The following is a 95,062-nucleotide window of genomic DNA, read 5'->3' as shown; positions in this document are numbered from 1 at the left end:
AGATTTCCCATAGCGTAAGCTAGTAAGATCCCTGAAAGATGATCAGGTTGATAGGTTCGAGGTGGAAGCATGGTGACATGTGGAGCTGACGAATACTAATAGATCGAGGACTTAACCATATAATATGAAGCAATGTTATCTAGTTTTGAAAGAATATAAAAAACTTGTTGACTTTAAAAGTTAAATGAGTTACAATGATTCTTGTCTTAAATGAATACAGTCTGGTAATGATGGCAGAGAGGCCACACCCGTTCCCATACCGAACACGGAAGTTAAGCTCTCTAGCGCCGATGGTAGTTGGGACCTTGTCCCTGTGAGAGTAGGACGTTGCCAGGCAAATGGAGGATTAGCTCAGCTGGGAGAGCACCTGCCTTACAAGCAGGGGGTCGGCGGTTCGATCCCGTCATCCTCCACCATTTAGCCGACTTAGCTCAATTGGTAGAGCAACTGACTTGTAATCAGTAGGTTGGGGGTTCAAGTCCTCTAGTCGGCACCAGAAATCATGGCGGTTGTGGCGAAGTGGTTAACGCACCGGATTGTGGCTCCGGCATTCGTGGGTTCGATTCCCATCAGTCGCCCCATTTTTCTTAAATAAATTAATATGCGGGTGTGGCGGAATTGGCAGACGCACTAGACTTAGGATCTGGCGCCTTTGGCGTGGGGGTTCGACTCCCTTCACCCGCACTTTTAATTAAATAACTCATACATGTCTTGCGGAAGTAGTTCAGTGGTAGAATACAACCTTGCCAAGGTTGGGGTCGCGGGTTCGAATCCCGTCTTCCGCTCCAATTTTCAATATGACATGCCGGGGTGGCGGAACAGGCAGACGCACAGGACTTAAAATCCTGCGGTGGGTGACCACCGTGCGGGTTCGACCCCCGCCCTCGGCACCATATGCGCCCGTAGCTCAATTGGATAGAGCGTTTGACTACGGATCAAGAGGTTAGGGGTTCGACTCCTCTCGGGCGCGCTTTTATTAACGGGAAGTGGCTCAGCTTGGTAGAGCACCTGGTTTGGGACCAGGGGGTCGCAGGTTCAAATCCTGTCTTCCCGATATTCCCAAAAAACATGGGGCCTTAGCTCAGCTGGGAGAGCGCCTGCCTTGCACGCAGGAGGTCAGCGGTTCGATCCCGCTAGGCTCCACTTATATTAATATTATTTATGGCGGTGTAGCTCAGCTGGCTAGAGCGTACGGTTCATACCCGTGAGGTCGGGGGTTCGATCCCCTCCGCCGCTACCATAAAGGACCTTTAGCTCAGCTGGTTAGAGCAGACGGCTCATAACCGTCCGGTCGTAGGTTCGAGTCCTACAAGGTCCACCATTAGACGTATATATCTCGGAGGTATACCCAAGTTCGGCTGAAGGGATCGGTCTTGAAAACCGACAGGCGGCGAGAGTCGCGCGGGGGTTCGAATCCCTCTACCTCCTCCATTTTTTCTAAAATGAATATTTTATCATCGCGGGGTGGAGCAGCACGGTAGCTCGTCGGGCTCATAACCCGAAGGTCGCAGGTTCAAATCCTGTCCCCGCAACCAAATGGTCCCGTGGTGTAGTGGTTAACATGCCTGCCTGTCACGCAGGAGATCGCCGGTTCGACCCCGGTCGGGACCGCCATTTTTTACATAAAGGCTCGGTAGCTCAGTCGGTAGAGCAGAGGACTGAAAATCCTCGTGTCGGCGGTTCGATTCCGTCCCGAGCCACCATTTTGAAATCACGAGCCGACTTAGCTCAATTGGTAGAGCAACTGACTTGTAATCAGTAGGTTGGGGGTTCAAGTCCTCTAGTCGGCACCACTTTCAAAATGAGCCATTAGCTCAGTTGGTAGAGCATCTGACTTTTAATCAGAGGGTCGAAGGTTCGAGTCCTTCATGGCTCACCATTTACAATTTAATGCGGGTGTAGTTTAGTGGTAAAACAAGAGCCTTCCAAGCTCTGGTCGAGAGTTCGATTCTCTTCACCCGCTTTTCAATTATGGGCCTATAGCTCAGCTGGTTAGAGCGCACGCCTGATAAGCGTGAGGTCGATGGTTCGAGTCCATTTAGGCCCACCATAATTGTTCCGCAGTAGCTCAGTGGTAGAGCTATCGGCTGTTAACCGATCGGTCGTAGGTTCGAGTCCTACCTGCGGAGCCATATTTATAGAGAAGTACCCAAGTGGCTCAAGGGGCTCCCCTGCTAAGGGAGTAGATCGCGAACGCGGTGCGAGGGTTCGAATCCCTTCTTCTCTGCCAGAATTGGCCCGTTGGTCAAGTGGTTAAGACACCGCCCTTTCACGGCGGTAACACGGGTTCGAATCCCGTACGGGTCATACTAAAAGAGATAGCATAATCTGCTATCTCTTTTTTGTTGTATAAAGGTGGACTTTGGATAGTCTGCATCTTTTATGCAATAGAAGAAATATGAAGTATGGGCTGTTGCAGTTGGGTATATAGAGCCGTAAATACAATCATGTTGTTTATTTGGGCCTGTATGAATATGAAGGAACTATCTATCTAATAAATGATACCTCAAGTTGAACTTTTACCCCAGCTGTATGGCTATAGCCTCCTACACTTGGAGAAACCGATGAAAATAAATAATATATAGAAGAAGCTGCTTTCTCTCAACAGGTGTGATCTACTGAAGACAGCTTTTTTATGTTGTCAGTATTGTCGAGTTTTGTCGGTAAGTCGATATATTGCAAAAATCGCTGATATAATTTGAGTTACGATCGATAAATTTTAATAATCGCTGATATATTTGGAGTTACGGTCGATATATTCTAAAAATCGCCGATATAATTTCACTTACCGACGAAAAACACAAGAAAAACCCTTTCACAATCTAAAGAAAACGCCTCCATTGAAATTGATTCCACACCTGTTCCAATAACTTTACACTCTATGTGAAAAAGTTCACAAATAGGTCATAATTTGTGAAGTAATTCACAATAATACGTGCTACAATATGAATGTAAAGAAGTTAAACAACATTAAATTAGTATTTTAATTAATTACTTAAACAATCATAAAAAAATATATGTGAACAATAGAGAGGGGAAATTACCATGAAAAAAGGTATCAATCGTGTAGTATTAGTAGGAACAGGAGCTGTAGGTTGTAGTTACGCTTACTCAATGATCAACCAAGGTGTAGCTGAAGAATTCGTATTAGTAGATGTTAATGAAGCAAAAGCAGAAGGGGAAGCAATGGACTTAAGTCATGCAGTACCATTCTCTCCATCACCAACAAAAGTTTGGAGCGGTAGCTATGCAGATTGTAAATATGCAGATTTAGTTGTTATCACTGCTGGGTTACCACAAAAGCCAGGTGAAACTCGTTTAGACTTAGTTGAGAAAAATACAAAGATCTTTAAACAAATCGTTCGCGGCATTATGGATAGCGGATTCGATGGAATCTTCTTAATCGCAACTAACCCAGTTGATATTTTAACTTACGTAACTTGGAAAGAATCTGGTTTACCGAAAGAGCGCGTAATCGGTTCTGGTACTACTTTAGACTCTGCTCGTTTCCGTTACATGTTAGGTGACTACTTAGATGTAGATCCACGCAACGTTCATGCTTACATCGTTGGTGAACACGGTGACACTGAACTTCCAGTATGGAGCCACGCTACTATCGGTGTACAAAAATTAGAAACAATCTTAGCTAACAACGAACAGTACAAACAAGAAGACTTAGACAAAATCTTCGAAAACGTACGTGATGCAGCTTACCATATCATCGAGCGTAAAGGTGCAACTTACTACGGAATCGGTATGTCACTACTTCGTGTAACTAAAGCAATCTTAAACAACGAGAACAGCGTATTAACTGTATCTGCATACCTTGAAGGTCAATACGGCGAGAAAGATGCTTACGTAGGTGTTCCAGCTGTAATTAACCGCGAAGGTGTACGTGAAATCGTAGAACTTGAGCTAAATGAAGAGGAAAAAGCGAAATTCGCTCATTCTGTAAAAGTATTAAAAGAAACAATGGCACCAGTACTATAATAATTGCTAAATAATTCAGAGGTGGGAAACTGCTTCTTACCTCTGAACTTATATAATTTAATATAAATTCCTTTTCCGGTTTCCCTTGTATATCCCCAATATACCCCTTTTGCTGGATAAGGGTCGTTTATAGAAAAGAGCACTCTATTTTACGTAGAGTGCTCTTTATTATTCCGCTATTTGCCGGGCAGTAAAAACCCACTGATTAAAGTTTCATTTTATTATTTTTTAGGTGTTAATCCTAATTTCTTTAAAATATCTGCCAGTGTACCGCTTTTGGATTTTTCTACAGGTGTTTGTGATTTAGATGCATCTGGACCTTTTTTCAAGAAGTTCCTTTCAACGAAGCGAATATCTTTTTCGTCGACAATACCATCTTTATTAAGGTCTCCGTCTTTTACAGTTAGTCCTTTTTTACCATAGTTGCTAGCGATAATTTCAGCATCTTTAATATCGATTACTTTATCACCATTTACATCGCCGGCAATGTTTTCTTCAGGTCTTGCATAATAATATTGGCCAAGCAGCTTACCGTCTTTTTCAGTACCAAGTTTCGTTGTTAGGCGGCTTGTTAAATGTCCTGGCACCTCTACATATAAGTTATAGTCGCGTTTATTAACTGGAAGTCCATTTAGTTTGAAGTATCCGTATTTATCTAGTGAGCCTTCAAACTTATGACGGTAAGAATCAGTCGCATATACTTTTACGCCAAGCTTTGTATAATCGAACTTTTCATCTAAATATCCGTGTTCATTTAAGAACACACCAGGTTTAATATTTCCTTCTACTAGTGAGTTTAAGGACATAACTGAGAATGTTTGATCTTGAAGTACACGCATTCTATTTGGTTCTGATTCACCTTGTTTCCAGTAAACAAAAATTGGTGACTCTAATTGAGCGTTTGCTTCATAAAATTCATCATTTTCTACTTTGAAAGTTACATCAATGAACGGGAAATCACCATCTAATCCAGCAAAGTTTTTGTCATCGATAGCGCCGCCAACTGTAACAGAACCTGCCTCTAGTTTCGGTTCATTTACTTTTGCGGTTACTCCTTTTTCGGAAAGTAGCTTTTCAAAAGCAGGATTAAATTTCGCATTTCAATAACATTGTGACAAAAAATATTGAGAAACATTTTTTTATGACAGATTATTTTGTTTTGATTTTGAGTGAAAAATAGCATGAAAAATAGGATAAACATAATAAAATAAAGGTTGAGAAAAAATAATTGGTAAAAATATAGAAGAATAATAAAGCGTTTTCAATGAATATTCGTCAAAATTCGATATTTTACACGGAAATGTGAAGAAAAGCTAACATTTTTAAGAAAAAAACGAATGTTTTTTATAAATTAACAAGGATATTGCAGTTTTTCGCAGAAATAGTTAAAGTATAAAAAATTCTGTCATCTAAGTGAGGTGAGCATATTGAGTGTAATAAATTGTGAAGAAGTGAAACGAGATGAGTTTCATACAGAAAAGTACTATGAAAGTTATAACATCTTTGGCGCACATGTTGTGACGGAAGATGAGATTCAAGGGGTACGATTTACAGTGTGGGCTCCTCATGCGAAAGCAATGAGTGTTGTTGGAGATTTTAATGAGTGGGATTATGAGCAACATAAGATGCTACAAGTGACAGAAGAAGGCATTTGGTCCTTATTTATACCGCATATTGAAGAAGGAGAAATATATAAATATGCGATTGAAACGTTGGCTGGTGACGTCATTTTAAAGGCAGATCCGTATGCTATATATGCAGAAGTAAGACCGAATACGGCATCTGTAGTTTTTGATATAAAAGGATATGAATGGAATGATAAAAACTGGAATCGTAAGAAAAAGAAAAAACCGATTTATAAAGAAGCGATGACAGTTTATGAATTACATTTTGGTTCTTGGAAAAAGAAAGAAGATGGAACACTATATTCTTACAGGGAAATGGCAGAAGAACTCATTCCGTATGTGGTGGAACATCAATTTACACATATTGAAATTATGCCGCTTGTTGAGCATCCATATGATCGTTCTTGGGGATATCAAGGAACGGGATATTATGCAGCGACGAGTAGATTTGGTACACCGCATGATTTAATGTATTTTGTCGACGAATGTCATAAATATGGAATCGGTGTCATTTTAGATTGGGTACCGGGGCACTTTTGTAAAGATGCTCACGGTTTATATTTGTTTGATGGCACACCGACCTATGAATATAAAGATAAAGATGTACAAGAAAATCTAGTATGGGGAACTGTCAATTTTGATTTAGGAAAGAGAGAGGTACGTAATTTCTTAATTTCAAATGCGTTATTTTGGATGAGATATTTCCATATTGATGGTTTCAGAGTAGATGCAGTTGCGAACATGTTGTACTGGAATAAAGAAGGACAAGAGCAAAGTAATGAGTACGCTGTGTCATTTTTACGGGAGTTAAATGAAGCGGTATTTGCAGAGGATGAAGATTTTCTTATGACGGCAGAGGATTCAACAGCTTGGCCACTTGTAACAGCACCAACGTATGAAGGTGGGCTTGGATTCAATTACAAATGGAATATGGGTTGGATGAATGACGTGCTGAAATATATGGAGTGTGCGCCAGAGTACAGAAAATATATTCATGAGAAAATGACGTTCTCTTTACTATATGCTTACTCTGAAAACTTCATATTACCCCTTTCTCATGATGAAGTCGTTCATGGGAAAAAGTCATTATTAAATAAAATGCCAGGTGATTACTGGGATAAGTTTGCTCAGCTTCGTTTATTATATGGATATTTCTTTACTCACCCAGGAAAGAAATTACTTTTCATGGGAGGAGAATTCGGGCAGTTTGATGAGTGGAAAGACCTTGAAGATTTAGATTGGAATTTACATGATTTTGAAATGCATCGTTATATGCATGATTACTTTAAAGAGCTCATAGCATTGTATAAGCGCTCAAAACCACTTTGGCAGCTTGATCATTCGCCTGAAGGTTTTCAGTGGATTGATGCTAATAATAACGAGCAAAGTATTTTCTCATTTATCCGCCAAGGGGATAAACAAGAAGATGCATTAGTTATCGTATGTAATTTTACGAAAGCTACATATGAAAACTATAAAGTAGGTGTACCAGATTTCGAGTATTATAACGAGATTTTAAATAGTGATGCTGAGCAATATGGCGGGTCAGGGCAAGTAAATAAGAAACGTCTGAAGGCGATTCAAGAACCGTTTCATAATCAAGCAGCACATGTAGAAATTACAATTCCACCATTTGGCGTATCCATATTACGACCAGTGAAGACGAGAAAGGGGAGCAAAAAACAAGATGGCTCAAAAACAAAAGTGCGTAGCAATGTTACTAGCAGGGGGAAAAGGTAGTCGTTTAAGTGCATTAACAAAGAATTTAGCCAAGCCAGCTGTTCCATTTGGTGGTAAATATCGCATTATTGATTTTACGCTAAGTAACTGTGCGAATTCTGGTATTGAAACGGTTGGGATTTTAACGCAATATCAACCACTCGAACTTCATAATTATATCGGAATCGGAAATGCGTGGGATTTAGACCGAGTAAACGGTGGGGTCACAGTCTTACCTCCTTATGCGGAGTCTTCAGGGGTTAAGTGGTATACAGGTACGGCAAGTGCCATTTATCAAAACTTAAACTATTTAAGTCAGTATGAACCGGAGTATGTTCTCATTTTATCAGGCGACCATATTTATAAAATGGATTACAGTAAGATGCTAGATTACCATATTGAGAAAGAATCGGACGTATCCATTTCTGTTATTGAAGTACCTTGGGATGAAGCAAGTCGCTTTGGCATTATGAATACAAATGAAGAAATGGAGATTGTTGAGTTTGAAGAGAAACCGCAATTTCCAAGAAGTAATCTTGCATCAATGGGAATCTATATTTTTAATTGGTCAATTTTGAAAGAGTATTTAGAGATGGATGCAAGAAACCCTGAATCTAGTAACGATTTCGGAAAAGACGTACTTCCGCTTTTATTGGATGAAGGGAAGAAGCTAATGGCGTATCCGTTTGAAGGATATTGGAAAGATGTTGGAACGGTGAAGAGCTTATGGGAAGCGAATATGGATTTGCTTCGCGATGAAACATCACTGAATTTAAATGATCGTAATTGGCGTATTTACTCTGTCAATCCAAACGAACCGCCTCAATATATTGCTGAAAAGGCGAAAGTAGAAGAATCGCTTATTAACGAAGGGTGCGTCATTGAAGGGGACGTGAAGCATTCTGTGTTATTCCAAGGAGTGACGGTGGAAGAAGGAAGTATGGTGATTGATTCTGTCGTTATGCCAGGGGCTAAGATTGGTAAAAATGTTGTGATTGAAAGAGCGATTGTTGGATCAGAAATGGTTATCGAAGATGGAACAATCATTCGTCCAGAAAAGAATGTTGACGATGTAGTATTAATTGCTGAAGGGAAATAGAAAAGGGGGATGAAATGAATGGGAGAAAAAATGTTAGGAATTATTAATGCAACGGGAAGTTTTCCTTCCTTAAAGAAAGTAACAGGGCATCGTTCACTAGCGGCGTTACCGTTTGGGGGCCGTTATCGACTCATTGATTTCATGCTTTCAAATATGGTGAATTCTAGTATTCATAGTGTGGCAGTTTTTACAAGCCATAAAAATCGTTCGTTAATGGACCATGTTGGTTCAGGAAAACAGTGGGATTTAGATAGAAAACGAGACGGACTATTTTTATTCCCGCCAAACTGCCAATGTGACCAAGATGAATTTGGGTCTTTTGCACACTTTAGAAGACATATTGATTATTTTCTAAGAAGCAGAGAAGAGTACGTTGTTATTACGAATAGCCATCTCGTAACAGCATTAAATTTTCAAGCGGTGTTAGAGCGACATATACATACGGCAGCTGATATTACGGAAGTTTGCCATGAAGGGGTTTCGCTTCAAACATATGTGTTAAAGAAACAATTATTGTTAGACTTATTTGAGTCATATAAAGATGTGGAACAATACAGTTTATTTGATGTAGTGAGAGAAAAGCGCGGGAAATCATTACACATTGCTACATATGAACATACTGGATATGTAGCAATTATTGACTCGATTGAAAGTTACTATAAACATAGCTTAGAAATTTTGCAACCTGCTATTTGGAAGCAATTATTTAAGAAAGAAGCACCGATCTTTACGAAAGTAAAAGATGAGCCACCAACTCGTTATCTAAAGGGTGCAGTCGTGAAAAATACAATGATTGCAAACGGTAGTATTATTGAAGGGGAAGTCGAAAACAGTGTTGTTTCCCGTTCAGTTAAAATTGGAAAAGGTTCAATTATTCGTAATAGCATTATTATGCAAAAGAGCCAAATTGGAGATAACTGTATAATAGACGGTGTTATTATTGATAAAGACGTGAAAATTGGTGACGGTGTTGTACTAAAAGGAAACGCCGATGAGCCATACGTTGTAGAAAAAGGAAGCGTTCAAAACAGTACGATTAATAGTTATTCTTAAGAGAATCAGTGGGGGTCTTCCTCCACTGATTAAAGTTTTAATTCAAATGAAAACTCGAAGGGAGGAAGCTGCAAGAGGAGTAATAAAAACTTTTCGCGCAGTGGGACAACAAGTGAATATTTTATTTGCAGTATCAGAATGTGTACCGTTTGTGAAATCGGGAGGATTAGCTGATGTAGCGGGTGCGCTCCCAAAAGAGCTGAAAAAATTAGGAGTGGACGTTCGTATTATACTTCCGAATTATAGTCTCATTCCGCAAAAGTTAAGAGATGGATGTACGTTACATAAAGTAATTAACGTCCCGCTTGGGTGGAGAAATCAATATTGTGGAATTTTAAAAGGTGAGCAAGACGGAATTACGTATTACTTAATAGATAATGAATATTATTTTAAGAGAGATTCTCTGTATGGTCATTATGATGACGGAGAGCGTTTTTCTTATTTTTCGAAAGCAGTTTTAGAGTGTATTCCGCATCTTGATTTCGAAGTGGATGTTCTTCATAGCCACGATTGGCATACAGCTATGGTTAATTTTTTACTACGTGAAAAGTATCAAGATAACCCATTATATGAGCATATTAAAACGGTATATACAATTCATAACTTGCAGTTCCAAGGTGTATTTCCTCCTGAAGTGATGTACGACTTGTTAGAACTTGGTGATGAATATTTCCATAGTGAGCAGTTAGAGTTTTATGGAAATGTGAACTTTATGAAGGGCGGTATTATCGCTTCTGATCAAATTACAGCGGTTAGCCCGACATATAAAGAAGAAATTCAATATGAATTTTTCGGTGAGAAGTTAGATGGGTTGTTACGAAAATATAATGATAAGCTTAGCGGCATTGTAAATGGAATTGATACGAGCGTATATAATCCAGAAACGGATTCGTATATTACTGCTCAGTACGATGCAGAGTCATTAGAGGAAAAGAATGAAAATAAACGCGCCTTGCAGCGTTATTTCGGTTTGCCAGAAAAAGAAGATACGCCGATTATTTCAATGGTAACGAGATTAACGAAGCAAAAAGGTCTTGATTTAGTACGTACTGTATTCCGTGAAATAATGGAGGAAGATGTACAATGCATTATTTTAGGATCAGGTGATTCGGAATATGAGCAATTCTTTGAGTGGATGGCATACGAGTATCCTGAGAAGGTAAAAGTGTATATCGGCTTTAATGAAGAATTAGCTCACCAAGTATATGCGGGAAGTGATTTATTTTTAATGCCATCACTGTTTGAACCGTGTGGACTTGGACAACTTATCGCATTAGCTTACGGTACGATTCCAATTGTAAGAGAAACAGGCGGATTAAATGATACGGTACAATCTTATGATGAAGAAACTGGAGAAGGAAATGGTTTCAGTTTCACGAACTTTAATGCACATGACATGTTGCACACAGTTCTTCGTGCAATTGAATTTTATCATGATAAACCGGTATGGGAGCAGCTTGTAAAGCAAGCGATGACGGAAGATTATAGCTGGGAGAAGTCAGCTCTTGCTTATAAGAAATTGTATAAAAGTCTCATGGAATAACATGTAGGTGGTGAAGAAATGTTTACTCATGTTGAAAGTTTCAAATCAGCTTTTCTAGAAAAGTTAGAGACGATGTATGGTAAAAGTTTCAAAGACTCTACAACTCGTGATCAATATAATACACTCGGCCATATGGTACGTGAGTATATGAATGGTCAATGGATTGCAACGAACGAGAGTTATCGATCCGGAGAGCAAAAGCAAATGTATTACTTGTCTATTGAGTTTTTGCTTGGACGTTTGCTTGGAAGTAACATCTTGAATTTAGGTATTCGAGATGTATGCGAGCAGGGGTTATCTGAACTAGGGATTTCGTTACAAGAGTTAGAAGAAGTGGAAGCAGATGCAGGTCTTGGAAATGGTGGACTTGGACGATTAGCAGCCTGTTTCCTTGACTCACTTGCATCGTTAAACTTACCAGGTCATGGTTGTGGCATTCGTTACAAACACGGCTTATTTGATCAAAAGATCGTTGATGGTTACCAAGTTGAATTTCCAGAACAATGGCTTCTTCATGAAAACGTATGGGAAGTAAGAAGGCATGATCAAGCTGTAGAAGTAAGTTACTTCGGCAATGTTGAACCGCTATACATTGATGGACGTTTAGAGTTTAGGCATACGAATGCAGAAGTGATTATGGCAGTACCATATGACGTTCCGGTAGTAGGTTATGAGACGAGTACTGTAAATACACTTAGACTTTGGAATGCTGAACCAGTTCCTTTCCCGCAAAATTGCAAAGATATTTTGAAATATAAGCGTGAAACAGAGGCGGTATCGGAGTTTTTATATCCAGATGATACGCATGATGAGGGGAAAATACTTCGTTTGAAACAACAGTATTTCCTCGTATCAGCAAGTTTGCAAAATATCGTTCGTATGCATAGAGAAAGATATGGTGATCTTCGTCAATTACATGAGAAAATTGCGATTCATATTAATGATACACATCCAGTTTTGGCGATTCCAGAATTGATGCGTATTTTATTAGATGAAGAAAAACTAGCATGGGAAGAAGCTTGGCACATAACGACGCAAACGATTTCTTATACAAATCATACGACGTTATCAGAAGCGCTTGAGAAGTGGCCAATTCACATTTTTAAACCGTTATTACCGAGAATTTATATGATTATTGAAGAGATTAATGAACGTTTCTGTCATGAGCTTTGGGAACGTTATCCGTATGAATGGCATCGTATTGAAGAGATGGCGATTATTGCACATGATCTTGTGAAAATGGCTCATTTGGCAATTGTCGGTAGCCATAGCGTAAACGGTGTAGCAAAAATTCATACGGAAATTTTAAAGCAACGTGAAATGCGATTGTTTTATGAGTTTTATCCAGATAAGTTTAATAATAAAACGAATGGGATCGCTCATAGACGCTGGTTAATGAAGGCGAATCCACAGCTGACAAACCTTATTTCAGAGGCGATTGGAACAGAGTGGAAGAAAGAACCGATTAAGCTTCAAGAGCTACAATTAGTTCAATACGATGCGAGTTTCCAAGAGAAATTTGCAGAGGTAAAACAAGAGCGTAAAGAAATTTTAGCGGCGCGCATTCATAATAAAATGGGGATTACAATTGATCCTAATTCTATTTTTGATGTGCAAGTAAAAAGACTGCATGCTTACAAACGACAATTACTAAACGTTCTTCATATTTTATATTTGTATAACCGTCTGAAAGAGGATGCTAGTTTTACATTTTATCCGCGTACTTTTATTTTTGGAGCGAAAGCATCACCTGGCTATTATTACGCGAAAAAAATTATTAAATTAATAAATGAACTCGCAAGAAAAGTGAATAATGATCCGTACGTAAGCCAATATATGAAAGTTATCTTTCTAGAAAACTATCGAGTTTCTGTAGCGGAAGATATATTCCCAGCGGCCGATGTAAGTGAACAAATTTCAACTGCGAGTAAAGAAGCATCGGGAACAGGGAATATGAAATTTATGATGAATGGTGCGATTACACTCGGAACGCTAGACGGAGCGAATATTGAAATAAAAGACAGGGTCGGTGATGATAACTGTTTCATTTTCGGTTTAACAGCAGAAGAGGTTCTTCATTACTATCAAAATGGTGGATATCGTGCAAGTGATTATTATCACCACAATGGGCACATTAAAAAGGTAGTAGATCAGTTAACGAATGGTTTCTTTGCACAGTCGGGAGCCGAATTTGAAGCAATTTACGATTCTCTCGTTATTCAAAATGATGAATATTTCGTTCTGCGAGATTTTGGTCCATATGCTGAAAGACAAGAAGCTGTCGGTAGAGCTTATGAGAACCGAACGAAGTGGCTAGAAATGTCGATTTTAAATATTGCACAGTCTGGTCATTTTGCGAGCGATCGAACGATTTTGCAGTACAGTAATGAAATTTGGGGTATTGGTAATGCTGTTAAACAGTTTTAAAGAGGTTGCTATATTGGGAGATATATTATCGATTTACCAACAGAAATGGATATTAATAAATAAAACGTGCTTAATAAAATTAAGCTCGTTTTATTTATTTTGCTTAAGAAAGAAATGGAACAGTGGTATATATGATACCTGCCCCATCATACTCTCTTGTCGCAAAGTATGAAAATGTAAAGAAACCTGTAACCGTAAAAATTACAATAAGGAAAAATGCGAAGATAAATTTTAACATGTAAGGTCCCCTCATCCAAAAATAACTTCATAGATTATTATAGTATACGAATATTTTATTTCCAATTGTTTACTGGTTAAAAATGAGAAGTCAGACATGTTTTGTATGTTGTAATGGAATGATTATTTGTAATGGATTTTGTGTTTTTTGTAAATGTCATGTTGTGATGGACGTGTGCATACTCCCAATCATGATCATTAAAATTTATGTTTCGGGGAGGGAGAAGTGGGACGACATCGAATAAGTTGACGAAACGAAAGCTACTAGCTACTTGTAGTTTATAATAATTTCGAAAAGCGATATCTCCTACTTTTGGAGAAGCGAATGTATAAAGTCCATACTGTGCGAAGGCAGTATTTATACGTGCATCTAATATGTGTAATGTGGCAAGCGCGCCACCTAGACTATGCCCAGTAGCTAGCAGTTTTTTATGTGCTGGCAATGATACGAGCATATCCATAATAGAATCACGACAAGACTCATAAATAGAGAGAAAACCGTTATGGACATTTCCGCCATTTAAAGCATAAGGATAAGGTTTTTGATTGACGAGAGAATCAATAATCCAATCTGGATCTGTTTGAGTGCCTCTGAAGGCAACGATAATTGTATCCTCAGATTCTAATATAAATCCGAACCATTCTGTTGTTTGAATGGCCTTTCCTTGAAAACCTTGTACATATTGAAAACCATCTGGTATTTCGAAAATGCCATTTTGTTTATATTGTTCATACGTTAACTCACAACAAGAAGCTAACAGTATGGCAGTTTCTTTATCAAAGGATAAAGGAGTACGCATTAAGGTAGCCCTCCTTAAGAAAAGGTATAGTTTAATATATGCGGTGAGGAACTTGATTCATTCTTTTGGAGGTGGAGAATAGCTTGTATCGCTTACCTAAATCAGTGGAGGAAATTATAATGTCAAAATAAAACAGTGCCTGATAAGGGCACTGTTTACTCTTTTTCATCTCAAGGAATCGACTTTTTTAGTTATTCTTAATGAACTGACGCATGCGTTAGTTGCATAAGTAAGAGGTTTGAAAAAATAGCCTGTATATATTTGAATGATGAATAACTTACCTATTTTCTTGTGTTTGTTTGCGTTACATACAGAAAAAATTCGGAAAATAAAACATATTATTTATCTGTTTGTTTTTGCTTCTTTTTCAAATACTCCATACGCAATTTTTCAAGTTGCTGCTTTTTATCAAATTTGGCAGGCTTCTGTTTTTCATGGAACTTTGCCACAGCTACCTGACTTTTGGAATCCAATTGATATTTTCCCACTTTGTTCACCTACTTTTCTTGTCTCTAAAGAGAATCTACTCAACAAATATAATATACCTTATTTTCCTGAAGTAAACCTTATTACTTTATTTTAACTGCTTTTTCTCGTTTGTAGACGTAAATTAAAACACCCTTTCACTTTATTACTGCAAGCAAGGGTGTTTTAATTTTATTATTTTATTAGTTGATGGCCATGCCCACATAAGGGCACAGTTTACTCTTTCCCATCTAATAAACGACCAAGGCCACCTAATACACTACCTTCGCCAGTACTTTGCGCTGCTGGGCTTGTAAGGCGTGCTGCTAATCGGCTAAGTGTTAAGGACTGAATCCAAACTGTTCCAGGTCCTTCTAACGTTGCGAAGAATAAACCTTCGCCGCCAAATAGAGCTGTTTTTACTTTTCCAACGAACTCGACATCATAGTTAATGTCTTTTGTCATAGCAACAAGACAACCTGTATCAATGCGAAGTTTCTCACCAGGTTTTAATTCACGTTTATATACAGTTCCACCTGCGTGCATGAAAGCAAGACCGTCACCTTCAAGTTTCTGCATGATGAAACCTTCACCACCGAAGAAACCAGTTCCTATTTTTTTCGTAAATTCAATTCCGATAGAAACACCTTTTGCGGCACAAAGAAAGGCATCTTTTTGACAAACTACTTTTCCTTGATATTCTGTTAAATCTACAGGAATAATTTTACCAGGATAAGGAGCAGCAAATGAGACGTGGCGTTTGCCGTGACCTGTATTTGTAAATACAGTCATAAACATACTTTCGCCTGTAACGAGACGCTTACCAGCGCCCATTAATTTTCCGAATAAACCTCCAGATGGGCCAGAACCATCACCGAAGATTGTTTCCATTTCTATGTAATCTTCCATCATCATCATTGCGCCAGCTTCTGCGATCACGCTTTCTTCTGGATCTAACTCAATTTCAACAAACTGCATATCATCTCCGTATAACTTATACTCGATTTCATGTGCTCTCATTTTTTTCACCTCGTATGTAATAGATACTTATATTGTACAGAATTTAATAGGATTAGAATACTTTAGTTTTGTTAATTTTCAAATAAAATGGGGCCAACCCAAACGGATTAGCAGCTCCCGCCAATCAAATTATCCACAAATACCGGGCTAAAATATGAATATGGAAATTCAACATTATATTAAAATTATAAAAAAATGGTGGAATGAAAGTGTTCTCATTTGACGTTTTGGATATAGCGTGATATAGTGAAATCACTATTGAGCTACATAATGTGGTACGGAAATAAAGCACGTTGAATTAAAGGCTGTAAGCTTGTTATACATTCATGTCCTTTATATCCACCTTTTCATGTGGATTCATAGTTTCATTTTTATTTAGGAGGTACATGACATGCAAACAGGTAAAGTTAAATGGTTCAACAGCGAAAAAGGTTTCGGTTTCATCGAAGTTGAAGGTGGAGACGATGTATTCGTTCACTTCTCAGCTATCCAAGGTGACGGATTCAAAACTTTAGAAGAAGGTCAAGAAGTTTCTTTCGAAATCGTTGAAGGTAACCGTGGACCACAAGCTGCTAACGTTACAAAAAACTAATTAGCTAGCGATAAAAAGCATTCCGATTTTCGGAATGCTTTTTTTTTATTCTTTGGAACTCGACTCATTTGAAGATAGTTCGCCCTTAAACGTACGCTCTTCAAAGTCATCAAGCATTTGCTCATATTCTTCATGTTCTTCCGTAGCGAAAACTTGCGGATTTTTTCCATACATATCTGTACCGATAAAGTTTTCGAAATCCTCTACGTAGCCTACGTTTTCTTCACTATTTACGTACATGCCATTATAGTTTTTCGAATCTTGTCTTTCTAAATCAGATGGTGTTTCAGATGTTCCGTAATTAGCAACATCTTGCCATGCATCTTCTGCATCATATTCAACAGAACGATCTTCATCATGTTTGTGGAAAGAAGGAGATAACACTTCTTCTTCGACTGGTCGTGTATTCATATTTAGCTTATTTGTCGCGTGCTGGATGCATGTTGTAGCAGTCGGCATTGCTTCTAATCTTTCAAATGGAATTTCTTCGCCAGACACTTCGCAAATGCCGTACGTACCCGCTTCTATTTTTTGCAAGGCATGTTTCGTATCCTCTAGCTGTTTATGCCAAAGTTCAATAAGCCCGAAGTCTTTTTCACGTTCATATAGCTCTGTTGCCATATCAGCTGGATGGTTATCATAGCTAGATAATTCTCCAACAGACTCACGTTCAGATGCACGATCTTCATTTTCGTGTGTTTGTATCGTTTGCTCTAGTTCGTGTTTTTGTTTTTCTAAAACGGATTTAAATTGATTTATTTGTTGTGGAGTTAACATAGTCGTCCACCTTCCTACAATTCAGTTTCTTTACATAGTATGAGCGTTGCGAGTAGGAATTATGAGAGGAATTTCAGATATGAAAAAGGAGCCGCATAAGCAGCTCCTTTTATAGAAAGTATCCAAGTAATAATCCGATTCCCATGAGGAGACCGAAGATCGTATTTGTTTTTGCTGTTGCAATCATCGCAGGTACCATTTCCATTGGAATGCTTTTGCCGATAAAGCCTTTCGTCGCTTTAAATGCTTTCGGTGCACTTAAAAATACGATAAGCATCCATGGTGATACGATGCCCACGATAATTAAAGCAATTGTCCAAATGTAGGAAACGATGAACATAGAAGCAAGTACACCAACCGCTCTTTCACGTCCAACGAGAATTGCTAACGTTTTACGACCGTTTTCTTTATCGCCATCTAAGTCACGAATATTATTAGCTAGTAAAATGGCACCAATTAAAATGGAGCTTGGAATAGATAGTAAAATGACTTCTGATGTTACAGTTCCAGTTTGAATAAAGAATGAAATTCCAATAATGATAACACCCATAAATAATCCGGCTGTTAACTCTCCAAATGGTGTATAGGCAATGGGAAGTGGGCCACCCGTGTAAAGGTAAGCAACGGCCATACAAACAAGACCGATTGCAGCAAGCCACCAGCTAGAATTCATACAAATATAAACACCTAATAGTATTGCGATGCCGAAAAATCCAAATGCTAAGTTAAGCACTGTTTTTGGCTGAATGCCATCGCGAACGATAGCGCCGCCGATACCAACTGAACCTTCGTGATCGAGTCCTCTTTTATAATCAAAGTATTCATTAAACATGTTTGTTGCTGCCTGAATGAGAAGACAAGCAAGAAGCATTATAAGGAAAAGAGGGAGATGTATTTGATTTATACCTCCGACCTGCATTGCATAGGCTGTTCCGATGAAAACAGGAACGAAAGCTGCTGTTAATGTATGGGGACGTAGTAAACTCCACCAAATGCGCCAGCCTGTTTGCTTGCTTGGTTTTGGCGCCGTAGGAGAGGAATTCGTTTCGACGTTCATTTCCATGTTGAATCCTCCTTTGGTCACATATTGTACACAACTAAGTGTAGAAAAAGCATCATTTAGTGTCAACGTTTATTTTCTAGGAAGAGAAGGTGAATTTCTCAGAAATGCTAAACGTTGACAGGCCTTTCGTTTGAGGTGTATCTTAAAATCAAGCGTAATTATGACTATTTTTCGCCCATAGGGGGGAGACAATTGTGATTCAAACGAAACAAAAAGGCTTGCAAGAAGTTCTTAGTGCAGCCATTAAGCATGCAACTGATGAAAAAATATTGGTTAGTTTTGTAAAACAAATAGACTGGATGGATCCGCTTCTGTTTTATGCAGCAGGAAAAAGGATTGCATTGGAAAATAGATGTTATTTTGCAGATCCAGCTCAGCATGTAATATTTGCTGGAATTGGCTCTGTTTTCACTATAGCAAATTCTTCTCACAAACGCTTTCAAGCGGCTCGTGACGAGTGGGATAAAGTAAAAGAGAAAGCATTTGTACAAAGAGAAAAATATGAATTTGGAACAGGTCCTCTTTTATTTGGTGGATTTTCATTTGACCAAGAAAAAGAGAAAACGGACTTATGGAAAGAATTCGATGATACGACATTTTCACTACCAGCATTTTTATTAACTGTAAAAAATGAAAAAGCATGGTTAACAATGAATACATTCGTTTCAGCAACAGATTGTGCAGAAACTCTTTATAACGAAATTGTTTCTTTAGAAGAGAAAATTTTTGGGGAGAGTAAATGTGCATTAGAAGGATCGAAATTAACAGTTACTTCTAAAGTGGAAGTAGATCCAAAAAGCTGGATGAATGCCATTGAGAAAGTGCAAGATGAGATGAAGCAGGGGAACGTGCAGAAGGTTGTATTAGCGAGGGAGCTAAAAGTAGAAATGGATCATCATATTGATTCTGCTCTCGTTTTAGAAGCACTTCGCATTGGGCAACCGGATTGTTACGTATTTTCTTTTGATTATAAAGGAGCATGCTTCTTAGGAGCGACGCCAGAGAGGTTAATTCGCAAAGAAGATGAGAAGTTTACTTCGATGTGTCTTGCTGGTTCAACTGGTCATGGTCAATCTATAGAAGAAAGTAAGCGAAATAGTAATGCGCTTCTTCATGATGAAAAGAATTTAGCTGAACACGGTTATGTTGTAAACATGATTCGAGGAGTATTAAATGAGCACTGCGAATCTGTTAATATTCCGGAAAGTCCGGGCTTATTAACAACGAAAAACTTAATTCATTTATATACGCCTGTAGAGGCAAAGGGCGATGCGAGTCTTTTAACAATGGTAGAAGAATTACATCCAACACCAGCTCTTGGCGGGACACCTCGTTTGGAAGCGATGAAACTGATTCGTGATGTTGAATTGTTAGACAGAGGATTATATGGCGCACCGATTGGCTGGATAGATGATGAAGGAAATGGTGAGTTTGCGGTTGCACTCCGCTGCGGGTTATTAAATGGCGAGAAAGCATCATTATTTGCTGGTTGCGGGATTGTAATTGATTCTGTACCGCAACTTGAATATGAAGAAACAAGTTTGAAGTTTAGACCGATGCTTGGTGCTTTGGAGGAATTAATGAAATGAACAATCATATAGAAGCATTATCATATTATTTAGGCGCGTTCGTGGATGAACTGACGCGTCTAAATGTATGTGATGTTGTCATTAGTCCAGGCTCACGGTCAACGCCGATTGCTCTACTAATGGAACAACATGAAGGAATGAACACTTATTTACATGTAGATGAAAGATCTGCAGGATTTTTTGCGCTCGGTATTGCGAAAGCAAAAAAACGCCCAGTAGCATTATTATGTACGTCAGGAACAGCAGCAGCGAACTATTATCCAGCTGTATGTGAAGCTTTTCATTCAAGGGTCCCGCTTATCGTCTTAACAGCGGATAGACCGCATGAATTAAGAGATGTGGGTGCACCACAAGCAATGAATCAATTTAATTTATACGGTACTTTTGTGAAACAATTTACAGAGATGGCACTGCCAGAAGCAAGTGAGGCGATGTATCATTACGCTCGTATGACGACGCAGCGTATAGTAGCAAATGCTTGTTTAGCGCCGCAGGGTCCTGTTCATCTTAATTTTCCAGTTCGCGAGCCGCTTATCCCTGATTTCTCACTAGAAAGCTTATGGGATAAAGGACGTAGTGAATATACAGGAGTAGTTCAGCAAGGAAACGCGGTGATGCCGAGTGAATATGTAGATTCTCTTGTAGGGCGCCTTTCACATATGGAAAAGGGGCTTATTATTTGTGGAGATGATAGTCATGCAGAAATTGCAATGTTTGCAACGCAATTAGCTGAGAAAACTGGCTATCCTATATTAGCAGACCCACTTTCTAATATTCGTAGCGGACACCACGATAAAACGATGGTAATTGACTGTTACGATACATTTTTACGAAATGAACAGTTAAAAGAAACATGGCAACCGGACGTTTTAATTCGCTTTGGTGGTATGCCTATTTCTAAATCATTAACGCAGTTCATAAAAAAACAAACAAAAGCAGTTCATATCGTTGTCGATGAATCAGGACAATGGAGAGATCCAGCTCTTGTTGCGACAGAAGTTGTGCAAGCAAGTGACATTGAATTCTGCAAGGCATTAATAGAAAAAATGCCAGTTATGAAAAAGAATGATTGGTTCAGTATGTGGCAACATATAAACGAAAAAACGAAGGAAACGCTTCGTGAAATGGAAACATATGAAACTGCATTTGAAGGAAAGGTTATTACAGATATTGTGCGCGTATTACCAGAAGACGCAACGTTATTTGCGAGCAATAGTATGCCAATTCGTGATACAGACTCATTCTTCTTCACATCGGATAAAAATATCCATGTGATGGCAAATCGTGGTGTAAATGGTATTGATGGAATCATTTCGACAGCTCTAGGAGCGAGCGTTATTTGCGACCCACTTGTATTAGTGATTGGTGATTTATCATTTTATCACGATTTAAATGGACTGTTAGCAGCGAAATTACATGAATTAAACATAACAATTGTCGTTGTAAATAATGATGGCGGGGGTATTTTCTCATTCTTACCACAGTATGAGAAAAAGGAACATTTTGAATCATTATTTGGAACACCAATTGGACTTGATTATGAGCACGTTGTCAAAATGTACGGTGGTTCATTTAGCCGTGTAAACGGTTGGGAGCAATTCCGAGAAGAGGTACAAAAGGGAACAAGGGCGGAAGGTTTAAACGTTGTGGAAATTTGTACGAATCGTGATGAGAACTTAACATTGCACCGTACATTATGGACAAAAACGATGGACGTAATTACTACATCTTTACAAGGTGAATCAAAATGAAAGTAACGCTGCAAGGTGTATCGTATGAATATGAAGTAGTCGGAAGCGGGGAACCACTTCTACTTCTTCATGGTTTTACGGGAAGCATGGAAACGTGGCGTTCTTTTATCTCTTCATGGAGTGAGCAGTTTCAAGTTATTGTAGTGGATCTTGTTGGACATGGAAAGACCGAGAGTCCTGAAGATGTTGCGCATTATGACATTCGAAATGTGGCATTGCAAATGAAAGAACTATTAGATTATCTTCATATTGAAAAAGCACATATACTTGGCTATTCAATGGGCGGTAGATTGGCGATTACGATGGCATGTCTATATCCAGATTATGTACATTCTCTTTTATTAGAAAATTGTACAGCTGGGCTCGAAAACGAAGCAGATAGAAAAGAACGTCGTGAAAAAGATGATCGACTTGCCGATAAAATTGAGCGAGAAGGCATAGAAAGTTTTGTATCGATGTGGGAAAATATTCCGCTTTTTGAAACGCAAAGACGTTTAGCAAAAAACGTACAAGAAGCGGTGCGAAAAGAACGACTTGCTAACAACCCAAAAGGGCTCGCAAATAGCTTGCGAGGCATGGGAACTGGGGCTCAGCCTTCATGGTGGGATGAGCTGAAAAACTTAAAAATACCTGTTCTTTTAATGAACGGAGAGCATGATGAAAAGTTCTTTCGCATATTAAAAAACATCGAAAAATGCGTCTCTGACGCGAAATTTGTCAAAATTGATGGTGCTGGCCATGCAATTCATGTGGAACAACCGGAAAAGTTTGATACAATAGTAAAGGGATTTCTAAAAACTATGCAGTGATGCTTTTTTCAGTTAAGAATGAAGTTACACTTATAGAGGAAATCAGAAATATACAAGGAGGTAGTTGTAATGGCTATTGAATGGATAAAAGAAGGCAATTACGAAGATATTATTTATTCAACATACAATGGTATCGCAAAAATTTCGATTAACCGTCCTGAAGTACATAACGCATTCCGTCCAAAAACGGTAATGGAGTTAATCGACGCTTTTGCACAAGCTCGTGATGATGCAAATGTTGGCGTTATCATTTTAACAGGTGAAGGTGGACGTGCATTCTGTTCTGGCGGCGACCAAAAAGTTCGTGGTCATGGTGGATATGTAGGTGACGACCAAATCCCACGTCTAAACGTATTAGACTTACAACGTCTAATTCGCGCAATTCCTAAACCAGTTATCGCAATGGTAGCAGGTTATGCAATCGGTGGTGGACACGTACTTCATATCGTATGTGACTTAACAATCGCTGCAGACAACGCTGTATTCGGACAAACAGGTCCTAAAGTAGGAAGCTTTGACGGTGGATACGGAGCTGGTTACTTAGCTCGTATGGTAGGCCACAAGAAAGCTCGCGAAATTTGGTACCTATGCCGTCAATACAGTGCTGGGGAAGCGCTTGATATGGGCTTAGTAAATACAGTAGTACCATTAGAACAACTTGAAGCAGAAACAGTACAATGGGCACAAGAAATTTTAGCAAACAGCCCAATGGCACTTCGTTTCCTAAAAGCTGCATTCAACGCAGACACAGACGGTCTAGCTGGTATTCAACAATTAGCTGGAGATGCAACGTTATTGTACTACACAACTGACGAAGCAAAAGAAGGTCGCGACGCGTTCAAAGAAAAACGCAGTCCGGACTTCGGTCAATTCCCTCGTTTCCCTTGATCAAATCAAAAGCGGAAGCGGCTCGCTTAGAATGTGAGGGGGATGGAGCTTCTGACGTAGAGGCGTTTTTTGCCTCGTAGGAAGAAGTGAAGCCACCGAACATTCTAGCTGCTGTAGCTGGATGAAACCAAAAGCGGAGCCGACTGTTTAGCCTCGTTGGCAAAGGTTCTGAGACGGAAGCGGCTCGCCCACAAAGTGAGTCGCAACCAAATGATCAAACCGGAAACAAAACAACTAAGAGACTTGATGTCATATCAAGTCTCTTTCTTTCATGAAAGGAGAATGTATGATGGAAACTATGCCAAATTGGTTAATGCAACGTGCGTTTTTAACACCAGATCGAACTGCAATTGAAATAGAGGAAGAGAAAGTTACTTTTATGCAGCTGCATGAAACAGTAGTATCTGTTTGTGAACGTCTCACGCATGTTGGAGTGAAGCGAGGGCAAAAGGTGGCTGTTCTGATGAAAAATGGTATGGAGATGATTACAGTTATTCACGCCCTATCGTACGTAGGGGCAGTAGCTGTGCTTTTAAATACGCGTCTTTCAAGAGAAGAGCTACTTTGGCAAATGGATGATGCTGAAGTTATTTGTTTAGTGACCGATCAAGAATTTGATGCTAAAGATGTTCCTGTCTATTCATTCGCCGAAGTGATGAATGGACCAAAAGAGGAAGCCTCTATACAAGAAGAATTCTCTTTAGAAGAAGCGATGACGATTATTTATACGTCAGGGACGACAGGAAAACCGAAAGGTGTTATTTTAACGTACGGCAATCACTGGGCAAGCGCGGTTGGCTCTTCGCTTAATTTAGGACTTCGTGATGATGATTGCTGGTTAGCGTGTATGCCGATGTTCCATGTTGGCGGGTTATCTCTTCTAATGAAAAATATTATGTACGGCATGCGCATTTTACTCGTTCCGAAATATGATGCTGATTTTATTCATACAGCACTTCAAACGAGAGGCGTAACGATTATTTCAGTCGTATCAAAAATGTTAACTGATTTATTAGAGAGACTTGGAGAAGAAACATATCCATCTTCTTTACGATGTATGTTACTTGGCGGAGGACCAGCGCCGAAGCCGTTATTAGAAACGTGTGTAGATAAAGGAATTCCTGTGTATCAAACGTACGGTATGACAGAAACGTCTTCGCAAATTTGTACGTTGTCCGCAGATTACATGTTAACGAAAGTAGGATCAGCTGGAAAGCCACTATTTCAGTGCCAACTTCGTATTGAAAAAGATGGCGTAGTAGTGCCGCCACATGCGGAAGGTGAAATCGTAGTAAAAGGACCGAACGTAACAGGTGGTTACTTTAACCGTGAAGATGCGACGCGTGAGACTATTCAAAACGGATGGCTTCATACTGGCGACCTCGGTTATTTAGATGAAGAAGGATTTTTATACGTATTAGATCGCCGCAGTGATTTAATTATTTCTGGCGGAGAGAATATATATCCGGCTCAAATTGAAGAAGTGTTGCTGTCCCATCCAGCGATAGCGGAAGCTGGTGTTGTAGGTATGACTGATGATAAATGGGGACAAGTACCCGCTGCTTTTGTTGTGAAAAGCGGGGCGGTAACAGAAGAAGAAATTCTTCACTTTTGCGAGGAGAAATTAGCGAAATATAAAGTGCCGAAGAAAGCATGTTTCTTAGAGGAATTACCACGTAACGCTTCGAAAAAATTGTTAAGACGAGAGTTAAGAGAATTAGTGGAGGAGAAAGAAACAGTAAACAAAAACATAGACAAAAGTAGGCATATATAATAAAAAGTAATTATGAAACAATATAAACCAAAAGAATTTTCAGAAATGCTTAATGTCTCTGTTAAGACATTGCAAAGGTGGGACAATCAAGGTGTTTTAACTGCTTACCGAAACCAAAAAGGAAGATGATACTATACAGAAGAACAGTATAAGGAATATATGGGTATTCAAGAAGAAAATAAAGTAGGCAAAGTAGTTATTTACACAAGAGTATCAAATCCAGGTCAGAAAGATGATTTAGAAAATCAGGTTGAGTTTTTTAAAACATTCGCAAATGCACGAGGGATGATTGTAGATGAAGTTATCAAAGATATTGGTAGCGGATTAAACTACAAAAGAAAACAGTGGAATAACCTGATTGACAGTTGTATGGAAAGAAATATTTCGACTATCATCATTGCACACAAAGATAGATTTGTACGTTTTGGATATGAGTGGTTTGAAAAGTTTCTTCGTAAAATGGGAGTGGAAATTATGATTGTTAACAATGAAAAACTATCTCCTCAAGAAGAACTTGTGCAGGATTTAATATCTATCATTCATGTATTTAGCGGTAGAATATATGGGTTGAGAAAATACAAAAAGAAAATGTCGGAGGATGAAGATTTATGAAAAGAGCATATTTAATAGAAATCAAACCGACAACTGAACAAGTTAGTAAAATCCGTCAAACTATTGGGGTGTGTCGATATGTATATAACCTGTATATCTCTAAAAATAAAGAGGCATATGAGTCGGATGGGAAATTTCTTAGTGGCTATGACTTTTCTAAATGGTTAAACAACATTCATACAAAAGAGTGTGACCAGTGGATTAAAGAAGTGTCGAGCAAAGCGGTAAAACAAGCGATTATGAATGGAGATAAAGCTTTTAAGCGATTTTTTAAAGGTTTATCTAAGTTTCCACGATATAAAAAAAAGAAGAAGCAAGATGTGAAGTGCTACTTTCCGAAAAACAACAAAACAGATTGGACAGTAGAAAGACATAGAGTAAAAGTCCCTACAATTGGTTGGATAAGGTTAAAAGAGTATGGATATATTTCAAAAAATACAACTGTAAAAAGTGGTACAGTATATCAAAGAGCAGGAAGATACTATGTGTCTATACTCTGTGAAGTGAAAGAGGTAAAACCAAATTCAATTCTCAATGCAGTAGGTATAGGAATTGATTTGGGAATTAAAGACTTCGCTGTACGTAGCGATGGAAAAACTCACAAAAATATAAATAAAACAGTACAAGTAAAAAAGATAGAAAAACGGTTAAAACGTGAACAACGCTCTTTATCACGCAAATTTGAAAATATAAGAAAGAGAGGTGAACAACCTGTTACTAATAAAAGAGCGAATATAAACAAAAATATTCTTAGGGTGCAACAGCTACATGCTAGGCTAGCAAATATTCGATTAGCGTATGTAAAGTCTATTGTAAATGATGTGGTGAAAACCAAGCCAATGTTTATTACAGTAGAAGATTTGAATGTGAAAGGTATGATGAAGAACAAACATCTATCTAAAGCTGTAGCGCAACAATGTTTTTATGCTTTTAAAACATGGTTATCAACGAAATGTAGGGAATATGGAATTGAACTACGGCAAGTGGACAGATTCTATCCATCTTCTAAAATATGTTCATGTTGCGGTCAAAAAAAGTCGGATTTAAAGCTGTCTGACCGAGTATATACATGTGATTGTGGAAATGTAATGGATAGAGATTTAAATGCATCTATCAACCTTTTACAAGCAAAAAAATATACAATACTAACGTAAATAGATTGTATATATGTACGGTGGGCTACATCGGAATTTACGCCTGTGGAGTGTCACAGCAAACTGTAGTAGCAAGTGATTAGCGAGGCAGGGCACGTAGAAGCAGGAATACTCTAAGAATATACATTTGTCTATATTTTTAGTAGCAGATGTAGGTGGAAATAAAAAAAGCGACACTTCATATAACAGAAATGCCACTCGTAATCCCGTTTGCTGCAAGCTACGGAACGTATGAGAAGCGTGAGAGCATCGTTATTAAATTAGAGGATACGGACGGATACATTGGATTTGGCGAAGTCGTCGCCTTCTCTGAACCGTGGTATACGGAAGAAACAGTGAAGACAGCAATGCATGTACTGCAAGATTTTTTATTACCTGATTTATTAAAGGCTGAAATTTCTCATCCGAATGAAGTGCCAAGTTTGTTCCAGCATATAAAAAGAAACCGAATGGCAAAGGCAGGAATAGAAGGAGCTGTTTGGGATTTATATGCGAAGCGACAAAAGAAGTCATTAGCGACATTACTAGGCGGGACTAGACCTGAAATTGAGGTCGGTGTTGTAATTGGTATCAATACAATTCCGGTTATGTTAAAACAAATCGAAAAGTACGCAGAAGAAGGGTACGAGCGTTTTAAAGTGAAAATAAAGCCAGAGCATGATTACGAATTATTGAAAGAGATTCGAAAAGAGTTTCCGCATATCCCGCTAATGGCAGATGCAAATTCAGCATATACATTAGGGGATACGGAGAGGCTGAAACGACTAGATGAATTCCAATTAATGATGATTGAACAACCGTTAGCCGATTATGATTTTCTTGATCACGCGGAGTTGCAAAAGAAAATTGAAACGCCGATTTGTTTAGATGAAAGTATTCATAGTTTAGAAGATGCACGCGTTGCGATTACCCTTGGTAGCTGCCAAATTGTGAACATTAAACCAGGGCGAGTGGGCGGATTAACAGAATCGGTTCAAATCCATAATTATTGCATGGAGCACAACATACCCGTTTGGTGCGGCGGTATGGTGGAGATGGGGATTTCAAGAGCACAAAATGTTGCGCTTGCCTCATTGCCGAACTTTACGATTCCAGGCGATATATCTGCTTCTAGCAGACATTGGGAGCAGGATATTATTTCGCCGGAAGTGACGCTTAAGGGCGGAAAAGTTATGGTGCCGCAAAGTGTTGAAGCTGAGTATGAAGTAGACCGCGGAAGGTTGGCGGAGATCACGAAACAGCGAATTGTTTTGGAGCGGTAGGTTGAGTCTTTCAAATAGCGGGCGAATTTCGTCGGTAATTGTCGGTAAGTCGATATAACTGAAAAATCGCTGATATAATTCGAGTTACGGTTGATATAATTGGAAAATCGCCGATATAATTCAAGTTGTGGTCGATATATTTGAAAAATCGCCGATATAAATTTCATTTACTAAGGTTACTCCCGCGAGTAACCTTTTCGTATTGTACAAATTGGATAGACTAGTTTACAATCGAGCGTATAAAGGGGGAGTAATATGAAGCGCATTTCAATTTTAATAGCGGATGATGAGGCAGAAATTGCCGATTTAATTGAGATACATTTAGAAAAAGAAGGTTACCACGTCGTGAAGGCAGCGGACGGGGAAGAGGCTGTTCATATTATTGAAACGCAGCCAATCGACTTAGTGGTTTTAGATATTATGATGCCGAAAATGGATGGGTATGAAGTGACGCGTCAAATTCGCGCGAAGCACCATATGCCAATCATTTTCTTAAGTGCGAAAACTTCGGACTTTGATAAGGTGACAGGTCTTGTATTAGGCGCAGATGATTATATGACGAAACCTTTTACACCGATTGAATTAGTTGCACGTGTAAATGCACAATTACGTAGGTTTCTTACATTAAATCAGCCGAAAGTAGCGGAGAATAAATCTGCTTTAGAGATAGGCGGAGTTATTATTGATCCTGAGCGAAGAACAGTGAACGTCTATGGAGAGCAAATTGAGTTAACACCGAAAGAGTTTGATATTTTATATTTATTAGCGAGCCATCCGAAGAAAGTGTATAATGTGGAAAATATTTTTCAGCAAGTATGGGCAGATGATTATTATGAAGGCGGAAATACAGTTATGGTACATATTCGTACGTTGCGGAAAAAGCTTGGGGAAGATAAAAGAAAGGATAAATTAATAAAAACAGTGTGGGGAGTAGGTTATACTTTCAATGGCTAATATGATGAAAAGTTTTCGATTTAAAATGATTGCCTTATTTGCGTTAAGTATGGTGCTTGCAGCAACTGTAACTTATATAATTTATAAAGGATTGCAGCTGTATTATAAAACGATGGTTCGCTACGAAGAGCCTTTAGCGCAATTTAGGTCAGTGGTAAGGGAATTTGGAGACATTAACTTCTTTTTAATTTTCTTTATTCCGTTATCTATTATCTTTTTCTTCTTTTTGACAAAACCGTATTTAAAGTATTTTAGTGAGATTTCTAACGGGATTCATCATCTTGCGAACGGTAACTTTACGAATAAAGTTCAAGTTTCATCAAACGATGAGTTTGGAGATATCGCACGTGAAATAAATGTTGCGAGTGAAAAGTTAAAAGAAGCGGTGGAAAGAGGAGACTTTGCTGAAAGTAGTAAAGATCAGCTCGTTGTGAATTTAGCTCATGATTTAAGAACACCGTTAACATCCGTGTTAGGATATTTAGATTTAATTCTTAAAGATGAAAATTTAACAAAAGAACAAATTAAACATTTCTCCACAATTGCATATACGAAATCGCAAAGGCTCGAAAGTTTAATTGATGAGTTATTTGAAATTACACGTATGAATTATGGCATGCTAAAGCTGGATAAAAAGCCGATTGATATAAGTGAACTACTTATACAGTTAGATGAGGAATTGTATCCTTTATTAGAGAAACATCATTTACAAGCTAGGTTGAATATTGATCCTCATTTGCCAATTAACGGTGATGGAAAATTGTTAGCTAGAGTATTTGAAAACTTGTTAACAAATGCCGTTCGATACGGATATGATGGGCAATTTGTTGATCTGAATGGGTATATCGATAATGAAGAAGTTGTCGTACAAGTTATAAATTATGGAGATAGTATTCCAGAAGAAGATTTACCGTATCTTTTTGATATGTTTTATACAGGTGATAAATCGAGAACTGAGAACCGTGGCGGGACAGGCCTTGGACTGTTTATTGCGAAAAATATTGTTGAGCAGCATAACGGTACAATTTCTGCTGAAAGTAATGTAGTTAGAACAATGTTTGAAGTGCGATTGCCAAAAGACGAGAACTTAACAATTTAATAAAAATTTAAACTTTACCCCACTTTTTATTTTAATAGTTTTTTCTATTCTATACGTAAGTTACGTTAAGGAGGAACTAGAAATGAAAAAGTGGGTATTTATTTCTTTTTTTATAGCATGCACAGTATGTGTAGGCTTTTATATATCACCGTTATTTCAAAAGGAAATCGATGTTAAAATTGTCGGAAAAGATGAGCTAGTAAAGGCGGCAAATACCGAGAGGAAAGAGATTACGAAGGAACAAATTTATAAGGGTGATTTATTATTAGTTAATAGGGATTATCCAGTAAAAAAAGATAGTATTAGGTCTGATATTATAAATGTAAATCATAATAGTGAATTAGTGAGAGGCTACGTAATATTTGATAGAAATCTTCGTTTATCAAAGTATGTTGTAAAAAAGTTTTTGAACGTTGTCGATGCGGCTGGAAAAGATGGCGTACAGCATTTCTTAATGAGTAGTGGGTATCGAGATTTTAAAGAACAAAGTAAATTATATAAAGAAATGGGATCTGATTACGCGCTTCCAGCAGGATATAGTGAACATAATTTAGGATTATCACTAGACGTTGGATCAACGCAAAAGAAGATGGAGAAAGCGCCTGAAGGAAAATGGATCGAAGAGAACGTATGGAAGCATGGCTTTGTATTACGTTATCCGAAAAATAAAAGTAACATTACTGGAATTCAATATGAGCCATGGCATATCCGTTATGTTGGCCTACCTCATAGCGCAATTATGCAAAAAAAGAATTTCACACTAGAGGAATATTTAGAGTTTTTAAAAGAGGAAAAAGAGATTTCAACTGAAGTAGAAGGTAAGAAATATACTGTTTCTTATTATAAAGTTTCTGAGAATATGAAAGTGAACGTTCCAGCAAACAAGCAGTATGAAATTTCCGGGAACAATATGGATGGGGTTATTGTGACGGTTCAGGAATAAAGAAAAAGGCTGTGCCATTTGGGACAGCTTTTTTTATATAAGAAAGGAATTGACGTTTCTTGTCGGTAAATCGATATTCCTTGTCGAATCGTTGATATATTATAAGTTATGATAGATATAATTGAAAAATCGTTGATATATTGTAAGTTATGATAGATATATTCAAAAAATCGTTGATATAATTTCCTATACTATTACCATTTTGGAGGAGCATCTTTTTATTCACTTTCAAACATTATAACGTTATATTTACTTCTCCCTTTTTTTGTGTTACGCTAAACGTGTGAAAGAGACATAAAATGAAATTTTAATGTAAGCGTATTCTTATGGCTTCTTATAGAAAAGGGTGGAAATACAATGACAGAACGATTCGTACTACGTAATGTGAAACGTGTGAACGGGGAAGAGATTGACATTGTAATTGAAAATAATAAAATCGCACAGGTGACGAAAGCTGGTGCTGGCGAAGGTGGAAAGGTTCTTGATTACTCAGGTACTTACGTATCGAGCGGCTGGATTGATTTACATGTTCATGCTTTTCCGGAGTTTGATCCGTATGGCGATGAGGTGGATGAAATTGGCGTTAAGCGAGGGGTAACGACAATTGTTGATGCGGGCAGCTGCGGAGCTGATCGTATTGCAGATTTAGTAAAAAGTAGGGAGCAGGCAAAAACGAATTTATTTGCCTTTTTAAATATTTCTTGCATCGGTTTGAAACGAATTGATGAATTATCCAATATGGAATGGATCGATAAAGAGAAAGTGATAGAAGCAGTAGAAAAGTATAAAGATGTAATCGTTGGGTTAAAGGCGAGAATGAGTAAAAGTGTCGTTTGTGATAGCGGAATTGAACCGCTTCATGTTGCACGCTCGTTATCTCGTGAAACATCATTACCGATTATGGTACATATCGGTTCAGCGCCTCCTCGCATTGAGGAAGTTGTACCTCTTTTAGAAAAAGATGATGTCATTACACATTACTTAAACGGGAAAGAAAATAATTTATTTGATGAAGAAGGCAAACCGCTACCTGTATTACTAGATGCAGTGAAGCGCGGTGTTCATTTAGATGTTGGTCACGGCAATGCTAGTTTTTCTTTTAAAGTAGCAGAGGCTGCGAAGCGTCACGATATCATCTTTAATACGATTAGTACAGATATTTACCGGAAGAATCGTGTGCATGGTCCGGTGTATAGTATGGCCCATGTTCTTTCGAAATTCCTTTACTTAGGTTATCCGCTAGAAGAAGTAATTGACGCGGTTACGAAAAATGCAGCAGAGTGGCTGAAAAAACCAGAGCTTGGCCGCATTCAAGAAGGCGATATTGCAAACTTAACTTTATTTACGGTGAAAGATGAGAAGGTTACGTTAATTGATTCAGAAGGGGATCAGCGCGTTGCTGAAAGAAGAATTGATACGAAAGGGGTTGTAATCAATGGGTCATTCATTGAATGCTAAGTATGGATTAAAAAGAGTAATTAATGCGAGCGGTAGAATGAGTATTTTAGGTGTATCTGCTCCTACAGATACGGTAATGGATGCGATGAAACATGGTGGACAAAATTATGTAGAAATTGCTGATTTAGTAGATAAAGCGGGAGACCATATTGCGAGAATTCTAGATTCAGAGGCAGCGGTTGTTGTAAATTCAGCATCGAGCGGAATTGCACTTTCTATCGCTGGTATCGTTACAGAAGGAAATCGTCGTAAAAGTGAAAGACTTCATCAAGAGGTCATCGCCAAAAACGAAGTGATTATGTTAAAAGGTCATAACGTTCAATACGGTGCTCCCGTTGAAACGATGATTTATTTAGGCGGCGGTAAACTTGTAGAAGTTGGCTACGCAAATGAAGGGAAAGCAGAGCATATTGAAGATGCGATTGGTGAAAATACAGCAGCGATTCTGTATGTGAAATCACATCATGCAGTGCAAAAAAATATGATTTCTGTTGAAGAAGCATGGGAAGTTGCGCAGCGAAATAACGTACCGCTTATCGTGGATGCAGCAGCTGAAGAAGACATTCAAAAATATGTGAAGTATTCAGATCTTGCTATTTATAGCGGTTCAAAGGCAATTGAAGGACCTACTTCTGGTATTGTTGGTGGGAAACGAAAATATATTGAATGGCTGAAAGTGCAGTTACATTGCATCGGAAGAAGCATGAAAGTTGGGAAAGAAACAACTTTTGGTTTACTTCAAGCACTTGATGAGTACGGAGTAAAAGAAGATAAGAGCGAGCAAGAAAAAGAGTTGTTACAAGTACTTATGCCGCTAAAAGAATTAAATGGTGTAAATGTAACGATCGTTCAAGATGAAGCGGGAAGAGCAATCTTTAGAGCACGTATTCATATTAACGAAAAAGAGTTAAATAAATCGGCAAAAGGCGTTGTGACAGCATTACGCGAAGGGGAAATCGCAATCTATACACGTGATTACGGAGTAAGACAAGGATTCTTTGATATTGATCCACGTCCACTTCAAGGTGATGACATACATGTGATTGAAGAAAAATTGAGAGAAATTGTAGGGGGAAACTAAAATGACAAACATTCAAAAACGTTTTTATAAAGGCCGTATAGCATTAAATGTATTAGCGAACAATACCCGAAATGCGAAAGATATTTTTGAAGCAGCAGAAGGTTATGTAGTAGTGGGAGTGTTATCAAAAGACTACCCAACAGTAGAAGAAGCTGTTACAGCGATGAAAGCATACGGAAAAGAAATTGATGACGCTGTATCAATCGGACTAGGCGCAGGAGATAATCGTCAAGCGGCAGTTGTCGCTGAAATTGCGAAGCATTATCCTGGTAGCCATATTAACCAAGTGTTCCCTTCAGTTGGAGCGACACGTGCAAATCTTGGCGAAAAAGATAGCTGGATTAATAGTTTAGTATCGCCAACAGGAAAAGTAGGTTACGTAAATATTTCTACTGGCCCAATTAGTGCGGCTGGAGAAGAAAAAGCAATCGTTCCAATTAAAACAGCGATCGCACTTGTACGTGATATGGGCGGAAATTCATTGAAGTACTTCCCGATGAAAGGGCTAGCTCATGAAGAAGAATATCGTGCAGTTGCGAAAGCTTGTGCGGAAGAAGGATTCGCATTAGAGCCAACAGGCGGAATTGATAAAGAAAACTTCGAAACAATTGTACGTATTGCGCTTGAGGCAAATGTAGAGCAAGTGATCCCGCACGTGTACTCTTCTATTATTGATAAAGAAACTGGCAATACGAAAGTAGAAGATGTTCGCGAATTATTAGCGGTAGTGAAGAAGCTAGTTGATCAAAATGCGTAAGAAAATTGCAGCATTCGGCGAAGTAATGATGCGCCTGCAAGTACCAGGATATGAGTTGTTGTCGCAAGCTAACACATTAAATTACTCATTTTCTGGTACGGGTGTGAACGTTGCAGCAGCACTTTCTCATCTCGGGCATGAAGGCTTTCTTATTTCAACTTTACCAGAGAACTCGGTTGGGGATGCGGCGGTATCACATATTCAAAAGTTAGGCATTCAGTCACCGTTTATTTCAAGAAGCGGTAAATATGTCGGCATGTACTTTTTAGAAAATGGATTTGGCGCACGTGCAAGCCGCGTTACATATTCGAATCGATTAGAAAGTAGTTTCAATACGGCATGTGAAGACATGTATCAATTTGAAGAAATCGCAAAGGAAATTGATATCGTTCATTTTTGCGGAATTACACTTGCGATGAATGATACGGTGCGCCATCATATGAAATCTTTAGCGAAAGCAGTGAAAGAAAGCGCAGGCACTGTCGTCTTTGATTGCAACTATCGTCCATCTCTTTGGGGAGAAGATGGGTATGAGCAGGCGAAACCACATTATGAAGAAATGCTGGCTCTTGCTGATATCGTTATGATGAATGAAAAAGATGCAATGTTCGTTCTTGGAATGAAAACAGAGGAGACGGAGCGAGAAGCACAACTTATTGATCTTATTCCAAAGGTGGCTGAAACATATCATATCGCTACAATCGCTGGTACACATCGCTCTATTAATAGTGATAATACACACTCGCTTCGCGGATTTATATGTAAAGATGGTGCGTTCACTTTTGCAAAAACACTTACGTTTTCTGTATATGATAGAATAGGTGCTGGAGATGCTTATACGAGCGGGATTATTCATGGCGAGATAAAAGAGTTTGCACCAGAGAAAGCTGTTTCATTTGCGTCAGCAGCTGGAATGCTTGCACATACAATCGTCGGTGATACGCCAATGTCATCAGAGAAGGATATACTTCGGGCAATGACGGCATCAGTAGGTGATGTAGAAAGGTAGTGGGTGTAACGGTGAACGTAACGAGGAAAAAAGGACCATTATATTTACAAATAAAAAATATTATTCGTGATCGAATATTGCATGGTGTATATGCGATTCATACGAATATTCCTTCCGAACCGCAGTTAGAAGAAGAGTTCAAAGTGAGCAAAATTACAGTGCGTAATGCAATTAAAGAACTCGCTCAAGAAGGATATTTAGAAAAGAAAAGCGGTAAAGGAACGAAAGTTATCCGTAATACTTCTGCGACAAAGTTGTCAAAAGGTAAGAAATTTACAGAAGTGTTAGTGGAAGAAGGATATAAAGTACAAAAGAAATTGCTAAAAGCAGAAATCGTTCATAATGAAGAAGGAACGGTGCCATTTCGATTATTCGGCAAGGAGAGTTTTCGTATTGAACGTTTATATACGTTAAATGATGCACCTTACATTCATTATACGCACTATTTCTCAGCAGGAATGGCAAGTACAGATTTATCGGACTTTGACTTGCAATCGCTTTATGATTTAGTTGAAGACCGAGGCATTCACTTAGAAAACTTCAGAGATGAATTCGCTGTTGGACTCGCGCCTAGTTTCGTTTCAGAAGCGCTAGGTGAAAAAGAGGGGACAGCGTTATTAAAACGTATGCGCTATTCTTATGATGAAGTTGGCGAAGTAATTGAATATAGCGAAGGCTACTACAATACAGAAATGCAGCATTATGTAGTGAATTATGACGTATAAAAAGAGGGGATGTTCCCTCTTTTTTTATAAAGTAAAACTTTAATTAGTGGAGGAGGGCATCACCCACTAATTATTAGCCCACACCAATCGGGATAAAAGTAAGGAGAATGAGAGATGGATATATACTTATTAATCGTCACGTTACTTGCGATCACAATTGTTATTTTAGGGGTATCATGGTGGAAATGGCATGCATTTATTAGTTTAACAGTGGCGAGTTTATTTTTAGCTATTATGTCTGGACTGAATTTGACGAAAATAGTGACTGCCTATGAAACTGGTGTTGGTAGTGTACTAGGGCATCTAGTTGGTATTTTAGCCCTCGGAACAATTTTAGGAAAAATGATGTCCGATTCAGGGGCGGGCATGCAAGTGGCAGACTTCTTTATTCGATTTTTCGGTGTGAAGAAACTACCTTGGGCTATGTTATTTGCAGGTTTTGTTATAGGGATTCCAGTGTTTTTTGAAGTGGGGATCGTCATATTATTACCACTTGTTATTTCGATTCGAAAAACGACGAAGCAAAATATATTATTAATTGCGTTACCTGTTATTGCTGGATTATCTATTGTGCACGGGCTTGTGCCACCACATCCAGGGGCGATGACAGCAATCGGTATTTATAACGCGAACTTAGGAAAGGTACTTTTATATTCATTACTTATCGCGTTACCAGCAGCCATTATCGCAGGACCGATATTTGCAAAGTGGGTACATAAAAGGGTTATACCCGAAAATGAACCAGAGCTTGTTCGAGTTACGACTGTATCAACAGATTTACCAAGTCGTAAAGTTTCATTTTTCATTATTTTATTACCAGTTGTATTGATGATTTTATCAGTAGTGGCACCATATATTTCATTACCGAAAAAGATAACTGAATTTTTAGTATTTATAGGAAGCCCAGTAATTGCTTTACTTATTTCATGTTTCGCAGCATTTTATTTACTTGGAATAAGACAAGGGATTAATAAAAAGATGATTAAAAAGTTAACGGATGAAAGTTTATTACCAGTCGGTTCCATTATTTTAATTATCGGTGCAGGCGGTGGGTTTAAACAAATATTAATTGAAAGCGGCGTTGGAACAGCGATTGCGCAAATGGCAGAACATATATCGCTATCACCAATTGTGTTAGCTTTCATGGTAGCTGGATTAATTCGAATCGCAACAGGTTCAGCAACAGTAGCATTAACGACGGCAGCAGGAATTGTTTCACCAGTTATTCAGCACATGTCAGGTGTAAATTTAGAATTGCTCGTTATAGTAACAGGTGCGGGATCATTAATGTTTTCTCACGTAAATGATGCAGGATTCTGGCTTGTAAAAGAGTATTTAGGATTAACGGTGAAGGAAACGTTTAAAACGTGGACGGTACTTGAGACATTGTTATCATTTATTGCATTTGGTTTTGCACTTTTATTAAATATGTTTATTTAGAAGATACCTTAATTGGTATCTTTTTTTGATGAAGCCCATTTCCGAAAACAAGCCCGTTTTTAAGAAAGCCAAGCTTCCTATTCGCCCTGAAAACATACTATAAATGGAATCCCCTCATTTAGAGCAAGGTGAACTTGTTATGAATGATACTAAAGGAGGAATAGAGTAATGAGCGAAAAGTGTGAACACAGACATGATGATTGTAACCGCAGACATGGGTGCGGAGGCGGTTTTGCGCTTCTAATCGTATTGTTTATTTTATTAATTATCATCGGTGCTAGTTGCTTCGGCGGAGGCGGCGGTTGTGGTTATGGTGGTTACGGCGGTTATGCTGGTGGCTACGGCGGATATTGCTGCTAATTATTAAAAACTATTGAAAATGGCCTTGTGCAATATGCACAAGGCCATTTTATTCATATTTTTATATGCTGTGATAATTTATTAATGTACAGAGAGCGGATTAAGAAGAAGAAAATAATCTCGATAATCCCGAAAAAGGTGAGTACGATACATGTCTCTTTTAGTAATGAGAAAGAAAACATGCTTTGTAAAAACTTAACCGCAAATAACGTGTGAACACCAGCAACGATGTAAGGAACGAAAAATAAAATTCCTAATTGAATGGTAGCAGAGCGAAACATTTCTGATTCAGTTAAGCCAAGCTTTGTAATCGTAATATACTTTTGTCTTTCAGTTGTTAAGTCATTATACATACGGAAGTATAGAACACTAGCCGCACCGATAAAGAAAATAAAGCCGAGAAATGCCCAAATAAAGAATTGAGCAACTGCATTTCCTTTACCGTAAATAAGTTCATCCGTAGCCGTATGTATGAAGAAAGGAACTTGAGCTTTCTCTTCAGTATGCTTTTCGTAGAACTCACGTGCATCACCACTAATAACACGTAACATATTTTTTGTTGGAACGATTGCATTTTCCCAGTTTTCTACGAAATAGTTATAGATTACAGTTGTTTCAATATGAGGAATCATATTATCAAATACATAATCTTGTACGACAGCTAAATGAGGGAATGCAAATGATGGTTCGATTCCTTTATTAATAAACCCTTTAATATGAAATTCTTTTTTATTAGATCCAAGTGTAATCGTATTTTGCTTTGCAAATGGATTAGATACGAGATCGAGAAGTTCTGGTGAGTGGCGAGAAATAATATACACTTCTGTAGAATCAATTGTTATTTCCGGTCTTTTCAATTGTTTAGCAATTGCGTTATAATCACTCATCTTCATAAGCATAATATCTTCTTTGGAAGCTGTATCTTTTAATACTGTAAACTTATATTTTTTGTAAAGAAAATTATTAGTTGTAAGCTCCGTTTCAATTGTAGAAATATGCTTTTGTTCAAGGGAATTGTCACCTTCTGATGTATACGTGAAGGGAACGGGATATCGCTCTAGTACTGATGCCTTCGTATTGTTATTAGCGGCGAATAATCCAATAATAATCGTAAATGCAAGTGCAGATAGCATAGAAACAATAAAGAGTACATTAATATTACTGCGTGTACGAGAAACTAAATCTGAAATCCATAACATATTTATTTGTTTCAAATAAAACTTTCTGCGCTTCTTTAAAATATAGATGAAAAGAAGGAATGTTTGTGAAAAGAATAAATATGTCCCGACTATTACGAGCGGTAAAATAGATAACATAATAAAAAAGACAGATCCATTTTGCACATTTTTTTCCGTTACGTAGCCTTGCGGATAACCAGCGATATAATAGCATAGCCCTAAACAAATTAAAGCGAATAAAGAGATGAGTATAGATGGTCTTTTTTCAGCTGGCATTTTCTTGTTCCCTTTAATGAGGTGGGCTGTTTTTCGAGTACGAATAAACATTGGTGTAAACGTAGAAACGATTAAAAATAAAATGATAAACGTTACGGTTGTAACGATAATCGCTTCTGTTGGCCAATATAAATAGAGACCTTTCGCACTTGTTAATTTCGAAGTGACTAATAAGAAAAAGTTAGAAAATACAAGTCCACCTTGAATGCCGATAAAGATAGACAATATCCCGATTATCATATTTTCAGTAAATAACAGTCTCTTTAATTGTCTCTGTGAGATACCGAGAATGGTGAGTATCCCGAATTGCTGCTTCCGTACATTTAAAAATGTTCCAATTGAATATAAGAGAAAGAAGAACGAGAACATAACGATCACAAGCTGTGCTGTACTAGCTAAGTTCATTAGAGGATCACGTTCTTGGAAACTTTGTACACTTTGTAACCGCGGGTGATACGCGTATACAGTAAATGAAAAGAAAACCATGATAGAAAACGCACTACTTACAAAGTAGGCGAAATATGCTTTCGAATTACGTGAGACATTTTTAAATGCGAATTGCCAAAATGTCATCCACGTCTTCCTCCTAATAATGCTAAAACATCTAATATTTCTTGATAAAATTTCTCGCGATATAATCCGCGGTGCAGTTCATTGTAAAGTTCGCCATCTTTAATAAAAATAACACGGTTACAATAACTTGCTGCAAACGGATCGTGCGTAACCATTAAAATCGTTGCATCTTCTTCTTTATTTAATTTCGTAAATAACTCCATTACGTCAATTGCCGCTTTTGAATCTAAGTTTCCTGTCGGTTCGTCGGCTAGTAGAAGTGAAGGATGATGAATAACAGCACGTGCTACTGCGGTACGCTGTGCTTGTCCTCCAGAAACTTCAAAAATACGTTTGTCCAAAATATGATCAATTCCAAGCTTTTTTGAAATGTTATCAAGCTTTTCATCCATTTCTTTTAATGGAACATTATCTAATGTTAAAGGTAGTACGATATTTTCACCGATTGTTAGTGTATCTAGTAAGTTAAAGTTTTGGAAAACAAATCCTAACTCTTGTCTTCGGAAAATAGCTAACTTCTCTCTACGAAATGTGTGCGGTTTTTTTCCGTTAATCACGACATCACCAGAAGTCGGAGAATCGATTGTAGAGATAACGTTTAAAAATGTAGATTTTCCGCTACCAGATGGTCCCATAATGGCAACGAATTCCCCTTTATCCACGTGTAAATTTATATTTTTTAAAGCAGTATGAGGGACTTTTCCCTCATATACTTTTGAGACGTTTTTTATGTGTAATACTTCTTCCATAGTAATCACCTTTCTACTTTTTAAAACTTAATGTGTTGTGATAATTTTTGCATATAAAAGGAACGAATTAAAAGGAAAAATAAAATTTCAACTGTTCCAAAAATCAACAGTACGACTGTAATTTCAGCGAAGAACGAGAGATGTAATATTTCTTGTAGCATCTTTGTCGCAAACATCGTATGGATTGATGCCATAATGTAAGGTACGAAGAAAAGAATCGCAAGCTGAATTGTCGCTGAACGTTTCATTTCAGTCTCAGTTAAGCCGATTTTCGTAATCGTTATATATTTTTCTTGCTCATTTGTTAAATCTGTATACATCCGGAAGTAAAGAACACTGCCAGCACCGATAAAGAAAATAACTCCTAGGAAAGTACCAATTAAGAAGAACGAAGCGACATTTAGTTTTGTCTTATATAGAGAATCGCTCGCTTCACTTGCATGGAAAGGTGGATGCTCTGCTTGAATTGCTGCATTATCGTTATGGATTTTTGTTATAAACGATGAACCGATATTATGTGCTTTTTCCCAATCTGTAACTTTGAAGTTATATACACTCATTTGTTTGGAAACGGTGGATAAGGCTTCTACATTTTCATCAGATAGTATGAGTAATTGGTATATTAAGCTGTTTGGGAATGGGCTATAACTTTTATATTCTTTCACTTGTAGTTGTAAATTGTTTTGAGTAAGTGTAAGAGTATTTTTCTGTTCTTTATTATGGAGCGTTCCAATAACTTGATCATCTAAGTCTTTCATAAGAATATAAGATTCATTCTTATTGACCGTGAGCGTTTCCCAATTTAAAGCCTTAGCAAGTACATTATAGTCACTTTGTTTAATGGCATAATAGAGCTGCGTGCTATCTTCAGCCGAAGATACTTCATATATATCCGTTTTAAATTTTGTATAAGTAAAGTGCTCTTCATTAAATTTCTGCTCTAACCAGTTTAAATGTTCATCAGCTAACGTATTTTCAGTATGCGATAAATAAGTAAACGGGAAAGGATTTTGTCTAATCGCATCAAACTTTGTAAATTTCCCGAATCCATATAAGAATGTAATCATTGTAAAAGCGAGCGTCGATAGCATCGCCACAATAAAGAGCATATTAATATTCGTCCGAATACGTGATGCTAGATCAGAAATCCAAAGCATATTAATTCGTTTCATATAAAACGTTCTTCGTGTTTTTAAAATACGAATAAGTAAAAAACTAATTTGTGAAAAGAAAAAGTATGTTCCAGCTGCAATAAGCGATGGGATGACAAATATACTAGAGACGGCATATAAAAGTCCAATTATGTCACCTAGCGACATAAAATACAGCGGATTTGCGGCTAACGCATATCCACATATTAAACAGATCGCACCAAATAGAGAGATGAGCACGGATGCTTTTCTTTCTTTTTGTTGTTTTCCTTCTTTTAAAAGACGTACGGCTTTTCTCGTGCGAATGAGCATCGGTGTAAAAGATGATACGAGAATGAAGAGCCCGAGAAAGATGATGATAGTTAAAACGATAGCACTTGTAGGCGGATATAAATATAAACCAGGTACGTGTGTAATTTTAGCGGTAACTAACAAAAAGAACTGTGAAAAGACAAGTCCAAGTTGAATGCCAAAAAATATAGAAAGAGCACCAATTAACATATTTTCTATAAATATGAGTCGCTTTAATTGTTTTTGAGATATGCCAAGTACTGTTAAAATCCCGAACTGTTTTTTTCGTACTTTTAAAAACGTCCCGATTGAATACAGTAAAAAGAAAAATGAAAAGAACACAATGACAACTTCTGAAATTGTCATTAATATGTTCAGAGAAAAATTCACGTCTGTCATATGCAATTTAGGGTGAAATAAATAAACTGCAAATGAGAAAAAGATTGCGATGGAGAACGCACTGCTTACAAAATAGGCGAAATAAGCTCTGGCGTTTCTTGTGACGTTTTTAAATGCAAACTGCCAAAATGTCATTCACCTAAACCTCCTAATAGGGTGAAGATGAAAAGCGTATGAGAGATACTCTTTTCATCAAGTTTGTTTTAAATATTTTGTCCACTCGTGTAATGTGATAATTTTTGCATATAAAGTGAACGAATGAATAAGAAAAATACGATTTCAACGAATCCAAAAATAATAAGAACGGCTGAAACTTCTTTGAACAGAGATAAACCAATTACATCTTGTAGCATTTTTGTTGCGAACATTGTATGAATGGATGCCATAATGTACGGAATGAAAAATAAAATACTAAGTTGAATGGTTGCAGATCGTTTCATCTCTGTATCTGTTACACCGATTTTAGAAAGCGTTATATATTTCTCTTGTTCGTTCGTCAAATCCGTATACATTCTAAAGTAAAGAACGCTACCAGCTCCAATGAAGAAAATAACTCCTAAAAATGTCCCGATTAGGAAGTACGCGGCACTACCTGATGTTATTTTGTATAACGATCCTGCTGATTCAAAGGAGCGAATAAGAGGCCCTTCATACTGGTATTTATTTCGATCTTTTTGTACCTTTTCTATAAAATTATCAGCAATTTCATATGTCTGTTCCCAGTTTTGAATTTTGTAATTGTATGCTGATATATGCTTTACGGTGCTAGGTAAGTTATTTACGATAACATCAGGCAAAACTATCGTTTGATATGAAAAGCCAGATGGAATTGCATTTACATGCTCATAGCCTTTAACTCTTAATTTCGTATTTGTACTAGAGAGTGTAATGTAATCTCTATTGTAGCTTTGCTCAAATTCGTTGAATATGGTGATATAAGATGTCCCTGTTAACACATATGCTTCGTTATCATCCATAAATAGTTGTTTCATTCGTAAAGAATTCGCAAGTTTGTTATAGTCACTTTGCTTAATTGCGTATACGTCATTATAAATAGCTATATCTTTATCTTCTTTTAGTGGTGTTTCATATATATCAGCTTTTATTTTTTGATAAGGGAAATGCTCTTTTTGTAATTGTTGCTCAAGCCAATTTAAATGCTCTGTAACAAAAGGGTTCGCATCATAAGAGAAATAAGAAATTGGGAAAGGGGAAGTTCTATTCACCTCTAGCTTAATAAATTTCCCGAATCCATATAGGAACGTGATCATTGTGAAAGCAATTGTAGATAGCATCGCTACAATAAAAAGCATATTAATATTCGTTCGAATACGGTTTGCTAAATCTGAAATCCAAAGCATATTAATCCGTTTCATATAAAATCTTCTTCTTTTCTTTAAAATATAAATAAGTAAGAAACTAATTTGAGAAAAGAAAAAATATGTTCCTATTGTAACTAGCATTGGGATAACGAAAATACTCGAAACCATATATATAACACCGATTTGCGGGCTTACTGATACGAAATATTTAGGATTTCCAGCTAACGCATAACCACCAAATAAACAAATCGCACCAAATAATGAAACAAGTATGGATGGTTTTCTTTCTTTTTGTTTTCCACCATTTGTTTTTAAAAGGTGTACCGCTTTTTTTGTACGAATAAGCATTGGTGTGAATGCAGATACAATGATAAAAAGACTAAGGAAAACAATGGTTGTTAAAATAAACGCGTTAGTAGGACCGTATAAATATATTCCTGGAACATGCGTAAGTTTGGCTGTTACTAATAAGAAAAATTGAGAAAAAACAACTCCAAACTGCATGCCGAAAAAGATAGATAAAATCCCGATTAACATATTCTCCATAAAAACAAGACGATGTAATTGTTTTCTCGATATTCCTAAAATGGTCAAAACACCAAATTGTTTTTTTCTAACTTTTAAAAAAGTACCAATGGAATATAGTAAAAAGAAGAAAGAGAAAAATACAATTACTACTTCTGAAAATATCATTAACCCTGAAATTTCAGAGGTCATGTCAAAGTTTTGTAATTTCGGATGGAATAGGTAAACAGCAAACGAAAAGAACACAGCAATGGAAAAGGAACTACTTACAAAGTAAGCAAAATAAGCTCTCGAGTTGCGCGTGACGTTTTTAAATGCAAATTGCCAAAATGTCATAGATTATACCTCCGGCTAGAAGATATAGAAGTAGTTGTATTGCAAAAAATGTATGAGAGTGAGTTCTCATACATTTTGCTTGCATATGTTACGATCATGCTTCGGTCACCTTCTCCGTATGTTCTGCTTGATTATTTGCAGCGTTGTGGAAGATGATTTTAATCGTCGTTCCTTTACCAACTTCAGAATCTAGTTTGACAGAGTGACCTAAATAATCACAAATTTTACTTACAATATAAAGTCCCATACCAGTAGATTCTCCGAATGCGCGACCGTTTTTCCCAGTGTAAAATGGTTCAAATACTCTTCGAATATCTTCTTGTGGAATACCAACACCTTCATCACGAACTTCTAAAATAATATCTTTTCCGTTTCGGTAAGCAGATAAGAAAACTTTCTTTCCGCGCTCACCAGAGTAACGAACAGCATTTGTCATTAACTGATAGATGATAAATTTTAGCCATTTCGCATCAGAAGCAACTTTTAAATCAGAATGGACTTCTAAAACAGGGAAGACACCATTACGAATGAATAGTTCTTTTAATCCGTTAATATTTTTTGTTACCGTATCTTTTAATGAAATCGTCTCAACATGGAAATCTTCATGGAAGTTATTTAACCTAGCCATGTATAAAGCCATATCAAGCCCTTGGTTTAGACGCTCTAATTCTTTTTTAAACTTTGGAATTAAATGCTCGTCTTCCATTTCTAGCACCATAAGCTGCATAACAGAAACAGGTGTCTTCATTTGATGTACCCAGTGGTTAATGAATAATTGATGTTCTTGTTGTTTTACTTCATACGATTGTAGTTCTTTTTGGAAGAGACGGTATTGCGTGCGCACGAGTTCATTTACACCGTGAGGCATCGGAGCAGTTGCTCTTTCAATAAACGCATCTTCCATTTTCTCTGGTTGCTCGCTTAATCTATGGTACATTCTACGATTGCGAACGTAACGGTAAGCGAGGAAACAAATAAATAAATATAAACTTAAAACGACGAAATAAAATTTATTGTTTTGAAATCCATCTACTGCATCATAAAGAACGAAAATGATACCGAAGTTTAAAACGTACAGTAGGAAAAATGCAAAATGATCACGTAAAAATAGCTTCATGCTTATTCACTCCAAGTTGCGTTAAAGCGATATCCAAGTCCACGTACTGTTTCAATAGAGTTCTCAATACCAAGCTCATTAAACTTTTTACGAAGACGCGTAATGTTTACGTTTAATGTATTTTCTTCAACGAAGCTTTCGTCATCCCAAAGCGCAGCTAATAAATCTTCACGGCTTGCTGTACGAGGGAATTTAGATAATAACATTTCAGCTAAAATAGCTTCTTTTTTCGTTAAAAGAACTTGTTCAGATCCGAAGTGAATTTCAGGACGTTCTGGGAATAGTTTTAAACCTTCTACTTCAACGATACGTTCAGAAATATTTGGTGCATAATCACCGTAAATACGGCGTAATTGTCCTTTAATTTTTGCCATTACAACGTCGTAGTGGAATGGTTTTGTAATGTAATCATCCGCACCGCTTTCAATTGCCATAATTTGTTCCATCTCACCAGCACGCGCTGAAATGAAAATAATTGGACAAGTAGATTCATGACGAATTTGACGGCACCAATAGAAACCATCGAATTTCGGTAAGTTTACATCAAGTAAAACAAGATGTGGTTTCACAGCGTTAAACGATTCCATAATATCATCGAAATTCTCTGCAACAACAGCTTCATAACCGTACTTCTGAATGTGAGATTGCAGTAATGATGAAATATTTGGATCGTCTTCAACGATTAAAATTTTATACATATGTATATTCCTCCTCAGAAAAACAATTGTAGCTATAGTGTATCATGTGTTTCAAGTCTTTTCATTATGTTGAAAGATAAGCTAGTAAACAGTATAGGTTAAAAGTGAGAAAAGTAAAAAGGGCACTGGATACAATTGACAAATAACAGTAATCGGTTTAATATTTAGATAAATATCTAAATGTCTAATTATCGAAAGGAAGAAAGACATTGAATCAAGCATTCAAAGCATTAGCAGATCCAACAAGGCGAAAAATTTTAGACTTATTAAAAGAAGGTGATTTAACCGCTGGTGAAATCGCTGAACATTTCAATATGACAAAACCAAGTATTTCACACCACTTAAGCGCACTTAAAAATGCTGAACTTATTCAAGATGAAAAGAAAGGGCAATTTGTTGTGTACTCTTTAAACACAACTGTCTTTCAAGATTTATTAACTTGGGTGTTTACATTTACGAATAAGGGGGAAGAGGGGAAATGAAAAAACATCTTTTTGCAATCTTATTAATTGTTATAACTTGTTTAGCTTGGGCGTTTGCTTGGCCACATTTGCCGGATACAATTGCAACGCATTGGAGCGGCGGTAAGGTAGATGGATATTCTTCTAAATTTTACGGAATGATTTCTATGGTCGGAATTATGATTGCATTATATATATTTCTAAATGTGATACCAAAGATTGATCCAAGAAAAGCAAATTACGAGAAATTTTCTAAAGCCTTTATGATGATGAATAATGGTGTACTATTGCTACTATTTGTAGGAAATATAGATATTATTACAAGTGGATTAGGATATAACTTATTCATTAATCGGGTGCCTGAATTATTAGTTGGTGTTTTATTTTTAGTAATGGGTAATTATTTACCACAGTGTAAGCCAAACTTTTTTGTTGGGATGCGTAATCCATGGACGTTAAGTAATGAAGAAGTATGGCGGAAAACACATCGGTTTAGCGGAAAAGTATTTGTGGCGTTAGGAATTATTATGATTATAAGTGTTTTCGCTCCGGCTGATTGGAGAACTTATATGATGCTTGGGATTATAGTAGTTGCTGTCATTATAACGAATTTATATTCTTACGTTTTGTATAAAAAAGAAATACAAATGTGAGCTATATTAGTCAAATTTTATATTTATAGTTTCTATGTGTTAAGAGATTTTAATACTCAGTGGGAATAATGAAAAGCTCACTGAGTAAATTTTTCGTTTTAAGGTCTGAAAATTCAATCGAAAAGGTGATTTGGGGGGATTTACATGTTAGAAATTATAAATTTTAGCAAGACATATAAAGACGGTAAGAAAGCAGTTGATCATTTGAATATTACTGTTAAAGCAGGGGATATCTTTGGATTTATTGGACATAACGGTGCGGGGAAAAGTACAACAATTAAGTCGTTAGTAGGAGTTATAGATTTTGAAGAGGGTGAAATTTTTGTTGATGGACATTCAGTAAAAAAGGATCCGATTGCATGTAAGAGAGTAATGGCGTATATTCCTGATAATCCAGATTTATATGAGCAATTAACAGGAATTCAATATTTGAACTTTGTTGCGGATGTGTTTAAAGTGCCTGCGAGGGATCGGGAAGAACAGATACAGAAGTATGGGGATGTTTTTGAGATTACACCGTACTTAGGGGACTTAATATCTTCTTATTCACACGGTATGAAACAAAAAGTAGCGATTATATCGGCGGTTTTACATAAACCGAAATTATTAGTTTTAGATGAACCTTTCGTTGGTCTTGATCCAAAGGCAGCCGTAGTATTGAAAGGTATTATGAAAGAGCTTTGTGAAAAAGAAAGTGCGATTTTCTTTTCTACGCACGTTTTAGATGTAGCTGAGAAGTTATGTAATAAAGTAGCAATGATTAATAGAGGGAAATTAGCACTTTCAGGAGAAGTAAATTCTTTAATAAAGGAAGGCTCATTGGAAGAGCTCTTTATGAAGGAGCTTGCTAATGAATACTAATAGTTTAGGTCTTTTGAAAATTCGGTTGATAACGCAGCTCGGTTTAAACACCTTTAAATACGAAAAAGATAAGAGAAAGAAGCAGAATAAGATTTTGCTGACAGTATCTATTGCTCTAGTTGGTGTCATGTTAATGTTATATTGCGGAGCTTCGGCATATGGATTGATAAAAATAGGAATTAGTGAAATTATTCCCGTCTATGCACTAGTTATTAGCAGTGTATTAACGTTGTTTTTCACTATATTTAAGGCAAATGGAGAAATTTTTGCTTTTAAGGATTACGACTTTTTAATGTCATTGCCGATTCGCGTAAGTACTGTTATTGCAAGTAGGTTTTTGTATTTATACTTGCTGAATACAATGTTTTCAATCATAATCATGCTACCAATGGGAGTTGTGTATTGCATACATGAAAATCCATCAGTTTCTTTTTACTTTATGTGGTTCATCAGTATGTTTATAGCATCTTTAATCCCAACAACAATCGCAGCAATCTTTGGAGCTTCGATTACGGCAATCGCTTCTAAATTTAAAAATACGAATAAAATAACTACGATTTTAAGTTTTATAGTAATTATTACATTCGGTTCCTTTATGCTAAAAAACGGAAATGCTCAATATAGCCTTAATGATATGAACGGAATTGGTGCAATTGTTTCGGAGCAATTAACTAAAGTGTATCCATTAGCTAACATGTTTCAAAAAGCAATTGTTAATGCTGATATGGTAGCTTTCATCTTATTCGTGGGGATATCAGTGATTTGGTATTATCTTTTTGTAAAAATACTTTCGTTAAAATATAAGCAAATAAACACAGGGATCACCACTTATCATATGCTTTCAAATTATGAGATTAATAGCATGAAAAAAGAGAGTGTATTGGTCGCATTGTATAAAAAAGAGCTGAAACGTTTCTTCTCTTCTACAGTGTATGTCATAAATAGTGGAATGGGAGTCGTGATGGCGCTAGCTTTCTCGCTAGCTATAGTTGTAGTAGGACCAAGCCAATTAATAGCGTATCCTGGAATTGAGCCCCTGTTGCAAAAGATTGCTCCATTTGCTATTGCAGCAGCGATTTCGATGACATGTACAACATGTGTGTCATTGTCTTTAGAAGGAAAAAATGTATGGATTATTAAATCATTGCCTATAGCGCCAAAGATGATTTATGATAGTAAAATTCTTATGAATCTTTCATTGAGTATACCTGCATCACTTATTAGTGCTGTATTACTGATAATCGGGTTAAAGCTAGATGTTTGGAGCTCTCTTTTCATCGTGATAACACCGATAACATATTCATTATTTTCAGCAGTATGGGGGATTTTCATTAATAATCGATTTGGTTATTATGATTGGGTATCAGAAACTCAAGTAGTAAAACAAAGTATAGGATCGTTTGTTGGTATGTTTGGTGGCTTAATTGTGGCGGTTATACCTGCCTTGTTAATTGGTACTGCTACTATCTCGAACTACAGAGTATTTACTTTTGCAGTTATTATAGTGCTTACGATTATTACTATTTTCTTGTATAAGAACGAGTCGAGAAGAAGTATAAAATAAAGGAGCTGCTTTTCCTTTAAAAAGGAAGAGTAGCTTCTTTATTTTGAAAAGGTTAGACTCTTATATTACTTTTTTAAAACAGGTACCCATATTTCGCTTCTGAAATTCGGAGAGGATACGTCTTTGCTTTCATTCCACAATATCTCCGGTCCTTCCGCTAGTTCATAGTTCGAAGAAGGGAACCATTCAGAATAAATACGTCCCCATACATTTTGTAGTGCATCAGGAAATGGACCGACAGCTTCGAATATAGCCCATGTTGAAGCAGCAACTTCAAGTTGTTTAAACTCCTCTGGACAATCCTTTGTTGTGGCTACTCCAATATAGTGATCGAGTTCGCCTTTTTCCTCCATTCTTCCTTCAGAAAAATTAGTAGAAGCACTAATAATTCCAGTAGGTTCAATGTTTGAAAGGGACTTTAATGTTTGAATAGACTCTGGGTTTAAACTTTTCCACATAGAAGCAATTTCTTCATTTACACCGTTAAAAACAATTGGTACTCGTTTTGTAATACCTATAATTCGAAATGGCTCTTTTTCTTCAATTCGATAGTTCATTTCATTTCCTCCTTGAATGGATAACTGGAAGGTCATTGGTGAATAAGCTTTCAAAGAACGGCTACTATTTCGGGCTTCAGAAGGTGTTATACCGTGCAAGTTTTGAAATGCACGAGCGAATGAATCTGGTGAGTTGTAGCCATATTTTATAGCGACATCAATGACTTTTGCATTGCTATCTTTTAGTTCAAAGGCAGCAAGAGTAAGACGTCTACAGCGAATATAATCAGATAGTGATATACCTGCTAAAAACGAAAACATTCTTTTAAAGTGATACTCAGAACAGAGAGCTAGCCTCGCAACTTCTTTAAAATCAATTTCATTCGTAAGGTTATCTTCAATATAGCGCATTGCAGTATTCATATTTTTAAGTGAATCCATATTATGACCTCCTCTGTACATAGAATAGCAGGAACGAAATAGCTCCATCCGACATTTCGTGCACAACTTTGTAGGGGACATTTTTAACCTTACAAAATTGTAATGTTCCTGTAAGGAGAATGAATGGATGGTATGATATCCCAATGTTATAGTAACAAAGTACTTTTGTTCAGTAGGTTAAATTTTTATATCTTTACTTATGCGTCTTACATAACTGTCATGTTTGTGTAAGAAACATCGATAGTGGCAAGAGTAGAGAGTGTATATAGTTGAAAATAGAGAATAGAAGAAATGAGGGATGTCGAGATGAAAACAGTGTTAGAAGCAAAAAATATTGAAAAAGTGTACGACACGGGTGGGAATAAATTTGCAGCGTTAAAAGGTATTAACTTACAAGTAAAAGAAGGTGAGTTCGTTGGAATTATGGGACCTTCTGGTTCTGGTAAGACGACTTTACTAAATGTTCTTTCTACAATTGATAATGCGACGAACGGTGAAATTTTAATTGATGGAAAAGATATTGTAAAGATGAATGATGATAAGTTAGCGTTATTCCGCCGTGATCATTTAGGTTTCATTTTCCAAGATTATAACTTATTAGATACGTTAACGGTGAAAGAGAATATCGCTTTACCACTTGCGTTATCAAAGGTGAAAGCGAGTGAGATTGATCGCCGCGTTCTTGAAATCTCAAAGAAATTCGGTATTGATCATATTTTAAGTCAGTTCCCATATCAAGTATCTGGTGGGCAGAAGCAGCGCTGTGCAGCATCGCGTGCAATTGTTACGAATCCAAGTATGATTTTCGGAGACGAGCCAACTGGAGCACTTGATTCTAAATCTGCAACAGATTTACTTGAAAGTATGAAGTCGTTAAATGAATATGATAACTCAACAATTTTAATGGTAACGCACGATGCATTTGCAGCAAGTTATTGTAAACGAGTTATTTTCATTAAAGATGGTGAACTCTATAAAGAATTACACCGCGGTGAATCGACGCGTAAACAGTTCTTCCAAAAAATTGTTGACGTAATGTCTTCTATTTCTGGAGGTATGGCTGATGACCTTATCTAGCATTGCCCTCCGCAACATACAGCGGAACTTTAAAGACTACTTTGTATATTTTGCATCTATGATTTTTAGTATCGTTATTTATTTCACATTTAAAGCACTGCAATATAATTCACAAATGGAAAAAGCAGCAGAAGCTTCTAAAAAGATTAGCGGTGCGTTTCAAGTTTCCAGTGTGATGCTTATCATTTTCGTAGCAGTGTTTATTATATATTCGAACGGATTCTTTACAAGGAAGCGTAAAAAAGAAGTTGGATTATATTCTTTACTAGGTATTCGGAAAAGACAAATTGGTAAAATGCTCTTTTATGAAAATATGTTAATGGGATTAATGTCATTAGTAATTGGGATTGCGATCGGTAGTGTCCTTTCAAAATTATTCCTTGAACTGCTAGTAAGCATGATGGGATTAAATTTAAATGTTCATTTTGAAGTACCGATGGCAGCAATTGTTGATACAGCACTTATTTTCTTTGTGATTATTTTGTATACATCACTTCAAGGATATCGCTTAATTTACCGATTTAAGCTTATTGAACTTTTCCGAGCGGAACGTGAAGGAGAAGCAATGCCAAAAGGATCAGTAGTGATGGCATTCATTTCCGTTTTCTTAATCGGTTCAGGTTATTTCTTAGCGTTAATGTACGTGAAGGCACTTAAGTATGCAGACTTTATGACAGTCGCACTTTACATTTTACTGGCGACAGTATTAGGTACGTACTTACTATTTATGTTCTTTACAGTATTCGTATTAAAACGTGCAAGAAATAATAAATCATCGTTTTATAACGGCATGAATATGGTAACAACATCACAGTTACTATACCGTATTAAAGGAAATGCAAAGTCACTTGCGACAATTTCTATTTTAAGTGCGGTAACATTAACAGCGGTTGGTACGTCAGTTACGATGTATTACAACACATTTACGCAATCAAAAGCAGCCGCACCATACAGCTATTCTTATGAGAAAAAAGATGCAGAGCTTGATAAGAAAGTAAATGCGATTTTTGCAGAAGAGAAGCAAGATCACCCAATCAAAGATCAATTTGAAATTGAGACAGTTCCTGTAAAAGGGAAGTTTGAAGGAGAGAAAGTTGATTTCATTCTGAATATGAACTATACGATTTCAGAGAAGTATCAGTTTATGTCTCAGTCAGAATTTAATAAACTTGCTAAAAAAATTGATGCGGAAACAGTGAGTGTAGCTGCTGGTGAAGCATTTATATATGATAGTTCGTACATTGAAGGGCATGAGTTTAGCCCGCAATATAAAGGAAACAAAGCAGTATTCCAAATCGGAAACGAAACGAAGCAATTAAAAATCCAAGATGCGAATGACGTTGCGATTACAAATTTAGGGGAATTAGTTGTTGTCGTTTCAGATGAAATGTATGAGCAAGCGAAGCAAGCATTTGGAACACGCGTTGTAAAAAATATTGATGTAAAAGATGAAAAAGATAGTAAAGTGTTAACAGAAAAATTAACAAAAGTGATGCCAGCTGGTGAATCAGAAATGGTCCCACCGTTTAGAGATTTCTATACTGGTTTCCATATGGGGCTTGAAGGAACAGGATTAATGATGTTTATTGGAATGTTCTTAGGTCTTGTGTTCTTGCTAGCAACAGGTTCTATCATTTACTTTAAGCAATTAACGGAAGCAAATGCTGACCGTGAGCGTTACGTTGTACTTCGTAAAGTCGGTGTAACGAAACAAGAAATGAAAAAAGCTATCGCAAAACAAGTAAGCTTTATCTTTGCGATTCCGTTAGTCATCGGAATCTTGCACAGCTTATTCGCACTAAAAGGTTTAGCGAACTTACTACCATTCGAAATCATGATTCCGCTCCTAATTAGTATCGGAGTATATGGCGTCATTTATATCGGATATTACTTCATAACAGTTCGTTCTTATTATAAAATTGTGAGTGCGAAATAATAAGGGAACAGCTATCGCTATAAGCGGTAGCTGTTTTTTCATTCTTCATAAAATCTTAAGAAATCTCCTCAATTTTTGTTAAGAAATAATAGTTATACTTAGAAACAAGTTAAAAACTATTGAACGAATGAGGAGAGGTTTATATGCAACTCATAACATTCTTACATGAATTTATTAAACATCCGAAACATACTGGTGCAATTGCGCCAAGTTCAAAAATATTAGCAAAGAAAATGGTAGATGTAATTGATTTTAATAAAGCGAAATGCATTGTAGAGTTAGGTCCTGGTACAGGAGTCTTTACGAAAGAAATTATGAAGAGAAAGAAGAAGGAAACAATATTTCTTCTTATTGAAATTAATGAAGTGTTTTGCAAGGAGCTAAAGAGAAAATTTAAAGATGAGCAGAACGTCATTGTTGTACACGGTTCAGCCGAAAATATAAAAAAGTATATAGAAGATCTCAATATAGAATGCGTGGATTACGTTTTATCGGGATTACCTTTTACCTCTTTACCAGAAGAAGTTTCAAAGCGTATTTTAAACAATGTAATGGAAGGGATACATGAGAATGGTGAATTTATTACATTTCAATATTCACTTGTGAAAAAAGGATTTATACAGCACTTCTTTCCAGAAATTACGCTAGAGAAAGTGTGGCTCAATTTCCCACCAGCGTACATCTTTAGCTGTAAAAAAGAGCTAAGGAGAGCATATGCATAATGGAATTACATGAATTATTATCTTATATTGAACAATACGGTTATTGGGCATTATTTTTCTGTTTATGGTTAGGTATTATCGGTATGCCAATTCCAGACGAAATGATCGTAATGAGTGGTGGCTTTGTATCTTCACTAGGGATATTAAGTGTCATTCCTGCATTTTTATTAACATATTTAGGTGTTGTATCTGGGCTTTCTTTAGGTTATATATTAGGGAAAATATTTGGTACGAAAGTACTTGATAAGCTAATGAAAAAGAAAAAGGCGAAATATCTTTTGAAATCTCAACAAATGGTAGAGAAGTATGGTCATTATGCGTTAGTCACAAGTTACTTCATACCAGTTGTAAGACATATCGTACCGTATTTAGTTGGAATGAATAACATGTCATTTAAGACGTATGCTTTGTATTCTTATACGACAGGATTTGTTTGGACACTCGTTTACTTTGTGCTCGGTGCTTTATTTGGAAAACATATTGAAAGTATTGTAGCGATCGCGATAGAATATGGCGTGTATTTTGGCGTGATTGTTTTTATAGTTACAGGTATTCTTTATTTATATAGACAAAAAAGAATCACGCTGATGAGTAAATAGAAGTAAAGAAAGTTTCTTCCAGTATGAAGGACAAGATAGGATTATAAGTATAAAATTATCTTTATTTAATGGTAAAATATAGGTAAGTAGTTAAGGAAGGAAGAGCGTTGTGCTACTCATTTTTAGCCTTATCTTAATTGGAATTATGTGCAGTATGAAAATAGTATCCTTACACATGATAGAACGACAAAAGGTAGAGGAACGATATGTATATTGTCCAAAATGTGATACGAAAATTAGAAGAGGAAATTCAGCTCCTTTTTGTTCGAAATGTAATTTAATATTTTAAAAATAAAAAGTCCGAAATCACTTTATATAGTTTCGGACTTTTTATTTTTAAGTAAACATTAATCCACCTAGTTCTCTTTCGTTTGTTTATTAGCTAAAATGGATTATGAATAACAATAGTATGTAAACGAAAATAAATATAAATGTACACATGGAGTGTTATATTTGGAGATTTTAATCATAGTAGGATGCCTAAACTGTACGGATGTTAACCTTCTTAGAGAAAGATATCCCAGCTAATTTAGTTTGGAAGATTGAAAGAATAGATTGAAAATAGATGAGAAGTGGAGTGCATATGATGGAGACACAAATCGTTATTGGAGTACCTGGTTTATGGAAAGATAGAACAGAATTAATACAAGAAGTTGTGAGTAAAAGTAACTATATGTTAGCAGGAAATGTTATGCACCATAAGGAGAAAGGGATTGGCTTTGAATTTGATATATATGAACAAGACCCTTCTTTGAGAGAGGCTTTCTTCTATGCAAGTGGTGAGCGTTTTGATGAAGAATTGCTTCAGGAGTTGGAGAAGCATACTTATACAGTGTATGTTATTGCAAAAGTTGACGATACAGAGAGAGTACAAGAAGTAATTGATGTAGGAATGGAACTTTTAAATGCAGGTGGACTTGCTTTAAAAGTTGAAACAGCAGGTGTGGCTTATTCGAAAGAAGAATGGCAAGAGCTTACAGAGAATAAGGAAATATTCCCGATGTATTCGCACCTTGTAACTTTAGTTGGAGATGAAGAGGACGGCTACTATTCATGTGGAATGCAAGCATTTAATCTACCAGACGTTGTTTTAGACGGAGGAATAGATCCGGAAGTAGCTGTAAATTTATTAAATGATTTTAACCTACATAATATATTGGAAAAACCTAATTTGAAAGATGGGGATACAATTAGTTTCACAGAAGATGCTCCAGTGTATCTTTTATCTCATTATATAGATAATCGTTATGAACAAGAGGATCCATTTTATAATCCGTGTGGGGTATGGAAGTTAGAGAGTGCTTCGGCAAAGAAATCTATCTTTCAAAAATTGGGGAGTGTGCTAAAAGGATGGAAAAATACATAAAAGAACAGAGGAGTATATGTGATAAATATAAAGCGGAGTATGTAGAATCTACGAATGAATTGAAATTAGGAATAGCGCAAAATGTGAAAGATGGTATCGCACCGATTAATGGGTTACGAATGTCTGTAGAAAATGGAACGACAGGTTGGTACATTTGGGCTGGTGAAGAAATGGGGACAGAAGAAGATTTCTTTCTTCCGTTACACGTTCAACATATTGATGAATGGGCACCTGAAATAAAGAAGTATTTAGGGTTACCACCTGGTTGGAGATTTTTAATTGCTGGAGATTACGAGGACGTGTGGTATGATCCGAATTTGTTTGATGAAGATTTAGAAGAGGATGCAGATGAATGGGAAGAAAATATGCTACAAGAGTATGGATGGTACATGCATAGCATATTAGCAGAAGATATTGATGGCATCCATGCTAATTATCATACGCATGGTCTAAGAGATAACTTTAATCATCAAGATTTACAAATAGCATTAAATATGGATCCTGAATTCGCGCATAGTGTTTTTTGTACCATAATAGAAGAAATAAAGAGCGGAAAAAAGTTTGAACAAGGGATTGAGTATACGAATATTATTGAAGGATATCCCATTATTATGAAGTCTTTCGTAGAGATGGATCGAGAAGTTTTCAGGGTTTTATTACCTGATGACAGAGGGATTCTTCCTACTAGGCCAGAGTGTGATGAATGTTATAAGACTCAATTGGATGATATTGAGGAGAGTTGATAAAAAAAGAGCTTGAAACTATTCAAGCTCTTTTTTTATCACTATTTATGTCCTAAAATATGCTCAATCTCATGCAAACTTAATTTACTTGCCTTAGCAATCGTTTCAAGTGGTATACCAAGATCATACATATTTTTAATCATTTGAATTTTTCCCTGCTGAACTCCTTCTTTTCGACCTTGTTCAATGCCCTGTTCAATGCCCTGTTCAATGCCCTGTTCAATGCCCTGTTCAATGCCTTTTTCAATGCCTTTTTCAATGCCTTTTTCAATGCCTTTTTTAATTCCTTGTTTCATCCCTTGTTCCATTCCTCTTTTTATTCCTTCTGTCTCTGCATGGGCGAATTTTGCTGCTTCATCCATTAAAACTTTCTCCCTTGCGTCATAGGCTTGTCGGAAAGATGAATCTTGACTCATACGTTCCCATTTATTTATCGCTTTTTGTAAAATAGGGTCTTGGTTCATAGCAATATCCTCCAATAGTTTAGTTAAGTGCTCATCCTCATTTGCTGAAAGCAATAAAAGCCAACGAACAAATGGATCTTTCCACGGATTTACTTTTTCTTCATGCCATTGTTCAGTTAACTTTGGAATTTCTATAATGTGGATTTCAATGTCGTCACTCAGGAGTTTTTGTTGTTGTGTATTCCATAATATGCTTGTTGTTTGGAAGGCTGGGTGTTCCGAAAACATTACGAAGTTTAGTAAGTTTATGGTGATGGTTTTGTGAAGTGCACTGTAGGGCATCCCTTTTTGTAGTTGAGATGTGTATAGTCTTCCCCAATAATATAAACTGCGTTTAACCATATCGTGATTATTATTGAGTTGTATTTCTACATTGACTTTTGTTCCTGTGTCTAATGTCGCTGAAATGTCTAAAATAGATAACTTATCCTCTTCATATTCCCTGTGTAAATGTGGATCTTCTAGTTGTAGAGAAGCAATGGGCGACTCTAAAGACTCTTGTAACATAGCATTTAAAAATGCAATTAGAATATCTTCGCTACCATTCGTACCAAACAATTGTTTAAATGCAAAATCAATGCGTAAATTAACTAACTGTTGGTTGAACAAAGTTTGTCCTCTCCCTTATATGAAGGTACTTCTTTCCTTCATTGTACATAAAAAGAACTAGAGTATGCAAACAAGCCATTCTTCTATTTTATTAGAGGATGTTTAGAGATTCCTATCATTGATTACCACGAAAATTTTATTTGGACTGTGTGGGTATCACTTAGTAAAGAAAGTTATGATGAAGTATTAGAAAAGTGGGATGAGAGAGGCCGAGAAAATAGTGATCCTTATTTTGGTTGGTTATCTGTAGAAATACCAGTTTATCCAGAAACATTAAATTTAAAAACAAATGTACATATAAGAGAAGTTGGAATGGCACCGTATGTTGAATTAGAGCCAACCGAGCATCCTTTAGCGATCGAACAAAGAAATGGAATTACTTTAGAGAGAGTTAAAGAAATAGAGGAAATGATCCAACAATATAACTAGATTAGAAGAGAAAAAACGAGTGCTAGCACTCGTTTTTTTATTACACAACCGCAGGATTATAAATCATCGTAAAGTGTCCTGGTAATAATTCAATGTGACAAGGTGTATGAAGCGAACTTTCTCCATCTGTATCTACTTCTTTTTCTTCTTTCGTTTCAATATGAATGGATTTCGCTTTTACGTGGAAGATGTCATTTTCATTTGAGTCTTCAAATAGTTTCTTTCCGATGTAATCTTTAAATGCTTGAATACCTGTTGATTTGACTACAAAAATATCAAGTGTTCCGTCATCACATTTTACGTTTGGAATAAAGGATGGAATACCACCAAGATATTCACCATTTCCAACCATGACAAGGACAGCTTCGTCTTCATATACTTGTCCATCGTAAGTGATTTTTACTGGGAATGTTTCAGCATTTTTGACAGTTCGAATTGTGCTTAAGTAGTAACCGATTTTACCAAGCTTTGCTTTTTCTTCTGCATCAATATTGTTTGATACTTCAGATACGAGTCCAATGCCCCAGAAGTTTAAGAAATGTTGTCCGTTTGCTTTTGCAACGTCAACTGGTTTTATGTGTTCTTTTGTAATAAGTTTTGCCGCTTCTGCAATGTTTTGCGGAACACCAAGTGTGCGAGAGAAGTCGTTGCAAGTTCCGCCTGGAATGATTGCAAGTGTAGGTCTAGTTTCGAGAGGTGCTAAGCCATTTGTGCATTCAAATACTGTTCCATCACCACCAAAGACGATAATTAAATCTACTTTACTAGCAAACTCTTGGCAATATTTTGTTGCATCACCTTGTTTTTTCGTATGAAGGATATGTAGATCAGGAAAAGCTGCGGCAAGAGGTGGTACGATTTTCGTTAAATTTGTATGTAAGTCACCTTGACCAGCTTTCGGATTTACGATGAGGAGTACTTTTTCAAATTTTGTCTTTGTCATATTTCATCTCTCCCTGTAGTTTGTAAATGGAAAGAAAGGAGCTGTTCCCATGTATTTTAGAACAGCTTCTCCCTATTAATTGGGTGCTAAGATTGTCAGTTATTGTCGGTAAGTCGATATATTTAAAAAATCGCCGATATAATTTGAGTTACGGTCGATATATTTTGAAAATCGCCGATATACATTTTATGTACTATCGATTTTTTAAGTTATACGATTATTCCGTTACAACTGAAGCAATGAATGGTAAGTTACGATATTTTTCCGCACAGTCGATACCGTATCCAACGATGAATTCGTCTGGAATTTGGAAGCCAACATATTCAGCTGTTAAGTCTACTTTACGACGTTCTGGCTTATCAAGTAATGTACAGAACTTGAGTGCTTTTGGTTTATGCATAAAGAAGTGGTCTTTTAGGAAATGAAGTGTTAAACCAGAATCGATAATATCTTCTACAACAATTACGTTTTTCCCAGTAATGTTTACGTCGATATCTTTTAGTAGTTTCACTTTTCCTGTTGTTTCTGTTTGATTTCCGTAGCTAGATGCAGAAATAAAGTCAATTGTTACATCATTTTTGATGTGACGAATTAAATCAGCAGCAAATACGAATGAACCTTTTAATACTGCGATAACTACGATTTCTTCTCCTTCAAAGTCACGTTCGATTTGAAGTGCTAATTCTTTAACTTTTGCTTGTAATTGTTCTTCAGAAATTAAAGTGTCTTTTATTTCAATATTCATTGTAATCCTCCTACAGTGTAAAACTTATGAACATTTCGACTGTAAAGGATAGAATAGAAAAAGTCAAAGGAGATAGTAATTTTTTACAAAGATAACGACAAAATCATCTGATGATATGATATACTAAGTACATTAAGAGAACGCTTCCATAAAGGGTGAATATGATGAAGAAGAAACAGTACACAAGTGTAACATTTATAAAAGCATTACTTTTAACAATTGTTCTTGGCCTGTTGGCTTACGTAATTGATGTACCTGCGATTCGTATTTCATTAATTGGAATGACTTTAGTGTTAGGAGCAATTTCGCACGGTATGATGTCGCAGCTAAAAGAAGCTGGACTTGATGATATGAGAGATCATATAGATAAAAAGTAAGAAACCTTCATTATATAGAGTGAAGGTTTTTTTGTTTCTTACAAAAATGTAAGGTAGTTGTAAGGCAAATCGATAGTTGCATAAGAGCATTTTGGATAAACTATGGGTGTAAGGTAAAAGGCAAGCATATTTTAGGTAAATTAAGTTTTAGGCACTCTATATGTGAAAAAGGAGTAGGAGGGCATGGAGAAACGTTGGACGACCTTTTCTTTTTTAGCGACTAGTAACACCGTAATGCTAGATGGAAAAATGGATTTTTTGCACTTGTTTGATCGTGAAGATGATCATTCTTCTTCTAAATTTACAATGAAATGGAATAAATGGAGCGAGAGTTGTAGGTTTGAAGAAGAGGCCCCTAACGAAGAGCAAAAGATTATTTTAACAAACCCTATTAAAGCGTGGGTTGTTCAACGTCGTAAGTGTAACGTCAAAAATCACTTCAAGAAAACTGAGCCGAGACAATTAGTTATCGCTCCGGCCCGTTCTACTTCCAAATCACGCGAAAGTAACATGTAAATAATTGAGACACACACCCGAAAAAAACATCGTACATATTGCGATGTTTTTTTCTTTTTCTACAATGAAATCTTTAAATGAAATATATTTCATCTGCATCTTATATTTATATCTCTTGCTTATTCTAGTAATACATCCGATGCGAGTTGATGTGAATAAAATATAAGGAGAGAGTGAAAATGAAAAAGAAACTATTACCAATTTGTGCAATGGCACTTTTAACAGTAGGATATTCTTCAGTAGCGAGTGCGGATACTGGAACAGTAACAAAGGAAGAAGAAGGGCAAGTACAACAGGATAAAGCTAAAAAAGAAGAAGCAATTAAGGAACAGCAAAAAAGTGAAATAGAGAAAAAGCAAGCGGCACAAGTACAAGAAAAAAATGATATGGCTAAAAAAGAGGAAACAATAAAAGCTGAGAAAAAAAGTGAAGAAGAGAAAAAGAGAATAGCGCAAGAACAGTTAAAAAACGATATGGCCAAAAAAGAAGCAGCGATAAAAGCCGAGCAAAAGAATGAAGTAGCTAAAAAAGAAGAAGCAAAGCCAGTTGTACAAGGTGAAAAATTACCAAATACAGCATCAAATAATGTAGCAATGATGGGATTAAGTGCATGTCTTGTAGCGGTAGGTACATTATTTGGTTTGAATCGTCGCAATAAGATTAAAGCGTAAATAAAATATTTTCCTATAAAGAATGGGATAATTTCATATATTAAAAATGGTAGGTTACTCCTACCATTTTTGGCATGGAGGAATGAAGAATGAAGTTACTCAATTATATCGGTATCATATTGATGGCTATAGGCCTATTCATGGGATCCTATTACGCTGTGGAATGGTATAAAGGAAAAAGCTCTGCCGGGCAATTAACGGCAGAAGAAATAAAGAGCCTTAAAAATATACAAGATACTCAACTTTCTCATGAAACACCTGTAACTTCTCAAGTGCCTTCTTCTCAAACAGAACATAAAGAAGGAGAAAAGGTAGCGATGTTAAACATACCGAAAATAAAGAAGAAGTTTTCTATATATTGGGGAGCAGATGATACGACTTTGAAAAAAGGAGTGGGTATGTTCGTTAGTGATTTAACGACAACTCCATCTGGAGGGGGACATACTGTACTGAGTGGACATCGAGATACTGTATTTACAGATTTAGAAGAGTTGAAAGAAAAGGATACCCTTGTTTTAGAGTATGATAATAAAACGTACACATATGAAATTCAAAAGACATGGATTACTCATGCGGATGATCGTACTGTTATTATAAAAAAAGAAGAACCGATATTAACACTGACAACTTGTTACCCATTTGATTATATAGGGGATGCACCAGATAGATATATTATCGAGGCGAAGTTAACTGGCAGTTATTCAAAGTGAAATTATAGTTTCTGAAAGCGAGAGGGGGATATATAAGTTATGTCAAAAAACATTTTAATTGTTGAAGATGAAGACATATTACGTGAAATATTAAAAGATTATTTTTTAAGTGAACAATATGTAGTGTTTGAAGCGAGGGACGGGAAAGAGGCTTTAGTTGTATTTGAAGAAGAAGAGGTTGATTTAGTTATTTTAGATATCATGTTGCCAGAACTCGATGGATGGTCTGTTTGCCGAAGGATTAGGAAGACGTCCGAGGTGCCTATTATTATGCTGACGGCGCGTGTAGATGAAGACGATACGTTACTTGGTTTTGAACTTGGAGCAGATGACTATGTGACGAAGCCGTATAGTCCTCCAATTTTATTAGCAAGAGCGAAACGATTATTAGAAAGTAGAAAAGCATCGAAGAAACCTTTAGAGAACGAAGATGATACGTTATCGATTCATGGCATCCATGTCCATTTTCCGTCGCGTACTGTTACTGTTGATGAGGCAGATGTTAGTTTAACGCATACGGAGTTTGAAATATTGGTGTATTTCATGAAAAATCAAGGAATCGTTTTAACGCGAGAGCAACTCATTTCAAGAATTTGGGGATATGAATTTGCTGGCGATGATCGAACGGTGAATAGCCATATTCGTAATTTAAGAAATAAATTAGGAGAGAAAGCAAAGTATATTATAACTGTAGTACGAACTGGTTATAAATTTGAGGGGAATGTATGAAGAAAGGAATTGTACTAAAATTATTTACTCTTACAACAGCATTATGTATGTTGATTTTAGCGACGATATTTATTGGACAAACGATATTTTTTAAACAATATTATGCGAATCGAAAAGTGGAAGATATTAAAGTGAATTTAAATTCTTTTGAGAAGAATTATTTAAATTATGCAGGAAATGCAGAAGAAATTCAGAAACTAGAGCAAGACTTTTTAAGAGAAAATAATACGTGGATTACGACATTAGATAAGAACGGGAATTTAAAACATACAGATGATTTTTATTTTGAAGTAACGATAGATCGTAGGCAACAAAAGAGCTTTGGACAACAAATATTTAAAATTCCCTTAGGTAATCTCGTCAATATAGAGGAAATTGATAATAAATTATCAGAGCAGTTTTTAGGGCAAGAAATTTATTTTTCTGGAGTGAGAAAAGAAGATAGTTTTATTCCATTCTCTTTTTCTTTATCTAAGCAGAATTTAAGTGGATCTAATAAACCGTTAGAAAAAGCATTTAATGAGAAAATGAGTAAATTAAATGAGGAGAAAAAGAGAGCAGCTGAGGAACAACTTGTTAAGGAAAAGAAACCAGCTGTTCAGGAGCAAGCTGCTCAAGAATCAAATGTTTACATAGGTGGACGTGTTACAAAAGTACAGTTACCAGATGTAAAAGGTCCTGTGAATCCAATTTATAAAAATGGCATCTTCTTAGATAACATAAAAGAATTTCAAACTGATTTATTATTAAAAGAGAACAAACACATACAATATACAACACAAACAATGGACTATGAAAAGAATGATATAAAATATAAATTATTAATGAAACCAATAAAAGAAAAAGACGGATCAGTAACATATATTTATGCGATGGCTTCTTTACAGCCCGTAGATGAAGCTGTACAAATGGTGCAAGATTACTATATCTACATCATTGCATTTGTAGTCGTTCTTATTTTTTTAGCTTCGTTCTATTACTCAAAACAAATTGCCAAACCGTTATTAAAAATAAATGATACGACGAAGAAAATAGCACAATTAGATTTTACAGAAAAAATACCAATTACTTCAAAAGATGAAATTGGGGATTTATCGAAAAATATTAATGTGCTATCAAATAAACTCCATTCCCATATTGGACAGTTAGAAGAAGATATTGAAAAGGAAAGAAAGTTAGAAAGGACGCGAAAAGAATTCATTTCTGGTGTTTCACATGAATTAAAAACACCGCTAAGTATTATGAAAAGCTGTATTTCTATTTTAAAAGATGGAGTAGCTGAACATAAAAAAGAGTATTATTTTCAGGCAATGGAAAGAGAAGTAGACAAAATGGATACTTTAATTTTGGATATGCTTGAGTTAGCTAAATTTGAATCTGGTACATATAAAATGAAAAAGGATTCGTTTTATATTGATACAGTAATTGAAGATATATGTGAACATCTATCTGTGGAAATAGAGAAAAAAGAACTTCATGTTCATAAAAATATATGTTCATTTGAAGTGATTGCAAATCAAGGCCGGATTGAACAAGTCATCGTGAACTTCATTACGAATGCCATACGTTATACACCAAATAAAGAAGATATTATTATTTCTACAATAGATGAGAAGAATCGTATAAAAGTTTGTATTGAAAATAAAGGTACTCACATTGAAGAAGAACAATTAGATAAAATTTGGGATCGTTTTTATCGCGTGGATACAGCTCGTCAGCGTTCACAAGGTGGGACGGGACTGGGGCTTGCTATTTCTAAAAATATTTTAGAATTACACGATGCTGAATATGGAGTGAAAAATACAGAAGACGGTGTATTATTTTACTTTTACTTACCGAAAAAAGCGTAGATAATGCATGATACGCTTTTTTAATTTATTTTCATATTATCTTTACCTAATCTTTATTTTTAATCAGTATAATTTGTTTAGAATATGAGGTTATGTAAGGAGTCGATGAACCGTGCATAGCAATTGGCTAAGTATAATGGTATTTATTTTCTTTTGCGCATTTATTGTATTTTTAATTAATATTACGATATGAAAAAAGAGCGCTCATTAAGCGCCCTTTTTTTGTGTATTCATTTGATAAGCACTGATGCTTTTGAATAAGCGTGGTGAAGTGATAAATAAAAATATAAGTAAAACGGTACATAGAATATAGGAACCAATCATTGTACTACCGTTAAATATTAAAGAATATAGGAAAGCCGATTGGCCTTTTGGTGCATATTGTCCCCAGAAAATGATACCAGCGATAAAGTGACAGAAGTAACGAGCTAGACTACCGATAAAAGTAGCGACGATAATGTATCCAATTACTTTCTTTCCTTGGTTTGGTTTTGATGAAGGTTTGTCTTTACGGTTACCTAAATTTGATTGCTCTTCGCTATTATCATTGGAAGTTAAAAGTGCTTTTTGAATTGGACGATAGAATAAACCAGCAAATCCAATGAATGCGAAAGCAACAAAGTATTCAATTAGTACTTGAATTGGTGTGACGATAATGGCATCGCCTACGACAATTTGTAATAATCCCCAAATTAGGCCCCCTAAGAAAGCCATTTTGAAGCCCCAGCGGTATGCGATAATAAAAATAGGAATCATAGCAAATGAAATGGAACCGCCTGTTGCTGATATTTTTATTGAAAGTGGTAAAATGTCGATGACCAAGGCGAAGGCTGCAAGAATAGCAGATTCGATCATCGCTTGTAAATTAGTGTTACGCATGTTGTCTCCCCCTAAATCCAAGTTGTACAAAAAAGAATAGATATCATAGGAGGATACGAAATACGTAAATAAAAATGAGGTATGTATTTCGGACGTTTGCACAATCCCTGCGTTAGCATTAACTAACAGGTTCGAAGGGTCGGAACGAAGTGTTCCCTCTCAGCGACATGGCTCCCCCAGTGATAACGAGATTCTTTATTTGCTATTGTTTATTGTAAGCGAAATGGATGAGAATGGCAAACGAATACAGTATGACAATAATTGAAATAGAATTGTAGCGAAATGTTAATAAATATGAAGCAAAAGGGTATAGTACAAGAGAAATTGGGTGTGGTATAATTTTTTTGAAAATAATTATCATTCTCTTCTGAGGGGGAAGGTTATGAGCTTAGTAGATATTAAAATTGGAGAGAAAGTGTTAGTAAAAAGTATTCAGTCTTTAGATCAGCTATTAAAGCGTAGACTAGCTGCTTTCGGTCTTGCTGAAGGAAGCGAACTTCGCCTGAAACAGAAAGCGATGTTTAAAGGTCCTTGTACATTGGAGTGTCGTGGACAGTTAATTAGTATTCGTCATTGTGACGCGAAAATGATAAAGGTGGAATTAGCGTGAATAAGGTAGCTTTGCTAGGGAATCCGAATACAGGGAAGACATCATTATTTAATGCACTTACTGGTTCTTATGAGTATGTAGGAAACTGGAGCGGTGTAACAGTAGAAAAGAAGGTTGGTAAATTAAAAGATAGACAAGGAACATTAATTGATTTACCAGGTGTTTATGATTTAAATCCAGTTTCACGTGATGAAGGTGTTGTAACAAACTTTCTATTAACAGAAGAATTTAATCATATGTTAAATATCGTAGATTCCTCGCAGTTTGAAAGAAATATGCATTTAACGTTGCAGTTACTTGAATTTGGTAAGCCAGTCTCAATTGGTTTAAACATGGTTGATGTGGCGAAGCAAAGAGGAATTGTCATTAATGTAAAACGATTATCGGAACTATTAGGTGTAACAGTCGTTCCTGTTGTTGCAAGAAGTGGAAAAGGCTGTAAAGAACTGCTTGCGACTCTTAAAGAAAATGACAAGAAAGAGAAAAAGCCATTCCTTATTTCATATGGTGTACAAATGGATGAAGGAATTGGAGAAGTAATTGCTCTTTTAGAGACAGTGAATTACGAGCATCCGAGATGGTTAGCACTTCAATTTTTAAGCAATAACGAAGTAGTAGAAAAAGAAATGAAAGCATTACCAATTTATAAGGAACTCATAGCCATTCGATCTCGCTTAGAAGGAAAACTTGATTGTACGTTAGAAGAGCACATTTACAAAACTCGTGAAGCGTATATTGAAAAGTTAAAAACAAATGTTATGAAGCATGAGAAAGAAGGAAAAATTCCTTTTTCAGAAAAAATTGATAGATTAATTACACATAAAATTTTAGGACTTCCAATCTTTTTAGCAGTTATGTTTTTTATTTTTCAGGTTACGTTTACGTGGATTGGTACACCTTTATCTGATATGTTAGATGAGTTTTTTGGTGGCCAGCTTACGGATTGGGTGACGGCTGGACTTACAAGTATTGGAGCTTCTCAGTTTATTCAAGCACTCGTTACAGAAGGTATTATTGCCGGTGTTGGTGCTGTATTAGTATTCGTACCACAAATCTTTGCACTATTCTTTTTCATTTCATTATTAGAAGACTCAGGGTATATGGCGCGAATTGCGGTTGTTATGGATAGAATTATGGAGTTTTTCGGCTTAAACGGAAAAGCTTTTATTCCGATGATTATCGGTTTTGGATGTAACGTTCCAGGTATTATGGCTGCGAGAACGATTGAACAGGAGAAAGAACGTTTACTTACCATTTTAGTAACACCATTTATGTCTTGTTCAGCACGATTACCTGTATATGCATTATTTGCGGGCGTATTCTTCCCGCATAGTCAGGCGACTGTTGTATTTTCTTTATATGTTGCAGGGATTGTTCTTGCGTTATTAGTTACAAAAATTATGTCTCTTACGATTTTGAAAGCGGAAAAGTCTATTTTCGTAATTGAATTACCTCCTTATCGTGTGCCACAAGCAAAAACGTTATGGCTGAGCACATGGGAGAAAGGAAAAGGATTTGTTCGTAAAGCTGGTACATTCATCTTCGGTGGTTCAGTTATCATTTGGTTATTAAACTATGCAGGTCCATCAGGATTTGGTGTTGATATGGGAGACAGTTACTTAGCGATGATTGGTGGATTTATCGCACCGCTATTTGCACCGCTCGGCTTTGGAACGTGGCAAGCTGCAGCATCCCTTTTAACAGGATTTTTAGCGAAGGAAGTTGTCGTTTCAACAATGGCAATTATTTATGCAGTTAAAGAAGATGTGCTTGGAAACGTAATGGGAGCACATTATACAGCATTATCAGCTTATGCATTTATGTTCTTTATTTTATTATACGTTCCATGTTTAGCGACGGTGGCTGTTATTAAACGTGAAACAGGATCAGCGAAATGGACAATTTTCTCAGTCGTTTACCCGCTTGTTGTTGCTTATGTATTAACGCTTATTATATACCAAGTTGGATCTTTACTAGGATTCTAAAAGGAGATGTATAATGATGGTCAATATTATAATTGGAGCTATCATTTTTGGTTATGCAGCATACACGTTAGTTAATTTTGTAAAGAGAAGTAAAAAAGGAAAATGCGCAGCATGTTCTTTAAATAAGTCATGTCAGTCGAAAACTTGTAGTCCAGATATGGAACAAGTTGCTCATAATAAATAGAAAAAAGCTTTGCGAATTTCGCAAAGCTTTTTTGTTTTACTTTTTAATTTTTACAAGTTGAGAAGCTTCGACGCCGTTGTAACCAGGGAATTCTTTACTTGGGTCTTTATCAAATTTTAATACACCTACAGATTTTTCATCCCCTTTTACATTGTTGTAAGTTGCGTCATCGACAATCGCATACATATCTGTATATGCACGGCCACTTCCGATAATTGTGTTGCCTTCATATTTTAATTTGGTTCCATCAAGTGTAGCATTTTCTACTTTTTCTTTTGCAAATAATACACCTTGTTCTGTTGTTACAGCTGGTAATTTATCAAGTGGTTTCGTGTTGTCTTTTTCATCAACTTTGCTAAGTAACTCTTTTTTCACTAGTTCCTCACCAGTTTTCTTATCCATTACAAGAACTTTTTTACCATCTAATGTTGTCATTTTCATTTTATAGAAGTCTTTTTCTTTCACTTCTTTTTTGTTTTTATCTGTAATTTGCTGAACTTGTTCTTCTGAGCCGTACAGTACAAAACCGTTCGCTTTCTCTCCTAATAGAGAACAACCTGATAATGCTCCAAGTGAAATTGCTGCTGCTAATCCGATTCCTACTAATTTTTTCATGATGATTTCTCCTTTTATATGTTTTATATTAAATACAATTTTTGTATTATTGCTTACAAGTGAAGAAGCTTGTTTGTTGCTTCTGGTATTAGTGTATAAGAAATATCAGAATGCAACTATCGAGTTAGCTTACAGTAACATTACACTTATGTAATTTAGTGAAATTGCACAAAAGTAAGTTAATTTAAAAGAGGGGTAATGAGAATATATTAGAAATACAATATTGTATATAGAATGTCATATTATAATGGATGTATTTTGGAAATAACATGTAAGGACATATTAGTTTTGTTATAATAAACACATAGGCTGTAAAAATGAATATTCTTTACTGTAAAGGGAGATTTTTCAGTTTTCCAAGTAGTGAATTTGAAATATGAGGTATATCATAGGAGGAATTTAGATGTCTGTATTTAAACGATTAAGAGATTTAACAATGTCGAATGTATATTCATTAATTGAAAAAGCGGAAGATCCAGTTAAGATGACTGATCAATATTTACGCGATATGCAAGCGGATGTACAAGAAGCTGAGAAAAGTGTAGCAGCTCAAATCGCGCTTGAGAAGAAATTCAAAATATTATTTGAAGAGCAAGAAGCACTTGTGAAAAAACGTGAAGAGCAGGCTCATATGGCTGTTCAAGCTAATAACTTAGATCTTGCGCGTCGTGCATTAGAAGAAAAACAAAATGCAGAACAAAAAATGAATGAGTATAAAGCAAGCTACGAGCAAAATAAAGCTGCTGCTGATAACCTGCGCCTAAAGCTAGAAGAAATGCGTAAGCAATTAAATGAGCTGAAAAATAAACGTGAAACACTTGTAGCACGTGTAAATGCGGCGAAAGCACAAAAGAATATTAATCAGGCGATGTCTGGATTTGATTCAAACTCAGCAAAAGCTGGTTTAAGCCGTATGGAAGAGAAAGCTCTTCAATTAGAGGCTGAAGCAGAAGCAAGCGGTGAAGTTTATAAGAAAGAAAAATCATTAGATGATGAATTCGCAAGCTTAAACAAAAATTCTGCTGTTGACGATGAATTAGCTCGTATTATGAAGCAGTATGAGAAATAATATAGAATAGAGACAAATGAACCGACATGTCTAAATATATTCATGTCGGTTTTCTATTATATTTAGAGGAGGTTTTGCAATGACATGGATGAATGTAGTTGCCATGCTTGTATGGACTGGAGCGAGTGCAGTACTTTTATTTGCAATTATGTGGGTTGATTCAATTTTTACAAAATACAATGATTTAAAAGAAATTAAAAATGGAAATACAGCTGTAACAACTCGTTTTATTATGAAGTTATTTGCACAAGGGTACATTTTATCCCAATCAATTACGAAAGCAAATGACTTATGGCAGGCACTTCTTGCTTCAGCAGTTTCTTTCGTTATTTTATTAGTGGTAGAAATGTTTATCGAATTTGTATTAAAGAAAATGTCTGGTCTTGATTTAGAAGAAGGTACGAAAGAAGGTAGCGTTGCACATGCGATGTTAGCCGGATCATTACATATTGTTGGTGCACTAATTTTAGGTGCGTGTTTATAAAGAGAAAAGGAGGTGTAGATCATGAGTTTATTTAAACGAATTAAAAATATAATGAAAAGCCCAGAGCCACCGAAGCCGGAAAAGAGTCTTTTAACGTTAGCTCCTGGCGATATGATTGAAGTGTCATTAGTTATGTATGAATTAATTGGGAAAACGAGTATGCATTCGCGTAAGGAAATTGTTTTGACATTGCAAGATGGAAAAGACATTCGTTATTTAAAAATTGAAGATCGTGAAAATACGTATTACAAATTATATACACCAATTGATGGTCGCTTAGATTCAATTGATGAAATTCCGACGACAATTGAAATGGATGATACCGAGTACCATATGGAAGAACAATATAACGGACGTGTTGTTGTTATGGGAAAAACTCCATTCTCAGCTTCAGAAGAACAGTACGTATGGGAATTCCAATCAGATAATCGAAAATTATTGCGTATTGAATGGCAAAATGGTCGCACAATGATGTATGAGGGAGAAGCAATCATTCCTGCTGATGTACAAATTATAAGAGCAACGTAAGGGGGCGTAATCATGTCAAACCGATTGTTTACCATGATTAAATCGTTTGTAATCCCTATACTTGCTATCGTTATATTACTTGTTGTTGCTGGTTATGCCTTATCAGGTTGTCAAGGCGGGCAGACAAAGTCGATTCAAGACCGTTATCCACTTGAATCTGTTGCCAAGGAAGGTAAACAAGAATCTTACGTGTATAGGGCCGCCAATCGGTCAGTTCCTGAAGTAGCGAAGGAACTCATTAACGAAAGAGAACCGAAGCAAGCATCTAAAGAAGACGAAAATCAAATGTTCCTCGTTTATTCTGATAAGATTTATAACCTGCAAAAGGATAAAGAGAAACCATCTGATACGTTAATTGAAATAAGTAACAAAGAATTTGTCCGTCAAAATTACCAACCGTCCTTCTTGCAAGGATATATTATGGGTAGCATATTAAACGATATATTCGGTTCACGAAAATCATCATACGGTGATTATCGAGGATATAACGATAGACAAAATCATAAACCAGTTATTCCAGAAAGACCACCTACAAAAGAAGAAAAGAAAACCCCACCTCCAATTACGAAGGAAGGGAAAGGGTCTATCATTAAGCGAGGCGATAATGTAGATTCGAAACCATCAGTAGGTGATAAGGGAAGTATTACTGAAAAAGGAAGTAATACGACGCCCCCACCTTCTACTGGAAGCAAGGGGAAAATTACGAAAACACCAGGTGGTTCAAGCGGATCAGATGTGAAGCCAAAATCATCTATTAAAACGCCGCCAAGGAATACATCTCCTCCGAAAACAAGGGTCGGTGGTTCAGGGAAAATTACAAAGAGAAGATAGTATAGAGACCGAAAAGTTGAATTTGCTTTTTGGTCTTTTTTCGTGTTGTGGGAATTAATCCCTTTCAGTTGGTACGATTTAGGCATAAGGGGGGAAGTAAAAATATATCAGCGATTATTAGAATATATCGACCGTAATTTAAAATATATCAGCGATTATTGGAATATATCGACCACAACTCAAAATATATCAGCGATTATTGAAATATATCGACTTACCGACAAAAACTGACAACGATAGCAACTTAATAATAAACAGAGGGTGTGCCAAAATTTTGGCACACCCTCTGTTTCATAACGATTAATGAATATCACGTTTCTTGAAATTACCGCCTTTTACTTCTGCTACGTCATAAACTGTAATAAAGGCGTGTGGATCGATTTCATTAATAAGTTCTTTCATTTTACTTTCTTCTAAACGGTTAATTACACATGAAATTTCTTTAAACTTCTCTCTTGAATAACCACCGTATACTTCGTTATATGTTGCACTTCGGCCTAAACGATCGCGAATTGTTTCTACCATTAATTCAGGCTCTTTTGTAATAATTTTAAATGCTTTTGAACCACTTAAACCAACTTCAACGATATGAATCACTTTCGAAGCGATAAAGTAAGCAATTGCCGAAAGGATAGCTCCTTGAAGACCGAATACCGTTGATACGAAAATAAATACGAACATGTTTAAGAATAAAATAAGGTCACTCGTTCCAAATGGTAACTTACGAGAAAGCAATACAGCAAGCATATCGATTCCATCTAATGCCCCACCGTTACGTAATGCTAGTCCCATACCAAAACCGATGATAATACCACCAACAACTGTAACTAATAATGTATCGCCTTCAATAATAGCTGGTATTCCGTGCATGACAACGGTACCTACTGCTAATGAAGCAATTCCGATAATAGAATAAATCGCAAAGCTTTTACCGATTTGCTTATACCCTAACCAAACGAAAGGAATGTTAATAACTGCGATTAGAGCTCCTAATGGCAATCCAAATAATCTTGAACTAACGATACTTAAACCAGTCACACCACCGTCCGATACGTTATTTGGAATTAATACTGCTTCTAATCCGTACGCTGTGATAAATGCCCCAATAATAATCATCAAAGCTTTTGAAGCAATTTTTAGCTTATTGGGCTTGTTTTTGATAATTTTCTCCATATAATTTCCTCGTTTCAAACTAGTTTCTTATTTGTTACGTCATTCACACCTAAATTTTATTTTAACATTTAATTTGAAAAAATTCTCCTTTAATGGGTGTATGCAGGGAATATTATCACCATATTATCTTTAAAATATTTTTGAAATCAGTATAAGAAATCCCATCCTTTCAAAGGATGGGATGCTATTAAGAAAATATAAAACTAAGTATTGATACGAATAAAGCGAAACCTAAAATAGTTCCACATATTTTCATATGGCGCTTACGTCCCATTACGACAATCGCAACATATTCGCGAATCATTGCGTTAGGCCAGTAATAAAATGCAGTTTTTGACCCGATTCCTTGGCTATTAAGACCAGCTTGTCTAGCGTATATGCCAGCGCGGAAAAGGTGGAAATTATTTGTGGTAAAAATACTTTTATATTTACCTTCAGGTTTTAAAGAATCCATAATTTCTTTAGAGAACAACATATTTTGATATGTGTTTACAGAGCGATTTTCTTGCACTGTATGTTCAAGAGGAATTCCTTTTTCAACAGCATAATTTTGCATTGCTTCTGCCTCTGGAAGACCTTCATCTGGACCTTGACCACCAGAGAAAATAATTATTGGTGGTGTATTTACAGCTGCTTGTTTCCAATAGAAGTCGATAGCTTTATTAATGCGGCTTGCAAGTAATGGTGGTACTTTATCATTAATTAAGCCGCTACCAAGAACGATAATGAAATCTTGATTACGTCTTGGTCTGTTGAATTGGTATAAAAAATATGCGCTTAAGAAGTTAGATAAGTGTATAAAGAAATAGAAGCTTATAAGAGAAATAGCTGCAAAAATAGGCTCTAAATGCGATGAGACCAAACTTGCTGGGTTTATGATAGGGAGTAACATAAAGAATAACATCCCTAAAGCAGCAAGGAGTGTTAAACAGTTAGTGAACCGTCTTCCTTCTCGCTTCATTAAAATTCTAGCATTAAGAAATAGCCCAAACATTAAAGCAACAATACCGAAAGGAAGCATAATAAGAAGTGCTAAAATAGGTAAAATTATAATATAGCGTAGGACATCACTACTTGAATTTACAGATATAATCACACAAAAAAGAAGGAAAAAACAGACAAAGGAATTAAATAAAAAGCCGTTTATTATTTTTCGCGGATCTTTTAAATATGAGATAAGAAAAATAATAAATAATATAAGAGGAATAATTCCGAAATACATCATAAATATAGTACACCTCAATTTGTATAAGAATTTGACATACCTTTTATATTACATGATTTTATAAGTGAAAATGAAAGAAAAAGGATTTTGAATTTTCTCAATAAAATATATGGATACATATGTTACAATATATTCAAAGCGATATATTAAAAGTAAAATGGTTGAAAAGGCACTCAATAGAGTGCTTTTTCTTTTTGTATGCAATTGTGCATATTATATTTTTTTTCAAATGAAGAGGATTACAATATAAGTTATAGACAGACTTTATAAAGCAGAATTTAATACAAACATTTCCCTCTACTTTTTGTATCTAACAATCGTATAACAATAAATAATTCTGTTTTATAGTGTCTGTTTTTGAAAGGTGTCTTTTTTTAAAGGCACCTTTTTTTATTAGTATAGACAGTTTTCACTGTTAGCATAGTGTAAACTATCTATACTAAACATTAGCAATCTTCCGTATAAATATTATCAATTTACTATATATTCCAGTGGTGTTAACCTACATATGAAAGGCTTTCTTTTTCAAAATATTACCCCTAATAAAATTTTGAAGAAGTCAACTGTCTCCAAACTTGTCTTTATGCTTAAAGAAAAAGCACTCAAATTGAGTGCTTTTTCTTATTGAAACATGCTATTTTTCTAGGCGATTTTCATAAAATAAAAGTAAAGAAATGAAAGTGGGTGACAAAATGCCGGCAGTTGTGGAAGGTGTTATTATTGAAAACTGCAATGGAACAATTAATGTAGGTGACAAATATAACGTACAGCCGATTGAAAAGACGAAGGCTTATAATGGATCGGGATCATCAAATACAGGAATGAAAGTACAAACGTTTAGCGGGATTAGTACAGCTGATGTATGGGATAATGATGCGAATGATCAGGGGATACAGTTTACTTTATAGTACAGTATGTAAAATTGCATAAAATGATGAACTTGTCCTGTGCTACAATCTAGCTGTGAGCTGTTAATGATTCTTCTGTAGTATAGTTGTTAGATTAGAAATATAACATCTTATCGAAAATCATACGTACAAAAAAAGACACTTCAAACGAAGTGTCTTTTGTATTTTAGTGATATCCTTTAGCAGAGTCTTTATGAATTTTATTTTTAAAAATACTGTAGCTCCAAAGCTGATATCCAATAACGATTGGTACCATGACCATTGCAACGAAGAACATAATTTTTAAGTTTAATTGACTACCAGCTGCGTTGTATAACGTTGTACTGTATGCATCGTTAATACGAGATGGTAACATTCTTGGGAACATACCTGCAAAGCCAGTTGTCATAAACATTGCGATTGTTAGGCAAATGAATGTGAATGCAAGGCCAATTTTATGTTTGTACACCATAATAAGTGCGAGTACACTCATTAGCATTGCAAGTACTGGAAGAATGAATAGTACCGGATATTCCGTAAAGTTTTGGAATAAGTTTGTCCGATTAGCAGTTGCTACATAGAAGATAGCTAAAATGATAGCAGTTGCCATTGAAAACGGTCTTGCGATTTTATAAGCACGATCAGATACTTCACCAGTCGTTTTAATCATGACCCAAAGGGCACCGGATACGACAAATATAGCAGTGAAGAAAAGACCACCTAATATACCGTAATGGTTTAGTAAGCTAAGTAAATTTCCTTCATAGCCATTTTTTCCGATTTGTAGTCCGTAATACAAGTTAGCGAATGTAACACCGAATAAGAAGGCGATTAGGAAACTGCCAATTGCAAATGCCCATTTACAAGTTTTTTGCCAAATTGGTGAATCATCTTTATGCATGAATTCCAGTCCAGCGGCACGAGCAAATAGTGCAAGTAATACTAAGAATAACGGTGTATATAAATAACTAAACATATTAGCATATGTGACTGGGAAGGCAGCAAATGTTGCGCCACCAGCTGTAATTAACCATACTTCATTACCGCCCCAGAACGGGCCAATTGCTTCTTGTAATTGATTTCGTTCTTGTCGGTCTTTCGTAACGAAAGGAAAAATCATTCCGTTACCAAGTGCATACCCGTCAAGAATGAAGTAAACTGTCCAAATCACGCCCCATAAACCGAACCAGATGATTGCAAGCATATCATGAGACATGAGCCACACCTCCCTCAGTAGCAGGTTTTTCTAATGCGGCAGGTCCTTTTTTCGCGAACTTTAGCATTAAGTATACGTCTGCAATTAAAAGTAAAGTGTAGAATAAAATTAAACTAATTAATGAGAACCAAATTTGCGGGACAGATATAGGTGATACAGATTCTGCTGTACGCATTAGTTTATATACTGTCCATGGTTGACGACCTACTTCAGCGACAATCCATCCTGCGTTAATTGCGATATAAGGAAGTAAGACAGACCATATTGTAATTTTTAAATAACGTTTTGAGTTTTCTAGTTTTCCTTTTCGGTTTAAATAGAAGCCATACCAAGTTAATGCCATAAAGAACATACCGAGTGCAACCATTAAGCGGAAGCTATAATACACAAGGTTAACATTTGGACGTTCATCTTTCGGAATATCTTTTAAACCAACAATTTCGCCATCAAATGAATTTGTGTAGAAGAAGCTTCCGAGTTTTGGAATCGTAAGGAATTCAAAGTTCTTCTCATTTTTTACATCAGGAATTTGAACAATTGAGAAGCCTTGTCCTTTTCCAGTTTCCCAAACTGCTTCCATCGCAGCTCCTTTTGCGGGTTGATATTTAGCTGCTGATACACCAGATTGATGTCCCATAAACGGTGTAATTGTTGCGGCGAATAAGCCTAACATTAAACCAAACTTAAATGATTTTTTGAAGAATTCTACTTCATTTTTACGTAATAAGTGATAGGCACTAATTGCCATAACGAAGAAAGCACCTACGATATAACAACCAACTACAGTATGGAAGAACATATTCCAAGCGTATGGATTCGTAACGAGTGCCCAGAAATCATTTAATTCAGCGCGGCCGTTACGTACTACGTAGCCAACAGGGTTTTGCATAAAGCCGTTTGCTGTAATAATCCAAAGTGCGGAAATGTTTGTTCCAAGTGCAACCATCCACATGCAGAAGGCACGGAACTTTGGTGAAATTTTGTCTTTACCGAATAACCATATTCCCATGAAAGTAGATTCTAAGAAGAAGGCAACAAGTGCTTCGATTGCGAGAGGTGATCCGAAAATGTCTCCCATATATTTGGAGTACTCAGACCAGTTTGTTCCAAATTGAAATTCCATCGTAATCCCGGTTATAATCCCCATTACGAAGTTAATTGTAAATAATTTACCCCAGAAATTTGCCATTTTACGGTATGTTGGATTCAATGTGCGGGCGTATTGAGTTTCCATACATGCTACTAAAATGACAAGTCCGATTGTCAAAGGTACAAATAAAAAGTGATAAAAAATAGTAATTGCAAATTGAAAACGACTCAGTAACAGAACGTCGGACATAATAAATATTCACTCCTTTTTTACATTATCTACAATCAGTTTATAGTGAAAATACGTTTAAAGTATGTGAAACTTGTTACAAAGCTGTGTGTATATTTTGAAAGAATTATGTCGATTATCTGAAAATATCTTATTTTTACTATAAAGCGATATCCTTTTTGAGTTTTTCATATTTTGGTACACTATTTATGTAGTGTAAATGAGAGAAAAGAGGGTCCTTTACTATGAAGTCATTAGAAGAGATTTTGCAGTACAATGAGAAATTTGTTGAAGAGAAAAAATATGAAGAGTTTGTAGCGGGGAAATTTCCAAACAAAAAGATGGTAATTATTTCTTGTATGGATACACGACTTGTTGAACTATTACCGAAAGCGATGAATATGCGTAACGGTGATGTGAAAATTATTAAAGTAGCAGGCGCTGTTATTTCACATCCATTTGGAAGTATTATGCGTAGTATTTTAGTCGCTGTATACGAACTTGGTGCTGATGAAGTATGTGTAGTTGGTCACCATGATTGTGGTATGGCAAAAATTCAAGCAAGGAGTACGATTGAGAAAATGAAAGAACGCGGTATAACAGAAGAGAAATTAGATATGCTTCGTTATTCTGGAATCGATTTAGAACAATTCTTGCGCGGTTTCTCTAGTGTGGAAGAAAGTGTAGAACATAGCGTATCGGTACTTCGCAACCACCCATTACTTCCGGAAGAAGTACCTGTTCACGGTCTTGTTATAGATCCTGATACAGGAAAATTAGATTTAGTTGTGAATGGTTACGACAATTAAGAATTTACTTTGTCATCCTTTTTATCTGGGACAGGATCAAATCCTCCCGGGTGGAAAGGGTGACATTTTAATATACGCTTACAAGTAAGCCAAAAGCCTTTGAGTGCACCATGTTTTTGAAACGCCTCTAATCCATAATGAGAACAAGTTGGATAAAAGCGGCATGTTGGTGGTGTCATCGGAGAAATGAACTTTTGATAAAAGCGTATAATCCCAATAAAAATCTGTTTCATAACGGTCTCCTTTTCAGCATACTCTTAAAGTATTATAGCACGACTGTACATAATACTTTACTAATGTGCATTTCCGTTATATCATATTGGATATAACGGAATTAAATTAAAAGCGGGAGAGATGTTGTATGCCATCAGTAGAAAGCTTTGAATTAGATCATACGATTGTAAAGGCACCTTATGTAAGACATTGCGGAGTTCACAATGTAGGTAGTGACGGTATTGTAAATAAATTTGATATTCGTTTCTGTCAACCGAATAAACAAGCAATGAAACCAGATGTTATTCATACGTTAGAGCATTTATTAGCATTTAATTTACGTAAATATATTGATCGTTATCCGCATTTTGATATTATCGATATTTCACCGATGGGCTGCCAAACAGGATATTATCTTGTAGTGAGCGGAACGCCGACAGTTCGAGAAATCATTGATTTATTAGAACTAACATTAAAAGATGCGGTTCAAATTACAGAAATTCCGGCTGCAAATGAAACGCAATGTGGTCAAGCGAAGCTTCACGACTTAGAAGGAGCACAACGCTTAATGAACTTCTGGTTAAGCCAAGATAAAGATGAACTTGAGAAAGTTTTTGGATAAAAAGAAAAACTGCCTGTGAAAGGGCAGTTTTTTTATTGTGCTAAGAGCGGCCATACTCTTCTTTTTTATGAAAATATATTAGATACTCCAACATATAAAACAAAGGCAGAACAGAGAAAATAAATAAATGCTTTCGTTTTTTGCTGCTGCTTTATTTCATCGATTCCAAAAAGGATACACATAATACTTAAAAGGATGAACACGTAAGGTAAAAGAATAGTGAAGTTTGCAAAGAAGCTAAATAGGGCGAGAGAAAGAGCGATAGTGGCGATTATAATTCGAATGTTTTTTAACATGGAATCCCCCTTAGTAGAAAGACATAGTTACTGAGAGAAAATAATTATAAATGCTAAATTGGTCAAAATTTCATTCTACATGTAGTGAAAGTAGTTCGATATTAAGAAGAAGAATATAAGACCAGAAACGAAAAAATACGGGATACTCATTGATTTTCGTCCGGATTTTAATTCATTAATTCCTAGAAGAATAAAGGAACAACTGAGAATAAATTGTAAGTATGGAAGAAGTGAAAAATTATCGGTAACATGGACATAAGTGCTTAAAGTGAGTAAGAGAAGCATGAGAAATGCTAAAAAAATCCGTAATATAGTTAGAGTTAGCATTGTATGGCCTCCTTTAGACCATTTACTAGAATATTTCTGTGAAACCAATAAATAAAGCAGCGGCTCCTGCTAGTAGAGCGAGCAGACTACCTCCTGTTTGTCGTTTTAATATTTCCTCTAAACTTATGGTGAGGGCCATACCTCCTAAAAAGATGAACATATAAGGCATTATTTCTCTACTACCAGTAAAAAATCCATAGGTTGCTATACATAAGGCAATAAGTGATAAAGTAATCCGGACTCCTTTTAGCATAAAAGACCTCCTCTATTTTATGTAGGTAATAATGAGAACAATCCAAATGAAGGCACCAGCAATAATACAAATAAGTCCAGTTGCTAATTCCTTTTTCTTTATTTGTTCAAATGCGATGAGAAACATTAAAACCCCTAATAGAAATTATGAAAGAGGTACAAATTTATTTTGACCTGTATATAATCCAATTGCCGACATAACGATCACAGTGAGGGCGATTGTGATGCGGAGTATACGAAGCATATTATGAATCCTCCTTATTCTTTTTTGTATAAGGATTATCTTCTAGTTTATCGACGGAATGTTTATAAGCATAGCCTTTATTAATTGTCATGATGGAGAGTACGAGGATGATTAGGACGATGATAATACCGATAATTAATATTTTGAACATAAAACCCCTCCTTTTCTTTATTTTACATAATTTTGTAATTGATGAAAACAATAGAAATTAAAAGGATGAAAGAAGGGTATTACATGGATACGAAAAAAACATATTATATATCAATAGGAAACGGTCAAATTTCACAAGTGAAGACGGCGGATACTTATAATTTTGAGATTTCCGCAAATGATGAAGAAATTACGGAATTAAGAGAGCACTTCGATCAAGCATATGTAGAAGATTTAGGGTCATTTGTACGCTCCCACGTTCCATTTGTTGAGTATCATCACGATTCAAATAATGACCGATATGATGAACAACTACAAAAAGCATATAAAATGATTTATGATTTAGGAAATCATGAGACGAAAGAATTAGTCGCGCAAATGGGAATAATCAATGGATTGTAATTGGATAATATTATGCAGAAAAGCGAGAATATGCTACAATTTGTGGTAGGAAAAACTTGTAACCATCAATAGGGGAGTAATGGCATGTACAAATTTAAAGATTATTACCACAACACTGTACAATTATCGTTTGAACGTTATCCATTTTCTCCTGAGCCAAAGCATGTTTGGGTTGTATGCCGGTACGGGGATCAATGGTTATTAACGCATCATTTACGTCGCGGTCTTGAATTTCCAGGTGGTAAAGTAGAACTAGGGGAAACACCGGAAGAAGCGGCAGTTCGAGAGGTTCATGAAGAAACCGGCGGCATAGTTTCTGATTTAACTTACTTAGGACAATACAAAGTATCTGGAAAAGACAAAATAATCATTAAAAACATTTATTTTGCAACAATTAGTGCGGTAGAAGAACATACGCATTACGAAGAAACGAAAGGGTCTGTTTTATTAAAAGACATTCCTGACAACATTAAAACGAATAGAAAATTTAGCTTTATAATGCGCGATGACGTATTAGCGCGTACGATGAAACATATAGAAGAAATCGGCTGTTTTACGAAGTAAAGTAGCCGGTTTCTTTTTTTGTATGTAAGAATAAATGTAAATATATCTTTATATTATTTTGGGTATATTATACAATTTTGTAAAGATATATTTACATTTTAGGAGGGGAAAGATGGATAAAAGAAACGACTGTTACTGTTTCGATGGTTAAATTAAACTTTTCTTTATTTTTTATAATAATTGCTTTGTCGTTTGGAATTGGTTATTTGCATATATTTCTTTCAGGTGGGGGCGGATTAAAGTTTCACTTTATCTCCACCTCTAAAAACGAAAGCACCTCCAACAAATCATCTACGATACGTGAATGCTTAAAATTCCCCCAAAACGAATCTTTTTTCCAAACACCAAGAATCCCTACTTGTTCAGAACCAAGCACATCGTTTTCTGGATGATCTCCAACATAAAGACATTCTTCTGCCTTCACATCTAGTCTTTGCAAAGCACGTTCGAAAATTTCAGGATGAGGTTTTTTAATTCCTTCAGCTTCCGAAACGAGAATGGCGTTTGTATACGTATGTATATGTAGTGCTCGAAGGTTGCTCATCTGAAATTCAGTAAAACCATTTGTAATAATACCAATTTTAATGTTTCGCTGTTTTAACTGTTGAAGTAGTTCATGCGTGTTTTTGAAAGGAATACAATGATGTTGGAAGTTTGTAATATAGTCGTGTAGTAGTTGCTCTTGCGTTAAAGTAGTAATGTTGTATTCGGAAAGGAGAGTAGCATATACTTTATCCTTCCACGTATAGCCATTATTATCGAGTTCAAGAAATCGAGAACAATACTCTGATTTCTCTATGCTCTTCAAATGTGAGGCGAAGCGATTATATTGCTCACAAATAAATTGTTCTAAAGATTGGCGCCGATCTAATAGTGTTCCATCTAAGTCGAATAAGATTGCACGAATCATGGGAAGCCTCCTTGCAGTTTTTATAATTAATTATCGCATATTCGCAAAAAAATGATTATGATATTTTGTAGAATGGAATAATGGGGGATTGTATGAAGAAACTGTATGGCAAGTTAGTATGTTGTATTATAGCAAGCAGTTTAGTTGCAGGATGCGAGAGTGCTATCGAGGTTACGAAAGAAAAAGAAATTTGTAAAACAGAAGAAGAGTGCACGCAAATAGGAGATAAAACATTACAAAAAGTATATAAAAAGATAGAGGGACTTTCAGAACTTGAAAAAGTAGAGGATTATGACATAGAAGAGTATGAAAGTATGAATATGAAAGAGGCGGAACAGAAAAAAGAAGAGGATGACAATTACTTCTTTTTAGCTTCTTATTATATCGATGATGATGAAATTGTAGATCCTTATTTTGAGAAATTGGATCGTAAGAGATTGAATAAAGTTTTTGCAGATGACGAAGTAGCAAAAGATGATTTGTTAAGCCAGCGACAAGATAGAGAGTATCATGAAACGTTATGGGACATGTATCGCACTCTCATTCCAGTGAAATATCGTGAGAATATAACAGGGTTTGATCTAATAACGGATGGTTATGACGGCGTTGTTGCCCATGTCATGCCAAGTATGGATGACCCGAGAGATTGGTTGCTTAGTTTAGACGTGCTCGATTCTGGGGTGAATATAGATGAAGTGATGAAAACATTAATTCATGAAACGGCTCACGTATTAACGATTGGGCATAAACAAGTACCAGTGGATAGGAAATATTTAGAGGCGTTTGATGAAGAGAAAGACATTTCATCATATCGAAATAAATGTAACACGGTGTTCTTGAAAAATGGATGTGCGAGAAAAACTTCGTATATTAACCAATTTTATAATGAATTTTGGAAACCAATTGAGCAAGAGTGGACAGAAAAGAAAGTAGAAGAAAGTGAAGAGGCACAAATTGAATTTTATAAAGAAAAGCATGATGATTTTGTATCGCTGTATGGAACAACAAATGTAACGGAGGATATCGCAGATACATTTACAGCGTTCATTTTACAAGATTCAAAAAAGGTGAAAGAAGGAACAGAGTTAAAATATAAAAAAATTGCTTTCTTCTATCAGTTCCCTGAGCTTGTAAAAATGAGAGCGGAAGTGCTGTCGGGATTATATGATGTTTCAAAAACGATAGAACAACAAAGTGGAGACTAATGTGAGTTATGCTTTCGATATAGTTTCGTTAAAGAAAAGCGTGAAGAATTTTTAATTCTTTGCGTTTTTTTATGTTGATAAAATTGAAAATTCTGTATTTTTATTAAAAAGAAGAAGGAACTTGCGGTATAAAATAGAATTAGTATAAAAATGTCACAATTTAGACACAATTATAATGCGCGTGTTGTAGGGACTATAAGTTTACTCTCGAGGAGGTAATGAAACGTATGAAAACGATTCTTGCTGTTGCTGGTCTCATTTGGGTAATGTCTCACGGTTTTCCGATTTTTGAAGGGGAGCAAATTCGTAGTGCTTTGAATGAAAAGTTTAATGATTATCATGTGATAGATCGAAAAGATAATGTCGTTACAGTACGTGTGAAAGACTGTTTCCATACAGTTACGGTTGCGGATGGAAACATTACAAATGAAACGAAAATGTGTGATAAAAGGTAAAAGAAAGAAGCTGACTATAGCGCACTGTTTTGAGTCAGCTTCTTTTTCTTTTTCCAATTAGAATTTTTTCAAATGCCTCAACAAATACATACATAAGAGTTGCAAGAACACATGTGAGTAGTACGCTAAGTAAGACGAGTGTGAAGTTAAAGACTTGGAATCCGTAGCTAATTAAGTAGCCAAGTCCTTGTTTGGAAACGAGAAGTTCTCCGAAAATAACACCGACCCAGGATAAACCAACATTTACTTTTAACGTTGAGATAATTGCTGGAAAGGATGCAGGGAGAACGACTTGCTTATAACATTGCCATTTATTTGCGCCAAATGTGTCCATCACTTTTATATAGTTAGAATCGACTTCTTGAAATGCACTGTAAATAACGAGAATGGTAATGATGATGGAAATGATTACTCCCATTGCGATAGAAGATGAAATGTTTGGACCGAAAATAACGATGATGATTGGACCGAGTGCAACTTTTGGCATTGCATTTAGAACGACGAGGTAAGGATCAAGTATGCGGGCTAGAAGTGGCATCCACCAAAGAAACGTGGCAATAATAGCACCGAGTACCGTTCCGAGAATGAAGCCTACTCCTGTTTCCAGCAATGTCGTCCATATGTGGGCCCAAAGTGAACCGTCGATCCATTTCGTTAAGAAGAGGTCCCAAATACTCGAAGGAGAACTAAAGAGTAAAGGATCGATCCATTCTTTTTTGCTAGCTATTTCCCATAGTGCAAAGAAAAGAATAAGTAGTAAAAGCTGTAATGAGCGAGCAATCCAAGCACGCCTGCGTTCTTTCTTTCGAAATTGTTCATGTAGTTGTTTTATATTATCCAAGTCGTTCCAGCTCCTTCCATATATCTTGAAAGAGGGCTGGGAAATCGTAGTGATGGCGTGCTTCTAACGGTGATAAAGAACGGATACTTTCCGGGACGATAAAGGTTTTTGCGATTTTTCCAGGATTCGCTTGAAGTAAATAAATACGATCACTCATCGCAATCGCCTCTTCAATATCGTGAGTAACAAGTAGTGATGTTTTCTTATATTTATTTAGTAAGTTGAAAACGAGTTCTTCTAGTTTTAATTTCGTTTGATAATCGAGTGCGGAGAATGGTTCATCTAGTAATAAAATTTTCGGATCAGTTGCTAACGTTCGAACGAGAGCAGCACGTTGACGCATACCGCCGGATAGTTCACTAGGATATTGTCCTTCTATCCCATGTAGACCGACTTGTTTTAAAAGATTTAAAGTATGTTCTTTCATCTGTTCATCATAAATCTTTCGAATATGAAGTCCAAGCATAATATTTTCTTCAATCGTTTTCCACGGGAATAAGTAATCTTGCTGCAACATATATCCCATAGATGAAGTTTTCGTTGTAATTGGTTCACCATCTAAAAAGACGATACCATCAATTGGATCAAGTAGTCCAGCAATGATTGAGAGGAGCGTTGTTTTACCGCAACCACTTGGGCCGAGTATAGAAATAAATTCGCCTTCTTCCACTTGTAAGCTCATATCTTCAAGAACAAGTTTGGCATTCTCTTTTGCGAAAAAACAGTGAGAAACGTTACGTATTTGTAAAAAACTCATACACTTCGCCTCTATTTCTTAATAACGCTTTCGGCAATTTTTGTATTGACGAGCGCTTCATGTGGGACTTCTTTTTGTAATTCACCAGCGTCTTTCATAATCGTTTGGAGCTGTTTCCATTCTTCCGCATCTAGTAGTGGATTTGTCGCATAAGAATGTTGTTTTTTATACCGTTCAATTACTTTTACTGTAATGTCTTTCGAAGTGTCTTTAAATAGCGGAGAAACAGCAGCAGCAATCTCTTCTGGACTATGTGTATCAACCCATTGCTGTGCTTTATAGAGCGCACGTGTGAACTTTTCAGCAGCAGCTTTATCTTTCTTTAAGAAACTTTCTTTTGCCATGAACGTTGTATAAGGAACAGTACCAGATTCATTTCCGAATGAAGCGACGATATAACCTTTACCTTCTTTTTCGAATATGCTTGCAGTCGGTTCAAAGAGCTGCACAAACTCTCCTGTACCAGATGCAAAGGCATTTGCAATATTAGCAAATTCGATATTTTGAATTAAGTTTGTATCTTTCCGAGGATCGATGCCATTTTTCTTTAAAACGTATTCCCCAACCATTTGCGGCATGCCGCCTTTACGCTGTCCTAAAAATGTAACACCTTTTACGTCATTCCAATTAAAAGAGTCTAGTTTTTTACGTGAAACTAAAAATGTCCCATCTGTTTGTGTAAGCTGTGCAAAGTTAATGACAGGATCTTTCGCTCCTTGTTGATGAACGTAAATAGACGTTTCAGAACCGACGAGAGCAATATCAATTCCGCCAGATAATAGGGCGGTCATCGTTTTATCGCCACCAGCTGTTGTTTGTAGGTCAATATTTAGTCCTTCATCTTTAAAAAATCCTTTTTCAATCCCGACATATAATGGGGCATAGAAGAGAGAATGGGTAACTTCGCCGACGCGAATGTTTTGAGTTTGTTCTTTCGTACTTTCTTTTTTACTACTACAAGCAGCAAAAGTAAAAACAGCTAGTAACATGATGCAAAAAATCGCGATTAATTTTTTCACTATATAACACCTCCTAGAAGTCACTCTACAAGCATGATATGTAGGTAAGTGCCCATATGTGAGTGTAGATAGCAGGAATTTTTTGGGTGGTAAAGAAGTACAAATATAAGGGGTGATAAAATGGAGTACGAATACGATGATAGCGTACATTTACATCTTGATTATTTCGGGACAGAATGTGATATGGAATCGATTGCTTATAAGAGGAAGAATGAAGACGTATGGGATGTGTATTTTAATTTTGGAGTATACGGTATTCAGAAAGACGATGTAGAGTTAGGTAGGTTTATGGACGAATATGCCGGTTATTACGTTTTTTCTGTACATGCTCGCGATCTTAGTTGGGAATTTGGAAGTGCCCAGTTTGAAGAGTGGGTTTTGAAAAATCGGATAGTAGAAAAAACGCTACAAAAATAGGAGGAATTTTGTGATTGGATTTCTCATCTTATTATTTATTTTTGTGGCCGGATTTTTTATTATGCAAATGCTTATTTACCGATTTACAAAGAAAAACATCTATAAATATACAAAAATAAAATGGTTTCATATGTGGCTACATATGAATATGAAAAAAGGACCGAGATTAGATTTTTTTGATTTTGTAGTTATAGTGCTCGTATGTATCGTATGGAAAATATGGCTGCTTCCTTTTATATAATACACATACTAATCATTTTCTCTTTTCGTTATAGTAATAGTTGTAAAAAACTTGCATTTATACGTAAAACAGTGAGTGGTGTTGTGAAAGATATTTTGACAAATACAGACACACATACATACGGAATTAAAGTGTGATTACAGAATGGACAAATTGGCCGTGTGTAAAGTGTGGGGGAATAAGAAAGAGGTCGTCCAACGGTGGACGACCTCTTTCTTATTATGCTTGATTAGTGCGGAAGAATGGAAGCTTCTGCACAATGTGAATTAATCCGTATGCAAGAATTAAGCACATAAGAGGATTAATGAAAAATCCATAGCGATTAATTGCTAAGAATAAGTTTGAGAAGATAATGTAAATAATTGAACTTGCTACTAGCATCATAACGCGTTTATGTTTAAATGAATTTAGCATGAAGCAGAAGCTGCTCAAGAATGTACCGATGATAAACACTCTATGACATAGTTGCATAAAGTTGTGAATACGATATTGGTCTACAGCAGGAGCTGTTTTGAATAATTCAATTGTTTTACCGACAGTGAACCAAGAGAACCAATAAGTGAAGTCCGTCTTAAATCCGTTCTTAATTAATTCTTTTGCGTATGCACCTTTGTCATCTAAGCCTTTAGCTCTCATTTCATTTACTATATTTTCATATCCAATTTTATTAAATGGATCTGCACCGGCAATTAGTGGATCTGCACCTTGGGTTGAGAATAAAATAAATTGGTTGAGTGCTAAGTAGTTACGAACAACCCATGCGCCAATAATAAAGAAAGGTCCGATAAACCATAACAATCCGATTCGAATGGATTCTTTAAATCCATATGTAAATAACACAACAAGAACAGGAATAAGCATCATTGGAGCTGGATTTGGACGGAACATAAGTAAAATTGAAACGACAATTCCAAACCATATATGGAATTTCACTTTATTGTATTTCCATGCGAGAACAAATACATATACACATAACGCCAATAAGAATATGGATGGAACTTCTGTTAGCAATGTACGGAAGTATGTATAGTTACTTGGATAAATAGCATATAAAATACTTGCAACAATTCCATAAATGTTTTTTTCGAACAATTCTTTTCCTATTAAGAATACTAATAGCACTGTGCAAAGGTTCATGATCATGTTAATAACAGTTGCTACGTAATAGTAAGGAATTGATGTAATATCAGAAATAATCATAGCGCCAGCTAATAGTAATGGCTGACCTGGTGTAATATATGCATTTTTCCCTGGAACTTCACTAGGTTCTAAATACACATAACCAAATACACCATGTTTTAATAGTTGTTCAGCTGTTAACGAATAGTTAAAGGCATCATTTGCACCATATGTTACTTTGACTAACTCTCCATCTAATCCTGGCTGTTTTACTAAACAAAAAACGTGCAACAGGAAAGAAAGCGCCAAAATTGCATATACCGCTTTAGGCAAACTCTTAAACTTAGTAAGCAAAAATGAGCAACTCCTTTTTTATTAATTCTTTCGTATTTTTATGTGAAATCTTTAATAGTATTAAGGATTTCCAAAACATAGTTATTATATCATAAAGTGGAATGCTGAAATTAAGTTTTTCAAGAATGAGTAATTTGTATACCACAATTTAACTGTTGATTAAGGGAATATTAAGACAATACATTTATAGTAGAAGCAAGTATGCAGACGAAATATGTAATATATGTTATTTTAATAGAAATAGTTCTTTCGATGCGGGGGAAATTAAGACATAGAAACGAGGGAATGAATTGAAGTATGGTTCTACACTTTTTCATCTTCCAAAAAGAAATATATTAATTTCTAGCATTATAAGTAGTATGGTGACTTTATTAGTAATAACTATGCTGTTTATGATTTTAAAGGTTTTTAATTTAGACATGATGAAAGATCATTTAAATCAAAAGCTTGTTTTAAGTGTTATGATGATTTTCATATGGGGCATAACGTTTTATATTACGCATTTCAATAAAAAAGAGATGTCTATACTTAGAGCATCCCTGCGAGTGCATTTTATATTACTTTTATTAGCTCATACAGTAGCGTTATTTTATATTGTCATGCAAGTTAATATGAGTTTCATAGAGGCAATGAATTGGATTTACTTTTATAATATGCAGTTTATATTAAGTTTTGTAGTAATTTATGCAATATATATTCTTGTATATAATTTAATAGGTAAGGTTTTTCTAAGTATGGTTTTAACGAGCTGTACGTTAGTCATTTTATGTATTGTGAATTATTTGAAGCTTATTTTCAGAGGTGATCCATTATATCCTTCTGATTTCACACAAATTACGCATATGCAATCTGTTATACCGATGGTGATGGACTATTTTAGTTGGAGTTATATTTTTGTCATTATCGTAAGTATCGTAGCTTGTATTGTAGCAGGGATATATATGAGAAGGTATATTCAAAATGTAAAGATTCATCTAGGAATAAGAGCCTTATTAGTAGTAGGATCTATTTTTGTTCTATATGCGTACGGTAATTTTGCGAATACATTTATGAATAAAGTATTTCAAAAATCAGGTGTAGATTTTGTTTTGTGGAATCAAAATGAGAACTACGCTTCAAATGGTTTTGTACTTGGGTTTATTAGCAATTTAGATACAACAGTTATGGAAAAACCAAAAAATTATTCTAAAGAAAATATGCTTCAAATAGCAAACGATATAAAAAAACAATATAGTGGAAATATAGGGAATCAAAAGAAAAAAGAGAAACCGAATATTATTTTTGTAATGAGTGAATCGTTTTGGGATCCGACGAAAGTAACCAACCTTTCTTTTAGTGAAGATCCTGTACCAAATTTGCATCATTATATAGAAAACTTTCCTGGGGGACAAACTATTTCTCCTACATTTGGGGGAAATACAGCGAACGTTGAATTTGAGGCATTAACAAGTTATTCAATGAGTTTGTTAAAGCCAGGTTCTATACCATATCAGCAGGTTATTACAAATAAGAAAGAAGTTCCATCAATCCCTACGGCGTTGAAAAAAGAAGGTTATTATACAAGTGCAATTCATTCATTTGGTCGCACATTCTTTAAACGTGACGATGTATATAAGGTGTTAGGATTTGATAAGTTTAATGCAGAGGACACGATGGAAAATGTAGATATTGATGGAGATTATATTAGTGATTTAGCGATGAGTAAAGAGATAATTGCTGAGTTAGAGGAACAAAAACAGCCAACATTTATTCATGCAGTTACGATGCAAAATCATTTTCCATTTACAGAAGGCCGATTTGGTGAAAACCTAATAGAAATTAGCGGTCTAGAAAATGAAGAATCAAAAGGAGAATTAGAGACGTATACAGAAGGATTAAGACGTTCAGATGAGGCACTTCAATATTTAATAGAGCAACTAGATAATTTAGATAGACCTACATTATTAGTATTCTTTGGAGATCATCTTCCATCATTAGGAACAAATAAATCTTTTTATAAAGAAAACGGGTATATAACGAATGAAAAAACACCGAGTGAACGTTTAGCGATGGCGCAAACGCCGCTATTAATGTATGCAAACTTTGATATGCCAAATGATAATATAGGTTTAGTAAGCCCAATTCATTTTTCTAATCTTATTTTTGATTATGCAGGATTAAATAAATCCTTATTTTATCAATTTTTATCGGAACTTTACAAGGAAATACCAGTGCTTAGAGATGAATTAAAAGTTGATAAAAATGGAGAAGTAATCAATGATTTAACAAAGAAACAAAACGAAATGTTAGAGCAATATAAAATGCTTCAATATGATTTACTCGTTGGAAATCAATATAGTAAAGATATCCTCTTTAAATAAAAGAAACAAAAAGAACTTGTATAACGATACAAGTTCTTTTTTCATAGTATTTAACGGGGTAACCAGACAAGCTGGGTTTAGGGAGTATTACTTGTACATTTAGTATATATGAAAATGTAATCGTTTTATTCGTGTATTTGTGAGAAATGTGTGAATTTTATGTTTTATAAAAACGATTATGTTAACTTTCATTCTTATATTGCAGTTGTTATGTTTGTAAAAATTTTATCAGTTCTTTATTTAATTCATCCGCTTGATCGATTGGTGAACCATGACCACTATTTGTAAGAGCATGTAACTGAGAATTTTTAATTCGTTGTTGTGTAAGTTCAGCACTTTTGTAAGGAATTAGTTGGTCGTGAACGCCGTGGAAGATTTTTGTTGGGACGTTAATTTCATTTAAATCTTTCGTTACATCTTCATTTGCAGCTGCTTGTAAAATTTTGATAAGGGCATAAGAAGCGGACTGCATACCGAGATAAGAAAACCATTCAAGGGTTGCAGCCCCTAAGTTTCTATTGAAAAAGGATAAAGATACGTCATTTAAAAATTTTGGTAAATTAGCATACATTTGATTAATGAGAGCATCTGCTTGTTCTTTCGGTACACCGTAAGGGGACTCTTGATTTTTAACGAAAGAGGGGGAGACAGCGTCAATTAATGCGAGCTTAGAAATGCGGCGCCCATTATAGCGAGACATATAGCGAATAGAAAGAGCACCACCAACTGAGAAACCGACTAATGTAGCGTTCTCTACTTGAAGTGCTTCCAGAACAATTGCGATATCATCGGCTAATCGATCATACGTGTAACCAGTCCATGGCTTATCAGATTGCCCATTCCCTCGTATATCCATGGCAATACAGCGAAAGCCATGCTCTGGTAAAACATTGAGTTGATATTGATACATTTGATGATTTAAAGGCCATCCGTGAACGAAGAAAACAGTCTTACTACCTGGACCAGGATTAACGTCTTGCACAAAAATATGCACATCTTTCTCGACAGTAACAAACATAAATGTCCCCCTATTCTATGAATATGTTCTATCCCAAAAGCGTTGTTTTGTTATAGCTTTAATAAATTCATTTGCTAGTCGCGTAGGGTCTTATTCTATTAAAAAACCAGGTTTTCCTTCGATATTTAAAGATTGAATAATAGAAGAGCAGTTTTGGAAGGAGCCAATCGGCTTAAAGCGATTATATGATTCTACGAAAAATGAACTTGCTTTGTTAAGAGAATGATCCTCCATCTTTCCGCCGATAAGAAGTAATCCATCATAAAGGAGTGGTGAGCCTGTTAAGAAAGTATCATTTCCCTGCACTATGCCTAATCGTTCGGAAACGATCACTGGCAGTTAAAGAGTTTTCATCTCTTTTCCTTCATTTTCACGCATGAAAGATTGGAGTTGTTCGGTCTTTTTATTTTTTTGCCATCCATAAAAAACACCTCCCATAATATACGTATTATTGTTTACATTTTTTATGCTTGTATATAGCATGAAGGTATTGCATCGTTGGGATGATTTTCCTCAAATGTTCGATTTATCTTTGTTTGTCTATGAAAATCATTTATTATAATAAATGGTATTCTTTGAGATGTTATTTTGAAGGGGTGTTGAAGTGAAAGAAAGTTTTCTATCATATAAAGAAGAAGAAAGGAATGCAAAAATCCTTTTATGGGTGTTATATGTCATTGTTATTGTATATCAAATTTTCTATGCAATCGTATTAGAAGATAAATCAATAATGGATAAGGGATACAACATAATATGGCAAGTTATTTGCGGAGTAGCAATACTATGCGTGAATATATATTTACTGAAAAAAGAGAAGGCAAACCTTGTTAAATATGCATGGATATTTGCATACATAGGGATAGAAATCGCTAATATAGTTTCGTATATTTTTTATAATAAGGCGGCGTTTGATGCGACAAATATAATAGAAATTATTCTCATTTTCTTTGTACCCATATTTTTAAATAAAAAATTTTATGTGTTTTTGCTTTCCTCTATTTTAGGAAAATATTTAATTTATTTATTTGTATTAGAGGAAATAAAAGCATTTATGTTCCTTATTATGTGTACGCTTATGTTAATAGCTGCATATATCATTTTAAATCGATTTTTACAATATCTTTCAGCTGTAAAGGAAAGTATTGCGATTGCTAGTGAATCACAAAAATTAGCAGTAATCGGAAAAATGGCAGCGACTGTTGGACATGAAATTAAAAATCCACTGGCTTCATTAAAAGGATTTACGCAATTACAACGAGAGAAGCATGAAGAGGATCCTATTTATAAACGTATGATTTTTGAAATAGAAAATATGAATAATATGATAAGTGAGTTGATGGAAGTTGCTACATGCAAACCTTCTATTTATAAGAAACATGATGTAGGAAAAATTGTATTACAAGTAATAACAAGTCTTCGCGGAAAAATGAATGAATTAAACGTGCAGTTTATTTCTAATGTGGAAGAAAAAACAATAGAAGTTGAATGTGATGAACGAAAAATAAGAGGAGTCTTTTTATATACGATAAAAAATGCTTTAGAGGCAATGGAACAAGGTGGCATATTACATTTACAATTAGAGAATAAAGGGAAAGAATATGTAATAATCAGCGTAATCGATAATGGTCATGGTATTAAGCAAGAAAACTTAACCCGTGTTACAGAAGCCTTTTATACAACGAAACAAGATAAAACTGGTCTGGGACTTACGGTAGCGAATCGAATTGTCGCCGAGCACCTTGGTGAGCTGCATATTTCAAGTGAAAGAGATACTGGAACGAGAATAGACATCATTCTCCCAAGGAAGTGTGGAAATACTGAAATCCAAGT

The 95,062-nt window shown here is 35.9% G+C and carries 91 protein-coding genes, 22 tRNA genes, 2 rRNA genes, 8 pseudogenes and 1 riboswitch (1 of these 124 running past the window's edge); of the genes and pseudogenes, 87 read left to right on the top strand and 36 right to left on the bottom strand.

Annotated features, from left to right (window positions below; genetic code table 11):
• The 24 genes from EBQ15_RS05095 to EBQ15_RS04980 form a co-directional block, all read left to right on the top strand.
• Window positions 1-119, top strand: a 23S ribosomal RNA gene (locus tag EBQ15_RS05095); the annotation flags it as partial.
• A 101-nt stretch (window positions 120-220) separates the two neighbouring features.
• A 5S ribosomal RNA gene (gene rrf / locus EBQ15_RS05090) occupies window positions 221-336 on the top strand.
• 4 nt (window positions 337-340) lie between these two features.
• Window positions 341-416 (top strand) — tRNA-Val (locus tag EBQ15_RS05085).
• Between the two features lie 4 nt (window positions 417-420).
• Window positions 421-496, top strand: a tRNA-Thr gene (locus tag EBQ15_RS05080).
• 9 nt (window positions 497-505) lie between these two features.
• Window positions 506-581: transfer RNA gene (locus EBQ15_RS05075), tRNA-His, on the top strand.
• 22 nt (window positions 582-603) lie between these two features.
• Window positions 604-684 (top strand) — tRNA-Leu (locus EBQ15_RS05070).
• A 29-nt stretch (window positions 685-713) separates the two neighbouring features.
• A tRNA-Gly gene (locus tag EBQ15_RS05065) sits at window positions 714-788 on the top strand.
• Window positions 789-804: 16 nt separating this feature from the next.
• A tRNA-Leu gene (locus tag EBQ15_RS05060) sits at window positions 805-893 on the top strand.
• A 3-nt stretch (window positions 894-896) separates the two neighbouring features.
• Window positions 897-970: transfer RNA gene (locus tag EBQ15_RS05055), tRNA-Arg, on the top strand.
• Between the two features lie 10 nt (window positions 971-980).
• A tRNA-Pro gene (locus tag EBQ15_RS05050) sits at window positions 981-1,054 on the top strand.
• Between the two features lie 16 nt (window positions 1,055-1,070).
• Window positions 1,071-1,143 (top strand) — tRNA-Ala (locus EBQ15_RS05045).
• A 20-nt stretch (window positions 1,144-1,163) separates the two neighbouring features.
• Window positions 1,164-1,240 (top strand) — tRNA-Met (locus EBQ15_RS05040).
• Window positions 1,241-1,244: 4 nt separating this feature from the next.
• Window positions 1,245-1,321, top strand: a tRNA-Ile gene (locus EBQ15_RS05035).
• A gap of 17 nt (window positions 1,322-1,338) precedes the next feature.
• Window positions 1,339-1,431: transfer RNA gene (locus EBQ15_RS05030), tRNA-Ser, on the top strand.
• Between the two features lie 27 nt (window positions 1,432-1,458).
• Window positions 1,459-1,535: transfer RNA gene (locus EBQ15_RS05025), tRNA-Met, on the top strand.
• Window positions 1,536-1,538: 3 nt separating this feature from the next.
• Window positions 1,539-1,614, top strand: a tRNA-Asp gene (locus EBQ15_RS05020).
• 13 nt (window positions 1,615-1,627) lie between these two features.
• Window positions 1,628-1,703: transfer RNA gene (locus tag EBQ15_RS05015), tRNA-Phe, on the top strand.
• Window positions 1,704-1,717: 14 nt separating this feature from the next.
• Window positions 1,718-1,793: transfer RNA gene (locus EBQ15_RS05010), tRNA-Thr, on the top strand.
• Between the two features lie 10 nt (window positions 1,794-1,803).
• Window positions 1,804-1,879, top strand: a tRNA-Lys gene (locus EBQ15_RS05005).
• 13 nt (window positions 1,880-1,892) lie between these two features.
• A tRNA-Gly gene (locus EBQ15_RS05000) sits at window positions 1,893-1,963 on the top strand.
• Window positions 1,964-1,973: 10 nt separating this feature from the next.
• Window positions 1,974-2,050 (top strand) — tRNA-Ile (locus EBQ15_RS04995).
• A gap of 7 nt (window positions 2,051-2,057) precedes the next feature.
• Window positions 2,058-2,132, top strand: a tRNA-Asn gene (locus EBQ15_RS04990).
• Window positions 2,133-2,139: 7 nt separating this feature from the next.
• Window positions 2,140-2,230 (top strand) — tRNA-Ser (locus EBQ15_RS04985).
• A gap of 5 nt (window positions 2,231-2,235) precedes the next feature.
• Window positions 2,236-2,307: transfer RNA gene (locus tag EBQ15_RS04980), tRNA-Glu, on the top strand.
• 100 nt (window positions 2,308-2,407) lie between these two features.
• Here the strand turns inward: EBQ15_RS04980 and EBQ15_RS31500 are convergent.
• Window positions 2,408-2,574 (bottom strand): annotated as a pseudogene (locus tag EBQ15_RS31500) (IS4 family transposase); the annotation flags it as partial.
• Window positions 2,575-3,045: 471 nt separating this feature from the next.
• Here EBQ15_RS31500 and EBQ15_RS04975 point away from each other — a divergent pair.
• Window positions 3,046-3,990, top strand: coding sequence for an L-lactate dehydrogenase (locus tag EBQ15_RS04975; RefSeq protein WP_000715352.1), 945 nt, complete (start codon window positions 3,046-3,048; stop codon window positions 3,988-3,990).
• A gap of 221 nt (window positions 3,991-4,211) precedes the next feature.
• Here the strand turns inward: EBQ15_RS04975 and EBQ15_RS04965 are convergent.
• Window positions 4,212-5,090: pseudogene (locus EBQ15_RS04965) on the bottom strand (dockerin type I domain-containing protein); the annotation flags it as partial.
• Window positions 5,091-5,417: 327 nt separating this feature from the next.
• Here EBQ15_RS04965 and glgB point away from each other — a divergent pair.
• The 5 genes from glgB to glgP all read left to right on the top strand — a co-directional run bounded on the left by glgB (window position 5,418) and on the right by glgP (window position 13,456).
• Entirely contained in the window at window positions 5,418-7,355 is a 1,938-nt protein-coding gene (glgB, locus tag EBQ15_RS04955) for a 1,4-alpha-glucan branching protein GlgB (protein WP_000111397.1), read from the top strand.
• Window positions 7,303-8,433 (top strand): glucose-1-phosphate adenylyltransferase, encoded by a 1,131-nt coding sequence (gene glgC, locus EBQ15_RS04950; protein ID WP_000057604.1) that lies wholly within the window; start codon window positions 7,303-7,305, stop codon window positions 8,431-8,433. Before glgB ends, glgC begins: the two co-directional genes overlap by 53 nt.
• A gap of 18 nt (window positions 8,434-8,451) precedes the next feature.
• Entirely contained in the window at window positions 8,452-9,486 is a 1,035-nt protein-coding gene (gene glgD / locus EBQ15_RS04945) for a glucose-1-phosphate adenylyltransferase subunit GlgD (protein ID WP_000504163.1), read from the top strand.
• A 112-nt stretch (window positions 9,487-9,598) separates the two neighbouring features.
• On the top strand, window positions 9,599-11,029 hold the full coding sequence (glgA, locus tag EBQ15_RS04940; RefSeq protein ID WP_033683981.1) for a glycogen synthase GlgA: 1,431 nt from the start codon (window positions 9,599-9,601) through the stop codon (window positions 11,027-11,029).
• 18 nt (window positions 11,030-11,047) lie between these two features.
• Window positions 11,048-13,456 carry a glycogen phosphorylase gene (gene glgP / locus EBQ15_RS04935; protein ID WP_000494063.1) on the top strand — a complete coding sequence of 803 codons (2,409 nt, stop codon included), beginning with the start codon at window positions 11,048-11,050 and terminating at the stop codon, window positions 13,454-13,456.
• 103 nt (window positions 13,457-13,559) lie between these two features.
• Here glgP and EBQ15_RS31790 read toward each other — a convergent pair whose 3' ends face one another.
• The 4 genes from EBQ15_RS31790 to EBQ15_RS04925 all read right to left on the bottom strand — a co-directional run bounded on the left by EBQ15_RS31790 (window position 13,560) and on the right by EBQ15_RS04925 (window position 15,978).
• Window positions 13,560-13,694 carry a hypothetical protein gene (locus EBQ15_RS31790; RefSeq protein ID WP_000911066.1) on the bottom strand — a complete coding sequence of 45 codons (135 nt, stop codon included), beginning with the start codon at window positions 13,692-13,694 and terminating at the stop codon, window positions 13,560-13,562.
• A 76-nt stretch (window positions 13,695-13,770) separates the two neighbouring features.
• Entirely contained in the window at window positions 13,771-14,493 is a 723-nt protein-coding gene (locus EBQ15_RS04930) for a lipase family protein (protein ID WP_001260134.1), read from the bottom strand.
• A 338-nt stretch (window positions 14,494-14,831) separates the two neighbouring features.
• Window positions 14,832-14,981, bottom strand: a complete 150-nt coding sequence (locus tag EBQ15_RS31035) for a hypothetical protein (RefSeq protein ID WP_000521638.1) — start codon at window positions 14,979-14,981, stop codon at window positions 14,832-14,834.
• A 214-nt stretch (window positions 14,982-15,195) separates the two neighbouring features.
• A complete protein-coding gene (locus tag EBQ15_RS04925) occupies window positions 15,196-15,978 on the bottom strand; it encodes a TIGR00266 family protein (protein WP_001201257.1) in 783 nt (260 codons plus the stop codon).
• A 391-nt stretch (window positions 15,979-16,369) separates the two neighbouring features.
• Between EBQ15_RS04925 and cspD the strand changes: the two genes are divergently transcribed.
• Window positions 16,370-16,570, top strand: coding sequence for a cold-shock protein CspD (gene cspD / locus EBQ15_RS04920; RefSeq protein ID WP_001193054.1), 201 nt, complete (start codon window positions 16,370-16,372; stop codon window positions 16,568-16,570).
• Between the two features lie 45 nt (window positions 16,571-16,615).
• On the opposite strand, the gene EBQ15_RS04915 is transcribed toward cspD, so the two are convergent.
• Together EBQ15_RS04915 and EBQ15_RS04910 are read right to left on the bottom strand one after the other, a co-directional pair.
• Window positions 16,616-17,347 (bottom strand): yteA family sporulation protein, encoded by a 732-nt coding sequence (locus EBQ15_RS04915; RefSeq protein WP_000957365.1) that lies wholly within the window; start codon window positions 17,345-17,347, stop codon window positions 16,616-16,618.
• A 109-nt stretch (window positions 17,348-17,456) separates the two neighbouring features.
• Window positions 17,457-18,410: a 1,4-dihydroxy-2-naphthoate polyprenyltransferase gene (locus tag EBQ15_RS04910; protein ID WP_000425740.1), complete on the bottom strand. Its 954-nt coding sequence runs from the start codon at window positions 18,408-18,410 to the stop codon at window positions 17,457-17,459.
• Between the two features lie 194 nt (window positions 18,411-18,604).
• Here EBQ15_RS04910 and EBQ15_RS04905 point away from each other — a divergent pair, with 194 nt between their 5' ends.
• The 18 genes and pseudogenes from EBQ15_RS04905 (at window position 18,605) to EBQ15_RS04815 (ending at window position 38,075) form a co-directional block, all read left to right on the top strand.
• Entirely contained in the window at window positions 18,605-19,999 is a 1,395-nt protein-coding gene (locus EBQ15_RS04905; protein ID WP_000616751.1) for an isochorismate synthase, read from the top strand.
• Complete coding sequence (gene menD / locus EBQ15_RS04900; protein ID WP_001059209.1) at window positions 19,996-21,750, top strand: 2-succinyl-5-enolpyruvyl-6-hydroxy-3-cyclohexene-1-carboxylic-acid synthase; 1,755 nt, start codon at window positions 19,996-19,998, stop codon at window positions 21,748-21,750. Before EBQ15_RS04905 ends, menD begins: the two co-directional genes overlap by 4 nt.
• Window positions 21,747-22,559 carry a 2-succinyl-6-hydroxy-2,4-cyclohexadiene-1-carboxylate synthase gene (gene menH / locus EBQ15_RS04895; RefSeq protein WP_000869211.1) on the top strand — a complete coding sequence of 271 codons (813 nt, stop codon included), beginning with the start codon at window positions 21,747-21,749 and terminating at the stop codon, window positions 22,557-22,559. Before menD ends, menH begins: the two co-directional genes overlap by 4 nt.
• Window positions 22,560-22,628: 69 nt before the next feature.
• Window positions 22,629-23,447 (top strand): 1,4-dihydroxy-2-naphthoyl-CoA synthase, encoded by an 819-nt coding sequence (gene menB, locus EBQ15_RS04890; protein WP_000963870.1) that lies wholly within the window; start codon window positions 22,629-22,631, stop codon window positions 23,445-23,447.
• A 289-nt stretch (window positions 23,448-23,736) separates the two neighbouring features.
• On the top strand, window positions 23,737-25,221 hold the full coding sequence (locus tag EBQ15_RS04885) for an o-succinylbenzoate--CoA ligase (protein WP_000449593.1): 1,485 nt from the start codon (window positions 23,737-23,739) through the stop codon (window positions 25,219-25,221).
• 12 nt (window positions 25,222-25,233) lie between these two features.
• A pseudogene (locus tag EBQ15_RS04880) lies at window positions 25,234-25,833 on the top strand (IS607 family transposase).
• Window positions 25,830-26,987: an RNA-guided endonuclease InsQ/TnpB family protein gene (locus tag EBQ15_RS04875; RefSeq protein WP_000817282.1), complete on the top strand. Its 1,158-nt coding sequence runs from the start codon at window positions 25,830-25,832 to the stop codon at window positions 26,985-26,987. The pseudogene EBQ15_RS04880 and the gene EBQ15_RS04875 overlap by 4 nt, the downstream one beginning before the upstream one ends.
• A gap of 155 nt (window positions 26,988-27,142) precedes the next feature.
• Window positions 27,143-28,249 carry an o-succinylbenzoate synthase gene (gene menC, locus EBQ15_RS04865; protein ID WP_002001262.1) on the top strand — a complete coding sequence of 369 codons (1,107 nt, stop codon included), beginning with the start codon at window positions 27,143-27,145 and terminating at the stop codon, window positions 28,247-28,249.
• 255 nt (window positions 28,250-28,504) lie between these two features.
• Entirely contained in the window at window positions 28,505-29,203 is a 699-nt protein-coding gene (locus tag EBQ15_RS04860) for a response regulator transcription factor (RefSeq protein WP_000822512.1), read from the top strand.
• Window positions 29,196-30,302: a HAMP domain-containing sensor histidine kinase gene (locus EBQ15_RS04855; RefSeq protein WP_000002609.1), complete on the top strand. Its 1,107-nt coding sequence runs from the start codon at window positions 29,196-29,198 to the stop codon at window positions 30,300-30,302. Before EBQ15_RS04860 ends, EBQ15_RS04855 begins: the two co-directional genes overlap by 8 nt.
• A gap of 82 nt (window positions 30,303-30,384) precedes the next feature.
• On the top strand, window positions 30,385-31,245 hold the full coding sequence (locus EBQ15_RS04850; RefSeq protein ID WP_000759394.1) for a D-Ala-D-Ala carboxypeptidase VanY: 861 nt from the start codon (window positions 30,385-30,387) through the stop codon (window positions 31,243-31,245).
• A gap of 357 nt (window positions 31,246-31,602) precedes the next feature.
• A complete protein-coding gene (locus EBQ15_RS04845; RefSeq protein WP_000139969.1) occupies window positions 31,603-32,703 on the top strand; it encodes an amidohydrolase/deacetylase family metallohydrolase in 1,101 nt (366 codons plus the stop codon).
• Window positions 32,681-33,784, top strand: a complete 1,104-nt coding sequence (locus EBQ15_RS04840; RefSeq protein ID WP_000510108.1) for a DgaE family pyridoxal phosphate-dependent ammonia lyase — start codon at window positions 32,681-32,683, stop codon at window positions 33,782-33,784. The genes EBQ15_RS04845 and EBQ15_RS04840 overlap by 23 nt, the downstream gene beginning before the upstream one ends.
• Before the next feature lies 1 nt (window position 33,785).
• Window positions 33,786-34,541, top strand: a complete 756-nt coding sequence (dagF, locus tag EBQ15_RS04835; RefSeq protein WP_000181898.1) for a 2-dehydro-3-deoxy-phosphogluconate aldolase — start codon at window positions 33,786-33,788, stop codon at window positions 34,539-34,541.
• Window positions 34,534-35,550: a sugar kinase gene (locus EBQ15_RS04830; protein ID WP_001227495.1), complete on the top strand. Its 1,017-nt coding sequence runs from the start codon at window positions 34,534-34,536 to the stop codon at window positions 35,548-35,550. Before dagF ends, EBQ15_RS04830 begins: the two co-directional genes overlap by 8 nt.
• Window positions 35,550-36,275 carry a GntR family transcriptional regulator gene (locus EBQ15_RS04825; RefSeq protein ID WP_000539263.1) on the top strand — a complete coding sequence of 242 codons (726 nt, stop codon included), beginning with the start codon at window positions 35,550-35,552 and terminating at the stop codon, window positions 36,273-36,275. Before EBQ15_RS04830 ends, EBQ15_RS04825 begins: the two co-directional genes overlap by 1 nt.
• Before the next feature lie 114 nt (window positions 36,276-36,389).
• Window positions 36,390-37,715, top strand: coding sequence for a gluconate permease GntP (gene gntP, locus EBQ15_RS04820; RefSeq protein ID WP_000356198.1), 1,326 nt, complete (start codon window positions 36,390-36,392; stop codon window positions 37,713-37,715).
• A 168-nt stretch (window positions 37,716-37,883) separates the two neighbouring features.
• The gene (locus tag EBQ15_RS04815) at window positions 37,884-38,075 is read left to right on the top strand and encodes a YjcZ family sporulation protein (RefSeq protein WP_001290392.1); all 192 of its coding nucleotides are present in this window, start codon (window positions 37,884-37,886) and stop codon (window positions 38,073-38,075) included.
• A gap of 53 nt (window positions 38,076-38,128) precedes the next feature.
• Here the strand turns inward: EBQ15_RS04815 and EBQ15_RS04810 are convergent, their stop codons facing one another.
• The 6 genes from EBQ15_RS04810 to EBQ15_RS04785 form a co-directional block, all read right to left on the bottom strand.
• Complete coding sequence (locus tag EBQ15_RS04810) at window positions 38,129-40,102, bottom strand: FtsX-like permease family protein (protein WP_000144953.1); 1,974 nt, start codon at window positions 40,100-40,102, stop codon at window positions 38,129-38,131.
• Complete coding sequence (locus tag EBQ15_RS04805; RefSeq protein ID WP_000393250.1) at window positions 40,099-40,851, bottom strand: ABC transporter ATP-binding protein; 753 nt, start codon at window positions 40,849-40,851, stop codon at window positions 40,099-40,101. The genes EBQ15_RS04810 and EBQ15_RS04805 overlap by 4 nt, the downstream gene beginning before the upstream one ends.
• A gap of 20 nt (window positions 40,852-40,871) precedes the next feature.
• On the bottom strand, window positions 40,872-42,827 hold the full coding sequence (locus EBQ15_RS04800; protein WP_000144972.1) for an ABC transporter permease: 1,956 nt from the start codon (window positions 42,825-42,827) through the stop codon (window positions 40,872-40,874).
• A 68-nt stretch (window positions 42,828-42,895) separates the two neighbouring features.
• Window positions 42,896-44,875, bottom strand: a complete 1,980-nt coding sequence (locus EBQ15_RS04795; protein ID WP_000145056.1) for an ABC transporter permease — start codon at window positions 44,873-44,875, stop codon at window positions 42,896-42,898.
• A 94-nt stretch (window positions 44,876-44,969) separates the two neighbouring features.
• Window positions 44,970-45,992, bottom strand: coding sequence for a sensor histidine kinase (locus EBQ15_RS04790; protein WP_000765341.1), 1,023 nt, complete (start codon window positions 45,990-45,992; stop codon window positions 44,970-44,972).
• Window positions 45,993-45,994: 2 nt separating this feature from the next.
• Window positions 45,995-46,690: a response regulator transcription factor gene (locus EBQ15_RS04785; RefSeq protein WP_000276738.1), complete on the bottom strand. Its 696-nt coding sequence runs from the start codon at window positions 46,688-46,690 to the stop codon at window positions 45,995-45,997.
• A gap of 209 nt (window positions 46,691-46,899) precedes the next feature.
• Between EBQ15_RS04785 and EBQ15_RS04780 the strand changes: the two genes are divergently transcribed.
• From EBQ15_RS04780 to EBQ15_RS04765, 4 genes are all read left to right on the top strand, one after another.
• The gene (locus EBQ15_RS04780; protein ID WP_001070531.1) at window positions 46,900-47,172 is read left to right on the top strand and encodes an autorepressor SdpR family transcription factor; all 273 of its coding nucleotides are present in this window, start codon (window positions 46,900-46,902) and stop codon (window positions 47,170-47,172) included.
• Window positions 47,169-47,804, top strand: coding sequence for an SdpI family protein (locus EBQ15_RS04775; protein ID WP_000716347.1), 636 nt, complete (start codon window positions 47,169-47,171; stop codon window positions 47,802-47,804). The genes EBQ15_RS04780 and EBQ15_RS04775 overlap by 4 nt, the downstream gene beginning before the upstream one ends.
• A gap of 144 nt (window positions 47,805-47,948) precedes the next feature.
• A complete protein-coding gene (locus EBQ15_RS04770; RefSeq protein ID WP_000889757.1) occupies window positions 47,949-48,665 on the top strand; it encodes an ABC transporter ATP-binding protein in 717 nt (238 codons plus the stop codon).
• The gene (locus EBQ15_RS04765) at window positions 48,655-50,229 is read left to right on the top strand and encodes a hypothetical protein (RefSeq protein ID WP_001095691.1); all 1,575 of its coding nucleotides are present in this window, start codon (window positions 48,655-48,657) and stop codon (window positions 50,227-50,229) included. Before EBQ15_RS04770 ends, EBQ15_RS04765 begins: the two co-directional genes overlap by 11 nt.
• 65 nt (window positions 50,230-50,294) lie before the next feature.
• On the opposite strand, the gene EBQ15_RS04760 is transcribed toward EBQ15_RS04765, so the two are convergent.
• Window positions 50,295-51,167 carry an AraC family transcriptional regulator gene (locus EBQ15_RS04760; RefSeq protein ID WP_000377726.1) on the bottom strand — a complete coding sequence of 291 codons (873 nt, stop codon included), beginning with the start codon at window positions 51,165-51,167 and terminating at the stop codon, window positions 50,295-50,297.
• A gap of 306 nt (window positions 51,168-51,473) precedes the next feature.
• On the opposite strand from EBQ15_RS04760, the gene EBQ15_RS04755 reads away from it, so the two are divergent.
• The 7 genes from EBQ15_RS04755 (at window position 51,474) to EBQ15_RS04725 (ending at window position 57,610) form a co-directional block, all read left to right on the top strand.
• A complete protein-coding gene (locus EBQ15_RS04755) occupies window positions 51,474-52,244 on the top strand; it encodes an ABC transporter ATP-binding protein (RefSeq protein WP_000859655.1) in 771 nt (256 codons plus the stop codon).
• Window positions 52,231-54,180, top strand: a complete 1,950-nt coding sequence (locus EBQ15_RS04750; protein ID WP_000176175.1) for an ABC transporter permease — start codon at window positions 52,231-52,233, stop codon at window positions 54,178-54,180. The genes EBQ15_RS04755 and EBQ15_RS04750 overlap by 14 nt, the downstream gene beginning before the upstream one ends.
• A 143-nt stretch (window positions 54,181-54,323) precedes the next feature.
• On the top strand, window positions 54,324-54,902 hold the full coding sequence (locus tag EBQ15_RS04745; RefSeq protein WP_001176052.1) for a class I SAM-dependent methyltransferase: 579 nt from the start codon (window positions 54,324-54,326) through the stop codon (window positions 54,900-54,902).
• A complete protein-coding gene (locus tag EBQ15_RS04740; protein WP_000418924.1) occupies window positions 54,902-55,501 on the top strand; it encodes a DedA family protein in 600 nt (199 codons plus the stop codon). The genes EBQ15_RS04745 and EBQ15_RS04740 overlap by 1 nt, the downstream gene beginning before the upstream one ends.
• Before the next feature lie 109 nt (window positions 55,502-55,610).
• Window positions 55,611-55,790 carry a hypothetical protein gene (locus EBQ15_RS04735; RefSeq protein ID WP_001986677.1) on the top strand — a complete coding sequence of 60 codons (180 nt, stop codon included), beginning with the start codon at window positions 55,611-55,613 and terminating at the stop codon, window positions 55,788-55,790.
• 297 nt (window positions 55,791-56,087) lie between these two features.
• On the top strand, window positions 56,088-56,867 hold the full coding sequence (locus tag EBQ15_RS04730; protein ID WP_000449856.1) for a DUF4261 domain-containing protein: 780 nt from the start codon (window positions 56,088-56,090) through the stop codon (window positions 56,865-56,867).
• Window positions 56,852-57,610 (top strand): DUF4262 domain-containing protein, encoded by a 759-nt coding sequence (locus EBQ15_RS04725; RefSeq protein WP_000417367.1) that lies wholly within the window; start codon window positions 56,852-56,854, stop codon window positions 57,608-57,610. The genes EBQ15_RS04730 and EBQ15_RS04725 overlap by 16 nt, the downstream gene beginning before the upstream one ends.
• Window positions 57,611-57,651: 41 nt before the next feature.
• Here the strand turns inward: EBQ15_RS04725 and EBQ15_RS04720 are convergent, their stop codons facing one another.
• Window positions 57,652-58,683 carry an Rpn family recombination-promoting nuclease/putative transposase gene (locus EBQ15_RS04720; RefSeq protein WP_000483123.1) on the bottom strand — a complete coding sequence of 344 codons (1,032 nt, stop codon included), beginning with the start codon at window positions 58,681-58,683 and terminating at the stop codon, window positions 57,652-57,654.
• Window positions 58,684-58,767: 84 nt separating this feature from the next.
• Here EBQ15_RS04720 and EBQ15_RS04715 point away from each other — a divergent pair.
• A pseudogene (locus EBQ15_RS04715) lies at window positions 58,768-59,112 on the top strand (DUF2199 domain-containing protein); the annotation flags it as partial.
• 40 nt (window positions 59,113-59,152) lie between these two features.
• On the opposite strand, the gene EBQ15_RS04710 reads toward EBQ15_RS04715, so the two are convergent.
• Window positions 59,153-60,055, bottom strand: a complete 903-nt coding sequence (locus EBQ15_RS04710) for a diacylglycerol/lipid kinase family protein (protein ID WP_000167901.1) — start codon at window positions 60,053-60,055, stop codon at window positions 59,153-59,155.
• 217 nt (window positions 60,056-60,272) lie between these two features.
• Complete coding sequence (gene hpt / locus EBQ15_RS04705) at window positions 60,273-60,800, bottom strand: hypoxanthine phosphoribosyltransferase (RefSeq protein WP_001019295.1); 528 nt, start codon at window positions 60,798-60,800, stop codon at window positions 60,273-60,275.
• 161 nt (window positions 60,801-60,961) lie between these two features.
• Here hpt and EBQ15_RS04700 point away from each other — a divergent pair, with 161 nt between their 5' ends.
• The 6 genes from EBQ15_RS04700 to EBQ15_RS04675 all read left to right on the top strand — a co-directional run bounded on the left by EBQ15_RS04700 (window position 60,962) and on the right by EBQ15_RS04675 (window position 65,653).
• Window positions 60,962-61,177 carry a hypothetical protein gene (locus tag EBQ15_RS04700; protein ID WP_002001286.1) on the top strand — a complete coding sequence of 72 codons (216 nt, stop codon included), beginning with the start codon at window positions 60,962-60,964 and terminating at the stop codon, window positions 61,175-61,177.
• A 183-nt stretch (window positions 61,178-61,360) separates the two neighbouring features.
• Window positions 61,361-61,693, top strand: a complete 333-nt coding sequence (locus EBQ15_RS04695; RefSeq protein WP_000415613.1) for a hypothetical protein — start codon at window positions 61,361-61,363, stop codon at window positions 61,691-61,693.
• Between the two features lie 179 nt (window positions 61,694-61,872).
• Complete coding sequence (locus EBQ15_RS04690) at window positions 61,873-62,364, top strand: LPXTG cell wall anchor domain-containing protein (RefSeq protein ID WP_000728025.1); 492 nt, start codon at window positions 61,873-61,875, stop codon at window positions 62,362-62,364.
• Window positions 62,365-62,453: 89 nt separating this feature from the next.
• Window positions 62,454-63,074, top strand: coding sequence for a class D sortase (locus EBQ15_RS04685; protein ID WP_000771572.1), 621 nt, complete (start codon window positions 62,454-62,456; stop codon window positions 63,072-63,074).
• Between the two features lie 39 nt (window positions 63,075-63,113).
• On the top strand, window positions 63,114-63,803 hold the full coding sequence (locus EBQ15_RS04680) for a response regulator transcription factor (RefSeq protein ID WP_000041846.1): 690 nt from the start codon (window positions 63,114-63,116) through the stop codon (window positions 63,801-63,803).
• Window positions 63,800-65,653 carry a sensor histidine kinase gene (locus EBQ15_RS04675; RefSeq protein ID WP_000715409.1) on the top strand — a complete coding sequence of 618 codons (1,854 nt, stop codon included), beginning with the start codon at window positions 63,800-63,802 and terminating at the stop codon, window positions 65,651-65,653. Before EBQ15_RS04680 ends, EBQ15_RS04675 begins: the two co-directional genes overlap by 4 nt.
• A gap of 207 nt (window positions 65,654-65,860) precedes the next feature.
• Here EBQ15_RS04675 and EBQ15_RS04670 read toward each other — a convergent pair whose 3' ends face one another.
• Window positions 65,861-66,532, bottom strand: a complete 672-nt coding sequence (locus EBQ15_RS04670) for an energy-coupled thiamine transporter ThiT (protein WP_001246570.1) — start codon at window positions 66,530-66,532, stop codon at window positions 65,861-65,863.
• An 86-nt stretch (window positions 66,533-66,618) separates the two neighbouring features.
• Window positions 66,619-66,720, bottom strand: a riboswitch (TPP riboswitch).
• Window positions 66,721-66,914: 194 nt separating this feature from the next.
• On the opposite strand from EBQ15_RS04670, the gene EBQ15_RS04665 reads away from it, so the two are divergent.
• The 3 genes from EBQ15_RS04665 to EBQ15_RS04655 are packed head-to-tail and all read left to right on the top strand — an operon-like array spanning window position 66,915 to window position 69,311.
• The gene (locus tag EBQ15_RS04665; RefSeq protein WP_000060512.1) at window positions 66,915-67,142 is read left to right on the top strand and encodes a FeoA family protein; all 228 of its coding nucleotides are present in this window, start codon (window positions 66,915-66,917) and stop codon (window positions 67,140-67,142) included.
• On the top strand, window positions 67,139-69,127 hold the full coding sequence (feoB, locus tag EBQ15_RS04660) for a ferrous iron transport protein B (protein ID WP_001044853.1): 1,989 nt from the start codon (window positions 67,139-67,141) through the stop codon (window positions 69,125-69,127). Before EBQ15_RS04665 ends, feoB begins: the two co-directional genes overlap by 4 nt.
• A gap of 13 nt (window positions 69,128-69,140) precedes the next feature.
• Complete coding sequence (locus tag EBQ15_RS04655) at window positions 69,141-69,311, top strand: FeoB-associated Cys-rich membrane protein (RefSeq protein WP_000989593.1); 171 nt, start codon at window positions 69,141-69,143, stop codon at window positions 69,309-69,311.
• Window positions 69,312-69,347: 36 nt separating this feature from the next.
• Here EBQ15_RS04655 and EBQ15_RS04650 read toward each other — a convergent pair whose 3' ends face one another.
• On the bottom strand, window positions 69,348-69,926 hold the full coding sequence (locus EBQ15_RS04650; RefSeq protein WP_000737504.1) for a lipoprotein BA_5634 family protein: 579 nt from the start codon (window positions 69,924-69,926) through the stop codon (window positions 69,348-69,350).
• 403 nt (window positions 69,927-70,329) lie between these two features.
• Here EBQ15_RS04650 and EBQ15_RS04645 point away from each other — a divergent pair, with 403 nt between their 5' ends.
• The 4 genes from EBQ15_RS04645 to EBQ15_RS04630 all read left to right on the top strand — a co-directional run bounded on the left by EBQ15_RS04645 (window position 70,330) and on the right by EBQ15_RS04630 (window position 72,838).
• Window positions 70,330-70,995: a PspA/IM30 family protein gene (locus EBQ15_RS04645; RefSeq protein ID WP_000110280.1), complete on the top strand. Its 666-nt coding sequence runs from the start codon at window positions 70,330-70,332 to the stop codon at window positions 70,993-70,995.
• 79 nt (window positions 70,996-71,074) lie between these two features.
• Window positions 71,075-71,479: a DUF350 domain-containing protein gene (locus tag EBQ15_RS04640; RefSeq protein ID WP_000220087.1), complete on the top strand. Its 405-nt coding sequence runs from the start codon at window positions 71,075-71,077 to the stop codon at window positions 71,477-71,479.
• Window positions 71,480-71,500: 21 nt separating this feature from the next.
• Window positions 71,501-72,007, top strand: coding sequence for a DUF4178 domain-containing protein (locus tag EBQ15_RS04635; protein ID WP_000051746.1), 507 nt, complete (start codon window positions 71,501-71,503; stop codon window positions 72,005-72,007).
• Between the two features lie 12 nt (window positions 72,008-72,019).
• Window positions 72,020-72,838 carry a DUF4247 domain-containing protein gene (locus EBQ15_RS04630; RefSeq protein ID WP_000071190.1) on the top strand — a complete coding sequence of 273 codons (819 nt, stop codon included), beginning with the start codon at window positions 72,020-72,022 and terminating at the stop codon, window positions 72,836-72,838.
• 300 nt (window positions 72,839-73,138) lie between these two features.
• On the opposite strand, the gene EBQ15_RS04625 is transcribed toward EBQ15_RS04630, so the two are convergent.
• Both EBQ15_RS04625 and EBQ15_RS04620 read right to left on the bottom strand, forming a co-directional pair.
• Window positions 73,139-74,011: a YitT family protein gene (locus EBQ15_RS04625; RefSeq protein WP_000411244.1), complete on the bottom strand. Its 873-nt coding sequence runs from the start codon at window positions 74,009-74,011 to the stop codon at window positions 73,139-73,141.
• 187 nt (window positions 74,012-74,198) lie between these two features.
• Complete coding sequence (locus tag EBQ15_RS04620) at window positions 74,199-75,236, bottom strand: YdcF family protein (protein WP_000990099.1); 1,038 nt, start codon at window positions 75,234-75,236, stop codon at window positions 74,199-74,201.
• A gap of 674 nt (window positions 75,237-75,910) precedes the next feature.
• Between EBQ15_RS04620 and EBQ15_RS04615 the strand changes: the two genes are divergently transcribed.
• On the top strand, window positions 75,911-76,144 hold the full coding sequence (locus EBQ15_RS04615) for a spore germination protein (RefSeq protein ID WP_002001299.1): 234 nt from the start codon (window positions 75,911-75,913) through the stop codon (window positions 76,142-76,144).
• Window positions 76,145-76,310: 166 nt separating this feature from the next.
• Here the strand turns inward: EBQ15_RS04615 and cydB are convergent, their stop codons facing one another.
• Together cydB and cydA are read right to left on the bottom strand one after the other, a co-directional pair.
• Window positions 76,311-77,339, bottom strand: a complete 1,029-nt coding sequence (cydB, locus tag EBQ15_RS04610; RefSeq protein WP_000017665.1) for a cytochrome d ubiquinol oxidase subunit II — start codon at window positions 77,337-77,339, stop codon at window positions 76,311-76,313.
• Window positions 77,329-78,678 (bottom strand): cytochrome ubiquinol oxidase subunit I, encoded by a 1,350-nt coding sequence (gene cydA, locus EBQ15_RS04605; RefSeq protein WP_001286189.1) that lies wholly within the window; start codon window positions 78,676-78,678, stop codon window positions 77,329-77,331. The genes cydB and cydA overlap by 11 nt, the downstream gene beginning before the upstream one ends.
• 224 nt (window positions 78,679-78,902) lie before the next feature.
• Between cydA and EBQ15_RS04600 the strand changes: the two genes are divergently transcribed.
• On the top strand, window positions 78,903-79,466 hold the full coding sequence (locus EBQ15_RS04600; RefSeq protein WP_000838158.1) for a beta-class carbonic anhydrase: 564 nt from the start codon (window positions 78,903-78,905) through the stop codon (window positions 79,464-79,466).
• Here EBQ15_RS04600 and yidD read toward each other — a convergent pair.
• Window positions 79,463-79,699: a membrane protein insertion efficiency factor YidD gene (yidD, locus tag EBQ15_RS04595; RefSeq protein WP_000809334.1), complete on the bottom strand. Its 237-nt coding sequence runs from the start codon at window positions 79,697-79,699 to the stop codon at window positions 79,463-79,465. The genes EBQ15_RS04600 and yidD overlap by 4 nt on opposite strands.
• Window positions 79,700-79,827: 128 nt before the next feature.
• Between yidD and luxS the strand changes: the two genes are divergently transcribed.
• Window positions 79,828-80,301, top strand: coding sequence for an S-ribosylhomocysteine lyase LuxS (gene luxS / locus EBQ15_RS04590; RefSeq protein WP_001141371.1), 474 nt, complete (start codon window positions 79,828-79,830; stop codon window positions 80,299-80,301).
• Window positions 80,302-80,366: 65 nt separating this feature from the next.
• Here the strand turns inward: luxS and EBQ15_RS04585 are convergent, their stop codons facing one another.
• The 4 genes and pseudogenes from EBQ15_RS04585 to ytzI form a co-directional block, all read right to left on the bottom strand.
• Window positions 80,367-80,597, bottom strand: coding sequence for a YczI family protein (locus tag EBQ15_RS04585; protein ID WP_000916676.1), 231 nt, complete (start codon window positions 80,595-80,597; stop codon window positions 80,367-80,369).
• Window positions 80,598-80,949: 352 nt separating this feature from the next.
• On the bottom strand, window positions 80,950-81,177 hold the full coding sequence (locus EBQ15_RS04575) for a DUF3953 domain-containing protein (RefSeq protein ID WP_000912057.1): 228 nt from the start codon (window positions 81,175-81,177) through the stop codon (window positions 80,950-80,952).
• A 12-nt stretch (window positions 81,178-81,189) separates the two neighbouring features.
• Window positions 81,190-81,420 (bottom strand): annotated as a pseudogene (locus EBQ15_RS04570) (DUF3953 domain-containing protein).
• Between the two features lies 1 nt (window position 81,421).
• Entirely contained in the window at window positions 81,422-81,571 is a 150-nt protein-coding gene (gene ytzI / locus EBQ15_RS04565) for a YtzI protein (RefSeq protein WP_000472790.1), read from the bottom strand.
• Between the two features lie 83 nt (window positions 81,572-81,654).
• Between ytzI and EBQ15_RS04560 the strand changes: the two genes are divergently transcribed.
• The 3 genes and pseudogenes from EBQ15_RS04560 to EBQ15_RS04550 form a co-directional block, all read left to right on the top strand.
• Complete coding sequence (locus EBQ15_RS04560) at window positions 81,655-81,972, top strand: hypothetical protein (protein WP_000379942.1); 318 nt, start codon at window positions 81,655-81,657, stop codon at window positions 81,970-81,972.
• 84 nt (window positions 81,973-82,056) lie between these two features.
• Window positions 82,057-82,536 carry an antimutator 8-oxo-(dGTP/GTP)ase gene (gene mutTA, locus EBQ15_RS04555; protein WP_000276385.1) on the top strand — a complete coding sequence of 160 codons (480 nt, stop codon included), beginning with the start codon at window positions 82,057-82,059 and terminating at the stop codon, window positions 82,534-82,536.
• Window positions 82,537-82,679: 143 nt separating this feature from the next.
• Window positions 82,680-82,766: pseudogene (locus tag EBQ15_RS04550) on the top strand (DUF3267 domain-containing protein); the annotation flags it as partial.
• 14 nt (window positions 82,767-82,780) lie between these two features.
• On the opposite strand, the gene EBQ15_RS04545 reads toward EBQ15_RS04550, so the two are convergent.
• The gene (locus EBQ15_RS04545) at window positions 82,781-83,446 is read right to left on the bottom strand and encodes an HAD family hydrolase (protein ID WP_000617248.1); all 666 of its coding nucleotides are present in this window, start codon (window positions 83,444-83,446) and stop codon (window positions 82,781-82,783) included.
• A 92-nt stretch (window positions 83,447-83,538) separates the two neighbouring features.
• On the opposite strand from EBQ15_RS04545, the gene EBQ15_RS04540 reads away from it, so the two are divergent.
• A complete protein-coding gene (locus tag EBQ15_RS04540; protein WP_000737827.1) occupies window positions 83,539-84,651 on the top strand; it encodes a hypothetical protein in 1,113 nt (370 codons plus the stop codon).
• A 227-nt stretch (window positions 84,652-84,878) separates the two neighbouring features.
• Entirely contained in the window at window positions 84,879-85,106 is a 228-nt protein-coding gene (locus EBQ15_RS04535; protein ID WP_000849112.1) for a hypothetical protein, read from the top strand.
• 34 nt (window positions 85,107-85,140) lie between these two features.
• Here the strand turns inward: EBQ15_RS04535 and EBQ15_RS04530 are convergent, their stop codons facing one another.
• From EBQ15_RS04530 to EBQ15_RS04520, 3 genes are read right to left on the bottom strand one after another with little or no spacing between them, the layout of a single operon-like run.
• Window positions 85,141-85,947, bottom strand: coding sequence for an ABC transporter permease (locus tag EBQ15_RS04530; protein ID WP_000368768.1), 807 nt, complete (start codon window positions 85,945-85,947; stop codon window positions 85,141-85,143).
• Entirely contained in the window at window positions 85,940-86,704 is a 765-nt protein-coding gene (locus EBQ15_RS04525) for an ABC transporter ATP-binding protein (RefSeq protein WP_000009060.1), read from the bottom strand. Before EBQ15_RS04525 ends, EBQ15_RS04530 begins: the two co-directional genes overlap by 8 nt.
• An 11-nt stretch (window positions 86,705-86,715) precedes the next feature.
• Window positions 86,716-87,723, bottom strand: coding sequence for an ABC transporter substrate-binding protein (locus EBQ15_RS04520; RefSeq protein ID WP_000733149.1), 1,008 nt, complete (start codon window positions 87,721-87,723; stop codon window positions 86,716-86,718).
• A gap of 120 nt (window positions 87,724-87,843) precedes the next feature.
• Here EBQ15_RS04520 and EBQ15_RS04515 point away from each other — a divergent pair, with 120 nt between their 5' ends.
• From EBQ15_RS04515 to EBQ15_RS31495, 3 genes and pseudogenes are all read left to right on the top strand, one after another.
• A complete protein-coding gene (locus tag EBQ15_RS04515; protein WP_000455580.1) occupies window positions 87,844-88,140 on the top strand; it encodes a DUF3986 family protein in 297 nt (98 codons plus the stop codon).
• Window positions 88,141-88,150: 10 nt separating this feature from the next.
• Entirely contained in the window at window positions 88,151-88,381 is a 231-nt protein-coding gene (locus tag EBQ15_RS04510; RefSeq protein ID WP_000578984.1) for a hypothetical protein, read from the top strand.
• Between the two features lie 65 nt (window positions 88,382-88,446).
• Window positions 88,447-88,518: pseudogene (locus EBQ15_RS31495) on the top strand (DUF2196 domain-containing protein); the annotation flags it as partial.
• A gap of 82 nt (window positions 88,519-88,600) precedes the next feature.
• Here EBQ15_RS31495 and EBQ15_RS04500 read toward each other — a convergent pair.
• On the bottom strand, window positions 88,601-89,854 hold the full coding sequence (locus EBQ15_RS04500) for a glycosyltransferase family 39 protein (protein ID WP_000956220.1): 1,254 nt from the start codon (window positions 89,852-89,854) through the stop codon (window positions 88,601-88,603).
• 290 nt (window positions 89,855-90,144) lie between these two features.
• Here EBQ15_RS04500 and EBQ15_RS04495 point away from each other — a divergent pair, with 290 nt between their 5' ends.
• Entirely contained in the window at window positions 90,145-92,214 is a 2,070-nt protein-coding gene (locus tag EBQ15_RS04495) for an LTA synthase family protein (protein ID WP_000873630.1), read from the top strand.
• A gap of 208 nt (window positions 92,215-92,422) precedes the next feature.
• On the opposite strand, the gene EBQ15_RS04490 is transcribed toward EBQ15_RS04495, so the two are convergent.
• Both EBQ15_RS04490 and EBQ15_RS04485 read right to left on the bottom strand, forming a co-directional pair.
• Complete coding sequence (locus EBQ15_RS04490; protein ID WP_000498277.1) at window positions 92,423-93,232, bottom strand: alpha/beta fold hydrolase; 810 nt, start codon at window positions 93,230-93,232, stop codon at window positions 92,423-92,425.
• A gap of 15 nt (window positions 93,233-93,247) precedes the next feature.
• Window positions 93,248-93,568, bottom strand: a pseudogene (locus EBQ15_RS04485) (type 1 glutamine amidotransferase family protein); the annotation flags it as partial.
• Window positions 93,569-93,836: 268 nt separating this feature from the next.
• Between EBQ15_RS04485 and EBQ15_RS04475 the strand changes: the two are divergent.
• Window positions 93,837-95,062 carry the 5' portion of an ATP-binding protein gene (locus EBQ15_RS04475; RefSeq protein ID WP_000664887.1) on the top strand. It continues 28 nt past the right edge of the window, so only the first 1,226 of its 1,254 coding nucleotides appear in the window; it begins with the start codon at window positions 93,837-93,839; its stop codon lies beyond the right edge, outside the window.

The sequence above is a fragment of the Bacillus sp. 2D03 genome (genome assembly GCF_003946765.1).
GTDB classification, from domain to species: domain Bacteria; phylum Bacillota; class Bacilli; order Bacillales; family Bacillaceae_G; genus Bacillus_A; species Bacillus_A cereus.
This window is presented reverse-complemented; position numbering and strand designations above follow the sequence as displayed.

Coding starts and splice junctions, on each gene's coding strand:
- EBQ15_RS04855 (WP_000002609.1), top strand. CDS start 29,196: ATGGCTAATATGATGAAAAGTTTTCGATTTAAAATGATTGCCTTATTT.
- EBQ15_RS04885 (WP_000449593.1), top strand. CDS start 23,737: ATGGAAACTATGCCAAATTGGTTAATGCAACGTGCGTTTTTAACACCA.
- EBQ15_RS04845 (WP_000139969.1), top strand. CDS start 31,603: ATGACAGAACGATTCGTACTACGTAATGTGAAACGTGTGAACGGGGAA.
- EBQ15_RS04875 (WP_000817282.1), top strand. CDS start 25,830: ATGAAAAGAGCATATTTAATAGAAATCAAACCGACAACTGAACAAGTT.
- EBQ15_RS04775 (WP_000716347.1), top strand. CDS start 47,169: ATGAAAAAACATCTTTTTGCAATCTTATTAATTGTTATAACTTGTTTA.
- EBQ15_RS04615 (WP_002001299.1), top strand. CDS start 75,911: ATGAAAGTGGGTGACAAAATGCCGGCAGTTGTGGAAGGTGTTATTATT.
- EBQ15_RS04800 (WP_000144972.1), bottom strand. CDS start 42,827: ATGACATTTTGGCAGTTTGCATTTAAAAACGTCACAAGAAACGCCAGA.
- EBQ15_RS04815 (WP_001290392.1), top strand. CDS start 37,884: ATGAGCGAAAAGTGTGAACACAGACATGATGATTGTAACCGCAGACAT.
- EBQ15_RS04675 (WP_000715409.1), top strand. CDS start 63,800: ATGAAGAAAGGAATTGTACTAAAATTATTTACTCTTACAACAGCATTA.
- EBQ15_RS04670 (WP_001246570.1), bottom strand. CDS start 66,532: ATGCGTAACACTAATTTACAAGCGATGATCGAATCTGCTATTCTTGCA.
- EBQ15_RS04680 (WP_000041846.1), top strand. CDS start 63,114: ATGTCAAAAAACATTTTAATTGTTGAAGATGAAGACATATTACGTGAA.
- EBQ15_RS04790 (WP_000765341.1), bottom strand. CDS start 45,992: ATGAAGCTATTTTTACGTGATCATTTTGCATTTTTCCTACTGTACGTT.
- EBQ15_RS04635 (WP_000051746.1), top strand. CDS start 71,501: ATGAGTTTATTTAAACGAATTAAAAATATAATGAAAAGCCCAGAGCCA.
- menB (WP_000963870.1), top strand. CDS start 22,629: ATGGCTATTGAATGGATAAAAGAAGGCAATTACGAAGATATTATTTAT.
- EBQ15_RS04665 (WP_000060512.1), top strand. CDS start 66,915: ATGAGCTTAGTAGATATTAAAATTGGAGAGAAAGTGTTAGTAAAAAGT.
- EBQ15_RS04850 (WP_000759394.1), top strand. CDS start 30,385: ATGAAAAAGTGGGTATTTATTTCTTTTTTTATAGCATGCACAGTATGT.
- EBQ15_RS04600 (WP_000838158.1), top strand. CDS start 78,903: ATGAAGTCATTAGAAGAGATTTTGCAGTACAATGAGAAATTTGTTGAA.
- EBQ15_RS04925 (WP_001201257.1), bottom strand. CDS start 15,978: ATGAGAGCACATGAAATCGAGTATAAGTTATACGGAGATGATATGCAG.
- EBQ15_RS04795 (WP_000145056.1), bottom strand. CDS start 44,875: ATGACATTTTGGCAATTTGCATTTAAAAACGTCACGCGCAACTCGAGA.
- EBQ15_RS04975 (WP_000715352.1), top strand. CDS start 3,046: ATGAAAAAAGGTATCAATCGTGTAGTATTAGTAGGAACAGGAGCTGTA.
- luxS (WP_001141371.1), top strand. CDS start 79,828: ATGCCATCAGTAGAAAGCTTTGAATTAGATCATACGATTGTAAAGGCA.
- EBQ15_RS04910 (WP_000425740.1), bottom strand. CDS start 18,410: ATGGAAATGAACGTCGAAACGAATTCCTCTCCTACGGCGCCAAAACCA.
- EBQ15_RS04625 (WP_000411244.1), bottom strand. CDS start 74,011: ATGGAGAAAATTATCAAAAACAAGCCCAATAAGCTAAAAATTGCTTCA.
- EBQ15_RS04540 (WP_000737827.1), top strand. CDS start 83,539: ATGAAGAAACTGTATGGCAAGTTAGTATGTTGTATTATAGCAAGCAGT.
- EBQ15_RS04515 (WP_000455580.1), top strand. CDS start 87,844: ATGGAGTACGAATACGATGATAGCGTACATTTACATCTTGATTATTTC.
- EBQ15_RS04755 (WP_000859655.1), top strand. CDS start 51,474: ATGAAAACAGTGTTAGAAGCAAAAAATATTGAAAAAGTGTACGACACG.
- EBQ15_RS04685 (WP_000771572.1), top strand. CDS start 62,454: ATGAAGTTACTCAATTATATCGGTATCATATTGATGGCTATAGGCCTA.
- EBQ15_RS04655 (WP_000989593.1), top strand. CDS start 69,141: ATGATGGTCAATATTATAATTGGAGCTATCATTTTTGGTTATGCAGCA.
- yidD (WP_000809334.1), bottom strand. CDS start 79,699: ATGAAACAGATTTTTATTGGGATTATACGCTTTTATCAAAAGTTCATT.
- EBQ15_RS04915 (WP_000957365.1), bottom strand. CDS start 17,347: ATGTTAACTCCACAACAAATAAATCAATTTAAATCCGTTTTAGAAAAA.
- EBQ15_RS04645 (WP_000110280.1), top strand. CDS start 70,330: ATGTCTGTATTTAAACGATTAAGAGATTTAACAATGTCGAATGTATAT.
- EBQ15_RS04730 (WP_000449856.1), top strand. CDS start 56,088: ATGGAGACACAAATCGTTATTGGAGTACCTGGTTTATGGAAAGATAGA.
- EBQ15_RS04785 (WP_000276738.1), bottom strand. CDS start 46,690: ATGTATAAAATTTTAATCGTTGAAGACGATCCAAATATTTCATCATTA.
- EBQ15_RS04585 (WP_000916676.1), bottom strand. CDS start 80,597: ATGTTAAAAAACATTCGAATTATAATCGCCACTATCGCTCTTTCTCTC.
- menH (WP_000869211.1), top strand. CDS start 21,747: ATGAAAGTAACGCTGCAAGGTGTATCGTATGAATATGAAGTAGTCGGA.
- EBQ15_RS04640 (WP_000220087.1), top strand. CDS start 71,075: ATGACATGGATGAATGTAGTTGCCATGCTTGTATGGACTGGAGCGAGT.
- EBQ15_RS04745 (WP_001176052.1), top strand. CDS start 54,324: ATGCAACTCATAACATTCTTACATGAATTTATTAAACATCCGAAACAT.
- EBQ15_RS04805 (WP_000393250.1), bottom strand. CDS start 40,851: ATGGAAGAAGTATTACACATAAAAAACGTCTCAAAAGTATATGAGGGA.
- EBQ15_RS04840 (WP_000510108.1), top strand. CDS start 32,681: ATGGGTCATTCATTGAATGCTAAGTATGGATTAAAAAGAGTAATTAAT.
- EBQ15_RS31790 (WP_000911066.1), bottom strand. CDS start 13,694: ATGTTAAAATTTATCTTCGCATTTTTCCTTATTGTAATTTTTACGGTT.
- EBQ15_RS04725 (WP_000417367.1), top strand. CDS start 56,852: ATGGAAAAATACATAAAAGAACAGAGGAGTATATGTGATAAATATAAA.
- cydB (WP_000017665.1), bottom strand. CDS start 77,339: ATGTCTCATGATATGCTTGCAATCATCTGGTTCGGTTTATGGGGCGTG.
- EBQ15_RS04695 (WP_000415613.1), top strand. CDS start 61,361: ATGGAGAAACGTTGGACGACCTTTTCTTTTTTAGCGACTAGTAACACC.
- EBQ15_RS04750 (WP_000176175.1), top strand. CDS start 52,231: ATGACCTTATCTAGCATTGCCCTCCGCAACATACAGCGGAACTTTAAA.
- hpt (WP_001019295.1), bottom strand. CDS start 60,800: ATGAATATTGAAATAAAAGACACTTTAATTTCTGAAGAACAATTACAA.
- EBQ15_RS04770 (WP_000889757.1), top strand. CDS start 47,949: ATGTTAGAAATTATAAATTTTAGCAAGACATATAAAGACGGTAAGAAA.
- EBQ15_RS04765 (WP_001095691.1), top strand. CDS start 48,655: ATGAATACTAATAGTTTAGGTCTTTTGAAAATTCGGTTGATAACGCAG.
- EBQ15_RS04535 (WP_000849112.1), top strand. CDS start 84,879: ATGAAAACGATTCTTGCTGTTGCTGGTCTCATTTGGGTAATGTCTCAC.
- EBQ15_RS04830 (WP_001227495.1), top strand. CDS start 34,534: ATGCGTAAGAAAATTGCAGCATTCGGCGAAGTAATGATGCGCCTGCAA.
- EBQ15_RS04490 (WP_000498277.1), bottom strand. CDS start 93,232: ATGTTTGTTACTGTCGAGAAAGATGTGCATATTTTTGTGCAAGACGTT.
- EBQ15_RS04690 (WP_000728025.1), top strand. CDS start 61,873: ATGAAAAAGAAACTATTACCAATTTGTGCAATGGCACTTTTAACAGTA.
- EBQ15_RS04620 (WP_000990099.1), bottom strand. CDS start 75,236: ATGATGTATTTCGGAATTATTCCTCTTATATTATTTATTATTTTTCTT.
- glgP (WP_000494063.1), top strand. CDS start 11,048: ATGTTTACTCATGTTGAAAGTTTCAAATCAGCTTTTCTAGAAAAGTTA.
- cydA (WP_001286189.1), bottom strand. CDS start 78,678: ATGTCCGACGTTCTGTTACTGAGTCGTTTTCAATTTGCAATTACTATT.
- EBQ15_RS04810 (WP_000144953.1), bottom strand. CDS start 40,102: ATGACATTTTGGCAATTCGCATTTAAAAATGTCTCACGTAATTCGAAA.
- dagF (WP_000181898.1), top strand. CDS start 33,786: ATGACAAACATTCAAAAACGTTTTTATAAAGGCCGTATAGCATTAAAT.
- glgD (WP_000504163.1), top strand. CDS start 8,452: ATGGGAGAAAAAATGTTAGGAATTATTAATGCAACGGGAAGTTTTCCT.
- gntP (WP_000356198.1), top strand. CDS start 36,390: ATGGATATATACTTATTAATCGTCACGTTACTTGCGATCACAATTGTT.
- EBQ15_RS04710 (WP_000167901.1), bottom strand. CDS start 60,055: ATGACAAAGACAAAATTTGAAAAAGTACTCCTCATCGTAAATCCGAAA.
- EBQ15_RS04760 (WP_000377726.1), bottom strand. CDS start 51,167: ATGGATTCACTTAAAAATATGAATACTGCAATGCGCTATATTGAAGAT.
- glgC (WP_000057604.1), top strand. CDS start 7,303: ATGGCTCAAAAACAAAAGTGCGTAGCAATGTTACTAGCAGGGGGAAAA.
- EBQ15_RS04575 (WP_000912057.1), bottom strand. CDS start 81,177: ATGCTAAAAGGAGTCCGGATTACTTTATCACTTATTGCCTTATGTATA.
- EBQ15_RS04560 (WP_000379942.1), top strand. CDS start 81,655: ATGGATACGAAAAAAACATATTATATATCAATAGGAAACGGTCAAATT.
- mutTA (WP_000276385.1), top strand. CDS start 82,057: ATGTACAAATTTAAAGATTATTACCACAACACTGTACAATTATCGTTT.
- EBQ15_RS04930 (WP_001260134.1), bottom strand. CDS start 14,493: ATGCGTACTCCTTTATCCTTTGATAAAGAAACTGCCATACTGTTAGCT.
- cspD (WP_001193054.1), top strand. CDS start 16,370: ATGCAAACAGGTAAAGTTAAATGGTTCAACAGCGAAAAAGGTTTCGGT.
- EBQ15_RS04525 (WP_000009060.1), bottom strand. CDS start 86,704: ATGAGTTTTTTACAAATACGTAACGTTTCTCACTGTTTTTTCGCAAAA.
- EBQ15_RS04740 (WP_000418924.1), top strand. CDS start 54,902: ATGGAATTACATGAATTATTATCTTATATTGAACAATACGGTTATTGG.
- menD (WP_001059209.1), top strand. CDS start 19,996: ATGAACAATCATATAGAAGCATTATCATATTATTTAGGCGCGTTCGTG.
- EBQ15_RS04545 (WP_000617248.1), bottom strand. CDS start 83,446: ATGATTCGTGCAATCTTATTCGACTTAGATGGAACACTATTAGATCGG.
- EBQ15_RS04630 (WP_000071190.1), top strand. CDS start 72,020: ATGTCAAACCGATTGTTTACCATGATTAAATCGTTTGTAATCCCTATA.
- EBQ15_RS04860 (WP_000822512.1), top strand. CDS start 28,505: ATGAAGCGCATTTCAATTTTAATAGCGGATGATGAGGCAGAAATTGCC.
- EBQ15_RS04650 (WP_000737504.1), bottom strand. CDS start 69,926: ATGAAAAAATTAGTAGGAATCGGATTAGCAGCAGCAATTTCACTTGGA.
- ytzI (WP_000472790.1), bottom strand. CDS start 81,571: ATGTTCAAAATATTAATTATCGGTATTATCATCGTCCTAATCATCCTC.
- EBQ15_RS04700 (WP_002001286.1), top strand. CDS start 60,962: ATGATGAAGAAGAAACAGTACACAAGTGTAACATTTATAAAAGCATTA.